Origin of the sequence: Streptomyces griseorubiginosus, assembly GCF_001514195.1 — a bacterium.
Taxonomy (GTDB): Bacteria; Actinomycetota; Actinomycetes; order Streptomycetales; family Streptomycetaceae; genus Streptomyces; species Streptomyces griseorubiginosus.
Genome location: NZ_KQ948743.1, coordinates 57,672 through 149,940 on the forward strand (window position 1 = coordinate 57,672; position 92,269 = coordinate 149,940).

At 69.7% G+C, this 92,269-nt stretch carries 80 protein-coding genes and 5 pseudogenes (1 of these 85 running past the window's edge); 50 read left to right on the forward strand and 35 right to left on the reverse strand.

Going from position 1 to position 92,269, the window contains the following annotated elements; translation table 11 throughout:
* Together AQJ54_RS33740 and AQJ54_RS33745 are read left to right on the forward strand one after the other, a co-directional pair.
* Positions 1-870, forward strand: the 3' end of a protein-coding gene (locus tag AQJ54_RS33740; RefSeq protein ID WP_211278612.1) for an FUSC family protein. It extends 1,341 nt beyond the left edge of the window; 870 of the gene's 2,211 nt are visible here — the last part of the coding sequence; its start codon lies off the left edge, out of view; the stop codon is at positions 868-870.
* Positions 871-1,046: 176 nt separating this feature from the next.
* Positions 1,047-1,472: an SRPBCC family protein gene (locus AQJ54_RS33745; RefSeq protein WP_062243851.1), complete on the forward strand. Its 426-nt coding sequence runs from the start codon at positions 1,047-1,049 to the stop codon at positions 1,470-1,472.
* 81 nt (positions 1,473-1,553) lie between these two features.
* Here the strand turns inward: AQJ54_RS33745 and AQJ54_RS33750 are convergent, their stop codons facing one another.
* A complete protein-coding gene (locus AQJ54_RS33750; protein ID WP_062243854.1) occupies positions 1,554-2,474 on the reverse strand; it encodes an alpha/beta hydrolase in 921 nt (306 codons plus the stop codon).
* Between the two features lie 177 nt (positions 2,475-2,651).
* Here AQJ54_RS33750 and AQJ54_RS46945 point away from each other — a divergent pair, with 177 nt between their 5' ends.
* On the forward strand, positions 2,652-2,840 hold the full coding sequence (locus AQJ54_RS46945) for a hypothetical protein (RefSeq protein WP_062243857.1): 189 nt from the start codon (positions 2,652-2,654) through the stop codon (positions 2,838-2,840).
* A gap of 391 nt (positions 2,841-3,231) precedes the next feature.
* Here the strand turns inward: AQJ54_RS46945 and AQJ54_RS33760 are convergent, their stop codons facing one another.
* From AQJ54_RS33760 to AQJ54_RS33775, 4 genes are all read right to left on the reverse strand, one after another.
* Positions 3,232-3,819, reverse strand: coding sequence for a DUF308 domain-containing protein (locus AQJ54_RS33760; RefSeq protein WP_062243861.1), 588 nt, complete (start codon positions 3,817-3,819; stop codon positions 3,232-3,234).
* Between the two features lie 40 nt (positions 3,820-3,859).
* Positions 3,860-5,479 carry a tannase/feruloyl esterase family alpha/beta hydrolase gene (locus AQJ54_RS33765; protein ID WP_062243864.1) on the reverse strand — a complete coding sequence of 540 codons (1,620 nt, stop codon included), beginning with the start codon at positions 5,477-5,479 and terminating at the stop codon, positions 3,860-3,862.
* A gap of 254 nt (positions 5,480-5,733) precedes the next feature.
* A complete protein-coding gene (locus tag AQJ54_RS33770; protein ID WP_079070134.1) occupies positions 5,734-6,435 on the reverse strand; it encodes a cytochrome b/b6 domain-containing protein in 702 nt (233 codons plus the stop codon).
* Positions 6,383-7,105: a molybdopterin-dependent oxidoreductase gene (locus AQJ54_RS33775; protein ID WP_248845487.1), complete on the reverse strand. Its 723-nt coding sequence runs from the start codon at positions 7,103-7,105 to the stop codon at positions 6,383-6,385. The genes AQJ54_RS33770 and AQJ54_RS33775 overlap by 53 nt, the downstream gene beginning before the upstream one ends.
* A gap of 381 nt (positions 7,106-7,486) precedes the next feature.
* Between AQJ54_RS33775 and AQJ54_RS33780 the strand changes: the two genes are divergently transcribed.
* The 5 genes from AQJ54_RS33780 (at position 7,487) to AQJ54_RS33800 (ending at position 16,810) form a co-directional block, all read left to right on the forward strand.
* Positions 7,487-9,121 carry an ABC-F family ATP-binding cassette domain-containing protein gene (locus AQJ54_RS33780; protein WP_062243869.1) on the forward strand — a complete coding sequence of 545 codons (1,635 nt, stop codon included), beginning with the start codon at positions 7,487-7,489 and terminating at the stop codon, positions 9,119-9,121.
* Positions 9,122-9,200: 79 nt separating this feature from the next.
* Positions 9,201-10,832, forward strand: coding sequence for an ABC-F family ATP-binding cassette domain-containing protein (locus AQJ54_RS33785; RefSeq protein ID WP_062243872.1), 1,632 nt, complete (start codon positions 9,201-9,203; stop codon positions 10,830-10,832).
* Positions 10,833-10,979: 147 nt separating this feature from the next.
* Positions 10,980-11,543, forward strand: coding sequence for a CGNR zinc finger domain-containing protein (locus AQJ54_RS33790; RefSeq protein ID WP_062243876.1), 564 nt, complete (start codon positions 10,980-10,982; stop codon positions 11,541-11,543).
* A gap of 333 nt (positions 11,544-11,876) precedes the next feature.
* On the forward strand, positions 11,877-15,968 hold the full coding sequence (locus AQJ54_RS33795) for a discoidin domain-containing protein (protein ID WP_062243879.1): 4,092 nt from the start codon (positions 11,877-11,879) through the stop codon (positions 15,966-15,968).
* Positions 15,969-16,258: 290 nt separating this feature from the next.
* Positions 16,259-16,810 carry a hypothetical protein gene (locus tag AQJ54_RS33800; RefSeq protein WP_211278613.1) on the forward strand — a complete coding sequence of 184 codons (552 nt, stop codon included), beginning with the start codon at positions 16,259-16,261 and terminating at the stop codon, positions 16,808-16,810.
* A 126-nt stretch (positions 16,811-16,936) separates the two neighbouring features.
* Here the strand turns inward: AQJ54_RS33800 and AQJ54_RS44095 are convergent.
* Positions 16,937-17,055: pseudogene (locus tag AQJ54_RS44095) on the reverse strand (GPP34 family phosphoprotein); the annotation flags it as partial.
* 72 nt (positions 17,056-17,127) lie between these two features.
* Here AQJ54_RS44095 and AQJ54_RS46950 point away from each other — a divergent pair.
* Positions 17,128-17,643 (forward strand): annotated as a pseudogene (locus tag AQJ54_RS46950) (SigE family RNA polymerase sigma factor); the annotation flags it as partial.
* 160 nt (positions 17,644-17,803) lie between these two features.
* Here AQJ54_RS46950 and AQJ54_RS33810 read toward each other — a convergent pair.
* Positions 17,804-18,001: a hypothetical protein gene (locus tag AQJ54_RS33810; protein ID WP_062243881.1), complete on the reverse strand. Its 198-nt coding sequence runs from the start codon at positions 17,999-18,001 to the stop codon at positions 17,804-17,806.
* A gap of 280 nt (positions 18,002-18,281) precedes the next feature.
* Positions 18,282-19,724: an aldehyde dehydrogenase gene (locus tag AQJ54_RS33815; protein ID WP_062243886.1), complete on the reverse strand. Its 1,443-nt coding sequence runs from the start codon at positions 19,722-19,724 to the stop codon at positions 18,282-18,284.
* Positions 19,725-20,559: 835 nt separating this feature from the next.
* On the opposite strand from AQJ54_RS33815, the gene AQJ54_RS33825 reads away from it, so the two are divergent.
* From AQJ54_RS33825 to AQJ54_RS33840, 4 genes are all read left to right on the forward strand, one after another.
* On the forward strand, positions 20,560-21,615 hold the full coding sequence (locus AQJ54_RS33825) for an alpha/beta fold hydrolase (RefSeq protein WP_062243889.1): 1,056 nt from the start codon (positions 20,560-20,562) through the stop codon (positions 21,613-21,615).
* Between the two features lie 124 nt (positions 21,616-21,739).
* Complete coding sequence (locus AQJ54_RS33830) at positions 21,740-22,600, forward strand: alpha/beta fold hydrolase (RefSeq protein WP_211278614.1); 861 nt, start codon at positions 21,740-21,742, stop codon at positions 22,598-22,600.
* A 102-nt stretch (positions 22,601-22,702) separates the two neighbouring features.
* Positions 22,703-23,581, forward strand: a complete 879-nt coding sequence (locus AQJ54_RS33835) for a helix-turn-helix domain-containing protein (RefSeq protein WP_062243895.1) — start codon at positions 22,703-22,705, stop codon at positions 23,579-23,581.
* An 83-nt stretch (positions 23,582-23,664) separates the two neighbouring features.
* Positions 23,665-23,868: a hypothetical protein gene (locus AQJ54_RS33840; RefSeq protein ID WP_062243898.1), complete on the forward strand. Its 204-nt coding sequence runs from the start codon at positions 23,665-23,667 to the stop codon at positions 23,866-23,868.
* A gap of 794 nt (positions 23,869-24,662) precedes the next feature.
* On the opposite strand, the gene AQJ54_RS33850 is transcribed toward AQJ54_RS33840, so the two are convergent.
* Complete coding sequence (locus AQJ54_RS33850; RefSeq protein WP_062243901.1) at positions 24,663-26,255, reverse strand: MDR family MFS transporter; 1,593 nt, start codon at positions 26,253-26,255, stop codon at positions 24,663-24,665.
* Between the two features lie 198 nt (positions 26,256-26,453).
* On the opposite strand from AQJ54_RS33850, the gene AQJ54_RS33855 reads away from it, so the two are divergent.
* From AQJ54_RS33855 to AQJ54_RS33875, 5 genes are all read left to right on the forward strand, one after another.
* The gene (locus tag AQJ54_RS33855; protein ID WP_062033019.1) at positions 26,454-26,942 is read left to right on the forward strand and encodes a TetR/AcrR family transcriptional regulator; all 489 of its coding nucleotides are present in this window, start codon (positions 26,454-26,456) and stop codon (positions 26,940-26,942) included.
* Positions 26,943-27,475: 533 nt separating this feature from the next.
* Positions 27,476-28,210, forward strand: a complete 735-nt coding sequence (biuH, locus tag AQJ54_RS33860) for a biuret amidohydrolase (RefSeq protein ID WP_062243904.1) — start codon at positions 27,476-27,478, stop codon at positions 28,208-28,210.
* Between the two features lie 126 nt (positions 28,211-28,336).
* Positions 28,337-29,077 (forward strand): cysteine hydrolase family protein, encoded by a 741-nt coding sequence (locus tag AQJ54_RS33865; RefSeq protein WP_062243908.1) that lies wholly within the window; start codon positions 28,337-28,339, stop codon positions 29,075-29,077.
* Between the two features lie 184 nt (positions 29,078-29,261).
* Entirely contained in the window at positions 29,262-30,992 is a 1,731-nt protein-coding gene (locus AQJ54_RS33870) for a hypothetical protein (protein ID WP_062243911.1), read from the forward strand.
* Positions 30,993-31,112: 120 nt separating this feature from the next.
* Positions 31,113-31,511 (forward strand): AtzH-like domain-containing protein, encoded by a 399-nt coding sequence (locus AQJ54_RS33875; protein ID WP_062244386.1) that lies wholly within the window; start codon positions 31,113-31,115, stop codon positions 31,509-31,511.
* Positions 31,512-32,141: 630 nt separating this feature from the next.
* Here AQJ54_RS33875 and AQJ54_RS33885 read toward each other — a convergent pair.
* On the reverse strand, positions 32,142-33,440 hold the full coding sequence (locus tag AQJ54_RS33885) for a ThuA domain-containing protein (protein ID WP_062243917.1): 1,299 nt from the start codon (positions 33,438-33,440) through the stop codon (positions 32,142-32,144).
* Between the two features lie 42 nt (positions 33,441-33,482).
* Positions 33,483-34,856, reverse strand: coding sequence for a chitinase (locus AQJ54_RS33890; protein WP_062243919.1), 1,374 nt, complete (start codon positions 34,854-34,856; stop codon positions 33,483-33,485).
* A gap of 588 nt (positions 34,857-35,444) precedes the next feature.
* Between AQJ54_RS33890 and AQJ54_RS33895 the strand changes: the two genes are divergently transcribed.
* The 3 genes from AQJ54_RS33895 to bdeA all read left to right on the forward strand — a co-directional run bounded on the left by AQJ54_RS33895 (position 35,445) and on the right by bdeA (position 39,023).
* Positions 35,445-35,720, forward strand: a complete 276-nt coding sequence (locus AQJ54_RS33895; protein ID WP_062243922.1) for a DUF3253 domain-containing protein — start codon at positions 35,445-35,447, stop codon at positions 35,718-35,720.
* Between the two features lie 414 nt (positions 35,721-36,134).
* Positions 36,135-37,769, forward strand: coding sequence for a helix-turn-helix transcriptional regulator (locus tag AQJ54_RS45280; protein WP_159055588.1), 1,635 nt, complete (start codon positions 36,135-36,137; stop codon positions 37,767-37,769).
* Between the two features lie 330 nt (positions 37,770-38,099).
* Positions 38,100-39,023, forward strand: a complete 924-nt coding sequence (bdeA, locus tag AQJ54_RS33905; protein ID WP_062243927.1) for a bis(hydroxyethyl) terephthalate hydrolase — start codon at positions 38,100-38,102, stop codon at positions 39,021-39,023.
* A 348-nt stretch (positions 39,024-39,371) separates the two neighbouring features.
* Here bdeA and AQJ54_RS33910 read toward each other — a convergent pair whose 3' ends face one another.
* Positions 39,372-39,812, reverse strand: coding sequence for a DUF6086 family protein (locus AQJ54_RS33910; RefSeq protein ID WP_062244390.1), 441 nt, complete (start codon positions 39,810-39,812; stop codon positions 39,372-39,374).
* Positions 39,813-39,877: 65 nt separating this feature from the next.
* Positions 39,878-40,006 (reverse strand): annotated as a pseudogene (locus tag AQJ54_RS45285) (IS5/IS1182 family transposase); the annotation flags it as partial.
* A 231-nt stretch (positions 40,007-40,237) separates the two neighbouring features.
* Between AQJ54_RS45285 and AQJ54_RS33915 the strand changes: the two are divergent.
* Positions 40,238-41,509 (forward strand): MFS transporter, encoded by a 1,272-nt coding sequence (locus AQJ54_RS33915; RefSeq protein ID WP_062243929.1) that lies wholly within the window; start codon positions 40,238-40,240, stop codon positions 41,507-41,509.
* 161 nt (positions 41,510-41,670) lie between these two features.
* Here the strand turns inward: AQJ54_RS33915 and AQJ54_RS33920 are convergent, their stop codons facing one another.
* A complete protein-coding gene (locus tag AQJ54_RS33920) occupies positions 41,671-42,630 on the reverse strand; it encodes a LysR family transcriptional regulator (protein ID WP_062033050.1) in 960 nt (319 codons plus the stop codon).
* A 119-nt stretch (positions 42,631-42,749) separates the two neighbouring features.
* Here AQJ54_RS33920 and AQJ54_RS33925 point away from each other — a divergent pair, with 119 nt between their 5' ends.
* From AQJ54_RS33925 to AQJ54_RS33955, 7 genes are all read left to right on the forward strand, one after another.
* Positions 42,750-43,736, forward strand: coding sequence for a fumarylacetoacetate hydrolase family protein (locus AQJ54_RS33925; RefSeq protein WP_062243932.1), 987 nt, complete (start codon positions 42,750-42,752; stop codon positions 43,734-43,736).
* Positions 43,733-44,695 (forward strand): cyclase family protein, encoded by a 963-nt coding sequence (locus AQJ54_RS33930; RefSeq protein ID WP_062243934.1) that lies wholly within the window; start codon positions 43,733-43,735, stop codon positions 44,693-44,695. Before AQJ54_RS33925 ends, AQJ54_RS33930 begins: the two co-directional genes overlap by 4 nt.
* Before the next feature lie 329 nt (positions 44,696-45,024).
* Positions 45,025-46,161 (forward strand): FAD-dependent oxidoreductase, encoded by a 1,137-nt coding sequence (locus tag AQJ54_RS33935; protein WP_062243936.1) that lies wholly within the window; start codon positions 45,025-45,027, stop codon positions 46,159-46,161.
* Positions 46,158-47,156 (forward strand): amidohydrolase family protein, encoded by a 999-nt coding sequence (locus AQJ54_RS33940; protein WP_062243939.1) that lies wholly within the window; start codon positions 46,158-46,160, stop codon positions 47,154-47,156. The genes AQJ54_RS33935 and AQJ54_RS33940 overlap by 4 nt, the downstream gene beginning before the upstream one ends.
* Before the next feature lie 13 nt (positions 47,157-47,169).
* Positions 47,170-48,108, forward strand: coding sequence for a VOC family protein (locus AQJ54_RS33945; protein WP_062243940.1), 939 nt, complete (start codon positions 47,170-47,172; stop codon positions 48,106-48,108).
* A gap of 108 nt (positions 48,109-48,216) precedes the next feature.
* Positions 48,217-49,188 (forward strand): fumarylacetoacetate hydrolase family protein, encoded by a 972-nt coding sequence (locus AQJ54_RS33950; RefSeq protein WP_062243941.1) that lies wholly within the window; start codon positions 48,217-48,219, stop codon positions 49,186-49,188.
* Positions 49,185-49,931, forward strand: a complete 747-nt coding sequence (locus tag AQJ54_RS33955; protein ID WP_062243943.1) for an SDR family NAD(P)-dependent oxidoreductase — start codon at positions 49,185-49,187, stop codon at positions 49,929-49,931. The genes AQJ54_RS33950 and AQJ54_RS33955 overlap by 4 nt, the downstream gene beginning before the upstream one ends.
* A 248-nt stretch (positions 49,932-50,179) precedes the next feature.
* Here the strand turns inward: AQJ54_RS33955 and AQJ54_RS33960 are convergent, their stop codons facing one another.
* Positions 50,180-50,575: a hypothetical protein gene (locus AQJ54_RS33960; RefSeq protein ID WP_062243945.1), complete on the reverse strand. Its 396-nt coding sequence runs from the start codon at positions 50,573-50,575 to the stop codon at positions 50,180-50,182.
* Positions 50,563-51,198: a hypothetical protein gene (locus AQJ54_RS33965; protein WP_062243947.1), complete on the reverse strand. Its 636-nt coding sequence runs from the start codon at positions 51,196-51,198 to the stop codon at positions 50,563-50,565. Before AQJ54_RS33965 ends, AQJ54_RS33960 begins: the two co-directional genes overlap by 13 nt.
* A 701-nt stretch (positions 51,199-51,899) precedes the next feature.
* On the opposite strand from AQJ54_RS33965, the gene AQJ54_RS33970 reads away from it, so the two are divergent.
* Positions 51,900-52,658, forward strand: coding sequence for a transglutaminase domain-containing protein (locus AQJ54_RS33970; RefSeq protein ID WP_062243949.1), 759 nt, complete (start codon positions 51,900-51,902; stop codon positions 52,656-52,658).
* A gap of 60 nt (positions 52,659-52,718) precedes the next feature.
* Here the strand turns inward: AQJ54_RS33970 and AQJ54_RS33975 are convergent, their stop codons facing one another.
* From AQJ54_RS33975 to AQJ54_RS33985, 3 genes and pseudogenes are all read right to left on the reverse strand, one after another.
* On the reverse strand, positions 52,719-53,081 hold the full coding sequence (locus AQJ54_RS33975; RefSeq protein WP_062243952.1) for a hypothetical protein: 363 nt from the start codon (positions 53,079-53,081) through the stop codon (positions 52,719-52,721).
* Positions 53,078-53,596 carry a DUF6232 family protein gene (locus AQJ54_RS33980; RefSeq protein ID WP_062243955.1) on the reverse strand — a complete coding sequence of 173 codons (519 nt, stop codon included), beginning with the start codon at positions 53,594-53,596 and terminating at the stop codon, positions 53,078-53,080. The genes AQJ54_RS33975 and AQJ54_RS33980 overlap by 4 nt, the downstream gene beginning before the upstream one ends.
* Before the next feature lie 163 nt (positions 53,597-53,759).
* A pseudogene (locus AQJ54_RS33985) lies at positions 53,760-54,520 on the reverse strand (transposase).
* On the opposite strand from AQJ54_RS33985, the gene AQJ54_RS47470 reads away from it, so the two are divergent.
* The gene (locus AQJ54_RS47470; protein WP_281279475.1) at positions 54,519-54,647 is read left to right on the forward strand and encodes a hypothetical protein; all 129 of its coding nucleotides are present in this window, start codon (positions 54,519-54,521) and stop codon (positions 54,645-54,647) included. The pseudogene AQJ54_RS33985 and the gene AQJ54_RS47470 overlap by 2 nt on opposite strands.
* Positions 54,648-54,660: 13 nt before the next feature.
* Here the strand turns inward: AQJ54_RS47470 and AQJ54_RS33990 are convergent, their stop codons facing one another.
* Positions 54,661-55,440 carry a DUF6461 domain-containing protein gene (locus AQJ54_RS33990; protein ID WP_159055589.1) on the reverse strand — a complete coding sequence of 260 codons (780 nt, stop codon included), beginning with the start codon at positions 55,438-55,440 and terminating at the stop codon, positions 54,661-54,663.
* Between the two features lie 520 nt (positions 55,441-55,960).
* On the opposite strand from AQJ54_RS33990, the gene AQJ54_RS33995 reads away from it, so the two are divergent.
* The 6 genes from AQJ54_RS33995 to AQJ54_RS34020 all read left to right on the forward strand — a co-directional run bounded on the left by AQJ54_RS33995 (position 55,961) and on the right by AQJ54_RS34020 (position 65,371).
* Positions 55,961-57,016 carry a LacI family DNA-binding transcriptional regulator gene (locus AQJ54_RS33995; protein WP_062244393.1) on the forward strand — a complete coding sequence of 352 codons (1,056 nt, stop codon included), beginning with the start codon at positions 55,961-55,963 and terminating at the stop codon, positions 57,014-57,016.
* Positions 57,017-57,188: 172 nt separating this feature from the next.
* Positions 57,189-58,433 carry a sugar ABC transporter substrate-binding protein gene (locus tag AQJ54_RS34000; RefSeq protein WP_062243960.1) on the forward strand — a complete coding sequence of 415 codons (1,245 nt, stop codon included), beginning with the start codon at positions 57,189-57,191 and terminating at the stop codon, positions 58,431-58,433.
* A 20-nt stretch (positions 58,434-58,453) separates the two neighbouring features.
* Positions 58,454-59,437 carry a carbohydrate ABC transporter permease gene (locus tag AQJ54_RS34005; RefSeq protein WP_062243963.1) on the forward strand — a complete coding sequence of 328 codons (984 nt, stop codon included), beginning with the start codon at positions 58,454-58,456 and terminating at the stop codon, positions 59,435-59,437.
* Positions 59,434-60,279: a carbohydrate ABC transporter permease gene (locus AQJ54_RS34010; protein ID WP_062243974.1), complete on the forward strand. Its 846-nt coding sequence runs from the start codon at positions 59,434-59,436 to the stop codon at positions 60,277-60,279. Before AQJ54_RS34005 ends, AQJ54_RS34010 begins: the two co-directional genes overlap by 4 nt.
* 64 nt (positions 60,280-60,343) lie before the next feature.
* Complete coding sequence (locus AQJ54_RS34015; protein ID WP_062243976.1) at positions 60,344-62,095, forward strand: amylo-alpha-1,6-glucosidase; 1,752 nt, start codon at positions 60,344-60,346, stop codon at positions 62,093-62,095.
* Between the two features lie 84 nt (positions 62,096-62,179).
* Complete coding sequence (locus AQJ54_RS34020) at positions 62,180-65,371, forward strand: RICIN domain-containing protein (RefSeq protein ID WP_062243979.1); 3,192 nt, start codon at positions 62,180-62,182, stop codon at positions 65,369-65,371.
* Positions 65,372-65,471: 100 nt separating this feature from the next.
* On the opposite strand, the gene AQJ54_RS34025 is transcribed toward AQJ54_RS34020, so the two are convergent.
* Positions 65,472-66,368, reverse strand: coding sequence for a LysR family transcriptional regulator (locus AQJ54_RS34025; protein ID WP_062243981.1), 897 nt, complete (start codon positions 66,366-66,368; stop codon positions 65,472-65,474).
* A 126-nt stretch (positions 66,369-66,494) separates the two neighbouring features.
* On the opposite strand from AQJ54_RS34025, the gene AQJ54_RS34030 reads away from it, so the two are divergent.
* Positions 66,495-67,370 (forward strand): NmrA family NAD(P)-binding protein, encoded by an 876-nt coding sequence (locus AQJ54_RS34030; RefSeq protein WP_062243984.1) that lies wholly within the window; start codon positions 66,495-66,497, stop codon positions 67,368-67,370.
* A gap of 62 nt (positions 67,371-67,432) precedes the next feature.
* On the opposite strand, the gene AQJ54_RS34035 is transcribed toward AQJ54_RS34030, so the two are convergent.
* Positions 67,433-67,996 (reverse strand): cysteine hydrolase family protein, encoded by a 564-nt coding sequence (locus AQJ54_RS34035; RefSeq protein WP_062243986.1) that lies wholly within the window; start codon positions 67,994-67,996, stop codon positions 67,433-67,435.
* 819 nt (positions 67,997-68,815) lie between these two features.
* Between AQJ54_RS34035 and AQJ54_RS34040 the strand changes: the two are divergent.
* The 3 genes and pseudogenes from AQJ54_RS34040 (at position 68,816) to AQJ54_RS47480 (ending at position 70,650) form a co-directional block, all read left to right on the forward strand.
* Positions 68,816-69,832 (forward strand): annotated as a pseudogene (locus AQJ54_RS34040) (Mu transposase domain-containing protein).
* Between the two features lie 3 nt (positions 69,833-69,835).
* Positions 69,836-70,351 carry an ATP-binding protein gene (locus AQJ54_RS47475; RefSeq protein ID WP_282959641.1) on the forward strand — a complete coding sequence of 172 codons (516 nt, stop codon included), beginning with the start codon at positions 69,836-69,838 and terminating at the stop codon, positions 70,349-70,351.
* A complete protein-coding gene (locus AQJ54_RS47480; RefSeq protein ID WP_282959643.1) occupies positions 70,348-70,650 on the forward strand; it encodes an ATP-binding protein in 303 nt (100 codons plus the stop codon). The genes AQJ54_RS47475 and AQJ54_RS47480 overlap by 4 nt, the downstream gene beginning before the upstream one ends.
* A 4-nt stretch (positions 70,651-70,654) precedes the next feature.
* Here the strand turns inward: AQJ54_RS47480 and AQJ54_RS34050 are convergent, their stop codons facing one another.
* On the reverse strand, positions 70,655-71,092 hold the full coding sequence (locus AQJ54_RS34050) for a hypothetical protein (protein WP_062244396.1): 438 nt from the start codon (positions 71,090-71,092) through the stop codon (positions 70,655-70,657).
* Positions 71,093-71,736: 644 nt separating this feature from the next.
* Between AQJ54_RS34050 and AQJ54_RS34055 the strand changes: the two genes are divergently transcribed.
* Complete coding sequence (locus AQJ54_RS34055; protein WP_062243989.1) at positions 71,737-74,223, forward strand: SpoIIE family protein phosphatase; 2,487 nt, start codon at positions 71,737-71,739, stop codon at positions 74,221-74,223.
* Positions 74,224-74,388: 165 nt separating this feature from the next.
* Here AQJ54_RS34055 and AQJ54_RS34060 read toward each other — a convergent pair whose 3' ends face one another.
* Positions 74,389-74,913 carry a lysozyme family protein gene (locus AQJ54_RS34060; protein WP_062243990.1) on the reverse strand — a complete coding sequence of 175 codons (525 nt, stop codon included), beginning with the start codon at positions 74,911-74,913 and terminating at the stop codon, positions 74,389-74,391.
* 95 nt (positions 74,914-75,008) lie between these two features.
* Positions 75,009-75,923 (reverse strand): LysR family transcriptional regulator, encoded by a 915-nt coding sequence (locus AQJ54_RS34065; RefSeq protein WP_248845489.1) that lies wholly within the window; start codon positions 75,921-75,923, stop codon positions 75,009-75,011.
* Positions 75,924-76,125: 202 nt separating this feature from the next.
* Here AQJ54_RS34065 and AQJ54_RS34070 point away from each other — a divergent pair, with 202 nt between their 5' ends.
* The 3 genes from AQJ54_RS34070 to AQJ54_RS34080 all read left to right on the forward strand — a co-directional run bounded on the left by AQJ54_RS34070 (position 76,126) and on the right by AQJ54_RS34080 (position 79,309).
* Positions 76,126-77,346, forward strand: a complete 1,221-nt coding sequence (locus AQJ54_RS34070; RefSeq protein ID WP_062243997.1) for an FAD-dependent oxidoreductase — start codon at positions 76,126-76,128, stop codon at positions 77,344-77,346.
* A 40-nt stretch (positions 77,347-77,386) separates the two neighbouring features.
* On the forward strand, positions 77,387-78,280 hold the full coding sequence (locus tag AQJ54_RS34075; protein WP_062244000.1) for an alpha/beta hydrolase: 894 nt from the start codon (positions 77,387-77,389) through the stop codon (positions 78,278-78,280).
* Positions 78,281-78,370: 90 nt separating this feature from the next.
* Positions 78,371-79,309, forward strand: a complete 939-nt coding sequence (locus AQJ54_RS34080) for an NAD(P)H-dependent oxidoreductase (RefSeq protein WP_062244003.1) — start codon at positions 78,371-78,373, stop codon at positions 79,307-79,309.
* A 237-nt stretch (positions 79,310-79,546) separates the two neighbouring features.
* Here AQJ54_RS34080 and AQJ54_RS34085 read toward each other — a convergent pair whose 3' ends face one another.
* Positions 79,547-80,185 carry a TetR/AcrR family transcriptional regulator gene (locus tag AQJ54_RS34085; RefSeq protein ID WP_062244005.1) on the reverse strand — a complete coding sequence of 213 codons (639 nt, stop codon included), beginning with the start codon at positions 80,183-80,185 and terminating at the stop codon, positions 79,547-79,549.
* Positions 80,186-80,268: 83 nt separating this feature from the next.
* Here AQJ54_RS34085 and AQJ54_RS34090 point away from each other — a divergent pair, with 83 nt between their 5' ends.
* Entirely contained in the window at positions 80,269-80,961 is a 693-nt protein-coding gene (locus AQJ54_RS34090; RefSeq protein ID WP_062244007.1) for an NAD(P)-dependent oxidoreductase, read from the forward strand.
* 36 nt (positions 80,962-80,997) lie between these two features.
* On the opposite strand, the gene AQJ54_RS34095 is transcribed toward AQJ54_RS34090, so the two are convergent.
* Together AQJ54_RS34095 and AQJ54_RS34100 are read right to left on the reverse strand one after the other, a co-directional pair.
* Complete coding sequence (locus AQJ54_RS34095; protein ID WP_062244009.1) at positions 80,998-81,426, reverse strand: hypothetical protein; 429 nt, start codon at positions 81,424-81,426, stop codon at positions 80,998-81,000.
* 160 nt (positions 81,427-81,586) lie between these two features.
* Positions 81,587-82,024: an Lrp/AsnC family transcriptional regulator gene (locus tag AQJ54_RS34100; RefSeq protein WP_020140604.1), complete on the reverse strand. Its 438-nt coding sequence runs from the start codon at positions 82,022-82,024 to the stop codon at positions 81,587-81,589.
* A gap of 158 nt (positions 82,025-82,182) precedes the next feature.
* On the opposite strand from AQJ54_RS34100, the gene AQJ54_RS34105 reads away from it, so the two are divergent.
* A complete protein-coding gene (locus AQJ54_RS34105; RefSeq protein WP_062244012.1) occupies positions 82,183-83,457 on the forward strand; it encodes an ArgE/DapE family deacylase in 1,275 nt (424 codons plus the stop codon).
* 75 nt (positions 83,458-83,532) lie between these two features.
* Here the strand turns inward: AQJ54_RS34105 and AQJ54_RS34110 are convergent, their stop codons facing one another.
* Positions 83,533-84,405, reverse strand: a complete 873-nt coding sequence (locus AQJ54_RS34110; protein WP_346265472.1) for a serine hydrolase domain-containing protein — start codon at positions 84,403-84,405, stop codon at positions 83,533-83,535.
* A 253-nt stretch (positions 84,406-84,658) separates the two neighbouring features.
* Between AQJ54_RS34110 and AQJ54_RS34115 the strand changes: the two genes are divergently transcribed.
* Positions 84,659-84,934: a hypothetical protein gene (locus AQJ54_RS34115; protein ID WP_062033228.1), complete on the forward strand. Its 276-nt coding sequence runs from the start codon at positions 84,659-84,661 to the stop codon at positions 84,932-84,934.
* Positions 84,935-85,116: 182 nt separating this feature from the next.
* Here the strand turns inward: AQJ54_RS34115 and AQJ54_RS34120 are convergent, their stop codons facing one another.
* Complete coding sequence (locus AQJ54_RS34120; protein ID WP_248845490.1) at positions 85,117-85,968, reverse strand: alpha/beta fold hydrolase; 852 nt, start codon at positions 85,966-85,968, stop codon at positions 85,117-85,119.
* Positions 85,969-86,423: 455 nt separating this feature from the next.
* Between AQJ54_RS34120 and AQJ54_RS34125 the strand changes: the two genes are divergently transcribed.
* Both AQJ54_RS34125 and AQJ54_RS34130 read left to right on the forward strand, forming a co-directional pair.
* Positions 86,424-87,362 (forward strand): catalase family protein, encoded by a 939-nt coding sequence (locus tag AQJ54_RS34125; protein ID WP_062244014.1) that lies wholly within the window; start codon positions 86,424-86,426, stop codon positions 87,360-87,362.
* A 154-nt stretch (positions 87,363-87,516) separates the two neighbouring features.
* Positions 87,517-88,401 (forward strand): LysR family transcriptional regulator, encoded by an 885-nt coding sequence (locus AQJ54_RS34130; RefSeq protein WP_062244016.1) that lies wholly within the window; start codon positions 87,517-87,519, stop codon positions 88,399-88,401.
* 275 nt (positions 88,402-88,676) lie between these two features.
* Here the strand turns inward: AQJ54_RS34130 and AQJ54_RS34135 are convergent, their stop codons facing one another.
* The 5 genes from AQJ54_RS34135 to ykgO all read right to left on the reverse strand — a co-directional run bounded on the left by AQJ54_RS34135 (position 88,677) and on the right by ykgO (position 92,161).
* A complete protein-coding gene (locus AQJ54_RS34135) occupies positions 88,677-89,054 on the reverse strand; it encodes a hypothetical protein (RefSeq protein ID WP_062244018.1) in 378 nt (125 codons plus the stop codon).
* Complete coding sequence (locus AQJ54_RS34140) at positions 89,054-89,293, reverse strand: hypothetical protein (RefSeq protein WP_030322559.1); 240 nt, start codon at positions 89,291-89,293, stop codon at positions 89,054-89,056. Before AQJ54_RS34140 ends, AQJ54_RS34135 begins: the two co-directional genes overlap by 1 nt.
* A gap of 168 nt (positions 89,294-89,461) precedes the next feature.
* Complete coding sequence (locus tag AQJ54_RS34145; RefSeq protein WP_062244020.1) at positions 89,462-90,742, reverse strand: carboxylesterase family protein; 1,281 nt, start codon at positions 90,740-90,742, stop codon at positions 89,462-89,464.
* A gap of 210 nt (positions 90,743-90,952) precedes the next feature.
* Positions 90,953-91,696 (reverse strand): SDR family oxidoreductase, encoded by a 744-nt coding sequence (locus AQJ54_RS34150; protein ID WP_062244024.1) that lies wholly within the window; start codon positions 91,694-91,696, stop codon positions 90,953-90,955.
* 342 nt (positions 91,697-92,038) lie between these two features.
* Positions 92,039-92,161, reverse strand: a complete 123-nt coding sequence (gene ykgO, locus AQJ54_RS34155; protein WP_062244027.1) for a type B 50S ribosomal protein L36 — start codon at positions 92,159-92,161, stop codon at positions 92,039-92,041.
* Between the last annotated feature and the right edge of the window lie 108 nt (positions 92,162-92,269).

The following is a 92,269-nucleotide window of genomic DNA, read 5'->3' on the forward strand; positions in this document are numbered from 1 at the left end:
ACACTGACCCTGGTGGGCACCCACACCAACGTCTACGCCGTGCTGCTGCCCCTGTGGATGCTGTTCGCCTTCACCGTCGGGCCGGTACGGGGTGTCGGGTGGGCCCAGGGACTGTTCACCGTGCTGGTGGCCCTGGTGTTCGCGCAACTGGCGCCGTCCACCTGGCAGCTCGCGGAGGTGCGCATGCTCGACGTGCTGATCGGCAGCACGATCGGCGCCGTGTTCGGGCTGCTCGCCTGGCCGCGGGGCGCTCATGACGAGATGCGCCGTGCGGCCGCCGAACTCCTGCGCACGGCCGCGGAGGTCGTGGTGGCCACGACCTCGTCGGTGGCGGGCGGCGCCGCCACGATCGTGCCGACGGCCGCGCCGGGGCGGCGTTCCCTGCACCACGCGCTCGTCCTCGCCGAGTCGGCCTATGCGCAGTTCCAGAGCGAGCCCACGACCTTGACGGGCGCCGGGCGGGGTTACCCGGCGTCGGTGGACTGGCAGGCGACGCTCATTGCCGGCCAGCACACCCTGTGGGGCTCCGAGCGGCTCGTGGCTCCGCCTGCCACCGTCTTGCCCGCCGCGGCAGCGCGGACGGCGGAGGCGCTCGGCGAACGCATGGCCGGGCGGATGCTGCTGGTCTCCGCGGCCCTGGATCCGGGCGGGGACACCCCGCCCACGCCGGTGCCGCGGATCGATCCGGTGCATCCCGAGTTCGGCGCCGAGCCGGTGGGCGCGCCCCGCCGCTACTACGCCGTCATCGAGTGGCTGGAGTCCCTGGCGGCCGATCTGACACGCATCTCCCGCGGGGCTTCACCACGGGCGGCCGCCGACACGGGGGCCGACGCCCGCTCCGGGGCGGGCGCCTCTCAAAAGCACGACTGAAACGGGCGGTCATGGTGCCTGTCAGCCGGTCTTTCGTGGCGGTGTGCGGGTGCTGCGCCCTGCGGTGCGGAGGGTCGCCGCAGGAACCCCGAAAGTAACCACCTTGACAGGTGACGAGATCGCATGGGAATCTCGCGTCACCATTCAGAACGGTTACTTTTCGGTGAGGACACCCCATGGCAGTCGTACGCTTCCACCTCGTCTCCCAGCTCGCCCCCAAGGACGTGCTCGGGGTGCTCACCGACTTCGGCCCCTCCCGGGCCCAGGCCTGGCCCACGATCGACGCCGAGCACTTCGAGGTCCACGACCTAGGTGACACCTGGGCCGAGGTCACCGAAGGGACCGCAGCCGCCTGGGAACGGGCGCGCTACGACTGGGAGCCCGCCGGCGACACGGTCACCGTCACCACCCTGGACTCCAAGCTCTTCGGAGCCGGCGGCGGCTGGGTGTTCAGGATGACGCCCGAGGGCAACGGCACCCGGGTCGACGTCGAACTGCGGCGGGGACCAAGCACCGTCAAGGGCAGGATGCTCGCCTCGCTCCTGCCCCTGGCCTCCGGATCGCTGCGCAAGTCCTTCGCGGGCCCGCTCCAGGCGAAGTGACCCGTCCACACATGCGGGAGGGGCCGACAGCGTGTGCTGTCGGCCCCTCCCGCATGTTTCCCCGCCCGTGGCTCAGGCCGGTCACTTGTCGAGGTGGGTGGTGAAGTAGTCGGTGAGCTTCTCGACGGCCTGGTCGATGTACTCGCGCTTGTCGTAGAGGTCGACATGGCTGGCGCCGGGGATGCGGTGGAGCTCCTTGGGGCCGGTGCCCGCCTGGTGGGCCTCGACCGCCATCCACGCGGTCACCGCGCGCTCGCCGATGATCTGCAGCATGGGGCGGGGGCCGATGAGGGGAACGGCACGGAAGACGTCACTGGAGGCCATCTTGTCGACACTGTCCCAGGTGAGGAACTTCGCGGAGCGTTCGTGGTGGCCCCGGGGGCCGCAGTAGTACTCCCAGCCCTCGATGCCGTGCTCGCCGCCCAAGGCGCCCGCCTCCTCGGCGGTGTCGGGGAACATCGTCAGCACGCCCGGGTCCTCGCCGCGGGCCGCCCGGGTGCGGGCCTGGGCGGAGGCGTCCAACAGGGCCTGGAAGACGGCCGGGTCCTGGGAGCCGTCGGCGCCGAAGCGGAACTGGCGGGCGGGCTCGGCGGTGCAGACCGTGGCGACGGCCTTGACGCGGTGGTCGCCACCGGTGGCGGCCAGCGAGTAGCCGCCGGAGGCGCAGATGCCGAGCAGGCCGATGCGCTCGGGGTCCACTTCCTCGCGGGTGGTGAGGTAGGAGACGGCGGCCTTGAAGTCCTCGATGCGCTGGGCGGGGTCCTCCAGGCCGCGGGGCAGACCGCCCGACTCGCCCTGGTGGGCGGCGTCGAAGGCGAGGGTGACGAATCCGCGCTCGGCCATCAGCGCCGCGTAGGTACCGGAGGTCTGTTCCTTCACTCCGGTACCGGGGTGACCGACCACCAGCGCAGGACGAGGGCCGGCGGCCGGGGTGTCAGAGGTGTGGAGGTGGGCGGCGATCTCGATGCCGGCGCTGCCGAAGCTGACAGGGGTGAAGGACATGGAGAACACTCCTCAGAGACATGAGGGACGAAGTACGGGAGCACCCGGTCGCCGCCGGGCACACATCCACCATCCGTCGTCCGTCCCGTCCGCGGGAGAGGCAGGTTTCTGCCTGGGAAGGATCCTGCCCCCTCACACCTGTGTCGCGCCGCGCCCGGCAGCAAGACACCGGAGAGCATGGAACCCACACCCGACCCGCATGCCCTCGGTGCGTTTCTGCGGGCCGCCGGGGCACAAGTGGACCCCCAGCAGTGCGGCCTGCCCACCACCGACTCCCCACGCCGGGTCCCCAACTCGCCGGCCGCACCGACGACCGCCCTGTACACCGACTTTTCGGACCTGGCGCCCGCCTGGTCGGTGAACTGACCCTCCGGGACGCCGACTTGGATCAATCTGGAGGTGCTTCGGGTGCTGACCCTCCTCGACAGCGACGACTGAGTCCACCTGCCACTGGAGGGCCCACGGGGTGCGCGGGCCCCTCCGTCGTGCCTGCCTCGCCCCACTCCCTGCGCGCAGTGGGCCGACGCATGCCACAACTGGTACTGATGCGGGTCGAGTTGTCGTCGGCTTCCATGAGATGCGGCTCTCCCTCTCTCCCGTACTCAGGGCCCCGCATGGTGAACGGCGCGGACAGCCACTGACGGTCCTCCGGTCCCGTGCCACTCGCGCGCCCTTGAGCCCGGCGGCCGGCGCACACCGACGTACGTCGCCCCGCGGCCAGGAAGGCCGCGGGGCAGTGGGGCGGGATGGGAGCAGGTCACGTGGTCCGGGTGCGGAGCCGGCGGGACTTCCAGCCCAGCAGCAGCGCCTGGAGCATGAACCACACACCGCCGCCCGTGGCGTACACCGACAGCACCTCGAGGGAGGGGTTGTCGCGCACCGCCTGGATGTTGTAGGTGATGCCTACGAGGAAGGACAGTCCGCCCGAGATCAGGGTCGGCCACTGCTTGCCCAGTTCAGGACCACGCCGCCGTACTCCGACGATGACCTGGGCGGTTCCCGAGACGATCGCCCAGGCGCCGAACACGTGGAGCACGGGCGCCCCGCCGTCGGCGCCGGCGATGCCGAGTGCGACGGCGGCGAGCGCGCTGAGCACCCCGTTGAATGCGATGACCCGGCGCTCGGGGCCGTTCGGGGTGGCCCGGTGTTCGAGCAGCGAGGACACGGCGTCGATCAGCGGGTAGGCGACCAGGAGCGTGGTCGCCACGGCGTCGACGTCCTCGTGGGCTCCGGCGAAGGCCAGGGCCCAGGCCAGGGCCAGGGCGCCTCGGCTCAGGTACAGCCTCAGCAGGAAGGAGCGTTCGTCCGTTGCCGCGGGCGCGGGGGCCGATGTCTGGGTGCTCATGGAAGTTCGGCCTTTCTCAGGTCGGTCGTCGTCCGGCGGGTCAGTGCCGGGACGGGGAGACGCACTTGAAGCTGGAGGCGACGGCCGGATCGCCGTGGCCCTTGTAGCGGGAGACCTGCGGGTAGCCGCACAGGTCGCGAGAGACCTTCTGCCCCTGGTCGTTGACCAGGGTGGCCGGCAGGGTCCTGGGAGCCTTGCCGTGCTCGACCCAGGCGGTCAGTGCGGCGAGGCCGTCCGCGGAGCCGTCGAGGCCGTTGAGGCCGCAGTGGTTGGTGCCCGGTGCGAGGAAGAGGCGGTAGAAGTCGTCGGCCTTCTTGGCGCCGCCCAACTCCCGTTCGACCTTCTGGCGGTACTGCACCGTGCCCTGCGTGGGGATGTACTGGTCGGCTTCGCCGTGCCAAGTGATCAGCTTGCCGCCGGACTTGCGGAAGCGGGAGAGGTCCGGGTCGTCGGTGCCGATGACCTTGTCGTACTCGGTCTGGGACTGCCTGAACAGCTGCGCGAACCGGCTGTAAGTGATCGCGGAGAGGTCGAGGGACGGGTCCTTCGCCACCCAGAGCTTGAGCCAGGCGGCGGGGACCGGGAACGGCGAGCCGATGACGTTGCCGCCGGCGTCGGGGTCGGTGTGCGCGGCCAGGGCCCAGATGTCGGCGCCGACGGGGACGCCGTACCAGAGTTTCTTGCCGGAGGCGGTGCGCGGACCGTCCCAGATCTTGCGTACGACGGTGGCGTCGGCCGTTGTGACGGTCAGCTCCTTGCCCTCGCACAGGACCTTGGTGCCGATGAGGCGGCGTGGGTCGAAGTCGCACCGGGAGGCGTCGTCGACCAGGCCGTCCTTGACGCCGTCCAGGGAGTCGCAGGCCTTGACGGCGGCGTTGGAGAAGGCGGTGAACTCACACTGGGACGGGTAGGTCTTCTCGTTGTTCATGACGATCTGCGGCCACAGGGTGGCGACCTCGAACTCGTCCCAGTTGACGGCGGGCGCGTCGGCGAGGATGCCGTCGAAGTCCTCGGGGTGGCGCTGGGCCTCCATGTAGCCCTGGCGGCCACCGGTGGAGCAGCCGGTGAAGTAGGAGTACGACGGACGCTTGCCGTATGCCGCGTCGACGACATCCTTGCCGACGACTGCCGCCTCGTGCTGGGAGCGGGAGGCGAAGTTCTCCAGCAGGGCGGTGTCGACCCGTCCTTCGCTGTTCAGCGCCCAGCTCGTGTCGAGGGCGTCGCCGACACCGGCGTCGGTGCTGACGGCGGCGTAGCCGCTCTTGACCGCGGTGCCCAGGCCGACGTTGTTGTCGCCGGCGAGGTAGGCGGCGCCGCCCAGCCCCTGGAAGCGGCCGTTCCAGCCGGTGACGGGCAGCCAGGTCCGCACCTTGGCGTGGTCGTTGTCCCCGGGGTGGGTGAGGATGACCGTGACCTCGCAGTAGGCGGGGACGCCGGAGACCGAACCACCGAGGACGCCGGTACCGGCGATGGTGCCGCCCTGCCGGCCGACTGCCGTCACGGACTCGACCTCCGTGCCGGCCGGGGCCTTCACGGCGGGTGCCGAGCAGACGAAGGCGGATGTGGCGGACGGGTCCTTGGTCTCCGCCGAGGCGGTCGGCAGGTACACCGCGGCAGCCAGCGGCACACCGGCCGCGAGGACAGTCAGAAGTCGTCTCATGGGTTTCCCATCGGAGAAGGTAGGAGTGTCCGGCCGCAGGCGACACATGTGCGTGGCACACGGGGTGCGCCGAGGGCCGACCGAATGTCATCACCACTCAAAGTGGTGACGATTGAATATGTGCATCGAGAGGAGGTGCCGGGGAGGTCTGGCGGCCGTCGACCTGGCTCCAGGTTGGCAAGCGTCGCAGGCGCGACGGCAGTCAGTTGACGGTCCGCATTCACGACCGCCGCCCGCGCCCGGTGGCGTGCCGGTCAGGTCATTCGACGATCCACCGCGTCCGCGGCAGCGTCACCCTCCCGCTCCTCGCGCAGCCACCGCGAGTGGTGCCGCTGGGCCCAGGAAAGGCTGACGTGTCCGGTGCGCATGCCCAGCCGCGCCTCGGGATCCTCGAACGCCTTGCGCAGGTGACCGAGGACGACGAAGGTGATCGCCCAGGCCAGGATGTCGTGGACGAGGATCGCGCTGGTGCGGGAGATGAAGGGCAGCAGCCCCATGAACCACATCAGCAGGCCGGTGAACATCATCACCAGTACGGCACCGGCGATCCAGCCCGCGTAGAGCTTCTGTCCCGCGTTGAACTTGCCGGCCGGGCGCGCCTCGGGCGAGGTGCGGCGCCTGCGGACGGCGCGCAGCCACTGGCGGTCGTACACCGCGAAGCGGTTGAGGCGGCGCAGGTCCGCACGGAAGGCGGGTGAGAGAAGCCCGAGCAGGAACGGCACGGGCAGTGTGATGCCGGACCACTCGTGGACGGTGACCATCAGGTGCCGCCGCCCGACGAGTTGTGCAAGTGGTCCGAGGTAGAGGCAGGCGGCGGTGACCAGACAGAGGAGCATCAGGTAACCGGTGACCCGGTGGACCATCCGCTCTGCGGTGCTGAACCGGCGTATGCGGCCCTCGCGTTCAGGCCGCGTCACCCTGCCGGTCGGCCCCGTCGAGCCAGCCGTCGACCGCATAACCGCGCTCCTCCCAGTAGCCGGGAACGACCTTGTCGGTGACCGAGATGCCGGACAGCCACTTGGCCGACTTGTAGAAGTACATGGGTGCCACGTAGAGGCGGACCGGGCCACCGTGCGCGTGGGTGATGGGCTTGTCCTGCATGGTGAGCGCCACCAGGACGTCCGAACGCCGGGCCTGTTCCAGGGTGAGGCTCTCGCTGTAGGCGCCGTCGAAGCAGGTGAAGCGGATGGCGGCGCCTTTGGAGCGCACGCCGGCGTCGTCGAGCAGGTCCGCGAGCCTCACTCCGTCGAACGGCGTCTTCTCGACACGCCATCCGTCGGTGCACACGACATCGTGGACGACCCGGGTCCGGGGCATCGCGCGCAACTGGTCGAGCGTGTAGGTCCTCGGCCGGTCGACCAGGCCGCCGAGGGTGAGCGCGTAATTCGTCTCGTCCTTGTGCGGGACCGAGCCGACGACGCTGTAGTAGCGGAAGCCGCCCGGGTTGGGGAGCAGTCCGGTCAGACCCGTCGCGTCGACCTCCGAGGCCGCGGCCAGGAAGTTCTCCCAGCCCTTCTGGAGGTAGGGCGCGGCGGCGAGTCCCGCGGCGCCCGCGCCGAGCATGCCCAGCATCGCCCGCCGCCCCACCGGTGCACCCTCGGTCCTGGGTTTCGGCTTGTCCGCCATGGTGTGCGCTCCTTCCGGCACAGGTGAACCCTGGCGAGCCCATTCGGCATCGTCACCAGTTCAACCGGTGACGATGCTGGCATGCGTCCATGGAGCTGTCAAACAGCCGAGTCGTTCGCGCACACGTGTGAGGCCGCCCGGGGCAAAACCCGTCGACCCGTCGGAGGGGCGGCTGTTAGGCTTGTGGAGACATTGACCGTCGATCGAGGAGTCACAGACGTGGTGGGTGAAGACGACATCTCCGGATGAGATCCGGATCTGACGGCCATCGGCCGGCGCTCAGAAGCGCTGCCGCGGTGGTCCGTTTCGTCGACCCCTTCTCCCACGTCTGCCCAGGGCAGAGGTATCCGCTCTGCCCTCCGTCCTTTCGAGGTCGCCTCCATGTCCGACGCCGCGATCGTCTGCTCGAACCTCTCCTTCGCCTGGCCCGACGACACCCCGGTCTTCCATGACCTGTCCTTCACCATGACCAGCGGCCGCACCGGCCTGGTCGCCCCCAACGGCTCCGGCAAGAGCACCCTGCTCAGACTGCTCGCCGGCGAACTCCGCCCCACCACCGGCTCGTTGACCGTGAGCGGCACCCTCGGCCACCTCCCGCAGAGCCTTCCGCTGACCGGCGACCTCACCGTCGCCGAAGTGCTGGGAATCGCCGACGTCGTCCGCGCCCTGGACGCCGTCGAGTCCGGCGACGTCGACGAGAAGCACTTCGCCGCCATCGGCGACGACTGGGACATCGAGGAGCGCACCCGCGCCCAACTCGACCGCCTTGGCCTGGCCGGCCTCGCCCTGGACCGCACCCTGCGCACGCTCAGCGGCGGCCAGGTCGTCTCCCTCGGCCTCGCCGCCCAACTGCTCAAGCGCCCCGACGTCCTGCTGCTCGACGAACCCACCAACAACCTCGACAGCGAGGCCCGCCACAAGCTCTACGACGTCCTCTCGGACTTCACCGGCTGCCTGCTTCTGGTCAGCCACGACCGCGCACTCCTCGACCGCATGGAGCGCATTGCCGAGCTGGGCAGCGACGAACTCCGTTTCCACGGCGGCAACTTCACCGAGTACGAGGAGGCCGTGCGGGCCGAGCAGGAGGTCGCCGAGAAGAACGTCCGCAACGCCGAGCAGGAGCTCAAGCGGGAGAAGCGGGAGATGCAGCAGGCCCGGGAGCGCGCCGAGCGCCGCATGAGCAACGCCTCCAAGAACCTCAAGAACGCGGGCCTGCCCAAGATCTTCGCCGGCACCATGAAGCGCGGCGCACAGGAGGCCGCGGGCAGGTCCGGCACCCTGCACGCCTCCCGCGTCAGCGACGCCAAGGCCCGTCTCGACGAGGCCGGGCGTGCCCTGCGCGACGAGCAGCGCCTCACCCTGGAACTGCCCGACACCCAGGTGCCCGCCGGGCGCAACCTCTTCATCGGCGAGGGCATGCAGGTCCGCCTCGCGGCCAAGCCCGTGTTCGCGGGCCACGGCCTCGACCTCACCGTCCGCGGCCCCGAACGCATCGCCCTCACCGGCCCCAACGGCGCCGGAAAGACCACCCTGATGCGTCTGATCACCGGTGACCTCCCCCCGGACGGCGGCGAGATCAGGCGCGGTGACGGCCGGATCGCCTACCTCTCGCAGCGCCTGGATTTGCTGGACCTGGACCGCACGGTGGCGGAGAACTTCGCCGCCTTCGCTCCCGAGCGGCCCGAGGCGGAGCGCATGAACCTGCTCGCCCGCTTCCTCTTCCGGGGCACCCGCGCCCATCTGCCGGTCGGCGTGCTCTCCGGCGGCGAACGCCTGCGCGCCACCCTGGCCTGTGTCCTGTGCGCCGAACCGGCCCCGCACCTGCTGCTGCTCGACGAGCCGACCAACAACCTCGACCTGGTCAGCGCCGGGCAGTTGGAGGGCGCGCTCAACTCCTATCGGGGCGCTTTCGTGGTGGTCAGCCACGACGAGCGGTTCCTCGCGGAGATCGGGGTGAACCGGTGGCTGCGGCTGGCCGACGGCACCCTCACGGAGACGGGGGCTCCCGAGGTGTGAACCGCCGACGTGTGACGTGGCCCGCGTCCGAGGCGACACGCCCCGCGGGCCGAACTCCGAACACGTTGGACGGTTCTTCATGCCCCAGCACCCTGTGCAGCCCGCGCTGCTCGCCCAGGACGTGGTCCGCACACTCGGCGACCGCCGCATCCTCGACGGCATCTCCCTGACCGCCGCTCCCGGCCGGCGCATCGGCCTGATCGGCGAGAACGGCGTCGGCAAGTCCACGCTGCTGCGCATCCTCGCCGGCCTGGACACCCCCGACGCGGGCAGCGTCACCTGCCCCGCCGACCTGGGCTTCCTCCACCAGGAGATGCCCTACGACGCCGGCGCCACCATCGCCGTCGTGCTGGACGAGGCACTGCGCGAGGCCCGCGAGGATCTCGCCGAGCTGGACCGGCTCGGCACGGAACTCGCGCACGTCCCCGAGGACGACCCCGCCCACCAGGATCTCCTCGACTCCTACGGAAGGCGCCTGGAACAGGCCCAGGATCGCGAGTCCTGGGACGCCGACCGCCGTGCGGCCCTGGTACTGGACGGCCTGGGCCTCGGCGCGCTCGGTCACGACCGCACGCTCGGTTCGCTCTCCGGCGGGCAGCGCGGCCGCCTCGCCCTGGCCGCCCTGCTCGTACGGCGGCCCTCGGCGCTGCTGCTGGACGAGCCGACGAACCACCTCGACGACGGCGCCGCCGGCTTCCTGGAGGAGCAGCTCCGCGACCTGCCCGGAACCGTGGTCGCCGCCAGTCATGACCGCGCCTTCCTCGACGCCGTCTGCACCGACCTGATCGACCTCGACCCTGCGGTGGACGGCCCGGTCCGCTACGGCGGCGGTTACAGCGCCTACCTCGCGGAGAAGCGGGCCGAGCGGCAACGCTGGGAGCGGCGGTACGCCGAGGAAGAGGAGGAGCTGGCGCAGCTGCGGCAGACGGCGGGTGTGACCGCGCACCGGGTCGCGCCGGACCGGGGTCCCACCGACAACGAGAAGATGGGCTACGGCCACAGGGCGGGCCGGGTGCAGAGCCAGATCTCCCGCCGCGTCCGCAACGCCACCCGGCGCCTGGAGGAGCTGGAACGCAACCGGGTCGGCGAGCCGCCGCGCCCGCTCCGGTTCACCTCCGGGCACCTGGCCGCGAGCGGTGAGGACGACTCCGGTCCCCTGGTCTCGCTGCTCGACGTACGGATCCCGGGGCGACTCTCACTGAACAGTCTGGAGGTCTCGCCGACCGATCGGCTGCTGGTCACCGGCGGCAACGGCGCGGGCAAGTCGACGCTCCTGGCCGTACTCGCCGGACGTCTCCCGATCGACGGCGAGGTGCACCGACGGCGCGGGCTGAGGGTGGGGATGCTCGCGCAGGACACCGCGTTCGAGCGTCCCGACCGCACGGTCCGCGAGACCTACGAGCAGACGCTGGGCGCCCGGTGGGCCGAGAAGGTGCCGCTGAGCTCACTCGGGCTGATGCACGAGGCGGATCTGGACAAGCCTGTCGGGCATCTGTCCGTGGGCCAGCGCAGGCGGCTCGCGCTGGCCCTGTTGGTCGCGCGTCCGCCGCAGCTCCTGCTTCTCGACGAACCCACCAACCACCTCTCCCCCGCCCTGTGCGACGAACTGGAGGCCGCCCTGGGACCGGGCCCAGGCGCGATCGTGGTCGCCAGTCACGACCGATGGCTGCGGCGCCGCTGGCAGGGCCGCGCACTCCGGCTGACGCCATGAGCCGCACACCAGGAGTCCCTCACGGCAGCTCTGACCAGCGCGGTCGCACCCAACACAGCACGACTCGGGGACACGCGTGCCGAGCAGAACCGGTTGGAAGGGTGACGATTCTTGCGTTTCCCGTAAGTCACCTGTCAAGATGGTGATGTGAATCTTGACCATGTCTTCGTATGCGGACACCCGGCTCTCGACTTCGCGGCAACGCTCCGGGCCCGACGCTCGACCCGGTTCGAGATGTTCGTGACGCCGGAGCGCCTCAACGCCTGGTATCTCGAGTCCGGGCTCGTGGACGCGATCACGCCGGGGAAGGAGGCCGACGTCCAGGAAGCCACCACCGTACGCGAAGCCGTCTACCGGCTCGTCACCGACCGTCGACTCGGCGAGCAGTTCGACCGGGAGGCGCTCGCCGTGCTCAACGCGGCCGCGCGCAAGGCGCCCGCGACTCCGCAGCTCACCCTGGCGGGCCGGCACACCGACGCGACCCCCGAGCAGGCACTCGCGACCGTCGCCCGTCAGGCCGTCGAGCTGCTCAGCGGCCCCGACGTGCCCCTGATGAAGGAGTGCGGCAACCCCGAGTGCACCCGGGTCTACATCGACCGCTCCCGGGGCATGCGGCGCCAGTGGTGCGGCATGGAGTCCTGCGGCAACAAGATCAAGGCCGCCGCGTACCGCGCCCGGAAGAAGTCCGCGCCGGCCCCGGCCGCCCGCTGACCTTCCGGCCGAAGAGCCACTTGAGCCCGGCGCACCGGTGGTGCGCCGGGCTCGAGGCGTTTCCGTGACCAAGTGCGGGCCACGGCGAGCGACACATATGCCCGAAGCCGACTATCCGTAATCACCTTCTTGTCAGGTGACGAGTTCGTGAGCCTTCCGGTCACACGCCCCCCTCCCGCGTGCGACCCGGGGGAAGACCCACCTGTCGTCACAGGTCTTGACAGGAACGTGTCCGGCGCCACAGCCTTTGGCAACGTTGTCAGAGCGGAGGACGCCCCCGCAGTCGACGACCCGCACCATCCTCTCTCACCCGTTGTGATTGGACGACTACACATGGTCGAACAGGCGTGTCCGCGACACCCTTCCCGACGCACTCTCGTCGCGACCGGCTCGACGCTGCTGGCCGGGTTCGGCCTCGGCACGGTCTTCGCACCGGCCGCCGAAGCCGCTCCCCGAACCGTCGACGCCACCGGTACCACCGCCTCCAGTGCGCCGGGTGAGCTCGCCGCCTACCGCCCGGTCCGGGTCTCCTCGCAGGCCTACGCGCCGACTCCCGCAGAGTTCGCGGTGGACGCACTCCCCGGACCGGGGGTACGTGGCACCGGCTGGCGGGCCGAAGCGGGCGATCCGCAGTGGATCGAGGTCGACCTGCAGGCGGACTGCCGCGTCGACCGCGTCCGGCTGACCTTCGAAGCCGACGCGAGCGACCCGGTGTTCACCCCGCCGACCGAGGGCAACCCCCGCTCGGGCACCACCGGCAAGGAGCTACTCTCCAGCTACGCCAGGGAGTTCGCCGTCGAGACGTCCCGCGACCGCGAGTCCTGGAGCAGCGTCTACCGCACCACGGCCGGCACCGGCGGTGTGGTGGACATCCCGCTGTCGGTCCCCGTCACGGCACGCTGGGTGCGGATGACGGCCCGCCGCCGCTCCAGCCCCAACCCCCTCGGCCTCAACGGCTTCGCGGTGTACGGCACCGCCCCGGGCCGCCGACCCGAAGCCACCGGCTGGACCGACTGGGGCACCCACCGCCACGAAGCGCCGCGGCTCACGGTGGCCGCCGACGGCACGGTGCCGCTGGAGTCGGGCTGGACGCTCACCATGGACGACTGGGCGGACGGCGACGGCCCCGCCCTGTCGCGGACCGGCACGGACACCAGCCGCTGGCTGCCCGCGACCGTGCCCGGCACCGTCCTGGGCACGCTCGTCGACCAGGGCAAGCTGCCCGACCCGGTCGCGGGACTGAACAACCTGCGCATCCCCGAGGCGCTGTCCCGTCACTCCTGGTGGTACCGACGGGACTTCGACCTGCCCCGCGGCCTGCGAACCGGCAGCGGACGGCACGTCTGGCTGGAGTTCGACGGCGTCAACCACAAGGCCGAGATCTGGCTCAACGGACACGGAGTGGGCGAGGTGACGTTCCCCTTCGCCCGCTCCGCCCACGACATCACCGGCCTGCTGGCCGCCGAGGGCGGCAACGCGCTCGCCGTCCGCATCTCCCCCATGCCGGTGCCCGGCAGCCCCGGTGACAAGGGCCCGGCGGGCGAGGCCTGGGTGGACGCCGGAGCCAACACGATGAACCTCAACTCGCCGACGTACCTCGCCTCCTCGGGGTGGGACTGGATGCCCGCGGTCCGTGACCGGGCGGCCGGCATCTGGAACCACGTACGGCTGAGATCGACGGGCCACATCGTGATCGGCGATCCGCGTGTGGACACCGTTCTGCCCAAGCTGCCGGACCTGTCGGTCGCCGAGCTCACCCTCACGGTTCCGGTCCGTAACGCCGACACCACCGACCACGAGGCCACCGTCTCCGCCGCCTTCGGCGACGTCCGCGTCTCGCGCACGGTCACCGTCCCCGCGGGGAAAGACATCGATGTCATCTTCACTCCCGACGCGTTCCGCGTCCTGCGGCTTAAGAACCCCGACCTGTGGTGGCCCAACGGGCTGGGCGAGCCCACCCTGCAGGAGCTCACCCTGGTCGCCCGCACCGGCGGCACCGAGAGCGACCGCCGCACCACGCGTTTCGGCATACGGCAGTTCGGCTACGAGTACGACACCCCGCTGAAGTTCACCCCGTCCTCCGACGCGTACACCCAGACCGTCCAGCTCGGCGACCAGCGCGCCCGGCACGTCCGCGTGCGCTGCCTGACCCGGGCCACCGACTGGGGTAGTTCCCTGTGGACCCTGTCGGTGTTCGACAGCGCCCGTCCCGGCACCGACCTCGCCCTGCACGCCCCCGCCGAGGCCTCGACCACCGACGAGGACGCTCACGCGGCCGCCAACGCCACCGACGGCGACCCGGGCACCCGCTGGTCCTCCGCCTTCGCAGACGACCAGTGGATCCGCGTCGACCTCGGCTCGGTGCAGTCCTTCGACCGGGTCGACCTCGTCTGGGAGCAGGCTTACGCGCGGACCTTCGTCGTGCAGGTCTCCGCGGACGGCGACCAGTGGACGGACGCCGCGTCGGTGGACAACACGGCCGTGCCGCTGCCCTTCAACAGCGGTGACGCCAGCCTCCGGGTGACCGACTTCGAGGCCCGTACGGCCCGTTGGGTCCGGCTGTCCTGCGGCGTGCGCAACACCAGCTGGGGCAACTCCCTGTGGTCCCTCGCCGTCATCGACAGCGCGGAGCCCGGCACCGACCTGGCACTGCACCGGGACGCGCGGGCCTCCAGCGAGGCGGACGGCCACGTGGCGGCCCACGCCACCGACGGCGATCCCGGAACCCGCTGGTCCTCCGCCTACGAGGACCACCAGTGGCTCCAGGTCGACCTGGGCGCGAGCCGGCGCTTCGACCGGGTGGCGGTGGTCTGGGAGCAGGCGTACCCGAAGACGTACACCGTCCAGGTCTCCGAGGACGGTGACACCTGGACCGACGTCACCACCGTCACCAACACCCCCGACCCGCTGAAGATCAGCGTCAACGGCGTCCGGGTGCTGGTGCGCGGCGGCAACTGGGGCTGGGACGAACTGCTGCGCCGGATGCCCGCCGAGCGGATGGACGCGGCGGTGCGCATGCACCGGGCCATGAACTTCACGATGATCCGCAACTGGGTCGGCAGCAGCAACCGCGAGGAGTTCTACGCCGCCTGCGACGCCCACGGCATCCTGGTGTGGAACGACTTCCCCAACGCCTGGGGCATGGACCCGCCGGACCACGAGGCGTTCGCGTCCACGGCCCGCGACACCGTGCTGCGTTACCGCATCCACCCGAGCGTGGCGGTGTGGTGCGGCGCCAACGAGGGCAACCCGCCGGCCGCGGTGGACGAGGGCATGCGCAAGGCGGTCGAGAGCCAGGTGCCCGGCGTGCTCTACCAGAACAACTCCGCCGGCGGCATCGTCACCGGTGGCGGCCCCTACGGCTGGGTCGAGCCGGAGCGCTACTTCGACCCGTCGACGTACGGCAGCAAGGACTTCGGCTTCCACACCGAGATCGGCATGCCCGTCGTGTCCACCGCCGCCAGCACCCGCGCGATGGTCGGTGAGGACGGGCCCGAGTGGCCCATCGGGGGCGCCTGGTACCTCCACGACTGGAGCGAGCGCGGCAACCAGGCCCCGCAGAACTACAAGGCGGCCATCGAGACCCGTCTCGGCACCGCCCGCGACCTGGACGACTTCACCCGCAAGGCGCAGTTCGTCAACTACGAGAACTTCCGCGCCATGTTCGAGGCGTGGAACGCCAACCTGTGGGACAACGCCAGCGGACTGATGCTGTGGATGTCCCACCCGGCCTGGCACAGCACGGTCTGGCAGACGTACGACTACGACTTCGACGTCAACGGCGCCTACTTCGGCTGCCGGAGCGCCTGCGAGCCCCTGCATGTCCAGGCCGACCCGGTGAAGTGGCAGGTCATCGCGGTCAACCACACCCGCCAGGCGCTCAAGGGGGCCACGGTCAGGGCGGAGACGTACGACCTGTCCGGCCGCCGGATCGCCGGCACGCGGACCGCGCGGGTGGACGTGGAGCCCGCCGCCTCGGTCCCGGCGTTCACCTCGGCGCCCGCGGAGGACCTGCCGGATCTGCACCTGCTGCGGCTGACCCTCACGGACGCAGCCGGCAGGGTCCGCTCGCGCAACACCTACTGGCGCTGCCGCACTCCCGAGGCCCTGCGCGCCCTCAACGAGGTCCAGCAGGCCAAGCTGTCCGCCTCCCTCACGAAGGTGTCGCGTGACGGGGAGAGGCGTACGGCGACCGCCACGGTCAGCAACCGCGGGTCCAAGGTCGCGGCGATGGTCCGGCTCTCCCTGCTGGACGAGGACGGCACCCGGGTGCTGCCGACGCTCTACGACGACAACTACCTGTGGCTGCTGCCCGGTGAGAGCAGGACGGTCACCATGTCGTGGCCGACGTCCGCCCTGCCCTCGAACCGGCCGAGGCTGCGGGCGGAGGGATACAACACTCCCCCGGTCACGGTACGCGGCTGAGCCGACGGGAGGGCCCGTCCCTCCCCTCCATCCACGCGGGCGCCCTTGTCCAGGGCGCCCGCGTTCGTTTTCCCGTCGCCCGTCGGGGCGGCTGCCCGAGACACATCAGGGTGACATGTGAACCGGATGCGACGTGGAGGGCGGGCCGCGGGTGATGGCCTTGACGGCAGTTCTGCGACACACTTACCGGACAGTACAAACGAAGGAACGGACCAGCCGGCGGTGACACCTGTCCCACGAGAGCGTGGGTACGATGCGCCACGTCATTCATATCGAGGGAGTGAACGGTTGTGACCATCCAATCAGCCGCCACGCTCCGATCGCGGTACGTGGCACAAGCCGCATCGGACCTGGACGAGAACCGTCGACGGCAGGAGGAGCTGGAGGACAGGCTCGCCGTCCTGAAGCAGGAGGAGGCCCTCCTCACGGACATCCTCAACATCGCCGAGCGGTACGAGGGTTTCGCGGACGCGAACCGTCTGCCCGAGCAGGTGCACGACGAGCCGGCCGTCACGAAGGCGCATCAGAAGCCGGCCAGGTCCTCGGCACGACGTTCCGCACCGGCCGAGTCTTCTACGGCCACCACCACGGTGAAAGCCGGTACGAAGGCGAAGTCGCGCCAGCCGCTGCTCGGTGAGCTGTTGTCGGAGCTGCTCGGCCAGTACGAGGAGCCGCGTCAGGCGAAGGAGTTGCGGGAGGAACTCCTGGAGAAGCACCCGCACCGCAACCCCACCCCGCAGGTGGTCCGCAACACCCTCGAGTCCCTGGTCGCCAAGGGCCGTATCCGACGCCACAAGCAGGAGCGCTCCGTCATGTACACCCTGGTCGAGGACTCCGACTGACAGCGGCGACGGTCGATCGGCCCTCGGATGCTCCCGGAGGTCGACAAGGAAGGCGCGTTCCCAGCGCTCCCGGCACACATGTGCGTGAAATGGGTGTGCGACGTAGGTACGCTCGCTGAGTAGTGCCTACGCGCGCCATACGTTGTCGAACGCCGCGTGCTCCACGTCCCGCCGCCGCAGTCGTACGGCCTCCGACTGAGTCACCGCGTCGCCGACCGCGGCCAGCACGGTGGTGACGGCTCCCCGGTGAGGCTTTCGACGGCCTCGACTGGTTGGCCTTCGATGCCGTGGCTGCCGGCGTCCCGCTGCCGCGGGCCATGCAGTCCACGCCGTGTGTTCGGAGAGCCTTTGATGTAGAGGGAAGAGTGGCTCGTGGCGGCCCGTGGTCGGCGCTGCACCATCTGGCGCGGCTGCTCAGGGGAGACGACCGGCACCGGGCGCCTGCTCCAGGAGGCCCTGGTCAAGCTGTGGTTCGCCGGGCCGAGGGCGGCGGAGCGGGCGCCGAGGCGTGTCTGCGGCGGAAGCCGGTCCGTGGGGTGGCACGTTCCGCGCGGCGGCGCTGGTGGGACGAACAGCCGGTGGACGAGATGCCCGACCCGCCCGGGGTTCACGACGAGGCCGCCGCGGTGCACGAACGGCCCCGTCCGGAGGCCGCGTTGACGCCGCTGCCGGTCCGGCAACGGGCCGCGGGGGTGCTGTGGTACTACCAGCACCTACCCGAAGAGCAGGTGGCGCGGCTGCTGGGGTGCCTGGTGGGGACGGCCCCTTCCCTGACGTCTCGACGGGTCGAAGGGCTGCGGCGCCTGATGCCTGAGTCGGTGGATCCCCTCGAGCCGACCGCGCCGGCCGAATCGGTCGTATTCGATCGGGACACCGGGCCTGGATGGGAGCCCCCGTATGCACAGATCGCCCGGTCGGCACCGTGCGGAGCACGGCCGACCGGGCGGTCCAGGTAATTCACCGTCCGTCGCCGGGATGGACGCCCGGCGGCATCTAAAGCCCGAGGTCGAGGACGAGGCAGGAGTAGTACTTCCACGAGCCTTCGGGGTTGTACGATCCGTTCGCCCCGCCGGCCGGGGCAGCCTCGACCGCTTCGGTCATGTCCTCGACGCGTATGCGTTCGGGAAGCCTGCCGAACCGCGCGTGCCTTACCGCCGCTTCGGCGTCTTCCGCACTGAGCCCCTTGTTCATGACCGTGCTCCACTTCGTCGACCGTGGACGGCGCCCTGATTGTCGTCCGGACGGCACTCAGCATGACCTTCCGCTCGTCACCTGTCAAGCCGGTAACGAGCGACATGCGCAGCCCTCAACCGCATGGCATCGACTTCGAACACCGCGGCAGCGAAGGCATCGAGCTGCTCCTGCGGGAGGTTGCACCGACTCGCGGAGGGTTGAGACATGTGTGCACACTTCGCAATCATCACCGCACCAACCGGTAATTAGGCACGTCAGGACGACTTACGGTTCCGGGTCAGACCGTGATGGTCTTGTACTCCGTGTAAGTGCCGAGGCCGACCGCGCCGTACTCACGGCCGATGCCGCTGGCCTTGAACCCGCCGAACGGGCCGTCGAACGCGATGGACGCCCCGTTGACCGTGACGGTGCCGGTGCGCACCCGGCGCGCCACCTCCAAGGCGTGGGCCTCGTCGGAGGACCAGACCCCTCCGGACAGGCCGTACTCGGAGTCGTTGGCGATGCGGACCGCCTCGTCCTCGTCGTCGTAGGCGATGACCACCAGGACCGGGCCGAAGATCTCCTCCTGCGCGATCCGCATGGAGTTGTCGACGTCGGCGAACACGGTCGGGGTGACGTAGTTGCCCTTCTCCAGCCCCTCGGGGACGTGCGGACCGCCGGTGACCAGGCGGGCACCCTCGTCGATGCCGAGCTGGATGTAGGTGCGCACCCTCGCCTGCTGGTCGGGGCGGATCATCGGGCCGATGAAGGTGTCGGGGTCGTTCGGGTCGCCGACCTTCAGGGACTCGACCAGTTCCTTGAGCCCGGCCACGACCTCCTCGTACCGGCTGCGCGGGGCCAGGATGCGGGTCTGGGCGATGCAGGACTCCCCGTTGTTGAGGAGGGAGCCGAACTTCACGCCCGCGACCGCCTTGGCGATGTCGGCGTCGGGCAGGATGATCGCGGCGGACTTGCCACCCAGCTCCAGACTCACCCGCTTGAGCTGCTCACCGGCGATCGCGGCGATGCGGCGGCCGGCCCGGGTGGAGCCGGTGAAGGCGATCTTGTCGACGTCCTGGTGCGAGACCAGGTACTCGCTGGTCTCCCGGTCCGCGGGCAGGACGCTGATCACGCCCCGAGGCAGGCCCACCTGTTCGAGAAGTTCGGCCAGGAAGCCCATGCTCAGCGAGTTCTCCGGGGACACCTTCAGGACCACCGAGTTGCCCGCGAGGAGCGACGGGATGATCTTGGAAGTGGCCGAGGAGAAGGGCGCGTTCCAGGGAATGACGGCGGCCACGACGCCGATCGCCTCACGGCGCACCACACTGCGCACCGGGGACGCCGGGTCGGAGGGTACGAGCGTCTCCTCCCACGCGAACTCCTCCGCCGCCTTCAGGTAGGCGTTCGCCTGCCGGGTCAGGCCCGGCTGGCCCGCGCGGGTGAACCAGCCCGCCGAGCCGTTCTCCAGCGAGATCAAGTGGGCGATCTTCTCGGCGTTCTCCTCCCGCAGGGTGTTGAACCGCCGCAGGGTGGCGATGCGTTCGGCGGGCGGGGTCAGGCGCCACTCGCCCTTCTCGAAGGAGGCCCGTGCCGCGGCGACAGCGCGGGCGATGTCCGCCGGCTGCGCCTGGGCGGCGCGGCCGATCACCGACCGGTCGTGCGGGGAGGAGATGTCGAGCAGGTCCGGGTTGCTCGGCTCGACCCAGGCGCCTCCGATGAAAAGTCGGCCGTAGGTGATCATGTGCGTTCTCTCTTCCATCGTGGACCGACCTAACTAACTGCCACATCAACGTAGCACTTCGGTGGATTAAGTTCTCGTAAGGGCGCCTTTAAAGGTTCGATCTTCTACACCATCGACCACTCTTGCGGGAAGAGAGCTGACGCAGCGCGCAATCTCGAAGCCGTCGTGACCGCCGGCGCACGCCTGCTCGCCGCCGACCCCGGCGCCGGCATCGCGAGCATCGCCACCGCGGCAGGCGTCGACTGACGCACCATCTACCGACGCTCGGCCTCCCGCGAAGACCTCCTCGCGACCATCTACGACGCCCGCCTCACCGCCATCGAACACGCCATCCACGGTCCGGCGGCGCCGCAACACCTGTATCGGCGAGGTCGAGGCATTTCTGCGGCGGGCGGCCGACGAGGGGCTGCTGCGCCGGGGCCGGACGCACAGCTACGCGGGGCCACTGCTGCCCGAGCTGGTGCACCTGGTGGCACATCGGCTCGCCCACCTCAGTCCGGGGCAGGCTGCGGACGTGGCGGTCGACACGTATCTTCGCGGGCTCGGCGGCAGGTCCTCCGGGTGCCACGCCAACGCGGCACCCGCACCCGGACCGGGCCGGGAACACCGGTCGTTCACCTGAGTCGAACGACTGACCACGCAGCGCTCCGCACACCTGCGCCGACCCTGCGGATCCGACTGTCACAAGACTGATGTGTCCGGTTTCGATGTGGGCGAGAGCATGACGAGCAAACCCGGCCGTCACCGGTTTGACAGGTGACGGCCCGCCGTGCGAGGGTCGTCGCGCCGCGGGCTCGACGAGCACGGGTCTCGAACGCACCACGGAGGACTTCACATGATCGACAGGCGTACCTTCAGCAAGGCAGTTGGCCTGGGCACCGGCGCGGCCGCGGTCTCCCTGGCCGGATTGCAGACGCAGGCGTCCGCAGCGACCGCCTCGCAGTGGCCGAGCGGCGCCGCCGTTCCCACGGTGCCGACCATCGCGCCCGGCACCCACACCGAGTTCGGCACGCTGAAGCACGTCAAGGCGGGGGTCCTGGACATCGGTTACGCCGAGGCCGGCCCCGCGCACGGCCCGGTCGTCATCCTCCTGCACGGATGGCCGTACGACATCCACAGCTTCGTCGACGTCGCCCCGCTCCTGGCCGACCTGGGCTACCGGGTCCTCGTCCCGTACCTGCGCGGACACGGCAGCACCCGCTTCCTGTCCCGCCACACCCCCCGCACCGCTGAGCAGTCCGCGATCGCGCTGGACATCATCGCGTTGATGGACGCCCTGAAGATCGACAAAGCGGTCCTCGCGGGCTTCGACTGGGGCTCGCGCACCGCCGACATCATCGCCGCCCTCTGGCCCGAGCGCGTCAAGTCCCTCGTGTCGACCAGCGGTTACCTCATCACCGACCGCAAAATGCAGCTGGAGCCCGCCGCTCCGGGTGTGGAGCACAACTGGTGGTACCAGTGGTACTTCGCCACCGACCGCGGCGTGAAGGCCATGGAGGACGTCGACCAGCGCATCGCACTGTGCCGCTACGTGTGGACCCTCGTATCACCCAACTGGAACTTCTCCGACGCCACCTTCGCGCGCACGGCCGAGGCCTTCAAGAACCCCGACTACGCCGCGATCGTCCTCTACAACTACCGCTGGCGCATCAGCCTGATCGAGGGCGACCGGGGCTACGACCGCTACGAGCGCCGACTGGCCGCCCAACCCCCCATCGGCGTCCCCACCGTCACCCTCGACCCCTTCACCGCACCGGGTGACGGCACGTCGTACCGCAACCACTTCACCGGCCCCTACCTGCACCGGACGATCGCGAACATCGGCCACAACCTGCCGCAGGAGGCGCCCACCGCCTTCGCCCAGGCCGTGGTGGACGCAGACCACCTCTGAGGCACGGCCACCACCGGCAGTAGAGCCTCAGCTACAAGTCACCATTTTCACAGGTGACGAACTTTACGCGGGCCGGAACACCGTAACTACCGAAACCGAGAAGCATTCCCGAGAGGGGTTTGTCGTGGTGAGCATCAAGGGTGGACACAAGCGACTGGTTACAGGCGTGATCGCGACGGCCACGGCGGGGCTCGCGCTCGGCGCGTTCGCCCTCAGCGGCACCGCCAACGGCGCGACCGAGAGCGCGGAAGCGGCCGGCGTCGGCAAGCACGCCAAGCCCACGGTCATCCTGGAGCACGGTGCCTTCGCCGACGGCTCCAGCTGGAACGGCGTCATCGCCGACCTGCGCGCGGACGGCTACCCGGTCGTCGCCGCCGCCAACCCCCTGCGCGGCCCGGCCTCCGACGCGGCCGCCCTGCGCACCGTCCTCGATCACGTCAAGGGCCCGAAGATCGTCGTCGGCCACTCCTACGGGGGCAACGTCATCAGCGAGGCCGCCACCGACGACCCCGAGGTCAAGGCCCTCGTCTACGTGGCCGCCTTCCTGCCCGCCCCCGGCGAGAGCGCCCTGGAGCTCACGAACAAGTACCCGGGCTCCACCCTCCCCGGCACCCTGGACCCCGTCACCTACCAGCAGGCCGACGGCACCACCGCCACCGACCTCTACATCCAGCAGGACAAGTTCCGCCACCAGTTCGCCGCCGACGTGCCGTCGGGACAGGCCGCCCTGATGGCCGCCGAGCAGCGTCCCATCGCCCAGGCCGCCCTCGAGGAGAAGGCCACCACCGCGGCCTGGAAGACCATCCCGAGCTGGGACATCGTCACCACTGAGGATCTCAACATCCCCACGGCCGTGCAGCGCTTCATGGCCAAGCGCGCCCACACCCACACCACCGAGGTCGCCGCGTCCCACTCGGTCGCCGTCTCCCACCCGCACATGGTGGCCGACGTGATCGAGCGCGCGGCCCGCGCCACCGTCCGCTGACACCCCGGAGGGCGGCGGGACCGATCAGGTCCCGCCGCCCTCGGCCGTTTCCCGATCCCATCGACACTTCGCCCTGGTGTGACCCGCAGGAGAATCGACGACATGAGCTCACATGCCGACCCACGTGCCCTCGGTGCGTTTCTGCGGGCCCGCCGGGCACAACTGGACCCCCAGCAGTGCGGCCTGCCCACCACCGACTCCCCACGCCGGGTCACCGGACTGCGCCGCGAAGAAGTCGCCGCACTCGCCGCCATCAGCGTCGACTACTACACCCGCCTCGAACAAGGCCGCGTGCGCGCCTCCACCCCCGTCCTGACCACCCTCGCCCGCGCCCTACGCCTGGGTGAGGACGAGGAGTTCTACCTGTACGAACTCGCCGGCCGCACCGACGACCGTCCGCGCCGTCGCCGTCCCGTGCAGCGGATACGTCCCGCCATGCACCGCCTGCTCGACCAACTCACCGACACCCCCGCCCTCGTCCTGGGCAAACGCCTCGACATCCTGGCCTGGAACCCCCTCGCCACCGCCCTGTACACCGACTTCTCGGAACTGGCGCCCGCCCGACGCAACTATGTGAACCTGCTGTTCACCGACCCCGCTGTCCGGGAGCTGCACACCGAGTGGGCCCACGACGCCCGGGACGCCGTGGCCGCCCTGCGTATGGATGCCGCAGCCGACCCCACCGACCCCGAACTCGCCCGCCTGGTCGGCGAACTGACCCTCCAGGACGCCGACTTCCGCACCTGGTGGGCCGAACACCGGGTCAGCAGCGCCACGTACGGCACCAAGCACTACCGCCACCCCCTGGTCGGCGACCTCACCCTGGACTGCGACACCTGGGCCGCCAACGACGGCTCCGGACAACGCCTGATGGTCCTCACCGCCGAACCCGACAGCCCCTCCCACGACGCCCTCCGCATCCTCACCTCCTGGACCGCTGGGCAGACGGAACGGGACTCCGCGCGGCACAGATCCCGGTAGGCTCCTGCTGGCTGAACCCACGGACCCTCCTGCCTGGCGGTCCTGGGGAAACTCGTGCCCCCAGGCAGGCTGGTAAGAGGGGCATGCTCGCGTACGACTTCCGGGGCAGCGGACCCGGTCTGGTCCCGTTGGCCGGAATCGCAGGCATCGCGGCGGACACCTGGGACCTGTTACCGACAGATCTGGCGGCCGAGCAGGCGGTCGTGTCGATCGACCTCCCGGGATCAGGTTGCAGCCCCCTGCTCGAAGTCCCGCTGGAGGCGGTGTGGTGGCAGACCAGATGGTGACCATCGCGCACGAGGCCGGGCTGACGGAGTTCCTGATCGCCGGAACGTCGCTGGGCGCGGCCGTCGCCGTCGCGGCCCGCCATCCCCGCTCGGTGCGCGGCCTGTTCAACCTTTGCGAATGCGCCCGGCCCCGCACCACGCTCTGGATCGGTCTGGACCCGGGCGCATCCCTGCCGGTGTGCCCCGTACGCGGTGGCCGCATCCGACGCCGCCTCGCACCGCGTACGAGAGGGGACCCGGAATGTCTGGTGCCTCGGACCGGCACCCGGACATCCACTGGCCGTCGGGGGTTCGCCCGACCATGCGCACAGCTTCTGCCAGACAGGCCGTCGTGCAGCCCCCGCACGCCCTGGCGTTCGCCTTGCTCACGGATGTGCCGAGGTGGCCGGAGTGGGTGCCAGGCCTCTCCGCGGTCCGGACCGGGCCGATCGAGCTGAGTTTCGAGGTGTGGCTCGACGACCAGCGGTTCGAGATGTTCGCAGGGGAGCACGTGCCGTACACGAGGCTCGGCTGGTCTGCTGTCGACGCCGGGGGCGGCTCTACCAGGCGTGGCTGTTCGCTCCGGTGACGGGCGGAACCCAGGTGGTGACCGAGAACGTGGTTCGTGGGCCCGCCTCCAGGTCCCTGACGGCGGCGTCCCCGCTGTGGGCGCAGCGTCTGATCGCCCTGTGGATCACCCAGCTCAAGGGGCTTTCGGAAGCCGCTCCGCAGGGGGACGGGGGTGTAGCCGCGTTCCGCGCGACACGCCGCCGGTCGGCACCCGGTGGGGCATCGGCCGGTCGAGGGCGTGTGGCTCAGCAGGTCCGGACGGGATCCTGGACGGGCCCTGTCACGGGCACAGGCTTGGAGTGGTCAGTAGTCGCGGACTGGTCGGCGGGCTCGGAGTGGTCGGTGGTCGTGGTCTCGCCGCTCTCGCGTGCCGGCTTCAGGAACAGGGCGAGGACGATTCCGACGGCGAGAGCGAGCGCGATCCAGAGGTAGCCACCGGCCATGGCGTGGGCGAAGGCGTCCAGTGCCGTGTCGCGCAGGGCGCCGGGGAGGCGGCTGATGGTGTCTGGGCGGGTGGCGTCGAAGCCGCCCGCGGTCGGCAGGCCGCTCGTACGATCGGCGAAGCCGGTGTTGAGGAGGGTGCCGAAGACGGCGACGCCGAATGCCGCGCCGATCGAGCGGGCGAAGGTGACGACGGCGCTGGCGGCACCGAGGTCGGCGGTGGGCACGCTGTTCTGAACGGTGGTCAGCACGACCATGGGCACCATGCCGATGCCGACGCCGGTGATCAGGAAGAAGACGCTCAGCACGAGGGTGTCGGTGGCCGCCCCGATGGTGCCGAGCAGGAGAAGTCCGGCGAGGTTGGCGGCCAGGCCCGCGAGCAGGATCGTCCGCAGCCGCTCGACGTGCGCGGCCCAGCGTCCGGCCAGGGACTGGCTCACGACGAGTCCGGCGACCAGGGGCAGCATGTGGATGCCGGAGAGGGTGGCCGAGACGCCGTGGACGATCTGGAGGTAGGTCGGCAGGTAGACCAGTACGGAGAACATCGCGGCGTTGGCGAAGAAGGCGATCAGCGAGGAGAACACCACGGTCGGGGAGGCGAACATGGTCGGCGGCAGGACCGGTGCGGCGGCGCGGCGCTCGACCGGTACCAGCGCCACGGCCAGCGCGACGGTTGCGGCGATCAGACCGACGATGGCCGATGAGCCCCAGCCCCAGCGCTCCCCGAAGGACGTGACGAGGACCAGGCCGGTGGCGATGGCGGCCAGCACGGTGGCCCCGAGGTAGTCGATACGGGCGCCGCGTGTGCCCCGCCTGGCCGTGGGCAGCAACCGCGCGGCGATGGCCAGGGCGACGATGCCGACCGGCAGGTTCACCAGGAACGCCCACCGCCAGGACAGCTGGTCGGTGAATACGCCGCCCAGCAGGGGGCCGACAATGCTGGCGACGCCGTAGACCGAGCCGAACAAGCCCTGGTAGCGGCCGCGCTCGCTCGGGGCGACGATGTCGCCGACGAGGGCGAAGGTCAGCACGATCATGCCGCCGCCGCCCACGCCCTGCAGTACGCGGGCGCCGACGAGTTCGGGCAGGTTCCGTGCCAGACCGCAGGCCACGGAGGCGACGAGGAAGACCGAGGTAGAGCCCAGGTACAGCCTCTTGCGGCCGAACATGTCTCCGAGCTTGCCCCACAGAGGTGTGACCGCGGTCGACGCGAGCAAGTAGGCGGCACTGACCCACGCGATGTCGTCGAAGCCGTTCAGGTCCTCAGCTATCCGGGGAAGTGCGGTCGAGACGATCGTCTGGTCGAGGGCGGCGAGGAGGACCGCCAGGACCAGCGCGCTCATCGCAGCGGCGACACCACCCGCCTTGGGCGAGGAGGAGTTGTCTCCCTTCGACATCAGGAGGCACCTTTCTAGAAGACTCAGAGATCTGGCACTACCAGATCTATCCGTCACGAGAATGTAGCACTTATGGACGGGCCCTCTACTCCCCCGAGGCACTAGATGTCTCAGGCATCACATTCCGCCACTAGAATCAGTGCGGTGAGAGCTGATGCAGCGCGCAATCTCGAAGCCGTCCTGACCACCGGCGCACGCATGCTCGCCGCCGACCCCGGCACCAGCATCGCGAGCATCGCCACCGCCGCAGGAGTCGACCGACGCACCGTCTACCGACGCTTCGCCTCCCGCGAAGACCTCCTCGCAGCCATCTACGACGCGCGCCTCACCGCCATCGAACACGCCATCCAGGACGCGCGGCTCCGCGAAGCACCCGTCGCCGTCGCCCTGCACCGCTACGTCGAGAACATCATCACCGTCAACCGCACCTGGCCCGTCGACCTCACCCGCATGCTCACCGACGACAGCGTCCACGCTCGGCGCGACGCGGCCGTCGAGGAGGTCGACGCCTTCCTCCGGCGTGCCACCGACGAGGGCCTGCTGCGGCCGGGTCTCCCACAGGGCTGGGCGAGCGCACTGCTGCCCCAGCTCATGCACCTGGTGTCCCGGGAATTGCCCGAACTGAGCGCGGGACAGGCGGCGGACGTCGTGGTCGACACCCTTCTCAACGGTCTCGGAACGTCCTGACACACCTGCCCGGTGCACGTACGACGTCGCCGCCGAAATGGTCAGCCATGGCGGACTCCCTCGATGAAAGCGGTCGGCGGGGTCGACGCGTTCGGACAGGGAGGCGGGTGTCTGCCCGAAGCCCACGAACAGTTCGTGCACGCTCGATCTCCTCGGCGAGCCGGATGCCCTGGGGATCGAGGCACAGACCTGTGGGCGGCGGATCTCCTGGCGGGCTCCTCAGGGGTGGGAGCGGGCGCCGGGGTGCGGCGGGAGAAGCGCTCCCCCGCTCGCGGCGTTGAGCCGGCCTTGGCCCCGGCAGCGCCTCGTGCTCGTGGTGTCCGGCATCCTTCAACAGGCCCATGCTTCCAGGCGGTACGGCGCCCCAGGCCCTTGATCCCCCCGGTGCGGCCGTGCGCCCCCGCGCCGCGTCATTCCTGCGTAACGCGGCGAGCGTTCGGCCGAAACTAATTTCCACATAATCACCGTGTACGGAATACCAGAAATATTGCGGCTCCTTTCCCATGCACCACTTGACCTGGCTTGGGGGGTCTATGGCTGACAGTGCGCCCATAAGTCCGCAAAACCCGACAGTAGTCATCGGTCCGGTCACCGCGAAGCCCTACGCATGGCCGTACGACACATCCGTACCCGCCGACCGTGTCGCCGTGCTCTGCATCGACTGGCAGACGGACTTCTGCGGACCCGGCGGTTACGTGGACACGATGGGATACGACATCTCGCTGACCCGGGCCGGCCTCCCGGCGACGCAGAAGCTGCTCGCGCACGCCCGCAGCACCGGAATGCTCGTGGTCCACACCCGTGAGGGGCACGCCCCCGATCTGGCGGACCTGCCGGCGAACAAGCGCTGGCGGTCCGCGCAGATCGGCGCCGAGATCGGCGCCGCCGGACCGTGCGGCCGCATTCTGGTCCGGGGGGAACCCGGCTGGGAGATCGTGCCCGAAGTGGCCCCGCTTCCCGGTGAGGTGATCGTGGACAAGCCGGGCAAGGGAGCGTTCTACGCCACCAACCTCGACCTCGTACTGCGCACCCGGGGCATCACACATCTGGTCCTCACCGGCATCACCACGGGCGTGTGCGTGCACACCACCATGCGCGAGGCCAACGACCGCGGCTACGAATGTCTGATCCTCTCCGACTGCACCGGCGCGACGGACCCGTCGAACCACGAAGCCGCGCTGCACATGGTGACCATGCAGGGCGGCGTCTTCGGATGCGTCTCCACCGCCGACGACCTGATCACCGCCACGACCGAGGCCACCTCCTGAGCTGACCCACCGGACAGGCCCCCGCACCGCTCGAACCGTCCTGCACATCCGGGCGCTTGGTGGTCCGAATCCGCCCGAGCCGACCGCGTCGGCTCCCCTTCCGATCGACGAAAGCCAGGTACCGCCATGGCAGTTGCGGAATCGCTCAGTGTCGAGGCCGCCCCGTACGCGTTCACCTTCGACCCCGCCGAGACGGCACTCGTTCTCATCGACATGCAGCGGGACTTCCTCGAACCCGGCGGATTCGGCGAGAGCCTGGGCAATGACGTGGAACAACTGCGCAGGACCGTCGCTCCGTTGCGGGCGGTACTCGACGCCTGCCGCGCCGCGGGCATGGCGGTCCTGCACACCCGCGAGGGACACCTGCCGGACCTGTCCGACTGTCCCCCCAGCAAGCTGCTGCGAGGAAACCCCAGCTTGCGCATCGGCGACCCGGGCCCCAAGGGCCGGATACTGATCCGTGGTGAGGAGGGCCACGACATCATCGAGGAGCTCTACCCGCTGGCGGGTGAGCCGGTGATCGACAAGCCCGGCAAAGGCGCCTTCTACGCCACCGAGTTCGGTGAGCTGCTCAGCGCCCGCGGCATCCGCCGTCTCGTCGTCACCGGCGTCACCACCGAAGTGTGTGTGCACACGACGGTCCGCGAAGCCAACGACCGTGGATACGAGTGCCTGGTGCTGTCGGACTGTGTCGGCAGTTACTTCCCCCAGTTCCAGCAGGCGGGCCTGGAGATGGTGGCCGCCCAGGGCGGCATCTTCGGCTGGACCGCGGAGTCGGCCGCGTTCCTGACGACACTGGCCACCGCTGCGCCCGTCGGCCCCGACGCTCCGGAAACCGCCCGCGAACCGGCGCCACAGCCGCACTGACAGCGCCACCAGCGCCCGGCCGCCACGCCTCGGCTACCCCGGCGCCTCGGCTACCCCGGCCGACACGCCCCGGCCACCCCGGCCGCACCGCCACCTCGACAGTGCCCACTGTCCACCAGTCCCGTCACCGGGGCGTACCCCGGGCCGGCATCCACCGCTCCACCCGACGAAGGGTGATCCCACCATGCTGTCACTCCGCCGCACCGCCCCCGCTGAGACCGAGCCCCTGCCCCTCCCGCTGTGGGTGCGCGGCGACACCAACGCGTTCTTCGGACTGGCCGTCAACGTCCTGGTCAATGTGCTGACATTGACCGGGTTGTGCCTGGGCGTCGTCAAGATTCCGGCCGACGACGTCTTCCACACCATCCTGCCGGCGCTCGGCATCGCCCTGATCGCGGGCAACATCTACTACGCCTACCTCGGCCGCCGACTCGCACGCCGGGAGGGTCGCCAGGACGTCACCGCGATGCCGTACGGGCCGAGCGTCCCGCACATGTTCATCGTCGTGTTCGTCATCATGCTGCCGATCTACCTCAAGACCAAGGATCCGCTGCTGGCGTGGAAGGCCGGCATCGCCTGGGCCTTCATCATCGGTGTCATCGTCCTCATCGGGGCCTTCGTGGGCCCGTACATACGCCGGTACGCACCCAGGGCCGCCCTGCTCGGCACCCTCGCCGGTATCTCCGTCTCCTTCATCTCCATGCGGCCCGCCGGTCAGATGTGGGACCACCTGTGGATCGCCCTGCCGGTCTTCCTGCTGCTCCTGATCGGCCTCATGACCGATCTGAAGCTGCCCGGCAACATCCCCATCGGACTCGCCGCGCTCCTGGTGGGCACCGCGATCGGCTGGGTCGGCGGGGCGATGGACGGCTCCGCGGTCTCGGCCGCGGCCGACGACATCACCTTCGCCCTCCCGGGCCTCCACCTCCACACGTTGTTCTCCGGTCTCTCGGACGTCGCACCGCTGCTCGCCACCGCCATCCCGCTGGGCGTCTACAACTTCACCGAGGGCATGAGCAACGTCGAGAGCGCCGCTGCCGCCGGTGACAACTACAACCTGCGTTCGGTACTGCTGGCCGACGGCGCGGGCGCCGTCATCGGCTCGGCGCTCGGCTCACCCTTCCCGCCCGCCGTGTACGTCGGTCACCCCGGGTGGAAGGCGGCCGGCGGGCGCACCGGCTACTCGCTGGCCACCGGCGCGGTCATCGCCCTGATGTGTTTCCTGGGCATGTTCAGCCTGTTGGGTGCGATCTTCCCGGTCGCCGCGATCGTGCCCATCCTGCTCTACATCGGCCTGCTCATCGGCGCCCAGGCCTTCCAGCTGTCACCCAAGGCACACGCCGCGGCCGTCGTCGCCGCACTCGTGCCGAACCTGGCCTCCTGGGCCGTCGGCCAGATCGACAACGCCCTCGCGGCCGCCGGCACCGACGCCTCCAAGGTCGGAGAAGCGGGTCTGGAGTCGTCAGGTGTCGTCTACCACGGGCTGATGGTCCTCGGCCAGGGTGCGATCCTGGCGGGCCTGATCCTGGGCGCGCTCGTCGCGTTCGTCATCGACAAACGGTTCGTCCCGGCGGCAGCCGTGGCCCTGGCCGGAGCGGCGCTCTCCTTCATCGGGCTCATCCACGCCCCGAAGATCGACTGGAATGCCAGCGGCGGCGTCAGCCTCGGCTACCTCTTCGCCGCCGTCCTGTGCGGAGCCTTCGCCCTGACCCGGCCGACGCCCCGCGAGCCGGACGCCGAGGAACTGGAACTCGAACGGCTGCACGGCGGCGGGCTCTCCGCGGCTGCGGCACCGGAGCCGGAGAACGAGCAGGGACCTGCCCCGGTCCTGGAACCCGCGCCGGCCGGCGTCGGCGCCCTGCCGGACACGACCACCGAGACCGCCCAGCCGCACAAGTCGGCGGCCACCGACTGACGTGGCTCAGACAACTGACGCCGATGAAGGCCCGATGAAGGCGCCGCCCGCGCGACCGGGTGACCACCTGGCCGCACGGGCGCGCGAGGACGGATCGGGCTCATGACGAACGGAGAGCGGATGGATGTGGACCTGCCCCAGACGGTCGCCGAAGTGACGGCTGCCTTCGCCGGCTACGAGGAGGCTCTGGTCACCGACGACCACGAAGGTGTCACCGGGTACTTCTGGACCTCACCCGACACGGTTCGCTTCGGTATCGCAGACCGGCAGGCCGGGATCGCGGAAATCCGGGACTGGCGACGACAACAACCGCCGCTTCCCCCGGGCAGAAAACTCTTCGACACCAGAATCAGCACGTTCGGGACCGACCACGCGGTGGTCACCACCCTGTTCGCCTACCCCGGAGACAACGCGATCGGCCGCCAGACGCAGGCGTGGACACGCTTTCCCGTGGGGTGGCGCATTGTCAGCGCCCATGTGTCGCAGGTGCCGGACGAGACCTCCCCGCCGGGCGTATGAAGGGGTTTGGCGGCCATGCCGACGCAACTGGTCGACCAGGCACAGCAGGAGCCTGGCACGATCCGTCCCGAGCGGCCCGTCACCGCGTACCCAACCATCCACGGCCTGCCTTCGACCTGCTGGCCGACGGGCCGACCTGGCCCGAACTCGCCAACCACGTAAGCGAGTCCTCGGCGCCGCCTGGATCTACGCCCACAACGCGCACGTCGCCTGTCGCGCGCTCGGCCGTCAACTGCCCACCTACGCAGGCGCGGCACTGATCGGGCACGCGCAACCAGATCTGGCCCAGGCCCGACACCACGCGCCCTACGACGCATCCGCCGCCGTCCCTCGGACATGCCCGGTGCCCCGAGGCCAGAAGGGGAGTCCACTGTGTGGTGACCACCCGTCAGCCCCTGCGCATCCCCCCGCTCGGCACCCACTCCACCGGCAGGACCACACTTCTCAAGCGAATACAGATGGAGCTGCGCTCCCCCGGTGTCGCCGTGGGCGCGCACCGGCCGCTTCAGCAGACGTGCCCCCGCGACCGGCTTCCCGAAGACGCCGTAACACAGCGCGATGCGGTCAGGCACCTCCCGAGGAGGGCCTGACCGCATCCAGGGCGACGGCCTGGTGTCACCGCGCAGTGGCTCAGGACTGCGCGGTGAGCTGGAAGGCCTGTGTGGCCGAGCCGTCGCAGGTTCGCTGGGTGAGTTGGACGCTGTTTGTCGCCGCCGATTCAGCACTCAGGCACTTGCCGCTGTGCCGGGCGACGAAGTGATAGCGCCCGCTGGTCTCTCGCACCGGCTGCCACTGCTGGTTCGTGCCGCCGGAGTAGGCCCACAGCTGCAACGGCGCGTTGTCCGCCGTCGAGCGGTCGGTCACGTCGATCACCTGCGCTGTGTTGCCGCGGGCGGTGATCCGCAGGTACCCGCTGTCGGTGCTCCGGAACTGGTACTGCTGGGCCGACGTGCCGTTGCAGGCGTACTGCTGTATCGCCGTCCCGTTCGCGGTCGCTGCCGAACGGGCGTCCACGCACGTGCCGTTGCCGCCGTTCTGCACGCTGTACCAGGCGGTCTCGGAGATCTGGTCGCCGGTCGGCGGGGTCGTGGAGCCGCCCCCGCCCAGCCACTTGAGCCCGTCCAGCAGGAACCGGTTCTGGGTCGCGCTCGCGAACGTCGACGAGAGTCGGGTGTTGGTCGTGTAGTTCATCGCGTTGTGGCCGAAGTTGGCGTACAGCATCTTGTACTTCGTGTTGGTCCACAGGATCGGGTAATAGCCGCTGTACCAGGACTGGTTGGGATCCGTGCCGACCGGGAAGCTGCTGGGGTCGATCGATGCCAGGATCCTGATGTCCGGGTTCTGCCGCAGATCTCTGGACCAGCTGTACCACTCACTGACCGACGAGGTGAACGTGGCCGGCAGGTTCACGGTCGCGGGGCTCGTGCGGTCCTCCACCTTCAGGGTCACCGCCGTCGGCCCCCACGTGTTGGACGCGAAGTTGCCGGAGCCGAGGAAGGTGTTGTGGTACCAGGACCAGCTCGCCGCGTCCGTCGTGAACGCCGAGACATGGAAGCCCAGGAAGCCGCCCCCGCTCCTCATGTACGCCTCGAAGCCGGAGCGTTGGGCGGACGTCTGCGGCAGGTCGTCCAGGAACAGGACGACCTGGTAGGCGTTGACCCCGCCATTGGCCAGCAGATCCCAGTTGGTGCTGGACGTGTAGGTGAAGCCGTTGGCGGCCGCTTGCTGCGGGAACCAGACGTTCGCCTCCTTGTCGAAGTCGATGTGCGCCGCGTCGTACGTGCCGCTGTAGAGGGCGAGCACCTTGAACGGGGCCGCGGCGCCGCTCGCCTGCGCGACGGGCGGTACGGCCGCGAGGCCGAGGAGCGTGGCCAGCAGGAGCAGGACCCGCAGGAGCACGCGGGTGGAGCCGGATCTGAAGGTGCTCATCCTCTGGTCAATCCTTTCCGTGGGGTCCGCGAAGCGCGGACGTCAGCCGGTGTACCGGGCGAAGATGCTGGTGAACTGCCAGTTGCTCTGGCTCACGCCCGAGCAGGTGTCGTCGTTCGGGTAGGCACCCGGGCAGGGCCGGTCACGGTTCGCGGACCAGAACGTGAGCCGCGCCAGGTGGTGGGCCTGCGCGTAGGTGAGGATGGTCTGGAAGTCGGCGGTGGTGACGGTCTCGTTGTCGTCGGTGATGCCGTTCATCGACGAGATGCCCATGTGGCGGTAGGCCGCGTCGTCGTTGTAGCCGTACGCGTTCTTCAGCGCGCCCTTCAGGCCCTCGGCCGCCCGCTGGGTGAGGGTGCCCATGTTCTGGCCCGCGCCGCCGAAGTCGAAGGGCATGATCGTCCAGGCGTCCACGGTCAGTCCGGACGCCGCCGCCCGGTTGATGAGACTGGTGTCGGGGCCGCTCTGACCGGTGCCGATGGTGACGTACACCTTGATGCCCGGGTTGTTGGCCTTGACGGTCTTGAGGGCGTCCACGGTCCGTTGCTGCACGGTGCCGTTGCTGTATGCGGCGGCCTCGAGGTCGATGTCTATCGCCTTGAGCGAGTAGGCGTTGATGACCTTCTGGTACGCCGCCGCCAGCTCGCCGGCGCCGGCGCATGAACTCTCCAGCTTGTTGCCGCTGTAGCCGCCGAAGGACGGGACGACATCGCCGCCGCCCGCCCGCACGGTGGTGATGGTCTGCTGGTCCACTCCCCCGGTCAGCGCCCGGCCGCCGTCCCACTGCGGGTTGCAGTAGCCGTTGCTCAGGACGAACGCCAGCGTGAACCACTTCACTCCTGTCGCGTTCATGACAGCCGTAGGACTGGGTGGATTGCCCCAGCCGTTGTAGAGGTAGGGCGCCACGGCCATCGGCGCGGAGCCCGGCGGAGTCGTGCCGTCCCCGGCCGCGGGGGCGTTCCACTGCTGGTTGGCGGCTCCGGTGCAGGTCCAGATCTGGGCGCGGGTGCCGTTGGCGGAGGAGTTGCCGGTGGCGTCAAGGCACTTGTCGGCGGCCGGGTTGACGATGTCGCGCGCGGCGCTGACCGTCCACTTCTGCTGGGCGCCGCCACTGCAGGTCCAGAGCTGGAGCTGGGCACCGTTCGCCGTCGAACCGCCGGTCACGTCAAGGCACTTGCCGAGGGCGCGGATCGTGCCGTCGGAACCCACCGTCCACTGCTGGGCGGCGGTGCCGTTGCAGTCGTAGAGCTGTACGGCCGTGCCGTCGGCCGAACTCGCGCCGGCCACGTCGAGACACTTGCCGGCCAGACCGGTGATCGTGCCGGTGGCGGCCGAGGCGGAGGGAGCCGCGACGGTACCCACGGCGGTGAGGCCGAGCGAGAGGGCGAGAGCACAGCGCAGGGCGTGGCGTTGCATGGCGAGGGGCCTTTCGTCCTGGGGTGGGGGGTGGACGACCCGCCTAGAGCGGGGCGGTGAGAGGTGAACACAGGTGTTCACATATGTGTGCGGGAGATTCATGTGTGGGGACTCTGCTGGCTGGTGAACCTAAAGGTCTACACCAAAGCCGTCAAGAGGTGCGGCCGGGGAAGTCCTCGGCGGCACGGCTGAGTTGAGAAGTTGTAGACGAAACGGGAGCACTGTGCGCGCACCCGTCCCGATGTCTGGGCCGGCGCTCGGCTCGCCTGCAGCGGAGAGAAACCGTGACGACGGCGCGACGGCCCGCCGACGCGAAGAGTCCGGGCCTCGCGCCGCGCAGCAGTGATCTGCCGGAGAGCCGCCCACGCGCGGACGCGGGCACGCCGGGGCCGTCGGCGTGCCGGTGAGCGCTCAGCCTCCGGGAGATCGCGGAGCGGATCCGCAAGCTTTTCGGTCGAGCCGGGCCGCAGCGATGGCAACGGCGACTCGTCGTGCCGCGGATCCGGCCGCGCTTCGTCAAACCGACCGCCGCCGTGCGGACGGCGGCTCGTCGTGCCGTCCCACAGGCGCTCCGGCACACTGGATCGCATGGAGGACAGCGACCGACAGCTCGGTCAACGGCTGGAGAAGGCCATCATGAGCCTGCTGGCACGCCGTGCCGACACCGCGTCGATCTGTCCGTCCGACGCGGCGCGCGCGGTCTACGAGGGTGACGACGAGGGGTGGCGGGCCCTGATGGAGCCAGCCCGCCGCGCGGCATGGCGTCTGGTGAACGACGGCGAGGTCGAGGTGACGCAGGGCGGTCGGCCCGTCGATGAGACAGAGGCGCGTGGCCCCGTGCGTATCCGGCGCGCACGCCGGTAGCGGCAGCCCCCGGGGGGCGGGTACGGCTGAAGCCCGGTTCCCGGACCGCTTGCGTCCGCGGCCGTGGACGGTCGAGGAACGCGTCACCTGCCCCGAGGACCGTCCGTCGGTGTCAGTTCGAGGACCTTGTGCGGTGATGCGAGATCCGGGAAACGGTCGCCGTACCTGTGACATTCGGTACCGAACGGTCTGGGGGGACGGACGAACAACGCCCCCGCCACCTTGTTCCGCCTGCCCCGGTGCAGACGCCGCCCCGCTGGCAGGAGCTCATCGCGGCCCGATCCCCTGTGTGGCGGGGCCGCCCGCCACGAGACGTTGCACCGACGGTCGACGGACAAGCCGTTGTTGGACATTCTTTCAACAACGATGTGCCCGGCAACGCCGGGGACAGCTGCATCTGAGGTGGTGAGCGTTGTGAACGACGAGACTCGCGGCGCCTTGGCGGGCCGTACCGTCGGCTCTGCCGGGTCCAGCGCGCCGCAGGCCCGTGTCCTTCCGGCCGCGGCCACCGAGGTCACCGAGGTCACCGAGGTCACCGTGTCGTGCGCGTCCGACTCCGCGTCCCGCCGCGCCCTGGCACACGGCCTGCAACAGTTGCGGGACGGCCCCGTCGCGGATGCCTGTTCGGCGCTCCTGCGTGCCGCCGCAGGACTGCGTGAGACCGACCCCCTCGCAGCTCGCCGCGCCCTGCTGGCAGCGGCGTCGGCGGCCTGGTCGGCCGGTGACCACGACACCTACCGGCGCGTCTTTGCGGTAGCACCCTGTCCCGTTTGCAGTGCGGTGGACGCGTCGACGCCGTGCGCGAGGGAGTGTCCCGAGGCCGCGTGGAGGGATCACCGGATCGGGATGAGCGCGGTGGCACAGGGCGACTTACGACGGGCCACCAGGATCCTGGAGCCCTGGTTGCACGAGGTCACGCCCCGGGCGGAGACGGAGGAGCTCTGCGACGCCGGAAGCATGGCCCTCCTGCTGGGCCGGCTCCCCCTCGCGCGTCGGCTCCTGAGCCTGGCCTTGGCGTCCGCGCGCTCGTCGGGAGCGGAGACCGCGGTCGCGGGCATCATCGCGCACCTGGCCTGCGCCGAACTGCGAGCGGGCCTCCACCCCCAGGCCCGCGCCCACGCCGAGGAAGGTCTGGTGCTCGCGCGCCGACTCGGGCAACTCAACGTGGCCGCCGAACTGTCGGCCCTATGCGCCCTCGTCGTCTCCATCGCGGGTGACCTGCGCACGGTCCGCGACCAGGTCGCGGAGGTCCTGGCCGTCGCTCAGCCGCACGGGCTGGCCCAGGCCGCGTTTCTCGCCGAGTGGGCTCAGGCGCGGGCGGAACTCGCTGAGGGCAAGGTCGAGCGGGCGGCCGCCCGGCTGGCCCCGCTGGTCCAACCTGGCGCGCGGCAGGGCCATTTCGGGCTGTGGTTCCTGGCCGTGCCATGCTTCGTCGAGGCCTGTGTCCTGTCCGACCGGGTTCTCGAGGCGCCGGAGATGGTCGACCTGTTCGCCGTCTGGGCGGATCTCGGCGCCGACCCGCAGGCGCCGGCGCAGCTGGCGCGGTGCCGGGCCCTCCTCGCGCCCGCCGACCGGAGCGAGGAGCTCTACCGTGCCGCGCTCGCCCACCACGAGAAGGCGTCAGGGCCGTACGAGCACGCGCGCACCCATCTGGCCTTCGGCATGTGGCTACGGCGCCGCCGCCGGCCGACCCAGGCACGGGACCAGTTGCGTGCCGCGCTGATGGGTTTCGAGCACTGTGGCGCGGCACTGTGGGCCAAGCGTGCCGGCGCGGAACTGCGGGCGGCCGGGGAGGCGAGCGGGACTGCCGAGGCGGGGTTGTTGTCCTCGCTCACGCCGCAGCAGGCGCGTATAGCGCGGGATGTGGCGCGTGGCGCGACGAACAAGGAGATCGCCGCGGAGCTGTCCATCAGCATCCGGACAGTCGAGTACCACCTGCGCAACGTGTTCGCCCAGCTGGGCGTCCACTCACGCACCGGTCTCGCCCATCTGCTGGCGAACGTCGACGACGACCACGACCGGGGCTGGGGTCTGCCGGAACCGGGCTGAGGGCCAGAGCCGACCGCGCCTGGCCGAACACCCGACGACCGCGTGCCGGTCGACGGGCGTCTTCCGCTGTGACCGATGCTCCGTGACCGACCGCTCCCCGAGGTGCGCGGTGGTGCGTGTGCGCGGCGTGGGCATGACTGGTGATTCCACTGATGACTGACTTTTGGTCAGCTCCTACGTTGTTCACCGCCGGATGACTCGTGTCCCGTCCGGATGACTCGTGTCCCGTCCGGATGACTCGTGTCACGTCCACGGGCCCGACACCGCCTCTCCCCCGGCGGCCTCCGTCGGTCCGAAGGCGCCGGAACCCTCATCCCCGAAGGAGCCGTGATGAGCGACACCCCACAGACCTCCTCCCCCACGCGCACTTCCCACCGCCGCCGCCTCCGACGCCTCGGCTCCGGCCTCGCGACGACCGCCGCACTCGTCGGCCTGCTCACCTCGCTGACCGGCGGAGCCCAGGCGGCCGACAACCCGTACGAACGGGGCCCGGCGCCCACCACGGCGAGCATCGAGGCCGGCAGGGGCCCCTATGCGGTGTCCCAGACCAGCGTGTCGCGACTCGCGGTGAGCGGGTTCGGCGGCGGCACCATCTACTACCCGACGAGCACCGCCGACGGGTCCTTCGGCGCGGTCGCGGTGTCACCGGGGTACACGGCCTACCAGTCCTCGATCGCCTGGCTCGGCCCGCGGCTCGCCTCCCAGGGCTTCGTCGTCTTCACGATCGACACGCTCACCACCTCCGACCAACCGGACAGCCGCGGGACGCAGTTGCTGGCCGCACTGGACTACCTGGTGCAGAGCAGCACAGTCCGCAGCCGCATCGACGCCGGACGCCTCGGGGTGATGGGACACTCCATGGGCGGAGGCGGCACCCTCGAGGCGGCCAAGTCCCGCCCCTCGCTTCAGGCCGCCATCCCGTTGACCGGCTGGAACCTCGACAAGACCTGGCCGGAGATCACCACTCCGACCCTGGTCGTCGGCGCCGACGGTGACACCATCGCGCCCGTGGCCACGCACTCCCAGCCGTTCTACTCCACCCTGCCCTCCTCCACCGACCGCGCCTACATCGAGCTGCGTGGGGCCACCCACTTCACACCGAACTCGTCCAACACGACGATCGCGAAGTACAGCATTTCCTGGCTGAAGCGGTTCATCGACAACGACACCCGCTACGAGCAGTTCCTCTGCCCGCTCCCAGCCGTCAGCCTCACCATCGCCGAGTCCCGAGGCAACTGCCCGCACACCTCCTGAAACCCGGCCCCGGCCGCCGGGGCCCTCGCTCGCCACGCTGTCGCCGCCGCGCGGTCTCTCCGGATCCTGCGGCGGCGACAGCGCCGTCGTGCGCGGGGCTTCAGCGGGGGCGGGCGGGTACACATCGCGGATCACGCCCGCACGGTGCGTTCAGGGAGTGAAGACCTCATTGAGGCGTTTGATGTCACGTAGGCACCGAGGTGGTGGGTAAGGACCAGTCCCGAATCCGGGTGCGCCTCAAGCCAGTCGAGCCTTCGCAGCGGCCGGCGACTTCGAGGGCGTCGTCACCTTCGGGGCCGGGTTCCACGGTCCCTTTTCGATCACCTAGAACACATGCGGTTGCCCGAGTCAGCGGGGCATGTGCTGTGCAAGTGCCCGTGCCTTCTCACGCAGGCCCGCAGCCCAGACTCCGCCGTGCGCAGGGGCAGACATCCCCGTGACGACAGAAACCTGCACGTCCTCGAGCCGGGCTTCTGGAGTGGCTTCGTGCCGTGCCCAGTCCACCTTGATCCCGGAGCGCTCCGCAAGAACCAGCACCGTGGCAGTGAAGCCTTCGGAGAGCGCGAGAAGGATGGCGTGGCTCGTTCTTCGGTGCTTCACCAAGAGGGCGTTTACGAAGGTCTCGAGGACCTCAGGGCTGATTTGGCACTCGTCGTTCTCCATCGGCCCGATGCCCGACGGGAGTCCCAGCTCCGCTTCAAAGACCGCTACCTGGCGCTGAAACATGCGAGAAGTTCCATTGGATGGGTTCCACAGGGTCTCGTCACCGATGTCGAAGTAATGACTCATCGCGGCACCTTTCAGCTTGTCAGGACAGGCCAGCGTATCCATTTGGATCAGTGCCGTCGTCTGCGTCACGCCTTCGTCAGACGTCGGTGGCAGATGAGGGTCACGGCTAGGCCGACGAAGGCCGGGAAGTGTTCAGGCTTACGTTCGTAGCAGCGGTGGAGACGACGACAGCTGGCGAGCCAGGACGCATGCCTCAAGGGCGCCGTCACCGGGTCATCCACCGTGTGGATGACCCGAATACGGGATTCGGATCGCTCAAGGGATGGCAGCGGCGCCGCGGGCAGCCCATAGTCGTCCCGACCCGCACGTACTCGTACGCCGCTGTCCGGATCAGTGGTCGACCGTGCGGCCACTCCCCCACATGCCGTTCGCCGTCGGCACCCCCGAGGCCGATCCGCTTCCGTACGCCGTCCCCTGGAGTCGCCATGCCTGGTTCCGTCCCGCCGTCCGCGACGTCGTCGACCGCGGTCGGCGATGTCGCGTCGCCGCCCGTCGCCGCCTCCGGACCGGCCCATCTGCTGCGCGTGACCCTGTTGATGGCGGGCAGTTGCCTGCCGATCCTCGGGGCGGTGCTGATCGCCCCCGTGCTGCCGAAGATGCAGGACCATTTCGAGTCGACCCCGGGTGCCAAGGCACTGGTGCCGTTGGCGCTGACCGTTCCGGCGCTGGCGCTGGCGCTACTCGCTCCCTTCGCCGGAGTGATCGTCGACCGGTTGGGCCGCAAGCGTCTGCTGATCGTGGCGACTCTGCTGTACGCCGTCTTCGGCACAGCCCCGCTCTATCTCGACTCCCTCGGCGCCATCGTCTTCAGCCGTGCCCTTGTCGGCATCGCCGAAGCCGCCATCATGACGTGCTGCACCACGCTGATCGGCGACTACTACAGCGGCGCACAGCGGGTGAAGTACCTCGCCCTGCAGACCATGTGCGCTTCCGCGTCGGCCACCGTCTTCTTCGTGATCGGCGGGGCCGCCGGGTCGGCGGGCTGGCGGGTGCCCTTCTGGGTGTACGCCGTGAGCCTGGTGCTCGCCCCGCTGATGGCGACCGCACTGCCCAACCCGGCGTCCCGCGCCGCCGTCGAGGAGGGCCCGGCCGAGGCGGCGGTCCGCCGCAGCTTCCCGTGGCGGCAGTTGCGGGGTATCTGCGGCCTCACCTTCTTCGGGGCCATGGTCTTCTACACCGTCCCGGTCGAGATGTCGTATCTGCTCGACGACCTCGGGGTGAAGAACTCCGATGTCATCGGCCTGGCCACCGCGGTCTCGAGCGCCGCCACCGTGGGTGGAGCCATCACCTTCGCCCGCCTGAAGCGCTCCCCCGCCCCGCTGTTGCCCGCTGTTCTCGGGCTCTGCGCGGTCGGCTTCGCGGTGATGTTCCTGGCGGGCAACGCACCGCTGCTGGTCGTGGGGGCCGTGATCAACTGCGTGGGCACGGGCATGCTGCTTCCCGCCCTCCTCACCAGCGCCATGTCCCGGCTCGCCTTCGAGGACCGCGGCAGGGGAACGGGACTGTGGACGGCGGCTTTCTTCGGCGGTGAGTTCGTCTGCCCGCTCGTGCTGCTGGCCGTGGAGTCGGCGGTCGGCACGCTCGCGGGTGCGGTGGGTGTGCTCGGGCTGGCCACCGCCCTCGTGTCCGCCGGTCTCTTCATGGCCCGCCACCGCGGCGGTGCCGTCGACCGGCCGCTGCCGGAGCAAGCGGTCTGACGGACGCGCGATCGGTTCGAACTGCCGTGATGTGCCGACGCGAGGTCGCGGCACATCACGGCCTCGTCGTGTCAACGCGGCGCAGCCGCCTGCGAGGCCACCCCGGGCCCGTCGTGTCAGCGCAGCGCAGCGACCTGCGAGGCCACCCCGAGCCCATCGTGTCAGCGCGGCACAGCCGCCTGCGAGGCCTCCCCGACCCCCTTCAGGACGTCCCCGTCGGCCGTCAACGTCGCCCCCACCTCCGCCGCCTTCTGCCGCAGCCAGATGTGCGCCGCGTCCTGTGCGTGCACGGGATGCCACCACATCGCCTCCTGCACCGGCACGGCCTCGAACGGGCAGGGCAGGACACGCACCGCCGCGGCACGGACCGCGCGACGGGCGAGCCGTTCCTGGATCATCGCGACCCGGCGGGTGCCCTCGACCATGTGCGGCAGCAGCTGGAAGGTCTGCACGGACACCTCGACCCGAGGGCTGATGCCGATCATGCTGAGCTGGCGCGCCGCGGGGGCGTCGTAGGGGCGCTGGTAGACGGCCCACGGCAGCCGGGCCAGATGGTCGAGGGTGACCTCGTCTCGGACTTCGGGGTGGTCGTCGGCGACCAGGCACAGCCAGCGGTCGCTGAACAGGTCGACCGCCGGCAGACCGTCAATGACGCCGTGGGGCATCAGCAGCCCGTCGACGGTGCTCAGCACATTCGCCGTGTTCTCCACGACGGAGGGCGCCGGGTGCTGGAAGGCGAGCCGGATCCCGGGCGCCTCCCGGTGCAGGGCGCGGGCCAGGGCAGCCCCGAACACGGCCGCGCCGTAGTCCGACGCGAGCAGGGTGAACTCGCGGGTCTCGGCCGTCGGATCGAAGTCGGCCTGGCTGGTGAAGACCCTCTCCAGCAGGTCGCAGGCGGTCGCGCTGCGGTCGCGCAGGGCCACGCCGAGGGGGGTCAGCTCGTAGGAGTTGCCGGTCCGGGCGAGCAGCTCGTCGTCGAAATGGCGCCGCAGCCGGGACAGCGCAGCGCTCATCGCCGGCTGGCTGAGACCGATGCGCTCGCCGGCCCGGGTGACGTTGCGTTCCTCCAGAAGGGCGCGCAGGGCGACGACCAGGTTGAGGTCGAGACGGGACAGGTTCACCGGGCACCACCTGGAGGGCGAGGGTATTTGTCACGTGGATTTTCGTCATTCACAGGATTCATTTCCGCGATCCGCGGATGACGGTCACAGTAGACCGCAACTCAGCGGGAGGAAATCTCATGGCAACGCTCGCGCAACCTGTCGGCCCGTTCGCGCTCGGTACGTTCTCCGCGCCTGACGGGAGGCTGTTTCCCGGCCTGGTGGTCCGGGACCGGGTGCTTGACCTGAGCCAGGTTCTGTCCTGGGGGCCGGCCGATGTGCGGTCCGTGCTGGAACGCTGGGAGGAGATCCTTCCCGTTCTGCACGTCCTGGCGGGCGAAGACGCCCTGGAGTGGCAGCGGCTCGACGGCCTGAGCGTGCATGCCCCGGTGCAGCCCCGCCAGATCTTCCAGTCCGGCGCCAACTACCGGCAGCACGTGATCGACCTGGAGGTCGCCCACCGCTCCCCGGACGACCCGCGCACGGTCGAGGAGGCACGTGCGGAGATCGCCGCGGTGATGGACCGGCGGGCCGCGGAGGACCTGCCGTACGTGTTCATCGGCCTGCCCAGTGCCATCACCGGCCCGTACGACGACGTCGTCCTGCCCGCCTGGGCCGAGCAGCCGGACTGGGAGCTGGAGCTTGCGGCCGTCATCGCCAAGCCCGCCCACCGGGTCTCCGTCGAGGACGCGCTGGAGTACGTCGCCGGGTACACGATCGCCAACGACCTCACCGACCGCGCCACCGTCTTCCGCCGGGACATGAAGGCGATCGGCACGGACTGGCTGCGCTGCAAGAACGCTCCTGGCTTCACGCCGCTCGGCCCGTGGATCGTCCCCGCCGGATCGATCGCGGACCCCGGTGATCTCCGGGTGACGCTGAAGCTCAACGGCCGGACCATGCAGGACGAGTCGACCAAGGACATGCTCTTCGGTGTCGCCCGCCTGGTGTCGTACATCTCGCAGACCGCCCCGTTGCTGCCGGGGGACCTGGTGCTCACGGGCTCCCCGGCCGGAAACGGTATCCACTGGGGACGGCTGCTGCGCGACGGCGACGTCATGGAGGGCTCGATCACGGGGCTGGGCGTTCAGCGCACCCGCTGTGTCGCCGAGGAGGCGGACGCATGATCGACCGTACGGATCCCGAGAGCGCGATCGCCGAGGCCGCCAAGAAGTACTCCAACTGGGGCCGCTGGGGCGCGGACGACGTCCTCGGCACGCTCAACTTCCTGGACGAGGCGAAGCGGCGCGAGGGCGCGGCCCTGGTGCGCCGGGGCGTGAGCCACTCGCTCTCACAGGCTTTCGACATGGACGGCCCGCAGAAGGGCTGGCGCCGGCGCACCAACCCGGTGCACACCATGCTGGACACCGGCACCGACGCGGCCCTCGGCAACCAGGGCTTCCCGCACGGCATCGGCGGCGCCGACGACGTGATCGCGATGCCGCTCCAGTGCTCCACCCAGTGGGACGGGCTCGGGCACATCTTCGACCACGGCAACGCGTGGAACGGGCGAAAGGCCGAGAAGGTCGTCACCTCCGACGGCGATCTCGTCACCGGCATCGAGCACATGGCCCCGCACGTCGCCGGGCGCGGAGTCCTCCTCGACGTCGGCCGGGTGATCGGCGGCGAACACGGAGAACTCCCCGACGGCTTCGCGATCACCGAGGAACACCTCACCGCGACGGCCGCGGCGCACGGCGTGGCCGTCGGCCGCGGGGACATCGTCGTCGTACGGACCGGGCGGCTCACGCGGGCCCGTCGCGAGGGCTGGGGCGACTACGCGGGCGGAGACTCCCCCGGCCTGTCCTTCACCACCGCCGGGTGGCTGCACGCGAGCGAGATCGCCGCCATCGCCACCGACACCTGGGGGTTCGAAGTGCGCCCGAACGAGTTCGACCACGCCTTCCAGCCCCTGCACCAGGTCGCCATCCCCAACATCGGCCTGCTGATCGGCGAGATGTGGGACCCCGACGCCCTCGCCGCCGACTGCTCGGGGGACGGCGTGTACGAGTTCTGGCTCACCGCAGCCCCCCTGCCCATCACCGGAGCCGTCGGCTCCCCCGTCAACCCGGTCGCCGTCAAGTAGCCCGCCGAGCCGGGCCGGCCCGGGCCGGGTCGGGCCGGATGCGTACTCCCCGGACAGCAGCCGCGCATCCGGCCCCCAACCGCTCCACCGCGCATCGGCCCCGCCACCCGCTCCACCGTGCTGCCGGTCCCCACCCGCACCACCGCGCAGCCGACCTCACACGCACCACCCGCCGACGGGTGATGCACCACAACCCCAGCCCGCCCTTAAGCCCTAAAGCCCTTAGCCCTTAGCCCTTAGCCCTTAGGCCTTAGGCCTTAGGCCTTAAGGCGGGCGAGCCGCACCCCGCCGCCCGAAGCCGCGCGGCCCGATCTCGGGAGGATCCCGACATGGCAGACAGCCCCACACCCAGAGTGCTCGTCATCGGCGGAGGCGCCTCCGGCAACGCCGTGACCGTTCTGCTGCGCCGAGCCGGCATCACCGTCGACCTCATCGAGGCCAAGCCCGACTGGAACGCCACCACCGGCTCCGGCATCACCCTCCAGGGCAACGCCCTGCGCGTGCTGCGCGAGCTGGGCGTCTGGGAGCGGGTGAGGGCTTCCGGCTTCGCCTTCGGCACGCTGGGCATCACCACCCCGGACGGCACCGTGCTGCATGTCGCCGAGGACATCAAGACGGGCGGCGACGACCTGCCCGCCACCCTCGGCATGCAGCGCCCCCAGCTCCAGCAGATCCTCATCGACGCGGTCCGCGCCAGCGGCGCCACGGTCCGCCTGGGCACCACCGCCGAGACCCTGAAACAGGACGCCGACGGGGTCTTCGTCCTCTTCAGCGACGGCACCGAAGGCCACTACGACCTGGTGATCGGCGCCGACGGCCTCAACTCCGCCACCCGCGCCGCGATCGGCATCGCCGACAGGCCCGAGCCGACCGGCATGGCCATCTGGCGCATCGCCGCCCCCCGCCCGCACAGCGTGGAGCGCAGCGACCTCGCCTACGGCGGCCCCGCCTACATCGCCGGCTACACCCCCACCAGCGAAACCACCATCTACGCCTTCCTCGCCGAGAAGTGCCGCGACCGCGCCTCCCTCGACACGGCCTCCTACGCCGACGAGATGCGCCGCCTCGCGCGGGCCTACGGCGGAGCCTGGCCGGAGATCACCCAGCACATCACCGACCCGGCGAAGGTCAACTACACCTGGTTCAACCGGCTGCTGGTGGAGGGGTCCTGGCACCGGGGCCGCATCGTGCTGATCGGCGACGCCGCCCACTGCTGCCCGCCCACCATCGCCCAGGGCGCCGCCCAGTCCCTGGAGGACGCCCTGGTCCTCGCCGAACTCCTCACCGGCGGACGGGACTGGGACAACGAACTGCTCCAGAGCTTCCACGAACGCCGCATCCCCCGGGTCCGGGCCGTCGTCGAGGCGTCCGTGCAGATCGGCCAGTGGCAACTCGACGGCGTGCGTGACGCGGACGTCCCCGGGCTGATCGCCCGCATCATGAATCTCCTGAAGGAACTGCCGTGAGCGCACCCACCGTGGACGTGCACGCGCACGTCCTGCTGCCCGAGGTCGACGCCCTGGTCGCGGGCCTGCCGGGACTGGCCGAGGCCCGGGCCCTCGACGCCCGCCGCAACGGCCCCGCGGCCCTCGCCGTCAGCGGCCCCATGGTCCGCGAGCGTGCCCCGAGAATGACCGACGTCACCGCGCGGCTGGCCGCGATGGACGCCCAGGGCGTGGACGTGCAGCTGGTCAGCCCCTCCCCCTCGCACTACCACTACTGGGCGGACGAGGAGACCGCCGAGAAGGTCTTCCGGCGCGCCAACGAGGCGACGGCAGCACACTGCGCCCAGGCACCCGGACGGCTCCACGGACTCGGTCTCGTCCCCCTGCAACACCCCGAGCAGGCCGTACGCGCCCTCGAACACGCCCTGGAACAGGGCCTGTCGGGTGTCGAGATCTCCAGCCACGCCCCCGGTCGCGAACTGTCCGACCCGGCGTACGAACCCTTGTGGACCCGCGCCGCGCAGAGGGGCGCGATCGTCTTCCTGCACCCCTTCGGCTGCACACTCGACGAGCGGCTCGACCAGTGGTATCTGTCCAACGTCGTGGGCCAGCCGGTGGAGAACGCGGTCGCGCTGTCGCACCTCATCTTCTCCGGCGTGCTGGACCGGCACCCCGGGCTGAAGCTGATCGCCGCCCACGGCGGCGGCTACCTGCCCACCCACATCGGCCGCTCCGACCACGCATGGTCCGCCCGCTCCGACGCGGGCGCAGGCTGCGCCCATCTGCCCAGCAGCTATCTCAAGCGCCTGTACTTCGACTCCCTCGTCCACGACCCGCACGTCCTGCGGGAGCTCGTGCGGGTGGCCGGCGCCGACCGCGTCCTGCTGGGCTCCGACTACGCCTTCGACATGGGCACCGAGGACCCCGTCGCCGCTCTGCGCGCCGCCCGGCTGCCCGATTCCGACTTCCACGCCATACGCGGCGCGAACGCCGCCGCGCTTCTCGACCTCGCCTGAGGAGGCCCCCCACATGTCCCACCGCTTGCTCACCCACCTGCGGCACGTCGACCTCGCCGTGCCCGACTACGACAAGCAGCTCGACTTCTACGCCGGCGTCTGGGGCCTGACCAAGGTCGCCGAGGACTCCGGCATCTCCTTCCTCGCCGCCGAGGGCAGCCCCGAGCAGTATGTCGTCCGGCTGCGCAAGGCGGACGAGAAGCGCCTCGACCTCGTCTCCTACGGCGCCGCGAGCGCCACCGACGTGGACACGCTGGCTGAACAACTCCTCGCGGGCGGCGTGCAGTTGATTACTCAGCCGGGCAAGGTGGAGACGCCCGGCGGCGGTTATGGCTTCCGCTTCTTCGACGTCGACGGGCGCACCATCGAGGTCTCCGCCGACGTCGAGGTACGGCAGCACCGCAAGATCGAGGAGAAGGAGTCGATCCCGGTCAAGCTGTCGCACGTCGTCCTCAACTCGCCGGACCTGGACAAGACCAGGGCGTGGTACGAGGAGCACCTCGGATTCCGGCTGTCCGACACGCTCGGCCACCCGCACGTCGGCGACGTCATGCACTTCATGCGGATCAGCAACCAGCACCACTCCATGGCCATCGCCAAGGGACCGCACACCTCGCTGCACCACGTCTCCTTCGAGATGCGTGGCATCGACGAGTACATGCGCGGCTCCGGCCGTGTGATGCGCGCCGGCTTCAAGAAGATCTGGGGGCCAGGCCGGCACATGGCGGGCGACAACACGTTCACCTACTTCCTCGACCCGCACGGCAACACCGTTGAGTACACGACGGAGTTGGAGCTCCTGGACGAGGACACCTGGCACCCGCACGTCTACGACTTCTCCCAGCCCGAGGTCACCGACCAGTGGGGCACCGCCAACCCGATGAACGAACTGGTCACCAAGGAGTCCTTCAACGACGTCGACCGCGGAGTGTTCGTCGCCCCGCCGGCCTGACCGGCGAAGCCCCTCAGTCCCCGGGGGCGCGGTGGCCCTGTCACCGCCCTGACTCCCTCGCCGCGCCCCCGGCCTTCGCACCCGCCCCTCACGCCGACAGGAAGCTCCATGCGTTTCGCCGCGTACGAGTACCGCAACCGACGCCACGTGGCCGTCGTCGAAGAGGACGGCACCCTCTACCCGCTCCCTGGTGTCGACTCCCTGACCGCCCTGCTCGCCCAGGTCGGCGGACTGGCCGAGTTGCTGGAGGCGGGGTCCACCACGCTCGACACACCCGCCGGCCCCCACGTCTCCGAGGTACGGCTGCTGCCCCCGCTCCAGCCGCCCACCGTGCGGGACTTCGTCACCTTCGAGGAGCATGTCGAGGGCGTACGACGATCGGTGGACGGAGCCGCCGGAGTACCGGAACAGTGGTACGCGGCCCCGACCTTCTACTTCACCAACCCCTACGCGGTGTACGGCCCGCACGACGACATTCCCGTACCGCCCGGCTCGACCTCGCTCGACTTCGAACTCGAAGTGGCCGCCGTGATCGGCACGGAGGGCCGCGATCTCACACCCGAGCGGGCCCGCGACCACATCATCGGCTACACGATCTTCAACGACTGGTCGGCACGCGACCTGCAGTCCGCGGAGATGAAGACGGGCCTCGGCCCCTGCAAGGGCAAGGACACCGCCACCACGCTGGGCCCGTACCTGGTCACCGCTGACGAACTGGACAAGTACCGGGACGAGGAGGGCTTCCTACGACTCGCCCTCACCGCTTCCCTCAACGGCGAGACCGTCGGCACGGACCTCCTGTCCAACATGAGCTGGACCTTCGAGGAGATGGTCGCCTACGCCTCGCGGGGCACCCTCGTCCGTCCCGGCGACGTCCTCGGCTCCGGCACCTGCGGCAACGGCGGCTGCCTCGCCGAACTGTGGGGCGTACGCGGCGAGCAGGACCCGCCCCCGCTGAAGCCCGGCGACACGGTCACCCTCACCGTGGAAGGCATCGGCAGCGTCTCCAACACGGTAGTCGCCGGGGCCACCCCGGTGCCGCTGCCGACCGGCCGACGCCGCTCCCGGGAGCGGCCGTGACCGACCTGCACCGCCCAAGGCTCCTCGGGAAGGTCGTCGTGGTCACCGGCGCGGCCCGCGGCCAGGGCGCCGCCGAGGCCGAGGCCCTCACCCGCGAGGGCGCCCAGGTCATCGCCACGGACGTGACCGAAGCCCCGGGCTGCCGCCGACTGGACGTCACCAGCGAGAAGGACTGGGCCGAACTCGCCGCCGAACTGGGTGAGACGTACGACCAGATCCACGGCCTTGTGAACAACGCCGGCATCACCTGGCGAGCCCGCCTCGACGAGGTACGCCCCGAGGACATGGCCCGCGTCCACGCGGTCAACGTGACAGGTCCTCTCCTGGGCATCCAGCACCTGGCACCGCTGATGCACCCCGGGGCATCCATCGTGAACGTCGGCTCCTCGGCGGCCCTGACCGCCCACTACCCGGTCGCCTACACCGCCAGCAAATGGGCACTGCGGGGCCTGTCGGCCACCGCCGCCATGGAACTCGGCCCACGCGGCATCCGCGTGAACACCATCCACCCCGGCTACATCGAGACCGAGATGACCGCTTCCGCCGCACCCGCCTTCCGCGAGGCCAACCTCGCAGGAACACCTCTCGGACGCACCGGAACCGTCGACGACATCACCCCCCTCGTCACGTTCCTCCTCTCCGACGAGTCGTCCTTCATCACCGGCGCCGAGATCCCCGTGGACGGAGGCCTCACCGCGCACGGCGGCGCCAAGCCGATCTCGGATGCCGTACGCACCTCGTAGTGCTTCGTTCGGTTCGTCGCGTGGGCTTCGGGCGGGCGAACACCTCCGGGAGCACAGACGGAGGGCGCATCAGGGGCTGGAAACGCCTGATGGCACCCGGCCCCGGCAGTCGCTGCTGACGTCGGCGTGGGAGACGGGGGCGGGCGGGGACGGTGCGGAGGTACTTCTCGCGGACAGGAACCAACAGGTGACTGTCCCGGCCACAGCGGCCGCAACGACGATGAAGCCAACGCGGCGCTGTCCGCGGTTCACGGCCGCACTCCCACCGCGATGTCGAGCGCGCCCTCGTGCATGCCGGCGCCCGTGACGATGCCGTGCCGCCCGCGTGCTGCGCCGATCGCCCGATCCTGCACGGAGACCGACAGGCTCCACTCCGGCTCATGGCTCATGGCGTGCAGCACTTCCGGCCACGGCCTGCCGGTGTCGTCGCTGCGCGCGGGCAGCCGGATGTCGAGGAGCAGCGAGCCCACGGCGGCCCCGCCGGACACGGACACCGGCACCCCCGTACGACGCATCACGTCGCCGTTCGGTCCGCCGATCCGCACCGTGGCCGTGAGCGGGGTGCTCGGTTCGATGTCCAGGCCTGCCGAAATGCGCAGCTCTGCTCCGTCCAGGCCGAAGCCCTGGACCGTCAGCCGCGGCACGGGCGGGTTGTCGGGACGGTGGCGTCCGGGCCATGGATCCAGGTGACCGCCGGGCTCTCGGCCCGTGCGTGCTCCATGGCGTCCCAGTGGTCGTCGAGGTATTCCCAAGGGTCCTCGCCGGCGTCGTCCAACTCTTCCTCGGTGCGCGTGTCCAGATAGCGCGAGTGCGGATGCCCCGCGACCCCTGGGATGTCGGCGGGACGGTCCGCCGGGTCGCCGAGCATGCGGAGGACGAACTCGGCCATCCCGTAGGGCAGTTCGAACGCCGTTCCGCTGCGGTGACCGACGACCACGACCGGCCAGGCATCGGGGCTCTCGCCCGTTCTGCGCCAGTGGAGGTCGTGGCCCGACTGCGTGGTGCCCCACCGCAGCAGCGATCCCTCGGCGGGCCAGGGCGCGAACCGCTCGGACCCGTGAAAGGTCCGCAGCTCGGTCTCCTCGCCGCCTCCCGCGGGAGCGCGCACCCCGATCAGCCCGTCGAGGCTGCCGTAGCCGTACGTGTCGACGAAGTCCCGGAAGTCACCGGGCAGTTCGGTACCGAGAGCGAGGTGTGTCTGCCGCCAGGGCTGCGGGTCCGGCGCCGTTCGGGGCGGCTGAAGCAGCTCGGTGAGACGGATCACCATGGGGTGCACAGGTCTCCTACTCGGGCCACATCGCCATGGCGATGTCGACAGTGCTCGGCTGCATCCTTTCGTCACGCCCGCCCCCGGTCGTGCAGCCGGTCCGGCACGTCGGCGTCGTGCGCGGGCCGCATCCGCAACCCGGTGCCAGACCACCGGTACGCCCACCGGCCGACACGGCTGGAGCACGACCATCAACGCCCAACCACACCCCCCTTCCGGCTGCCGTCGTCGGCCGCGATCGGCAGCCTTGTGCCCTCCTCCGGTATCTGCAGGTCATTTGCCGTAAAGCACATGGCCCCCGCGCTACCTCGCCACCTGTCCCGGACCGCCCTGACCGGGCTGTCCGCGGAACAGCTACCGCCATCGGCGCCCTCGTCGTCGGCGCGATCTTGGCCTGGCCGCGCGAACACATCTGACCCGGTGCCAGCACGCGGCGGGGGCGGCGCACACAGTCGCCGCCCTCCTGCCCGTCGGCGCGCCCGGGGGCAGCTATCTCCTCATGGCCATCAACGGCAGTCGGGCCGTGGGAGCGGTGGACGAAAGCGCGTCGCCCGAGACCCGGGAGCCCCGGCCCGCCCCTTACCCAGAGTGGTTCGCGAGCCGTTCGAAGGGTCGTGCAATGATGGGCGGGAGAGTGCCCGCAGGGGGCGGGCGGCGTTCCACCGTGAGCGCACACAACGGGGTGCGGGGACGGACCTGTCATGACCAGTCGGTTGCTCATGTCCTACAACGCGCAGGCCAAACGGGCCGCGGTGACGGTGCGGGAGCCTATGGGCGTGGTCGGCTCCACCCGGGCCACGCCGATCCTGGATCACGACGACCCGCTGGTCGGGGCGGTCGCGCGCCGGGTGCTGAGCGAGGCCACGCCGCGTGACGCGCTGCGGACCGCGCACCGGATCATCGCAAGGGACGTACGGCCCGTGTACTCGGTGGAGGACCGTCGGCGCGTGTCGCGGACGCTGCGGCTGCGGCGCGGCTCGTGCAGTCAGCGGATGGCGGCGCTGGAGGCGGTCGCGCGGGCGGTCCGGGTACGGACGCGGGTGCGCGGGCTGCTGGTCGACGGAACCTTCTGGTATCCCCGGTTCCCTCGGCTGAAGCCGTTCGTGCCGGAGCAGGTCCTGCTGGCCTGGCCGGAGTTCAAGATCAGCGGCGCCTGGGTCCCCATCGGCGACCTCTTCGACTCCCCCGCCCTTGGGGGCGACGGCGAGGGCTTCGCCAACAGGGGCGGGGAGACCCTCTTCGACGCGGTGGCCCGTACGGGCGTCCGCTGGGACGCCTGCGGCACCGAGGCCGGCCCCGTCTGCGACCTCTCCGCCCGGGTCGTCGCCGACCTCGGCCACTTCGACGACCGCGACGAACTCTTCACCCGCCACGGCCAGACCCTGTGCTGGACAGCCCGCACCCTCGGCGAACCGGTGCTCGGCCGCTGGAGCGCGGGAGCGACCCACCCGGCCGCCTGACCACCCCATCCGCCCGGTCCACCACCGAGCCACGCGCGCCTCGCTCACGGGCGCGCTCCGTCACCCACCGAGGAGGGCCAGCACCTTCTGCACCGCCGCTCCCACCGGAACGCCGATGTCGCCGACCACCGCGGCGACCCCAGCGATGGATGTCAGCGCCCGCCGCAGCACACCCGGCTGCACCGGTTCGCCCGTCCCGATGGCGTCCAACGCGCCGTCGAGGACCTCGCGGTCGTCGGCCGATACCCGACCCCGGAGGCTCTCGACCGCCCGGATCAGGTCCTGGAACTCGACCTGTTGGTGCACGGGACCGTTGTTGAGGTTCTGGTTGTGATTCTTGACGATGCCTATGTGCCCGGATCCGCCGTGGATGTTCACGACGTCACCGATCTGGACATCGCCGCGGTTCGCGTCGTCGTTCACCGTCCGACCTTTCCGATGTTGTGGCCGCCGCCGAACATGTTGATCTTGTCTCCCAGGTGGAAGTTCTCGACTCTGACGTGGAATTCCGCGGCAGGGTCGTCGAGGGCGTCCATGATCTGGTGCACGAGGCGCCCCACCTCCTGCGGGTCCCTGCTGATGAGCACGGTGAACGGATGGCCTGCCGTCTCGATGACCAGGGCGTAGTAGGTCCGTTTGACCAGGACCGATATCAGCCGGGCGAGGGAGACGAGCAGCAGCACGGCGAAGACGGTCACCAGCGCGACACGCGACTCCCGCTCCGCGGAAACTCCCGAGGTGAAGAGCGCGAAGTCGACGAACAGCAGCACGATCGCCGCGATCAGGAGGTACCCGGCGCACCGGCCGGCCGTCCTGCGCCGGTTCGGAGTGACGCGTACCGCCGCGGCCCGGGTGATGGTGCGCAGCTGATACACCTCTCCGCCCACCCGCAGAATCCGCCGGCTGACCCGGACGTCGATGATCTCCTGCTCGGCCACAACGGATCCCCCGAATTGGTCCGCCACTCTCCCCCGTCACGAAAAGGATCCTCTTCGATCACCCCCTCAACAAGAGAAGCGGGAAATCCAGAATTCGCTGATTCTTGCGACCCGGAGCTCGGGGGTCACGCCTGCAGCGTGCCCCGGCCGTCACTGAGCTTCTTCAGCGTTGCGGCTCAAGCGTGAGGTTGGCCTTGGCGATTGCCGTCATTCGATTTGGGCTGCACCGGGACCTGCGGAGGATGCGCCAGGATTTCAAGCGGGCGACGCCGCGTTCGACCGGTGCTCGCGCGGCGGCCAGTGCCCGGTTGAGGGCCTTTTCGGTAGAGGTGGGTTCCTGCAGGGGCCTGTATTTGATACCGGTGGTCAGCCAGGGGCCGCCACCCTGGTAGGCGAGATCGGCCAGGATGGGAACGCCTGGCGCTCGCAGATCCGGATGATCCGGTGCGTGCGTGCGGGCGGGCGGGCGGCGGTCAGGTCGTGGGTGCAGCCCGGCAAAGCGGGCGAGAGCCACAGCAGCCGGCCGCCGGGATCGGTGACCACCCGGACGTTCACTCCGTGCCTGCGGTGCTTGTGGGAATAGTCGGCCCGTCCGTCGCCGTCCCGGTCGTACTCGGCACGTGTGCCGTCCAGCAGGACGAAGTCCGCATCGGCCTCGCGCGAGACCGTCAGCAGACCGGGCGCTCGCTCGGCGAGCAGGTCGATGACGGCGCTGGTACAGGCGTGGGCGGTGGACTCGTTGATCCCGAACCCGGCGGCGATCTTCGCGAGAGTGGTGTGCTCACGTAGGTACACCAGTGCCACCGTCGCGCGCTGGGACGGGTGGAGCTTGCAGCGGCGGTCGCCCTCACGGGTGACGATCAGCAAGGTCACCCACTCCACGAGGGCATGCGGTAGGTCGAGTGCGGCAGGATGGAGATGGATGACCAACGAGGTCTTCGAGCAACGTGATTCAGACGTCAGACAACTCGATCAACAGCCCGGAGGCCTCGCTCGTTGCGGCTTCACGGTCCATCACCTGATCGGCAGCCAACTCGAAGAAGCTCACTGAGCCCGTTCCGGCCTCAGCTTGAGCGCCTACCGTCGGCATGGGCATACGCGTCGCGGATGGAGGCCGGTACGTGGCCACTACGGCCCCAGTTCAGGGAGTAGCCGTGCTCGGCGGCCCAGGCGCGGATGAGGTCGACATCGGATTCGGGACCCAAGCTGAGCTGCCCGCGTACGGTGTACGCGGGCAGTGGCGCACGCATCACACTGGCTTTGGGCAGGCACAGCCCGAAGTGGTGCTCAAGCATGGTGAGCGTGAGACGGTTGCCGCTCATGGCTGAGCCCGCCGGCGCAGCTTGGTGACTCGTGCCGTCAGGGGTCAGGACGCCGCCTGCAACGAGCGCTGGCAGCAGATGGTCCGGATCCTGACCCCAGCGGTGTGCTTCCTCCCCGATTCCGAAGCCGCACACCGTTCGACCATCACGCAGGTAGTTGAACTGTGCGGGCGGGTGATCCGTCATCGCCACGTACTGGATGACTTCGGCACCACCGCGTGATGCTCTGACGGCCAGGTCGTCTCGCCCAGGGTCGACCAGGTGCAGTACTGCGTACGACCAGGCACCACATCCCGCGACACGCACCACGGCACTGTCGCCCATCGCCGATCGGAGGAGAAGAGAGGTGACATCAGGGCCGGTCAGATCCACTGCGGCACCGGGCGTGCCACCCATCCGCACCGCCAGGTCCTCCGGGCTCACATCCCGCGCGAACACCACGCTGTCCAGCCCTTCGTCCTGATTCGCCAGCCATCCGATTCCCTCACACACAGGCACCCCCACACTCACAGCGAAGACCAACGCCAGGGAGCGTATCCAAGGCACTGATAACCGCTACCGCGGTATCACGCAGCCTGGTCACGGAAGACCCGCCTCGGCACTCGTGAAGCTGGAAAATGCTCAGCAAACGCCGCCCCGACACGCCTCACTGTCGTTCCCAACGGAGCCGTTCCCTGTCACCCGAATCAGTCGAACCGGTTCGACGAAACGTAACATCGGGCAATCTGGCCGGCAACGGTCTCGACACGAGCCACTTGGGCGGACGCGGTCGATCATCACGGATTCGGGCACGGCACATCGGGCCTCGCATCCGCCCCAGAGGCGGCGATAAGCGGGTGCTTAACTGGGCAATCCGGACACTCATCCCTGCGTGACGACGTTTCCGCGTCGTTACGAGAAAACGGCCACGAGGCGTTGACACCCGCCCGAGTTGCTCCTACCTTCACTTCACGCGAACCGGTTCGACGGTCGGAATCCAGTCGACTTGGTCCGTCTGAAGAACCGAACCGGTTCGACTGTCTTCGGCGACGAGGAGTCCCCCGTGAACATCGGTGAGATTGCCAAGAGGGCCGGTGTCTCGCGGAGCACCGTGTCGTACGCCCTGAGCGGCAAGCGCCCCGTGTCCGAGGACACCCGCCGCAAGATCCAGCGCGTCATCGACGACCTGGGCTACCAGCCCAACGCGAGCGCCCGGGCTCTGGCCAACGGCCGGACCAACACCATCGGTCTGGTCTTCCCGCCTGCCGGGAACCACTACACCGGCATGCAGCTGGACTTCATCGGCAGCGTCACCGAGGCCGCCGCGGACCACGACTACGACGTGCTGCTCTCGCCGAGCGGCATGGACAGCGACCGCTCGTTCCAGCGGCTGCTGGGTGAGCGGCGGGTCGACGGCGCCATCCTGATGGAGATGCGTCTGCAGGACGACCGGCTCGACCACCTCACCGAGGTGGGCTTCCCCTCCGTCGCCATCGGCCGCACCGCGAATCCGCAGGGCAGCTGGTGGGTGGGCCTGGACCATACGGCTCTGGCTGCGGCCTGCGTCCACCACCTGGCCGACCTCGGTCACCGTCGGGTCGCCTTCGTCAACCGTCCCGAGCCGCTGCTGCGGGCCGGGTACGAGTCCGCGCACCGCGGTCTGGACGGTTTCACCAAGGCCGCGGCGGAACGCGGACTGACCGTCCGGACGTACTGCTGCGGGGACGACGCCGCCTCGGGCCAGGCGTGTCTGGAGCAGATCCTGCACGACGACCCGGCGACCACGGCCCTGGTCACGTTGAACGAGGCCGCGCTGGGAGGCATCTACCGGGGGCTGGCCCAGGCCGGCCGCCAGGTGCCCCACGACTTCTCCGTCACCGGAGTGGTGGCCGGCAGGTGGGCGGAGACGGTGACCCCGCAGCTCACCGCGGCGGACGTACCGGCGGAACAGATGGGCCGCCTCGCTGTGGAACTGCTCGTGGAGCGGCTGAACCATCCCGCCGCGCCCGCCCGCCACCATCTGCTCGCGCCGCCGATCTCGCTGCGAGCCAGCACCGCGCCCCCCGGCCCCGGACCCACCGGTGCCGCCCACGACCTCGGTGCCCCCGCGCACCCTTGACCGCACTTCCCATCCCCCCGCACCCCGCACTCCATACCGGGCGATGACGGGACTCACCGTCCCGAGCCCAGCAGTCCCCGACACCCTCCCAGGGCACACCTGTGCCGACTCCCGGGCACACCCGTGCCGATTCCAGAGCACACCCGTGCCGAGCACCCATGAGGAACCCGCAATGAAGCGAACCAGCAGAAGGCGTCTGACCGCCGCAGTCCTAACCGTCGTCGCCGTCACCACCGGCGCCACCGCGTGCTCCTCCGGCGCGAGCGGTACCTCCACGAAGGCCGCGGACAGCAAGACGTACACGATCTGGGACCCGTACCCGCAGTTCAGCAAGGGCTCGGAGTGGACGAAGCTGCTGGACGGCTGCGGCACCGAGGCCGGCGTGAAGATCAAGCGGACCGCCTTCGACACCAGCGACCTGACGAACAAGGCGCTGCTGGCGGCGCAGCAGGGCAACTCCTCGGACATCCTCATCGTCGACAATCCGGTGGTCTCCACGCTGGCCGAGGCCGGTGTGCTGACCACCACCGACGACAACAAGGTGGACACGTCGAAGGTCAGCCCGAACCTGCTCGCGGCCGGCCAGTCGGGCGGGAAGACCTACGGCACGCCGATCGGCGCCAACACCCTGGCCCTCTACTACAACAAGAAGGTCCTGAAGGCGGCAGGAGTGGACATCTCCTCGGTCAAGGACTGGACGTCGCTGACGGCGGCGCTGGCGAAGGTCAAGGCGGCGGGCAAGAAGGGCATCACCTTCTCCGCTATCGGAACCGAGGAGGGCAGCTTCCAGTTCCTGCCCTGGTTCTGGGGCTCGGGCGCCAAGCTGACCGCGCTCGACTCCGCCCAGGCGACCTCCGCGCTGTCGCTCTGGAAGGGCTGGCTGGACAAGGGCTACGCCCCCAACTCGGTGATCAACAACACCCAGACGACCAGCTGGCAGGAGTTCGCCGGCGGCGACTACGCGTTCGCCGAGAACGGCACCTGGCAGCTCGCCAACGCCGACAAGGCCGGCTTCGACTACGGGGTCATCCCCGTCCCGGCCTCCACCGGAGGCTCCGCGGAAGCCCCGACGGGCGGTGAGTTCGTCACGATGCCGGTCCAGCAGGACACCGCTCGCTACGCGACCTCCCAGAAGCTCGTGTCCTGCCTGACCAACAGCCAGAACCTGCTCCAGACGGACACCACGCTGTCCTACGTGGCGCCCACCGCCGAGGTCCAGGACCAGCAGGTGACCGCGAACGCCAAGCTGAAGCCGTGGGTGGACGCGGTCAAGGCCGCCAAGGGCCGTACCAGTGACGACCTGGGCACCAAGTACCCCAAGATATCCGAGCAGTTGTGGAAGGCCGTCCAGTCCGCCCTCAGCGGGTCGGCGTCACCGAAGGACGCCCTCGGCTCGGCACAGTCCGCCGTCAAGTAGTCGAGGACTCCGGCCAGCCGATGAAACCCATGACACAGGTGCCGGAACGCCGGTCGGTGCAGAGCCGGAACGGGGCGGCCACCTCCGCCCCGTCCCCGGCCCACGCACGAGCCCGGCGCCGTCCGACCTCCCAGCAGTGGGCAGCCTGGGCCTTCCTCGCCCCGGTCACCCTCTACCTCGCTCTCTTCTACGCCTATCCCCTCTACCGCAACCTCGACCTGAGCCTGCGCAACTACACCGTCCGCTCCTTCGTCCAGGGCGACGCGCCCTTCACCGGACTGGCCAACTACCGCAAGATCTTCGACGATCCGACCTTCGCCCCGGCCCTACTGCACACCGCGGTCTTCACCGCCGTCTGCCTGGTCTTCCAGTACGCCATCGGGCTCGCGCTCGCGGTCTTCTTCAACCAGAACTTCCGGCTCTCCGCCACCCTGCGCGCCCTGTTCCTCGTCCCGTGGCTGCTGCCGCTGATCGTCTCGGCGTCCACCTGGTCCTGGATGCTCAACAGCGACTCCGGCATCGTCAACACCCTGCTGAGCGCTTTCGGGGTCGGCCCGGTCAACTGGCTGACCTCACCCTCCTGGTCCCTGACCTCGGTGATCATCGCCAACATCTGGATCGGCGTCCCCTTCAACCTCGTCGTCCTGTACAGCGGCCTGCAATCCATCCCCACCAGCCTGTACGAGGCCGCCGCCCTGGACGGGGCGAACGCCTGGCGCCGCTTCTGGAGCATCACCTTCCCGCTGCTGCGCCCGGTGTCCGCCATCACCCTGCTGCTGGGCCTGGTCTACACGCTCAAGGTCTTCGACATCATCTGGATCATGACCAAGGGCGGCCCGGCCGACTCGTCCACCACCTTCGCCACCTGGTCCTACCAACTCGGCTTCGGCAACCTGCTGCCCGCCTTCGGCCCTGGTGCGGCCGTGGGCAACCTGCTCGTCGTCGCCGCCCTGGTCTTCGGCCTGATCTACCTGAAGGTCCAGCGAAAGCAGGCGCTGTCATGACAGGAATCGCCCTCAGCACCCCACAGCGCCGCACCCGCACATGGGTCAGGACGACCGTCGGCGTCCTGCTGACCGCGGCCATGCTCTTCCCGGTGTACTGGATGATCAACGTGTCCTTCACCCGCGACCAGGACATGCGCAAGAGCCCGCCCGACCTTTTCCCCGTCCACGGCACTCTGGAGGGCTACCGCGCCGTCTTCGACCAGCAGTTGCCCTACCTCGGCACCAGCCTGGTCATCGGCCTCGGCACCGTCGTACTGACCGTGGCCCTGGCAGCCCCCGCCGGCTACGCGCTGGCGAAGCTCCGCCCTCGCGGAGGAGGCGTACTCAGCTTCCTCCTCCTGGTCGCCCAGATGGTGCCCGGCATCATCATGGCGATGGGTTTCTACGCCATCTACCTCCAGCTCGGCCTGCTCCAGTCCGTCCCGGGCCTGATCGTCGCCGACTCCACCCTCGCGGTCCCCTTCGCGGTCCTGATCTTCACCGCGTTCATGTCCGGCATCCCGGGCGAGCTGATCCAGGCCGCGCAGATGGACGGGGCAAGGGCCCTGCGCACCTTCTGGTCGATCGTCCTGCCGATGAGCCGGAACTCGGTCGTCACGGTCTCGCTGTTCGCGTTCCTGTGGTCCTGGTCCGACTTCGTCTTCGCCAGCACCCTCGCCAACGGCGGCGCCCACGAGCCCATCACGCTCGGCATCTACCACTACATCGGCAACAACAACCAGCAGTGGAACGCCATCATGGCCACTGCCGTCGTGGCCTCCCTGCCCGCCACGGTGATCCTCGTCCTCGCCCAGCGCTACGTCGCCGCCGGCGTGACCGCCGGTGCCGTCAAGGACTGACCACTCCCTCGCCGGCCGACGGCAGACCGCTGATCTCTCCTGCCCAAGAAACGAGTTGCCCCACATGACCGCCGCCCGATCCGGCCCGCAGTTCTCCGTCCATGACATCCCGTTCAGCACGCACGGATCCTGGTTCGGTTTCTCTCCCGTGCTGGCGGAGAAGACCCGCTCCGAGGACCTCCACCTCGTCTCGCACCAGAACGGCATGCACGCCGTCCTGCGCCTCGTCCCCCTGGACGCGGCCACGGGCGAGCGGGCCGGGACACGTGTCGAGGCGGCCCCGGGCCTGCTCAGCTGGCTCGGCGAGCGCGGCCGTGTACGACTCGCCTACGCGACGCCGGACACCGTACGCGTGCACGGCGACCAGCTGGGGCTGCGTGTCACCGCGGCGGCGCAGAGCCTGACCCCCTTCAGCGGGACCTACTTCTACCGCGACCCCGTGGACAACGCCCACGTCTTCACCTCGTACGAGACCGGCCGCCGCTACCGGATCACCGTGCTGTCCGGCACGGTCACCGAGGTGTCCGGTGCTCAGGCCCTGGGCGCCGGTGACCGGGGTCTCGCGGTCACCGCCGGAGCCGACGGATCGTGGGAGATCGCGATCGAGGAAATCGACAGTGCGCGACAGCCCTACCGCTCGTCGGCGGCGTTCGGCGAAGTCGTGGAGGCCGCGCGACGGTCGTTCGCCGAGTTCGTCGACGCCATGGCCCCCTGGCGCTCGTGCGACACCCCGGCCGTCGAACTCGCCGCCTACGTGGTCTGGTCGGCGACCGTCCGCCCGGCCGGCCTGGTCACCCGCCCCGCGGTGCTGATGTCCAAGCACTGGATGGACAAGGTCTGGAGCTGGGACCACTGCTTCAACGCCCTCGCTCTGGCGCCGGGACACCCGCAGCTGGCCTGGGACCAGTTCTCCCTGCCCTTCGACCACCAGGACGAGACCGGCGCTCTGCCGGACTCGGTGGCCCACTCCGAGGTCCTGTACAACTTCGTCAAGCCGCCCATCCACGGCTGGGCCTTGTCCCACCTGCGCAGACTGCTGCCCGAACGCCTCAGCCGGCAGGAACTCGCCGAGATCTACGGCAGGTTGGCACGGTGGACGGAGTTCTGGCTCACCGCCAGGCGCGCACCCGGTGCCGCCCTGCCCCACTACCAGCACGGCAACGACAGCGGCTGGGACAACGCCACCACCTTCGACCCGGAGCGCGTGGCCGTCACCGCCGACCTCGCAGCCTTCCTCGTCCTCCAGCTCCGCGAACTGGCTTGCCTGGCAGACGAGTTGGATTTTCCGGACGACGTCCGCCGGTGGTCCCGTACCGCCGAGGCCACCCAGGCCGCCATGCTCGACGAGCTGTGGGCAGGAGAGCGGTTCGTGACGCGCGGTGCGGACAGCGCCGCGACCTGGGCAAGCTCCAGCCTGCTGGACCTGATGCCGATGGCACTGGGCGAGCACCTCCCCGAGCACGTCGGCAAGGCCCTGGCCGCCCGGATCGAGACCCACCTGACCGCGTACGGGCTGGCCACCGAACTGCCCACCTCACCCCACTACTTGTCCGACGGTTACTGGCGCGGTCCGATATGGGCACCCGCCACCGTCCTCATCGAGGACGGTCTGCGCCGGGCCGGCCACCAGCGACTGGCCGACGACATCAGCGCCCGCTTCCGCGCCCTGTGCGAAACCCACGGCTTCGCCGAGAACTTCGACGCCCTCACCGGCACCGGCCTGCGGGACCGCGCCTACACCTGGACCGCCAGCAGCTACCTCCTCCTCGCACGCGACCACCGGCGCCGCGCTGACATCGCCGCCTCCGTCGTCTGAATCGCGAGCGGCGACCCACCCACACGTCCGGCACGGGGGCCGGCAGCACAGCGACAACAACCCCATCCGAAGGGACGTAAGCACATGCCAGCAATCGGGCAAAGACGCTCGGCCGCGAGACGCCTCCTCCGCGGCGTCGCGACGACGCTGCTTCCGCTGACCCTCGTCGCGGGCGTCACCGCCGTGACGGCGACGCCGGCCTCCGCCGCCAACCCCACCCTCACCGTCGACCTCGGCAACTCCACCGGGGCCTTCCGCGGCGGTGCCTCCGGGGCGCTGTACGGCCTGTACGGACCGGACGTTCCGACGAACAACCTCATCGAGGGGATGGGGCTGACGACCACCAACACCAAGTACCAGGACGGTCAGCAGCACCCCGGATCAGACGCCCTGGAGATCGCGAAGCCGTTCGTGGACAGCGGTGGCAGGGACGTCATGATCTACATGACGGACGTGTACCGCACGGTCTACGAACGGACCAGCTACGCGCAGTACCAGGGGTACATGAGAACCCAGGTCGAGCAGGCGATGGCCAGCCCGTATGCCAGTCACATCGTCTTCGTGCCCTACAACGAGCCCGACATAGGCTGGTTCAACGGCATGCGCAGCAACTCGTCGACGCTGGCCGCGTTCAACGCCGAGTGGCGCCAGACCTACAACTTCATCAAGGGCATCTGGCCCGCCGCACGGCTGGCAGGGCCCAACCTCGCCGGCTTCAGCGCCTCCACCCTCGGCACCTTCCTCAGCTACTGCAAGACCAACAACTGCCTGCCGGACGTGGTCACTTGGCACACCCTCGGCAGTCCGGCGGACGTCCGCAGCACGGTCGAGGCCTACCGGGCGGCGGAGGCTTCCGCCGGAGTCTCCCCGATCACCGTCAACCTCAACGAGTACGCCCACCGTTACCACCTGACCGACCCCGGCCAGATGGTCCAGTGGATCGCGGGCATGGAGGACGAGAAGGTCGACGGCAACCTGCCGTACTGGAACATCAACGGCAACCTGGGCGACTCCGCAGCCGCACAGAACACGCCCAACGCCCAGTGGTGGCTGTACAACTGGTACAGCTCCATGAAGGGCGGCAACACCGTCAAGGTCACCAGCAGCGGGGCCAACGCCGCGTACACGCTGCAGGGTGTGGCGAGTCTGGACACGGCCAAGAAGCAGGCCCGGGTCATCCTTGCCGGGGGCGGCACCAGCGGTGCCTCCGACACGGTCATCAAGAACATCGACCCCGCCGTCTTCGGCAGCACCGTGCACGTCAGCGTGTTCCAGGACCGCTGGAGCGGCTACATCGGCGCGGCGGCCACCCCGACCCGGCTGTCCGACGCCGACGTCGCCGTGGGCTCCGACGGCTCAATCACGGTTCCGATCAGCCTCGACGCGATGTCCGCGTACCAGGTGATCGTCTCCCCCGGCGGCACCGGCAGCGCAACCACCTCCGACAACACCTGGCGTGGCACGTACGAGGCCGAGAACGCCACGCTCAGCGGCAGCGGCTACAACATCAACACCGAGGGCACCACCGGCAACGTAGGCAAGTTCGCCACCTCCGGCACCAAGGACGTCGGCGGCCTGCGCACCGGATCGACCACGGTGGTCTCCTTCAACGTCTCCGTGCCCACCACCGGCGACTACAACCTCTCGGTGTTCGGCAACAGCTACGCCAAGGACTCCGACGTCAAGGGCCCGACGAACATCTACGCGCGGGTCGACGGCGGCGCCTCCACCAGAATCGACATCCCGGTGGGCTTCCAGTGGGTGGTGTGGGGACACGACGACGCCACCGTGCACCTCACCGCGGGCAGCCACACCATCACCCTGGCCACCACGGGTGACAACGGCGCGGCGACCGTCGGCGACGCGATCATCGACAAGATCGACCTCCAGTACAAGGACGCCTCCGTCCAGGGCACCACGCTCTACGAGGCCGAGCAGGCGAACCTCTCCGACAGCGCCACCGCCACCTACGCCTCCCAGGGCCAGTCCGGCGCCGGCGCGGTCAATCTCACCTCCGGCAAGTCCGCCACGTTCTGGGTCTACTCCGCACGGGACGGCTACGCCGACCTGACCGCCCGTTTCCGCAACACCGGCCAGGCCGACCTGACCGTCAACGGCAGAACCGTCAACGACCAGACCCTCTCCGGTGCGACGACCGGCGCCTGGTACACCTCCACCAACCGGGTCTACCTGAACGGCGGGATCAACAAGGTCAAGGTAACCGGCTCCGGCGGCACGCTCGCCCTGGACGACCTGGCGGTCACTCCGTTCAGCGCCAACGACCCCGTCACCACCGGCAACGTCGTCACCTACCAGGCCGAGAACGGCACTCTCACCGGCACCGCGGCCGTCGACAACACCTACAGCCAGGCCAACGGCGGTGTCGTCACCGGCATCGGCAACGGAACCGCCAACTCCCTGACCCTCAACGTCAACGCGCCCGCGGCCGGCACCTACGCCATGACCATGCGCTTCGCCAACAACGAGGAACTGCCCTCCAATCACTACAACCCGGACCTGTACGCCGAGCACGCCGACGTCAGTGTCAACGGCGGCACAGCCACCCGCGTCAACTTCGCCAGCACCCTGCACTGGAACCAGTTCCAGAACTACACCGTTCCCGTGACCCTCACCAAGGGCGCCAACAGCGTCAAGTTCACGGCCTCGCAGCTGTACAACTGGGACGGCACCACCGTCGGCGTCGTCTACTCCGGCGGCGGCAGCGACATCGGGCAGCCGATGCGGTCCAGCTCCGCGCCCCACCTGGACCAGGTCTCCTTCGCCCCAGCGAGTCTGCACATCGGCGCCGCGGCCGGGTTCTCCTCGACTGCCGTCGCCCAGCACAGCGGGCTCTGCCTGGAGAACCCCGGTCAGTCCACCGCCGACGGCACCCAGTACCGGCAGAACACCTGCGGGAACGGACAGGAGCAGGTCTTCGACTTCCACCCCGTCGCCGGGACGACCGACACCTACACCGTCGTCAACCACTACAGCGGCAAGTGCCTGGACATCAGCCAGATCTCCACTGCCGACGGCGCCGCCGTCCAGCAGTGGACCTGCCTCAACGGCCCCAACCAGCGCTTCACGCTGCGGCCGGTGACCGCGCTCGGCAACAGCCACGACTACCAGCTCGTGGCCGTGCACAGCGGCAAGTGCGTCGACGTCAGCACCATCTCCACGGCGCCCGGCGCCCTCGTCCACCAGTGGACCTGCGACACCGGCTCCACCTTGAACACCAAGAAGAACCAGATCTGGAGGCTTGCCGGCAAGGACTGACGAGGAGCGGCTCCCGCGCCCGGTAGGACCCGAGGGGGCCACGACATCCGGTCGTGGCCCCCTCGGCGGCGGCCGGCTGTGGCGTCGATGGTGACGGGGCTCAGCCGGGCGTGCTGTGCACGTAGGTCTCTGCTTGTGCCTGGTGGGCGACCTCGACCGCGGCGCGGACGAAGGCGGCGACGGCCGGTGAGCGGGCGTCCTGGGGCCAGGCGACGGCCAGGGTGCAGTCCGGGACGTCACTCACCGGCCGAAAAGCGACCCCGGGGCGTGGGTTACGGCGGGCCACCGACGTCGGCGTGAAGAACACGATGCTGCCCGTCTCCACGAGGCTGAAGATCTCCGACAGGTTGGAGGCCGGTGCCGTTTCCCCGGGCGAGGACGGCGCGGTTGGGCCCTCGTCGGACGGTGCGCCGTTGAGGAGGCTGCGGCCGGACAGGTCCGCCAGGCACAGCTCGGTCCGGGCAGCGAGCGGGTCGCCGGCGGCCATGGCGACCAGGACCGGCTCGGTCAGCAATGGTTCACTGTCCAGTCCACGCTCGTCCACGGGGCGCAGCACGAGCGCGACGTCGGCGAGACCCTCGCGCAGCGCTTGGGATTGCGCGCCGATCCCGCCGAGGACCAGCTCCGGGGGCAGGGCGGCTCGGTCGGCGCTGTAGGCCTCCAGGATCTGCGGCAGCAGACCGCCGTCGATGTCGGCCTTGAGGGCGATACGCAGCCGGGGCGAGACGCTCCCCGCGTGCCGAGCCCGGCGGGCGGCGGCGGTGACCGCCTCCAGGGCGGTTCTGGCATCGCGCAGCAGGACCTCTCCGGCACCGGTGAGCCTCACCTGCCGAGTGGTCCGTTCGAACAGCGTCACGCCGAGCTGTCGTTCAAGGTCACGGATCGTTCGGGACAGAGGGGGCTGCGCCATGCCCAACCGCTCGGCGGCGCGCCCGAAGTGCAGTTCCTCCGCGACGGCGACGAAGTAGCGGAGCTGGCGCACCTCCAGATCATTCATACCTCCAGAGTATCAATTGCGATCGAAGTGGTCCTTCACCTGCGCCGTTGCGACGGGTTCACTCGAGAACGACCACCCGGGCACTCCCTCTCGGGTTCGCCCTCGCCCGCCATCCACGGAGGCATCGTGATCGTCATTACTACCCCGACCGGTGACATCGGCCGACAGATCCTGGACCGTGTCCTGGGCAGCGGTGAGGCGGTCCGGGTGATCGCCCGCGACTCCTCCCGTCTCCCGGAACACGTGCGCACACAGGCGGAGGTGGTGGAGGGTTCCCACGCCGACGCGAGCACGATCGCGAAGGCACTGCAGGACGCCGACCAGCTGTTCTGGCTCGTGCCGCCGGCCGACTTCCAGGACGCCGAGCCCACCCGGAGCTACTACCTGGACTTCACCCGCGCCGCAGCCCGGCAAGCCGCGAGCCGGGGCGTGCGGATGGTGCACGTCACGTCACTGGGGTACGGCTACGCCGGTGAGGCGGGCCTTCTGTCGGCCGCGCTCGGCATGGACGAACTGATCGAGAGCACCGGCGTGGAGTACCGGGCGCTGGCACTGCCGTTCTTCATGGAGAACATCCTCCGCCAGGCCCAGCCCATCGCACAGCAGGGCGTGTTCTCCATGGCGAACACCGCGGACCGGCCCCTGCTGACCGTCGCCACCCAGGACGTGGCCGCTGCGGCGGCGGCCCTTCTGCTGGACCCCACCTGGCAGGGGCAGGCCCGCATTCCCTTGGTCGGCCCCGACGACCTGTCCCCCGACGCCATGGCCGAGATCATCTCCGAGACTCTCGGCAGGCCGGTGCGCTACGAGCAGGTTTCCCTCGCCGACTTCCAGGTCCGCCTGGTGCAGCACGGCGCGAGCCCTTCGCTGGCCCGGGGATGGTCCGACATGGTCAACGCCCAGAACAACGGTATCTACGACGCCGAACCCCACGCCGCGGTGTGCGCCACGAGCTTCCGCCAGTGGTGCCAGGACGTCCTGAAGCCGGCCGTCCAGTCCTGACCAGCACACGAGGCAACGCCGGCAGAGCGACCCCTGAGCGCTCAGGAGGAGCCGCACCTCCGCTAATGCGGCTCGATGGCCTTGAGCCACTCCTCCACGGCCAAGACATCTGCCCACTGGGGAAACAGCGTTTCGGTGAGCATCCGGTGCACCTCGGGGTCGGTGTCGAGGCAGGCGTCGGCCAGGACGGTCAGGCCGAAGTCCAGGTCGACGGCGCGCCAAAGGGTGGAGAGCACCACAGCGCTGGTGGCGATCCCGGTGAGAACAAGGCTGTCGATATCGCGCGCCCTGAGGACCAAGTCGAGGTCGCTGCCCGAGAACGCGCTTCCCCGCCTCTTGGTGACCACGACGTCCCCGTGCTGAGGTGCGACGTCGTCATGGATCTCGGTGCCCGGGGCTCCCTCGGTGAACAGGCCGGCCCGCACGGCGTTTGTCATCACCTTGTTGCGGGGGCTGACCTCTGGATCGCCCGGCCGTAACCCGAGCACCACGTAGATCACGGTGATGCCCGCAGCGCGGGCACCGTCGATCGCCTTTCGCAGGCGCGGCAGATATCCGGAACCGTCATCGGCGATGGCCACGACGTCCCGTTGGACGTCCATCACCAGAAGTGCGCTGTTTCCCATGCTTGCCGTCCCTTCTTCGTTGGGACCACTCTGGTGGATCAACCGCACTGCCATCGAGGTTTCAGAGATCTTCACAGCGCCGTGCTCCAGTCCCCCCACGACAGCGTCACTTCGCTATGCGCTGTAGATGGTCAGAATCGGGACGACAGCGTCTCTGCGAGCTCGCATGGCTGCGGGCCACGTCCAGTTCGGGACAGCAAGCCAGGACGTCTTCATGCCGGCCCGGTCGTCTCGCTCTTGAGAGCGTCTCGGGACGGGACTCCGGACTTCAGTGCTGAGGGTGGTCGCGCTGGGACGGGTGGGGGGAGCTGATCCGACGCCAGTGGCCGTGCACGAGGGCTTCGGCCTCCTGCACCGCCCGCTCGGGGTGCCCAGCTCGACCCGCGGCAGAACCCATGCGCCAGGCAGCCCTCAGCGTGGCCCGACGTGAGGCGCGGCGGTACTCAGCAGCAGTACACGGGCTGCTGTTCCGGCCCGCCAGGCACCATCGCGCGAGCAGCATCGCTGCCACCGCCGACAACGCGCTGACGGCGTACATCTCATGACCGGCCACCGGATCCTCCTGCCGCACGTATCGATCGTGCCGGGTTCGTATGCCCCCGAATCGCATTCTCAACGTCACAGCTGGGCCAAGAAAACCTCACAGCCGTCGCCGGGTCGTGGTAGCCCCACGCACGGCGCGGGCAAGGTCATCTTTACGCCGGTGCCGCGGCGGCCGGCGCACCAGGCGGTGCGCGTGTCGTGATCCCCCCGTCGGCGATTCCTGAAAACTGACCCCCCAGCAGTCCGCGAATCTTGACCCCTCCTGACTCTTGGAGGGTGCTGAAGGTGGAGGACTGGGCAGAGATACGCCGGCTTCATAGCGCGGAGGGGATGCCCATCAAGGAGATCGCACGTCGAGTCGGGGTGGCCCGGAACACGGTTCGAGCCGCATTGAACTCGGATCGGCCGCCGAAGTACGAACGCGAGCCCCGCGGCCAGGTCGCGGACGCCTACGAGTCCCAGATGCGGGCCTTGCTGCGGGAATGGCCACGGATACCCGCCCCGGTGATCGCCGACCGGATCGGCTGGCCATACTCGCTGCCACCGCTGCGCAAGCGGCTCGCGCTGATCCGGCCTGAGTACGTAGGCATCGACCCGGTCGATCGCGCCACCTGCGAACCCGGGCAGGTCGCCCAGTGCGACTTGTGGTTCCCGGAGACGAAGTTGCAGGTCGGGGCCGGTCAGCAGCAGGTCCTGCCGGTGTTGGTCATGACGCTCGGCTTCTCCCGCTTCATGACCGCGGTGATGATCCCGTCCCGGCAGGCCGGCGACATCCTGTCGGGCATGTGGTCCCTGATCCAGGGCATCGGCCGCGTCACGAAGACGCTGGTCTGGGACCGGGAGGCCGCGATCGGCGGGACGGGGAAGGTCACCGCCCCGGCGGCGGCCTTCGCCGGCACCCTGGCCACGCAAATCAAGCTCGCCCCGCCACGGGATCCCGAGTTCAAAGGCCTGGTACTACGTCCGCGTCGACACCGTCGACTACTCGGTCGACCCTCAGGTCATCGGCCGGTTCGTCGACGTCACCGCCTCACTGGTGACCGTGACCGTGTTCTGCGAGGGGAGGGTCGTCGCCCACCACAGCAGATCCTGGGCCAAGCAGCAGGTCGTCACCGACCCGGTCACGCGGCGACCGCCGCCAAGATGCGCGAGGCCCTCGCGCTGGACCGCCAAAGACGCCAGGCGGCCACCCGTCACCACAGCGACGGACATGCCGTCGCCCTGCGGGCCCTGCCCGACTACGACGCGCTCTTCGGCGTCGACTTCAACCCGCCCGCCACGAAAGCAAGGTGATACGTGACCACAACAACGAAGCCCAAGCCGGCCTCGGCGGGCTCACCGAAGGACGGCTTGCCGTCCATGCTCGCCTACCTGACCCGAGTGCTGAAGATGCCCACCATCGGCGCCTTCTGGGAGGAGCTGGCCGATCAGGCCCGCGACCGGAACTGGTCGCACGAGGAGTATCTGGCCGCGCTGCTGCAGCGGCAGGTCGCCGACCGGGAGAGCAAGGGCACCACGATGCGGATCCGCACCGCCCACTTCCCGCAGGTCGAGACGCTGGAGGACTTCAACCTCGACCACCTGCCCTCGCTCCGTCGTGACGTCCTCGCGCACCTGGTCACGGGGACGTTCGTCGTGAAGGCGGAGAACGTGATCCTGCTCAGGCCGCCCGGGACCGGGAAGACACACCTGGCCATCGGGCTCGGGGTCAAGGCCGCCCACGCGGGCTACTCGGTCCTGTCGACACCGCCAGCAACTGGATCTCCCGCCTCGCCGAGGCCCACCACTCCGGCCGGCTGGAGGCGGAGCTGAAGAAGATCGGCCGCTACAAGTTGATCATTATCGACGAGGTGGGCTACATCCCGTTCGACCAGGACGCTGCGAACCTGTTCTTCCAGCTCATAGCCTCGCGCTACGAGCAGGGCTCCGTGATGGTGACCTCGAACCTGCCCTTCGGGCGCTGGGGAGAGACCTTCTCGGACGACGTCGTCGCGGCCGCGAGGATCGACCGCCTGGTCCACCACGCCGAGGTCCTCACGCTCACTGGCGACTCCTACCGGACCCGGGCCCGACGCGAGTTGCTGGCCAAAGACCGGGCCGGACGGGAGTGAGCCGTCACAGAGTCCACCAGCAATAAAGGCGCAGGTCCGCGGCGCTAGCCCGTCTGGCCAGGCCGACCAGGGCTTCCAGGACCACCGCTGCTGTCGCCGCATCGAGTCCGACGACCCCGCCGGCCGCAGACCAAGCCGCGGCCGCGGCCGCAAGGTCGTCCCCGGAGGCGGAGACCAGGACATCGCACAGCGTGTCCGACACGGTCAAGACGAACGGGCTGTCGACGTCCTCAGAGGACAGCAACTGTCCCACCCTCGGGCGCCGGCTTGCCTCTGCATAACTGCAGCCGGACATCACAGCCTCGACCTGGGCTATGGCATCGACCGGATCGATGTCCTTGAGGAAGATCACGTCCAGCCCTGCACGGACCGGTCCACCAGCCTCGATCACGGCAACGGCGGACTCATCATCGGCGGCAGAGAAGTAGTCAGCGTCTGGCATGCCACGGATTCTGGCATCCGCCACTGACCATCAACGTCTCCGGACCTGGACTGGAGCCTCACACAACCGGGGGGCAATTTTCGGAGACTGCCAGAGGGTCATGTTTCGCGAAGCGTTGACACCCCCGCCTCATCCGCGCGGCGCTGAGCACGCTGGGAATGGTGTCGCAGCCTGCTTCTGATCCACTGCTCCAGACTTGATCCATAGGGTATGGCTCCCTATGAAACGGCCCAACGCGATGGACCGCGCCGCGCACACCATCGTCGAAAGACGCACGACTGACTATCTGACCGCCGCAATGGCCATGCTCGGCCCGGCCCAGAACCGCTCTGCGGACCGAGCCGCCTGGGATCGTCTCCAAGCTCTTGCCCGCTGCCGAAATCCAGTGCTCTCCAGCCCTACGACGCCCCTGGTGAGACCACGTCTCCATGTCACGCGGCCCTTTCCCTCGGTCGCCGAGCAGGCCTGCGCCGCCGGGCGCCACCCGGCCCCACGCCTCTGACGTCGCGATCCTGAGGACCAGCGACCCCAGCGGCCTCGAACGCCCCGGTCGGGACGCCCCGCGGCGGCAGCCGCTCTAGGCTGGAGGAGGCCGGTGGAGGCCAGTCCCGGCGGACACCGCTGTCCGGACGGAGGTGTGACGCGTGACGATCGCCGACGCTCAGGACGACGCCCCGACCGCCGTCGTCGTGGTCGACCCGGACGGACGGGTCAGCGGCTGGAGCGAGGGAGGAAGCCGGCTGCTCGGCTGGACGGCGGAGGACACCGTGGGGCGGCCGGTGGCCGACCTGCTGGCCGGGCCCGTACCGCCCGGATTCCCTGAGAGCCACGGCGCGGACCTCTCCGGGCCCGTGGCCCTGCGTCACCGGGACGGGCACACGGTGGACTCCGTGATCACGGCACAGCCGTTGCGCGGCCCCCAGGGGCTCGTGCAGGGCCAGGTGGTCACCGTGCAGCGGTGGGATCGCCGGCCGGTGATCGCGGACCGGGCCTTCGAGCAGTGTCCTTTCGCCCTGGGCGTCTATGACCCGGAGCTGCGGTTCCTGTGGATCAACGCCTCCTCCGGGCGGGTGATCGCACACTCCGAGGAACAGGTGGTCGGCAAGAAGTACCGCGAGGTGCTGCCCGAGTTCGACCGCTCACTGTTCCCCGAGCGGGACGACCAGCCCTACATCGACAAGGTCGCCGAGGTGGCGAGGACGGGCGTACCCGCGCGCCTGATCACCGTCTTCCGCCCGCTCGGCAGCAGCTACGCCAACGCCTGGGCCACCAGCATCTGGCCCGTCCGGGATGCCGAGGGCAACGTGCGCGCGGTCGCCAACTGGGGATTCGACATGAGCGCCGAGTACTGGGCCCGGCAGCGTCTGCTCATCCTCAATGAGGCCACCACCGGAATCGGGCGCACCCTCGACGTCGTCGGCACCGCGCAGGAGCTGGCCACGACCTCCGTACCGGGCTTCACCGACCTGGTCACCGTGGATCTCTTCGACGAGGTGCTGCGTGGGGAGGAACCGCCCTCACCCCCGACCACGAGCCGCTACGAACCCCTCACGCTCAGCCGTGCGGCCCGGTACACCGCCAAGGCGGACGACTCTCTGCCGGGCGGCCCCGGGGGGACAGTGCCCGTCACGCACGCTGTGCATTCCGTGGCCGCCACCTGCATGGCCACCGGAAGGTCCACCGTGGAGCTCGCCGTCGATCCCGGCGTCGGCGGTGAATGGGCCTTCGGCCCCGGCCTGGCCTCGGACCCGGCCCACTGGCCACCCGGTAATCCAGTGGTCGACAAGGGCATCACGGCGGAAGGACTGACCGGCCGCATCACGGTGCCGCTCCGGGCCCGCGGCGCGCTGCTGGGCGTCGTCACCTTCTCCCGGCTCGACCGGCCCGAGTCCTTCACCGCGGACGACCTGATCCTCGCCGAGCAACTCGCCGCCAAGGCGGCCGTAGCCATCGACAACGCCCGCCGGTACGTCCATCAGAGCACCACCGCGCTGACCCTCCAACGCAGTCTGCTTCCGCAGCGGTTGCCCCACCAGGAAGCGGTCGAGGTGGCCTCGCACTACCTGCCCGCGGGGATCGACGCGGAGGTGGGCGGCGACTGGTTCGACGTCATCCCCCTGTCCGGCGCACGGGTCGCGCTGATCATCGGTGATGTCGTCGGGCACGGCCTGCACGCCTCGGCCACCATGGGCCGGCTGCGCACGGCGGTGCGTACGCTCGCCGACGTCGACCTGCCGCCGGACGAGCTACTGACCCATCTCGACGACCTGGTCCTCCATTTCGCCAGCGACCTCCAGCCCACCGGTCACTTCCAGACGACCGCCGAAACCGGGGCGACGTGTCTGTACACCGTCTACGACCCGGTTTCGCGCCGTCTGACGCTGGCGAGCGCCGGTCACCCGCTCCCGCTGGTCATCGCTCCGGACGGCACCAGGATCCCGGTGTCCGCACAGCCGGGGCCGCCGCTGGGGATCGGTGGCCTGCCGTTCGAGGCGACCGAGCTCGAGGTGCCGGAGGGCAGCCTGCTGGCCCTCTACACCGACGGGCTGGTGGAGAACCGCGAGCGCGACGTCGACCAGGGGGTCGCCGAGTTGCTGGGTCTCCTGGACCACAGGGCTCCCTCACTGGAGGCTCTGAGCGACACGGTGATGGAGGCCATGCTGGCCGAAGACCGCACGGACGACGCCGCGGTCCTGCTCGCGCGCACCCGTGCGCTGGATCCCCAGCACGTCGCCGACCGGGACGTCGAACCGGACGTGGCGGAGGTGTCGCGCGCCCGGCAGTTCGCCGTCGACCAGGTGGAGGCCTGGGGGCTGGAGGAGACGGCGTTCGTCACCGAGCTGGTCGTCAGTGAACTGGTCACCAACGCCATCAGGTACGGCGAGCCGCCGATCAGGCTCCGGCTGATCCGTGACACCGCCCTGATCTGCGAGGTCTCGGACTCCAGCAACACCTCACCGCACTTGCGCCGTGCGCGGGCCTTCGACGAGGGCGGCCGGGGTCTGCTGCTGGTCGCCCAGCTGACCCAGGGGTGGGGCACCCGGCACACTCCTCACGGCAAGACCATCTGGTGCGCCCAGTCCCTCGCACCCACCTCCGGTGACGCACCGTCACCCTCACCGTTCGAATGATGAGCGTGGTGGCCGGGACCGGTCACCTGAATGATGTGTCCGCGGCGGACTTCAGCCATGCCGTCGGTCGGCCTGCGCGCCGCGGTCGACGAGAGGGTGATCCGGGCCGGCGCATCCGTGGTGAGCCGCCGGGGAGGTGGCAGCACTGGCCGCCTCAACTCCCCCTCAGCCTGCCAGGGCTTCGGCGGCGCGCCGCCGGCCGGCGCGGAAACGGCGCAGGTAGGACCACGCCATGGGACCCGGAGGTACGCCGCGGGCGAAGGCGCGCATGTTGCGTTCGCCCGCGTTGTACCCCAGGGCGAGGAGTTCGTCGCGGGTGTACCGGCGCACATGGCGTGCCGGAAGCCTGCCGTCGAGGTCCTTCAGGTGCAGCGCCGCAGCACGGATGGCGAAGGCGGGGTCGTCCCGCAGATCCTGCCAGCGCCCGGACAGGTCGTGTGTCCGCCGTACCTGTTCGAAGGCCGCGCGATGCATGTTGGCCACCCCGAAGGACGCCTCCGGCTTCCACCACTGCCACAGCCGCTCCAGGAGCGGATGGTGGGGCTTGTACGCCTCGTTGTACAGGACGCCCATCACCAGCCGAGGAGAGACACCGGCCTCCTCGGCACTGCGCGCCACCGCGTCGGCGTAGTCGGCGGGGTCGTAGCCACCGGGCCGCAGCGGTGGCACCCGGACGCTGTCACTGTCCATGCGTCTGCACGTGCCCTCAAGATCCCGCCGCAATCCCGCCCGGCGTCGATGCGCACGGCCCGGGAAGATCGCACCCGTTCGGGGCGTCGGAGTGGTCACGGCTCAGACGTGGGGCCGCTCTCTACTTTCTGGCCGGCCTGAGCGGCCATGCGGCGCAGCCACATGTGGGCCGGTTCCCGCTCATGCAGGGGATGCCACCACATCGACTCCACCAAGTGGCCGATCTCGAAGGCGGGTTGCACGACGGTGATCGCCGGTCCGGCAAAGGACGCGGTCGTGACCCGCTCGGGCATCAGGCCGATCCGGTCGGTCCCCGCGACCAGGTGGGGAATGGCCAGGAAGTTCTCCGTGACGATCTCCGCACGCGGTTCGATGCCCTCGGCGTGCAGGCGGTTCAGGGGTGAGAAGACCGGTGACGGGTGACGGTAGGGCAACACCCAAGGGCGTTCCGCCAGTTCCTCCCGCCCCAGGACGGCAGGGGCGCGGTCGGCGGACACCACGCACACCCAGCGGTCCTTGTAGAGGTCGAAGGTGGGGATGTTCGAGAGGATGCCCTGGGGCAGGACGAGGGCGTCCACTGACCGCAGGTTGTCCAGCGCCTGCTGCACGACCCGTTCGGTGCTGTGCTGGAACCGCAGCCGCACGTTCGGCGCGGCGGCGCGGACCAGGTCCGCCAAGGCCCGTCCGAACGTGGGCAGTTGGCAGTCGGCCATGATCACGGTGAACTCGTGCCGGGCCTGCGTGGGATCGAAGTCGGGGCGCGTCTGGAGGACCCGGTCCGCCCAGCTCAGGGCCTGCTCGGTGTGTTCCACGAGTCGTTCCGCCAAGGGGGTCAGCTCGTAGCTGTTGCCCACCCTGACGAGGAGTTCGTCGCCGTAGTGCCGGCGCAGCCGGGCCAGGGCCGCGCTCAGCGAGGGCTGGCTCAGACCGAGCCGTTGTGCGGCCCGCGTCACACTGCGCTCCTGAAGGAGCGCGTCCAACGGCAGCAGCAGGTTGAGGTCCAGAGTCACGGCGCCCACCTCGAGTGATCATCAGCTCTGTCTATGTCGAGCATAGGTGATTTCGGCTTCCCTGATCCCGGGGTGCACGCGAGAGTGGTGACACAGCTCGGCGGCACCTCGTGTCGGACGAACCGCCGGCTCCCCTGACATTCATGTTCTCGGGCCTGCACCGATCGATGCGGGTGTCCCGAAACCCATCAAGGAGGCGACAATGCCGTCGTTCCATGTCCTGATCGCCGGCGGAGGCATCGGAGGGCTCTGTCTGGCGCAGGGGCTTCGCCGCGCGGGCATCAGCTGCACCGTCTACGAGAGCGCACCGGGCATCGGGCGGGCCGGCTACCGCCTGCACATGAACGGCGCGGGTGGCCACGCTCTCCAGCAGTGTCTGCCGGACAACCTCTTCGAGTTGTACATGCAGACCTCTCGCGAGACGCCACGCCGTGAGGTCATGGTGCTGCTCGACCACCAGGCCCGGGAACTCGGCGCCCGCCCCCACATCGGCCCGCCCAACGACCCGAGCCGGCCCCACACAGCGGTCAACCGGCGCACGCTGCGCCAGATCTTGAGCCTGGGCCTGGAGGACATCGTCCGCTACGGCAGCACCGTCACCGGCTACGAGACGGACGGCGACAAGGTGCGGGTGCTGCTCGACGACGGCACGAGCGCGACCGGAGACGTACTGGTGGGCGCCGACGGCATCAACTCCGTCGTGCGCGGTCGGCTGCTGCCCGAGGTTCCGGTCGTGGACACCGGAATGCGCAGCCTGTACTCCACCGCATCGCTGACCGACGAGCTGGCCGCGAGCCTGCCCGAGGCACTGTTCGACGGATTCGCCGTCGCCACGGGACCCAACGGCGCGCTGTTCGCGTACGGCGCGTACCGGCCGCGCAGGCCGGTCGCCGAGGCGGTGGCCGAACTTGCGCCCGGCGCCGCCGTCGATCCCGTCGATCCCTACATCATGGTCAACCTCGGCCTTCCGCCCGGCAGTCCTGTCGCTGCCGGGGCTCCCGACCTGTGGAACAGCTCGGCCGAAACCCTGCACGCCCTGATGCGCACCGCGGTACGGGGCTGGGATCCCGCCCTGGCCGAACTCGTCGAGCACGTCGACCCGGCGACGATCTTCCCGGTGTCCACGCGTCACCTCCAGCCGGCAGACCCCTGGCCGGCCGGCCGTGTCACCCTGCTCGGCGACGCGATCCACGCCATGCCTCCCTCGTTCGGCTCCGGCGCCAACACGGCACTGCGCGACGCCGCGGCTCTCGCCCGGGGCCTGGAGCGCGCCGCCCACGGCGACATACCCGTGGCGGAGGCCGTGGCCGAGTACGAGAACGAGATGCGCGCCGAGGTCTTCCCCATCCTGCGCGCCTCGGCCGACCCGCGGGCCGCCGACGTCGACTTCCTGCCCGACGACCTCCCCGTCAGCCGCACCTGATCGCCGCCCGCCCGCCACGAGCCACACCACGAGGAGAACCATGCCCGTCACCGAGGACATCGAGTTCCGCGTCTCCGAACTGACCCTGCGGGGCAAACTGTTCCGCCCGGCCGAAGGCCCCGAACGCCCGCCCGTCGCCATCCTCCAGGGCGGCCTGGGCGGTCCGGCGGAATCCATGTTCGCCATGGCCCAGGGCTTCACCGACGCCGGCCTGGCCTGTCTGATCTACGACCACCGCAACACCGGCTACAGCGACGGCGAACCCCGTCAGCAGTTCGACCCCTGGCAGCAGTGCCGGGACCTGCGCGACGTCATCACCCATCTGACCCTGCGCGAGGACATCGACCCCGACCGCATCTCGCTGTGGGGCATCAGCATCGGCGGCGCCAACTCCCTTTTCACGGCCGCCACCGACCGCCGGGTCAAAGCCGTCGTCAGCATCATCCCGCCGGTGAGCGGCTGGAGCGCGCGCACTCTCCAACCTGCCGACACCCTCGCGGAGTTGGAAGCCCTCATCCCCGCCGACCGTCAGGCCCAACTGCGCGGTGAGCCGGCCGCGAGCATCCGCCTGCACGGCGTTCCGGAACCCGGGGACCCGGTCATGTTCAGCGACCAGGAGGGACTGGATTTCGTCGAGAACATGATCCACCACCTGCCCAGCTTCCGGAACGCGATCACCATCTCCACCCTCGACCGGATCTTCGAGATGGAAGTGCGCGCCTACGCCGAACGCATCACCGCCCCGGTCCTGATGATCCTCGCCTCCAAGGACACCGTCGCCCCCGTCGAGGAGGCCCGCGAGATGTACGAGCGGATCCCCGACCCGAAGGAGGTCATCGAGTACCCCGGCCAGCACTACGAGATCCTCTCGCACCACTTCCCCGAGATCGTCACCCGCAGCGCCGAGTGGCTGGCCGCCACCCTGCGCGGCTGACCGCCCCACCATCCGTTCCCCTCCGGTCCGCCGGAGCCCACGTGGCCCGGCGGACCGGCCCCCATCCCCCGAACACAATGAGGTGTCGTGATGCGTCTGCTCGGACTCGCCTGCGGGCAGCAGGAAGGCAGTGCCGAGGTACTGCTGAAGGCCGCCCTGACCGCGGCCGCGCGCGAGGGGACAGCCGTCGAGATGGTACGGCTGACCGACCTGTCCCTGGTGACCGCGGCCACCGCGGATGCCAGGGACGACGCGGCCTGGTTCTGCGACCAACTGCTCGACGCGGACGGTGTGATCGTCAGCTCCCCCACCTACACCCGCAGCGCACCAGGAGCGTTGAAGCTCCTCATCGACCGGGCCTTCGGTCCGCGCACGGACGTGGTCTTCGTCCGTGAGGCCCTCGCCCGCCGCGAACACGGCCGGGCCGAGCAGGAAGAGACACGCAGCCCTCTGGGCCTCGACACCGCCCCCGACCCGCGGGTCCTCAAGCCGCGCGTAGCCGGCTTCATCGCCGTGGGCGGCTGCCCCTCCCCCCACTGGCGCACGCTGACGCTGCCCACCCTGCACGCCCTGGCCTTCCCCCTGCACATGGCCGTCGCCGACCAGATGGAAGTCCCCACCCCTGGCGGCCTGGGCGGCATAGCCACCGACCCGGTGGCGGTGGCGCGCGCCGAGCGACTGGGCGGCGCGGTGGCCAGGCAACTCGGCCTGCCCCACGACGAGGTCCGGTTCCTGGGGGAGCCCGGCACCTGTCCGATGTGCCACCTCGACCTGATCGTGCTGCGCGGCGACCACGCCGAGTGCGGCACCTGCGGGGCCGAGGGCCGGTTCGTCGTCGTGGACGGCGCCGTCCGGGTCGACTTCTCCCCCACCGGCACCGCTTCCTCCGTGCACACCCTCACGGAGCTGGATGCGCACTACCGAGAACTGCTGGGCACCGCCGCACTGGAGCCGGACCCCCAGGAGATCGACAAGCATGCCGCCGCGTTCCGCGACAGCGTCCGCGTCCTGCGCCCACCGCGGCCGTAGACGACCGTTCTCGGCTCTCAAGAACCAACGACGCCGGGCCTGCCGTGCTCCACTGTGTCCAGGACCACGACGGCGACCGCAGGGATTTCTTCGGCCATCGTCTCGTCCCAACTCCTGAAGCAGCGCCCGTAGGTTCAGATCGGGGAGTGCTTCCGCGCCGTTCGGGCAGCGCCTCCGGGGCGAGGCGGTCATCCGCAGCGTTCACGGCAAGGCCCGCCTGTCACGCCGTAGAAGCTCTCAAGCGGGCGCCGACGAGCCTCGGCGTCCTGCCCCGGTGGTTGTAAGGGTGCGCGGCCTCGGGGCCAGCGCCGCGCGCAGCGCCGGGGTGAGGATCTCGCGGATCTCGGACGTCGTGAGGGCGGCGGGGGTGGGCAGGGGGTTGAGGTAGCGGGTGTAGATGAGGCCGCCGAGGATCGTCACCACGGCCGTGGCGCGGGCGGTCGCGTCCCGGCCACCGAGAAATTCAACAAGCCGGCCCAGCAGCTCGCTTTCCAGGTACTCACGGATCACCTCGGCGGCCTCATCGCCCTGAGCGGTCAGCGTCAGGAAGTCGGCGTCCTCCCACAAGCCGGTCACCGCCTCGATGAGGCGCTCGGGGAGCGTGGCCGGATCGCCGACCAGGACGTGGTCCACCGCCAGGGCGTTGGCGCACTGGAACTGCATGACGTCCGCGAACAGGCCCTTCTTCGAGCCGAAGTGATAGGCGATCAGCGCCGCGTCGACGCCGGCGACCGCGGCCACCGCACGCACCGTGGTGCCCCGGTATCCGCGCTCCAGGAACAGCGTTCGCGCCGCCGAGACGATCGCCTCGCGGGTCGGTGGGTTGCCGCGGGGACGGCCTCGGGTGCGGGCAGGAGCAGGGGCGGCGTTATTCATCAACGTTGAGCCTGCGGTGCGTGATCGGCACAGTCAAGGGCGTTCCGACAGCCATCAGCCATACGAAAGGACGGCCGTACACCATGCGTATCGCAGTCTTCGGCGCCAACGGACCGACCGGCCGCCACCTCACCGACCAGGCCCTCGCCGCCGGTCACGAGGTCGTCGCCGTGACGCGCCGCCCCGGGTCCCTGACGCCACGGCCCGGCCTCACCGTTGCCGTCGCCGACGCCACCGATCCGGCGGCCGTCGACGCCGCGATCGGTGGGACGGACGCCGTCCTGTCCGCCCTGGGCGCCCGCTTCAGCAAGGAGACCATCACCGTGTACTCGGCGAGCGCCACGGCCATCACCGGCGCGATGAGCCGCCACGGCATCAAGCGGCTGCTCGCCGTCAGTTCGAGCATCGCCGACCCGAACTGGCGCCCCACCGGCGCGCACTTCTTCAACCATGTCCTCGACCCGCTGGTGAACCGACGCCTCGGCCGCACCCTCCACGAGGACATGCGCCGCATGGAGGCAGTGATCCGTCGGACGGACCTCGACTGGACCCTCGTCCGGCCGTCGGGCCTCTTCGAGCATCCTCACGTCACGGACTACCACGCCCGCGAGACCAGCGCTGACGGCGTCTTCACCGCCCGCGCCGACCTCGCCGCGAGCATGCTGCGCGAGCTGGAGGAAGGCCAGTACGTCCGCACGGCGATGGGCGTCATCACCACCGCGGTGAAGCCGAACATCGTCAAGCTGATCTGGCAGGAGGGGGTGCGGAAGAAGTGAGCGGGGCCGACGGCTCGAGCCGGCTGATCCGGGTGACTACGTCAGAGGTGCGCAGTGCACGTTGTTCGCTCCGCCGCTCTGGTCGGAGATCCATCCCCAGTAGCTCACGCAGTGCCCGGGGTGGCCGATGTACACCGGACCGGCGTAGGTCCTGTACTGACCCTCGTCGAACTCGGGGTCCACGTCCTGGGCGTCCGTGACCGCCGCCAGCATGGAGACGGCGGTGCCGGTACGGGCGCGCACGGTGACCACGCAGTCCTTTCCGGTCGACGGGTTGTACGTCAGGTAGACCGTGCCCGCCGTACCGACCGGTGCCGAGTCGACCACCGTGTAGCCCGCCCCGCAGACACCGTTGTACTTCGCCAGTGGCGTGGCCGCCCCTGCCTGCGGCGCCACAGCCCCCATGGCGCCGACGACGGCTGCCGCGACCGCTCCGACCGCTGCGGCACGCTGAATGATGTTCATGTCGATCCCCCGTTTCGTCGACTGCTCCAACAGCTGTCGACCACGGAGGAACTGACCGCCCTCACCCATCCGGCGTTGTAGGCCCACAGGGACCGGTTACCGAACCCGGACACGGAGTGCACGGCTCCGTGGCAGTGCCCTCGAGAAACCGCGGTGCCCCTCACACGCGAGGTCTGTTCAACAGTCGAGAGAGCACGATGGCGCTCTCGGTTCGCTGAACGGGAGCGGTGGAGCGGACGCGTTGGATGGCACGTTCCAGGTGGGGGATGTCTCTGGCGAGCATGTGCACGACTGCGTCGGCGGCTCCGGAGACGGTGCACGCTTCGACGACCTCGGGGATGTCCTTGAGGGCCTGGCACAGTTCGGCGGGGGTGGGATTGCCGGTGCAGAAGACCTCGACGAAGGCCTCGGTGTTCCAGGCCAGTGCCTGGGGGTCGATGAGAGCGGTGAAACCCCGGATCGCGCCGGTGGCCACCAGACGGTCGAGGCGCCGTTTCGCGGCGGACGCGGACAGTCCGGCCGCGGTGCCGATCTCGGCGTACGTGGCTCGTGCGTTGTGCACCACGCAGCGGACGATCGCTTCGTCGATAGCGTCCATGAGGTCACTCCAGAGTCATGAGCGAGCAATAATCCGCCAGCAGCCCGCCGACATTGCAAGAAAGCCGCAGTGGCCAGCAGCAAATGACGATTGCTTGCGCCAGTGCGCCGAACATAGTCTCCGGCTTGTCCTGATGTCACGTGCCGGGAGCAGTGGTGATGACAGCAATTCTGAGCGACGTGGAAGCCTCGGCCCTGGCCGCGGTGGACGAGGCCGCCATCGCCCGGTTGCTGCTGGAACTTCTCGCTGTCCCGAGCGTGACGGGGAGCGCCGCGGAGTCCGAGCTTCAGCACGTCCTGGCCCGGCATCTGGAGCGGATGGACCTCGACGTGGACCTGTGGTCCATGAACCTGCCCGAGCTGCGTGCCCATCCCGACTTTCCCGGCAGCGAGGCCGTACGCACGGAGGCGTGGGGCCTGGTGGGCGGCACACGGCCGCAGGGCGACGGGCCGACCCTGGTCCTCCAGGGGCATGTCGACGTCGTCCCGCCCGGGGACCTCGCGCGATGGGAGGGCGACCCGTTCCGTCCACGGGTCACCGGGGACGTGGTGCACGCACGGGGAGCGTGCGACATGAAGGCGGGGATAGTCGCGATCCTCGCCGCCCTGGCCGCGATACGGCAGGCGGGCGCAAGGCTGCGGGGCCAGTTGTCGGCGCAGTTCGTGGTCAGCGAGGAGGACGGCGGACTCGGAGCGTTCGGCACCCTTCAGCGCGGCCACCGCGGTGACGCCTGCATCATCACCGAACCGACGGCAGGCGCGCTCATGACCGCGAACGCCGGCGCCCTGACCTTTCGCATCCAGGTACCCGGCCGGGCCACCCACGGCAGCACCCGATACGCGGGAGTGAACGCCATCGACGCGTACCTGCCCATCCACCGCGCACTCGCCCACCTGGAAACCCGCCGCAATGCCGGCGCCGACCCGCTCATGTCCGAGTACCCCGTCCCCTACCCGCTGTCCGTCGGCACCGTCCATTCCGGCGACTGGGCCAGCAGCGTCCCCGACCTGCTCGTGGCCGAGGGAAGACTGGGCGTCCGGCTGGAGGAGGACCCGGCCCAGGCACGCGCCGAACTGGAGGCATGCGTGGCAGAGGCCTGCGAGGCCGACCCCTGGCTCCGCACCCACCCCGCCACGGTGACGTGGCCCGGCGGACAGTTCGCCAGCGGACGACTGCCGGCCGGGCATCCCCTCGCGGCACAGGTCGCCGCCGCGCACGCCGACGTCACCGGCGGCCCCCGGCCCGCTGAGCGAGGCGCGCCGTACGGCAGTGACCTGCGGCTGTACTCCGGGGCGGGCATCCCCACCTTGCAGTACGGCCCCGGCGAGGTACACCTCGCCCACGGTCCCCAGGAACGCGTCCGCGTGAGCGAAGTCGTCACGGTCACCCGGGCGTTGGTGCTTGCCGCACTGCGCACGGTCGGCACGAAGTAGGAGCCGTCGGTCCCATCCCCTGTCGGTTGCTCACAGCCAGCTGGGGCCGCACCGGGACGCGGGCGATGGACGCCCTTACTCAGAGGCGGCGCCTGCCCGGAGTATGTCGATCCCCGCTCGGTCCGTGTCGTCCGGTGCCGCGTTCAGGCGGTGTGTGAGCACCCAGCGTCCGTCGTCCATCGCTCCGGCGAAGAGGGAGGCGTGACGGGTTGCCCCGTTGTGCCACAGCAAGGGTCCGGACGTCTGCCAGCTCGGTGCGGGATCTCCCAGCCGACGCTCCAGCAGCAGCCGTACCACAAGGTCGGCCGCCGCACGGGGAGTTGCCCACAGCCCTCCCGCCGGCAGGATCGCACCGTCCATCGTCCACGGCCGGCGGGGTCGGCCCAGAAGTCCGGGGGTCGGGAGCCGTCGGCCGGGGTCGGGGTTGACGGCCACCTCCGTGATGCCGAGCGGGCGCAGGACGTAAGCGGTCACAAGCTCTTCGTACGTCAGTCCCGAAGCGACCGTCAGGGCCGCGCCGAGCACGGCGTAGCCAAGGTTGGAGTACTCCTCCCCCGTGCCGGCGGGACGCGTGGCGAGCGTGTCGAGTCGGGACAGCAGCTGGTTCAACGCGTGGCGGTCGAACGAGGCGTACGGGTCACGGTGGGAGTGCCGACCCGGTGGCAGACGTGGCAGGCCCGAGGTGTGACGGGCGAGGTGCAGAAGTGTGATCCCTGTCCCTGGAGTGGCGGGAAGCCACCGTTCCACGGGGTCGTCGAGCGACAGCGCTCCGGAGGCGGCCATACGGGTCAGCGCGGTGCCCGTGACGACTTTGGTGAGCGAGCCGATCTCCACGAAGCGGTCGGCGGCGTGACCGTTGCTGAAAGTCGGCGGGCCTGTGTGGCTGAACACGCAGGTCGGTGTGCGTCGCACGGCGGCCCTCACACCTCCCGCGGCGACACTGCGCACACGTACGCGACGGTGCCGTAGGCGAGTTGTGACGGTGATGCCTTGAGTGATGGCTTGACGCAGGGATGGTTCACACGGTCTCCGTCCAGTGCCTCAACAGGGCGCGTCGTTCGGGTAGTCACCCATTTTCCAACGGCGCCCGGCCTCCGGCGGCGGGGTCGGACGATTCCGCGTTTCATGGTTCAAAACGAGACCGCGCCCTGAGAGCCTGCCTACGACGGCCTGAATCGACACCACTGAAACGGGAGCGGCGATGATCGCGCGCGTGGCTGTATGGGAACCGATGCCGACCGATGACCGCGACTGGGTGCTGGAGGCCGCGGCCGGCGTGCCGGGCGTCCGCGGCAGCTATCACCTCGTTGATCCCGCGACCGGCAACGGGCTGAGCATTGCCTTCTTCGAGGATGAAGCCGCCGCCCAAGCCGCCCGGAAAGCGATCGAGAGGCGCGCGGAAGAGATCGGCTGGAACGACGTTCCGCACCCGGCGCCCGCTTCCACGACCATGTACGAGGTCATGCGTCACGTGTAGCCGGTACAGCCTCGCCGGACCGTCGGTGGTCGAACAGCCCGCAACCCCGCACCGATCAGACGGGCTCCCGCATTCGCACGGGGTGATGTCCGTGCGGAGCGGCCCGACAGCCCGGAACGACGCCCGCGCTCCCCGTCGCGCCCTGCGCGCAGGTGAGCCGGGCGCCTCCGCCGCTGGGTCGATCAGTGCACGGAGTCCGCGGCCGCGACGATGGCACGGTCGACCGCTTCCGGGCTGATTGCAGGAACGTCGTGGCCCGAGCGGGTACGGATGAGGTGGGCACCCACTCGACGCGCACCGAACTCCTGGGCGGCCGTCGGCACGGCGTGGTCCTCGGTCGCGACGACCGCCCACTTCGGCGTCTTCGCCGGCGGATTCACCGTGGCCTTGTCGCTGAAGGCCGAGAACGCGATCGGCTCCTGGGTCACCGAGGCCACGTCGATGGCCGACTTCGGCAGACCGTTGCCGTAGACCGTCCCGTACTTGGCGGCCTTGATGTAGACGTCGGTGTCACCGCCGGGCAGGGGGACGGTGCGCAGGTTCTCCGGAGTGAGTCGCGACCCGGGGAACTGTCCGATCAGGGAGTTGGCGGAGTCTCCCACCCGTGGGATGAGTGCCGCCACGTAGACGAGGGCCTTGACGTTCGGTGTCTCGGCGGCGACCTGGCTGATGACCTCTCCCGCGTAGGAGTGGCCGACGAGGACGACGGGCCCCTTGAGGGTCTTGAGCTGTGCCTCGACGTAGGCGCTGTCGAAGGCGAGGCCGCGCAGCGGGGTGTCGATCGCGTAGACCGGGAAGCCGTGACGGCGGAGGTGGCCGACCTCGCTGTTCCAGCTGGAGGAGTCGGCGAACGCCCCGTGGACCAGGACCACCGTCGGCTTCGTGCGGTGCGCCGACGACGGGGTGAGGGTGTTCTTGTTCGTCACTGTCTGCGCGGCGACGGCGGTGTCGTTCATCATCGCCAACGAGGCCACGGCCACCCCGCTCGCGAGTCCGGCAGCTGCCAACGCTTTGATGCGAATGGTGAACTTCATGTCGAGTCCATTCCTTTCGGGTTGAGCAATCGCACCGGTACGGAAAGGCGACGTAATCCGTACGGAAATGGAACGCGTTGGTCGCGGTCCCCAGTGCTTTGCGAGATCGACTATGGAGGCCGCGCCGTGGAGCGCGCCAATGCCGATCCCGCTTCGCTCCATGCCGGTCCGGCATGTGTGTCGTCGAAGCTGACGGCTTCGTGTTCCGGGGGTTCCCGACAGCCGGACAGACACCGTGCGGCTTCGAGTCATGCCCCATCGGCATGAGGACGCAGGCGATCGGCATTGGCGTGACGAGTCCTGGGCCGCAATGCTCGACGGAAGTCGGGACCCGGTTCAGCGGAAACGAACGCGACTGGGCTGAATTCAGTTCCCTGCGCCGACCTCGGCGCCAAATTTCAACCGCCTTCTGTCCGTCTGACGGAGGGCCAGATCATCGAGAAGGATTTCCCTCCATGCCGAGCACTCAGTGGCGCGAAGTGTTGCTGCCAGACGAGAGGACACAGCACGCGGAACAGGTGCACGTATTCAGTGAGCTGCAACGCAAGCAGCTCAAGAAGCACGGCCCCGGACGAGCGCTGCACCGCAATCAGGTGGCCGCACTGAGGGCCGTCCTCGCGGTGGAGGACAGTCTTCCCGATCATGCACGGCAGGGGATCTTCGCCGCTCCCGCCGCCTATGAGGCCCAAGTCCGGCTGTCCAACGGGAACTTCTCCGTCGACCGGGCTCCCGACATTCGCGGGTTCGCGATCAAAGTGCTGGGGGCCTCGACTCCGTCGTCCGCCGATGTCGAGCAGAACTTCACCTTGGTCAGTCAGGAGACGCTGAGGGTCAGCGGCAGCGCGGACGTCGTCGCCATCGTCGACCTCTCCGTCAGTGCGCCCGGCACCGCGCTGCGCAAGGCCGTGACGCAGCCGGGGCTCACGCGCAGTGCCGTCGCGAACGTACGGGACATGGTGAAGCCGTTCAGTGGTTTCGCCACGCACGACTTCTTCAGCATCATGCCGCTGACCTTCGGCGACTACGCGGCCCGGTTGAAGCTGTGCGCGGCCTCGACGACGATCAACAAGGCAGCTCGCAGGGATCTGGCCGCCGACCTTTTCGCGCGGCTCGCGGACGGCGATCTGGAGTACCGGCTTCAGGCCCAGTTCTTCGAGGACGAGCGTCGCACGCCGATCGAGGACTCCTCGGTGCCCTGGGACGCACCCTGGCTAACCGTGGCCCGGCTGCACGTGCCGAGGCAGGCGCCGGACCCCGCACTGGCCGAGGCGGTCGAGAAGAGCAGCTTCAACCCCTGGATCGCCGCGAAGGAGCATCGGCCCCTCGGTGAACTGATGCGCGCTCGCCAGGCGGCCTATGCAGTGAGCTGGCGCAACCGGGACGCCGCGCCCTGAATGCGTCCACCCGGCTTTCTTCGACGACCGCGTCCGGTACGCGTTCTCGGCCGGTCGCGCGGCGGTCCCGGTCCGCATGAGCCGACGCACAACTCCTGCGGCCGGCGCGTCCGTTCGGGCATACGTCCGAACGGACGCGGCTACGATGAGCCACATGGACCTCGATATGCGCCGGGTGCGCTACTTCGTGGCCGTGGCGGAGGAGTGCAGCTTCGTTCGCGCAGCGAGCCGCCTGTACATGACCCAGCCCGCACTCAGCCGGCAGATCCGGGCGTTGGAGGAAGACCTCGGTGTCGTGCTCTTCCTGCGGGACCGACAGGGCACCGTGCTGACGCGGGCGGGACACCAACTGCTGGAGGACGCACGGCCGATGCTGGCGATGTCCCAGGCCGTGCAGCAGCGGGTGCGGATGGCGAACCGCGAGGTCAACCACTTCGCCGTCGGCTTCATGCCAGGCATCGTCGTCACCCCCATCGTGCGGGAGTTCGCGGCGATGGCACCACAGCTCGAGATCGAGGTCGTGCACACCTCGATCAGCGACCAGGTCGACTTCCTGATCGACGGCCGGGTCGACGTCTGCTACGTACGGCTGCCCCTGCCGGAGGGCATGCTCGAAGTGGTTCCGCTCTTTCCGGAGCCCCGGGTGGTGGCCCTGCCGCGCGCACACCCGTGCGCGGAGCTCAAGGCGGTGCACGTCGAGGACCTGCGGGACATGGTCCTGTTGCAGGACCCGCAGGACGTCCCGGAGTGGCGCGGGCGTCTGCCGCGCGCGACCCTCGCGCAGCGGACGGATGCCGGGCGGTTTCCGGTGACGATCGAGGAGTGTCTGGAGGGGGTCGCCTCCGGTGCCGGCTGCTACGTCATGCCGGCCGGGATAGCCGGCTTCTACCGCCGTGACGACATCGCCTACCTGACCCTCGAGGGTGTCGCGCCGCGCATGGTCGCCCTGGCGTACAGCAAGCACCGGAGCATGCCCGAGCTGAACCAGTTCGCCGAACTCTCCCGCCGCATGCTTGGCCCGGGACCGGAGTCGGAGTGACACCTGGCGCAGGCTGCCCCGGCAGTGGCCCCGTCGCGAGTGCACCAACGCCGGTTCCTTCTCCGATGCCTGTCCTGAGGTGGTGCCGGGACAGGCACGGTTTGCCCTGGAGAACGTGGGGCTGTCGGTAGGGCGTGGTCATTCGGAGCGGGAGCCAGCCTCCAGCCTGCCCTCGCCCCCCCCAGGCCGAGCAGGCTGCCGCTATCTGCGTCTCCCGCACCCGGTCGAGAACCGGCATCCCTGTGTCGAGAAGAAGGTCCCTGTCGACCGTGCCCTCAGAGCTTCCAGGAACGCAGCCGGTCGGCGACCTCAGGAACGCGCAGGCCGGTGTCTCGGATATTTCGCACGAGGTCGGACAGGGCACCGTAGGGCGGGTCGATTCCCTCACCGGACTGGTCCATGTACTGGGCGGCGATGAACGCCGCGTAGAGGCTGTTGCGGTGCGGAAGCGGCTCCAGGCGCACGATGGTGTGCATGAGTGCGGCTGCCCGCCAGGCAGCGTCCGGGTCCGCGGCCTGGAGTGTGGGCAGCTTGGTCTTGTGCCGGGCCACGGCGGCGACGAGAGCGGAGTAGTCGGTGACCGACATGTCGTCGGAGCCGAGCGCGGTCTCCTGGACATCGAGGAGCCAGGAGACGTCGACGTACAGGTGCATCAGGCCGCGGCGCTCCCGCCGGGGCGCTGGGACGGAGGCACCTCGTCGGGGAAGGCGTCGTCGAACTCGTCGCGCAGCCGGTCGGACCAGCTGCTCGCTCCCGCGATGAACTGCTTGCGCTGCATCTCCCGGACACCGAGGTCGTGCAGGTACTGCTTGAGGCTCTTGCCCTCGGCGGCGGCGGCCGCTCGCACGCCTTCGAGCTCCTCGTCGGTGAAGGACACGTTCAGGGATGGCATACCCGAAGGGTACCTACTAGGTACCGGATTTCACCAGCAGCCGTCTTGAAGACGCAGCCGTCACGATCCCGCGACCGCGCTCCCCGGAGGAAGCGCGGGAACGGGCACCGTGGATGACACTGAACGGCGCGAGAGGTCCTGTCCGCGACGACGAACCCCGCCGACCCGTCAGTGACGCTGCCTCGCCGCCATCCACTGCCAGACTTGGGTTCCGTTCATGCTGGGGTCGTTGCGGGCGACATAGATCCACGACCAGTGGCCGTCGAACTGGCGGCCGTTCCACACCACGTGGTCGTAGAGCGTCATCAGTGAACCGGGGATCATGTCGTGCGCGTGCACGGTGTTGGCCTGCGGGTCCACGGTCGTGTCGTCGCGTGAGGTGACGAGCCAGGTGGGGGTACTGATCCGGGCCAGGTCGCTGTCGGGGATCAGGGGCGCACCGCCGGGCGGGAACGAGCCCACGACGCCGCAGACCGGCACCGATGCGGCGAACAGAGTGGGGTAGACCGTGGTCATCTTCAGGCTCATGTAGCCGCCGTTGCTGCATCCGGCGACGTAGATCCGGTCGCGGTCGATGTGGGATCGGCGGGTGACGTCGCTGATGATCTCGTGGATGAGCGGGGCGAAGCGGGGGCCGTCCTCCATCCAGTACGAGGTGCTCTGCGGGGCGAGGACGTAGGCGCCGTCGAAGATGCGCTGCTCCTCGGGGGTGGCGAAGCCCAGGGCGCCACGGTTGGCGCGCAGGGTGGTCTGGTTGTCGTAGTAGTCGTTGGGCAGCGAGGCGCCCTCGCCTCCGCCGTGCAGCCACACGATCAGCGGGCGCTTCTTGTGCCGGGACGGGTGGGGGGCGGTGGGCGAGTACAGCCGGTACTTCATGCCCGAGCCGGAGACGTGCGAGCTGAAGGCGTCCACCTCGGGGTCCGACAGGCGCGGGTCCTGAACGAAGTCGTCGATGACGATCGTCCGGTGGTTGCGTAAGGGGATCGGGGTGTGCTGAGTGAGGGTGTAGACGAGGTCGAGCATCACGTTGCGGCCGGCGCGCGCCAGGTAGCCGAGCGTGCCGCCCCCGGTCTGGCCCTCGCCGTGACTCAGGTCGAGCACGAGGTCGCCGCGGTGGTCGAGCCGAACCGCGGTCACGGTTCGGTCGAGGTCGTACTCGCCGAAGATGATGTCGTCCGGGGCGACGGGAAACGGGCTGGTGGCTTTGGCGTGCACGCCGAAGATGCCGGTGGTCAGGCCGGACGGGTCGATCGGGCCGAGCTTGGACGTCCTGAGAGTGAGCGACGTGACCTGTTCTCCCCCGTCGAGGACCTGGGCGTTCAGGGTGAATCTCACGCTGGTGGTCGCACGGTCGTCTGCGTACGCGGCAACGCCGGGCAGGGACAGACCGGCAGCGCCGACGCCAGCTCCGGCGGCCAGGACGGTGCGACGGCTGATACGTGGTGCCATGCGGACTCCTTGTTGGGGGTTCGGAGGCTTCACCACGACCGGTTCGCGCCGAACTCGGCGGCGCGCCACCGAGAAGCACGAGCGGTCGACCCCGGTTTCCGAGGCACACCCGACCAGATCTCTGTCGGTGGCAATAGTCAAGAGTCAGACAGGGCTGACACCGCCACAACTGCCCCAGGACGACGGCCAATCGGTCAGGTCGCCGGGCGATCACCACTCGATGGGGCCGAGCCGATCCGTGAAGGTCCCGCTCGGGCCGTCGGGGTCCAGCAGCGCCAGGCGAACGATCGAATCGGTGCCCTCGGTCACGGTCAGTTGGCCCATGTTGTTGTTCATGTCGGTGGCCGCGAAGGTGCGGTTCACCACTTCCCCGGGGGTGGCGGCATTGAACTTGATGTCCGGGAACGCCTGCGCGTAGCGGACGGTGAGCATGTTCAGCGCCGCCTTGGAGGAGCTGTAGGCGAGCTCGTGCATCTTCGAGACCGGCTGCTCCGGATCGGTCACCACGGAGAACGCCCCGACCGCGCTGGACACCATCACCACCCGCGGGTGGTCGGCGGCCTGCAACAGCGGCAGGAAGGCATGGGTGACGCGGATCGGACCGTAGACGTTGGTGTCGTAGACGGCGTGGACCTCGGCGACGGTCGCCTGGGCGGGATGGATCGCGTGGCCGCCCGCGCCGGCGTTGTTGATCAGGACGTCCAGCCGGTCGGTGTGCGTGCGGACCAGTTCCTCCGCGGTGGCCACGGACTCGTCCGAGGTGACGTCGAGCGGGACCAGGACGACGTCGATGCCGTCGGCGGCCAGCTTCTCGACGGCCTCGCGGCCCCGGCCCTCGTCCCGGGAGCCGAGGAACACCTTCCATCCCAATTTTCCGAGACGGCGGGCGGCCTCGCGGCCCAGGCCCTTGTTCGCGCCGGTGATCAGGACTGTGGACTGCTTCGTGTCGGTCATGCCCCCAAGACACCGCTCCCCTCGTTCCCGTGACACGGTGTGAGCGGCATCACATCACGGGAGTTCATGCGCACGTTCTCCTGCGCGACGACCAGCGGCGTACCGAGCTGCCGGTGTGCGGCGGGCCGGGTCCATCCCGTCGAGTTCCCGGGCGTAAGTGGGGACGCGACCACAGAATCGCCGGCCACGAATGCCGGCCCACGGCCACAGGCCGGCCCGTCACGGTCGAGACGCATGATCTGCCCGGCCAGGTCGACGCTTCAGCCACGGCCATGCCGTGAAACACGAGGCCCGGCTCCGCGTGTGCGGTGCCGGGCCGGGTGAGGGTGCTGCGCGGGGGCGTCAGCCCTGGCGTGCCTTGAAGCGCGGGTCCTTCTTGTTGATCACCAAGGTCACGCCACGCCTGCGCACCACCTGGGCGCCGGGCTTGGTCTTCAGCGAGCGCAGGGACTTGCGTACCTTCATAGCGGCCTCCTTGCCGGGCCTTGCAGGGTTCGGACGGCTCGGGCCGTCAGGGACGGGCGGGAGCGGTACGGCCGTAGCGCCGCTCGAAGCGCTCCACTCGGCCCGCCG

Coding starts and splice junctions, on each gene's coding strand:
- AQJ54_RS33745 (WP_062243851.1), top strand. CDS start 1,047: ATGGCAGTCGTACGCTTCCACCTCGTCTCCCAGCTCGCCCCCAAGGAC.
- AQJ54_RS33750 (WP_062243854.1), bottom strand. CDS start 2,474: ATGTCCTTCACCCCTGTCAGCTTCGGCAGCGCCGGCATCGAGATCGCC.
- AQJ54_RS46945 (WP_062243857.1), top strand. CDS start 2,652: ATGGAACCCACACCCGACCCGCATGCCCTCGGTGCGTTTCTGCGGGCC.
- AQJ54_RS33760 (WP_062243861.1), bottom strand. CDS start 3,819: ATGAGCACCCAGACATCGGCCCCCGCGCCCGCGGCAACGGACGAACGC.
- AQJ54_RS33765 (WP_062243864.1), bottom strand. CDS start 5,479: ATGAGACGACTTCTGACTGTCCTCGCGGCCGGTGTGCCGCTGGCTGCC.
- AQJ54_RS33770 (WP_079070134.1), bottom strand. CDS start 6,435: ATGCGGTCGACGGCTGGCTCGACGGGGCCGACCGGCAGGGTGACGCGG.
- AQJ54_RS33775 (WP_248845487.1), bottom strand. CDS start 7,105: ATGGCGGACAAGCCGAAACCCAGGACCGAGGGTGCACCGGTGGGGCGG.
- AQJ54_RS33780 (WP_062243869.1), top strand. CDS start 7,487: ATGTCCGACGCCGCGATCGTCTGCTCGAACCTCTCCTTCGCCTGGCCC.
- AQJ54_RS33785 (WP_062243872.1), top strand. CDS start 9,201: ATGCCCCAGCACCCTGTGCAGCCCGCGCTGCTCGCCCAGGACGTGGTC.
- AQJ54_RS33795 (WP_062243879.1), top strand. CDS start 11,877: ATGGTCGAACAGGCGTGTCCGCGACACCCTTCCCGACGCACTCTCGTC.
- AQJ54_RS33810 (WP_062243881.1), bottom strand. CDS start 18,001: ATGAACAAGGGGCTCAGTGCGGAAGACGCCGAAGCGGCGGTAAGGCAC.
- AQJ54_RS33815 (WP_062243886.1), bottom strand. CDS start 19,724: ATGATCACCTACGGCCGACTTTTCATCGGAGGCGCCTGGGTCGAGCCG.
- AQJ54_RS33825 (WP_062243889.1), top strand. CDS start 20,560: ATGATCGACAGGCGTACCTTCAGCAAGGCAGTTGGCCTGGGCACCGGC.
- AQJ54_RS33835 (WP_062243895.1), top strand. CDS start 22,703: ATGAGCTCACATGCCGACCCACGTGCCCTCGGTGCGTTTCTGCGGGCC.
- AQJ54_RS33840 (WP_062243898.1), top strand. CDS start 23,665: ATGCTCGCGTACGACTTCCGGGGCAGCGGACCCGGTCTGGTCCCGTTG.
- AQJ54_RS33850 (WP_062243901.1), bottom strand. CDS start 26,255: ATGTCGAAGGGAGACAACTCCTCCTCGCCCAAGGCGGGTGGTGTCGCC.
- AQJ54_RS33855 (WP_062033019.1), top strand. CDS start 26,454: ATGCTCGCCGCCGACCCCGGCACCAGCATCGCGAGCATCGCCACCGCC.
- biuH (WP_062243904.1), top strand. CDS start 27,476: ATGGCTGACAGTGCGCCCATAAGTCCGCAAAACCCGACAGTAGTCATC.
- AQJ54_RS33865 (WP_062243908.1), top strand. CDS start 28,337: ATGGCAGTTGCGGAATCGCTCAGTGTCGAGGCCGCCCCGTACGCGTTC.
- AQJ54_RS33870 (WP_062243911.1), top strand. CDS start 29,262: ATGCTGTCACTCCGCCGCACCGCCCCCGCTGAGACCGAGCCCCTGCCC.
- AQJ54_RS33875 (WP_062244386.1), top strand. CDS start 31,113: ATGGATGTGGACCTGCCCCAGACGGTCGCCGAAGTGACGGCTGCCTTC.
- AQJ54_RS33885 (WP_062243917.1), bottom strand. CDS start 33,440: ATGAGCACCTTCAGATCCGGCTCCACCCGCGTGCTCCTGCGGGTCCTG.
- AQJ54_RS33890 (WP_062243919.1), bottom strand. CDS start 34,856: ATGCAACGCCACGCCCTGCGCTGTGCTCTCGCCCTCTCGCTCGGCCTC.
- AQJ54_RS33895 (WP_062243922.1), top strand. CDS start 35,445: ATGGAGGACAGCGACCGACAGCTCGGTCAACGGCTGGAGAAGGCCATC.
- bdeA (WP_062243927.1), top strand. CDS start 38,100: ATGAGCGACACCCCACAGACCTCCTCCCCCACGCGCACTTCCCACCGC.
- AQJ54_RS33910 (WP_062244390.1), bottom strand. CDS start 39,812: ATGAGTCATTACTTCGACATCGGTGACGAGACCCTGTGGAACCCATCC.
- AQJ54_RS33915 (WP_062243929.1), top strand. CDS start 40,238: ATGCCTGGTTCCGTCCCGCCGTCCGCGACGTCGTCGACCGCGGTCGGC.
- AQJ54_RS33925 (WP_062243932.1), top strand. CDS start 42,750: ATGGCAACGCTCGCGCAACCTGTCGGCCCGTTCGCGCTCGGTACGTTC.
- AQJ54_RS33930 (WP_062243934.1), top strand. CDS start 43,733: ATGATCGACCGTACGGATCCCGAGAGCGCGATCGCCGAGGCCGCCAAG.
- AQJ54_RS33935 (WP_062243936.1), top strand. CDS start 45,025: ATGGCAGACAGCCCCACACCCAGAGTGCTCGTCATCGGCGGAGGCGCC.
- AQJ54_RS33945 (WP_062243940.1), top strand. CDS start 47,170: ATGTCCCACCGCTTGCTCACCCACCTGCGGCACGTCGACCTCGCCGTG.
- AQJ54_RS33950 (WP_062243941.1), top strand. CDS start 48,217: ATGCGTTTCGCCGCGTACGAGTACCGCAACCGACGCCACGTGGCCGTC.
- AQJ54_RS33965 (WP_062243947.1), bottom strand. CDS start 51,198: ATGGTGATCCGTCTCACCGAGCTGCTTCAGCCGCCCCGAACGGCGCCG.
- AQJ54_RS33970 (WP_062243949.1), top strand. CDS start 51,900: ATGACCAGTCGGTTGCTCATGTCCTACAACGCGCAGGCCAAACGGGCC.
- AQJ54_RS47470 (WP_281279475.1), top strand. CDS start 54,519: ATGACCAACGAGGTCTTCGAGCAACGTGATTCAGACGTCAGACAACTC.
- AQJ54_RS34000 (WP_062243960.1), top strand. CDS start 57,189: ATGAAGCGAACCAGCAGAAGGCGTCTGACCGCCGCAGTCCTAACCGTC.
- AQJ54_RS34005 (WP_062243963.1), top strand. CDS start 58,454: ATGAAACCCATGACACAGGTGCCGGAACGCCGGTCGGTGCAGAGCCGG.
- AQJ54_RS34010 (WP_062243974.1), top strand. CDS start 59,434: ATGACAGGAATCGCCCTCAGCACCCCACAGCGCCGCACCCGCACATGG.
- AQJ54_RS34015 (WP_062243976.1), top strand. CDS start 60,344: ATGACCGCCGCCCGATCCGGCCCGCAGTTCTCCGTCCATGACATCCCG.
- AQJ54_RS34020 (WP_062243979.1), top strand. CDS start 62,180: ATGCCAGCAATCGGGCAAAGACGCTCGGCCGCGAGACGCCTCCTCCGC.
- AQJ54_RS34025 (WP_062243981.1), bottom strand. CDS start 66,368: ATGAATGATCTGGAGGTGCGCCAGCTCCGCTACTTCGTCGCCGTCGCG.
- AQJ54_RS34035 (WP_062243986.1), bottom strand. CDS start 67,996: ATGGGAAACAGCGCACTTCTGGTGATGGACGTCCAACGGGACGTCGTG.
- AQJ54_RS34050 (WP_062244396.1), bottom strand. CDS start 71,092: ATGCCAGACGCTGACTACTTCTCTGCCGCCGATGATGAGTCCGCCGTT.
- AQJ54_RS34060 (WP_062243990.1), bottom strand. CDS start 74,913: ATGGACAGTGACAGCGTCCGGGTGCCACCGCTGCGGCCCGGTGGCTAC.
- AQJ54_RS34070 (WP_062243997.1), top strand. CDS start 76,126: ATGCCGTCGTTCCATGTCCTGATCGCCGGCGGAGGCATCGGAGGGCTC.
- AQJ54_RS34075 (WP_062244000.1), top strand. CDS start 77,387: ATGCCCGTCACCGAGGACATCGAGTTCCGCGTCTCCGAACTGACCCTG.
- AQJ54_RS34080 (WP_062244003.1), top strand. CDS start 78,371: ATGCGTCTGCTCGGACTCGCCTGCGGGCAGCAGGAAGGCAGTGCCGAG.
- AQJ54_RS34085 (WP_062244005.1), bottom strand. CDS start 80,185: ATGAATAACGCCGCCCCTGCTCCTGCCCGCACCCGAGGCCGTCCCCGC.
- AQJ54_RS34090 (WP_062244007.1), top strand. CDS start 80,269: ATGCGTATCGCAGTCTTCGGCGCCAACGGACCGACCGGCCGCCACCTC.
- AQJ54_RS34095 (WP_062244009.1), bottom strand. CDS start 81,426: ATGAACATCATTCAGCGTGCCGCAGCGGTCGGAGCGGTCGCGGCAGCC.
- AQJ54_RS34100 (WP_020140604.1), bottom strand. CDS start 82,024: ATGGACGCTATCGACGAAGCGATCGTCCGCTGCGTGGTGCACAACGCA.
- AQJ54_RS34105 (WP_062244012.1), top strand. CDS start 82,183: ATGACAGCAATTCTGAGCGACGTGGAAGCCTCGGCCCTGGCCGCGGTG.
- AQJ54_RS34115 (WP_062033228.1), top strand. CDS start 84,659: ATGATCGCGCGCGTGGCTGTATGGGAACCGATGCCGACCGATGACCGC.
- AQJ54_RS34120 (WP_248845490.1), bottom strand. CDS start 85,968: ATGAAGTTCACCATTCGCATCAAAGCGTTGGCAGCTGCCGGACTCGCG.
- AQJ54_RS34125 (WP_062244014.1), top strand. CDS start 86,424: ATGCCGAGCACTCAGTGGCGCGAAGTGTTGCTGCCAGACGAGAGGACA.
- AQJ54_RS34130 (WP_062244016.1), top strand. CDS start 87,517: ATGGACCTCGATATGCGCCGGGTGCGCTACTTCGTGGCCGTGGCGGAG.
- AQJ54_RS34135 (WP_062244018.1), bottom strand. CDS start 89,054: ATGCACCTGTACGTCGACGTCTCCTGGCTCCTCGATGTCCAGGAGACC.
- AQJ54_RS34140 (WP_030322559.1), bottom strand. CDS start 89,293: ATGCCATCCCTGAACGTGTCCTTCACCGACGAGGAGCTCGAAGGCGTG.
- AQJ54_RS34145 (WP_062244020.1), bottom strand. CDS start 90,742: ATGGCACCACGTATCAGCCGTCGCACCGTCCTGGCCGCCGGAGCTGGC.
- AQJ54_RS34150 (WP_062244024.1), bottom strand. CDS start 91,696: ATGACCGACACGAAGCAGTCCACAGTCCTGATCACCGGCGCGAACAAG.
- ykgO (WP_062244027.1), bottom strand. CDS start 92,161: ATGAAGGTACGCAAGTCCCTGCGCTCGCTGAAGACCAAGCCCGGCGCC.